Origin of the sequence: Colwellia maritima, assembly GCF_022669015.1 — a bacterium.
In the GTDB taxonomy this organism is placed as follows: domain Bacteria; phylum Pseudomonadota; class Gammaproteobacteria; order Enterobacterales; family Alteromonadaceae; genus Colwellia; species Colwellia maritima.
Window position 1 is genome coordinate 1 of record NZ_JAKKSL010000002.1, and the last position, 115,343, is coordinate 115,343.

116 protein-coding genes, 3 tRNA genes and 14 pseudogenes (1 of these 133 running past the window's edge) are annotated in these 115,343 nt (G+C 36.5%); 98 read left to right on the forward strand and 35 right to left on the reverse strand.

Going from position 1 to position 115,343, the window contains the following annotated elements:
- Positions 1-425, forward strand: a pseudogene (locus L3081_RS09970) (amidophosphoribosyltransferase); the annotation flags it as partial.
- Between the two features lie 116 nt (positions 426-541).
- Here L3081_RS09970 and L3081_RS09975 read toward each other — a convergent pair.
- Both L3081_RS09975 and L3081_RS09980 read right to left on the reverse strand, forming a co-directional pair.
- Positions 542-1,141, reverse strand: a complete 600-nt coding sequence (locus tag L3081_RS09975) for a Yip1 family protein (RefSeq protein WP_242285756.1) — start codon at positions 1,139-1,141, stop codon at positions 542-544.
- A gap of 280 nt (positions 1,142-1,421) precedes the next feature.
- Positions 1,422-1,727, reverse strand: a complete 306-nt coding sequence (locus L3081_RS09980; protein WP_242285759.1) for a hypothetical protein — start codon at positions 1,725-1,727, stop codon at positions 1,422-1,424.
- A gap of 164 nt (positions 1,728-1,891) precedes the next feature.
- Here L3081_RS09980 and miaE point away from each other — a divergent pair, with 164 nt between their 5' ends.
- The gene (gene miaE / locus L3081_RS09985; RefSeq protein WP_242285761.1) at positions 1,892-2,650 is read left to right on the forward strand and encodes a tRNA isopentenyl-2-thiomethyl-A-37 hydroxylase MiaE; all 759 of its coding nucleotides are present in this window, start codon (positions 1,892-1,894) and stop codon (positions 2,648-2,650) included.
- 11 nt (positions 2,651-2,661) lie between these two features.
- Here miaE and lpxH read toward each other — a convergent pair whose 3' ends face one another.
- A complete protein-coding gene (gene lpxH, locus L3081_RS09990) occupies positions 2,662-3,417 on the reverse strand; it encodes a UDP-2,3-diacylglucosamine diphosphatase (protein WP_242285763.1) in 756 nt (251 codons plus the stop codon).
- 45 nt (positions 3,418-3,462) lie between these two features.
- The gene (locus L3081_RS09995; RefSeq protein WP_242285765.1) at positions 3,463-3,954 is read right to left on the reverse strand and encodes a peptidylprolyl isomerase; all 492 of its coding nucleotides are present in this window, start codon (positions 3,952-3,954) and stop codon (positions 3,463-3,465) included.
- A gap of 147 nt (positions 3,955-4,101) precedes the next feature.
- On the opposite strand from L3081_RS09995, the gene cysS reads away from it, so the two are divergent.
- Complete coding sequence (cysS, locus tag L3081_RS10000) at positions 4,102-5,511, forward strand: cysteine--tRNA ligase (RefSeq protein ID WP_242285767.1); 1,410 nt, start codon at positions 4,102-4,104, stop codon at positions 5,509-5,511.
- A 59-nt stretch (positions 5,512-5,570) separates the two neighbouring features.
- Here the strand turns inward: cysS and folD are convergent.
- Positions 5,571-6,426, reverse strand: a pseudogene (folD, locus tag L3081_RS10005) (bifunctional methylenetetrahydrofolate dehydrogenase/methenyltetrahydrofolate cyclohydrolase FolD).
- Positions 6,427-6,754: 328 nt separating this feature from the next.
- On the opposite strand from folD, the gene L3081_RS10010 reads away from it, so the two are divergent.
- The 6 genes from L3081_RS10010 to L3081_RS10035 all read left to right on the forward strand — a co-directional run bounded on the left by L3081_RS10010 (position 6,755) and on the right by L3081_RS10035 (position 10,959).
- Positions 6,755-6,831 (forward strand) — tRNA-Pro (locus L3081_RS10010).
- A 35-nt stretch (positions 6,832-6,866) separates the two neighbouring features.
- Positions 6,867-7,031: a hypothetical protein gene (locus L3081_RS10015; protein ID WP_242285769.1), complete on the forward strand. Its 165-nt coding sequence runs from the start codon at positions 6,867-6,869 to the stop codon at positions 7,029-7,031.
- A 1,156-nt stretch (positions 7,032-8,187) separates the two neighbouring features.
- A complete protein-coding gene (locus L3081_RS10020; RefSeq protein WP_242285770.1) occupies positions 8,188-8,634 on the forward strand; it encodes a hypothetical protein in 447 nt (148 codons plus the stop codon).
- Positions 8,635-8,857: 223 nt separating this feature from the next.
- Positions 8,858-9,115, forward strand: a complete 258-nt coding sequence (locus L3081_RS10025; protein ID WP_242285771.1) for a hypothetical protein — start codon at positions 8,858-8,860, stop codon at positions 9,113-9,115.
- Between the two features lies 1 nt (position 9,116).
- Complete coding sequence (locus L3081_RS10030) at positions 9,117-10,352, forward strand: PfkB family carbohydrate kinase (protein ID WP_242285772.1); 1,236 nt, start codon at positions 9,117-9,119, stop codon at positions 10,350-10,352.
- A gap of 7 nt (positions 10,353-10,359) precedes the next feature.
- A complete protein-coding gene (locus L3081_RS10035; protein WP_242285773.1) occupies positions 10,360-10,959 on the forward strand; it encodes a 7-cyano-7-deazaguanine synthase in 600 nt (199 codons plus the stop codon).
- Between the two features lie 288 nt (positions 10,960-11,247).
- On the opposite strand, the gene L3081_RS10040 is transcribed toward L3081_RS10035, so the two are convergent.
- Positions 11,248-12,096: an 8-oxoguanine DNA glycosylase gene (locus L3081_RS10040; protein ID WP_242285774.1), complete on the reverse strand. Its 849-nt coding sequence runs from the start codon at positions 12,094-12,096 to the stop codon at positions 11,248-11,250.
- The gene (locus L3081_RS10045) at positions 12,093-12,761 is read right to left on the reverse strand and encodes a DNA adenine methylase (RefSeq protein ID WP_242285775.1); all 669 of its coding nucleotides are present in this window, start codon (positions 12,759-12,761) and stop codon (positions 12,093-12,095) included. The genes L3081_RS10040 and L3081_RS10045 overlap by 4 nt, the downstream gene beginning before the upstream one ends.
- 196 nt (positions 12,762-12,957) lie before the next feature.
- Here L3081_RS10045 and L3081_RS10050 point away from each other — a divergent pair, with 196 nt between their 5' ends.
- Together L3081_RS10050 and L3081_RS10055 are read left to right on the forward strand one after the other, a co-directional pair.
- Positions 12,958-14,367 (forward strand): hypothetical protein, encoded by a 1,410-nt coding sequence (locus tag L3081_RS10050; protein WP_242285776.1) that lies wholly within the window; start codon positions 12,958-12,960, stop codon positions 14,365-14,367.
- A gap of 41 nt (positions 14,368-14,408) precedes the next feature.
- A complete protein-coding gene (locus tag L3081_RS10055) occupies positions 14,409-14,594 on the forward strand; it encodes a hypothetical protein (RefSeq protein ID WP_242285777.1) in 186 nt (61 codons plus the stop codon).
- A 47-nt stretch (positions 14,595-14,641) separates the two neighbouring features.
- Here the strand turns inward: L3081_RS10055 and L3081_RS10060 are convergent, their stop codons facing one another.
- On the reverse strand, positions 14,642-15,064 hold the full coding sequence (locus tag L3081_RS10060) for an NUDIX hydrolase (protein ID WP_242285778.1): 423 nt from the start codon (positions 15,062-15,064) through the stop codon (positions 14,642-14,644).
- 16 nt (positions 15,065-15,080) lie between these two features.
- The gene (gene dgt / locus L3081_RS10065; RefSeq protein WP_242285779.1) at positions 15,081-16,556 is read right to left on the reverse strand and encodes a dGTPase; all 1,476 of its coding nucleotides are present in this window, start codon (positions 16,554-16,556) and stop codon (positions 15,081-15,083) included.
- A 308-nt stretch (positions 16,557-16,864) separates the two neighbouring features.
- On the opposite strand from dgt, the gene L3081_RS10070 reads away from it, so the two are divergent.
- From L3081_RS10070 to L3081_RS26780, 7 genes are all read left to right on the forward strand, one after another.
- Positions 16,865-17,224 (forward strand): hypothetical protein, encoded by a 360-nt coding sequence (locus L3081_RS10070; protein ID WP_242285780.1) that lies wholly within the window; start codon positions 16,865-16,867, stop codon positions 17,222-17,224.
- Positions 17,225-17,442: 218 nt separating this feature from the next.
- A complete protein-coding gene (locus tag L3081_RS10075) occupies positions 17,443-18,468 on the forward strand; it encodes a hypothetical protein (RefSeq protein ID WP_242285781.1) in 1,026 nt (341 codons plus the stop codon).
- Positions 18,469-18,475: 7 nt separating this feature from the next.
- Entirely contained in the window at positions 18,476-18,817 is a 342-nt protein-coding gene (locus tag L3081_RS10080) for a hypothetical protein (RefSeq protein WP_242285782.1), read from the forward strand.
- Between the two features lie 11 nt (positions 18,818-18,828).
- Positions 18,829-19,059, forward strand: a complete 231-nt coding sequence (locus L3081_RS10085; protein ID WP_242285783.1) for a hypothetical protein — start codon at positions 18,829-18,831, stop codon at positions 19,057-19,059.
- Between the two features lie 173 nt (positions 19,060-19,232).
- Positions 19,233-19,712, forward strand: a complete 480-nt coding sequence (locus L3081_RS10090; RefSeq protein WP_242285784.1) for a hypothetical protein — start codon at positions 19,233-19,235, stop codon at positions 19,710-19,712.
- Positions 19,713-20,262: 550 nt separating this feature from the next.
- Positions 20,263-21,306, forward strand: coding sequence for a hypothetical protein (locus L3081_RS10095; protein ID WP_242285786.1), 1,044 nt, complete (start codon positions 20,263-20,265; stop codon positions 21,304-21,306).
- Positions 21,303-21,428 (forward strand): hypothetical protein, encoded by a 126-nt coding sequence (locus L3081_RS26780; RefSeq protein WP_274620488.1) that lies wholly within the window; start codon positions 21,303-21,305, stop codon positions 21,426-21,428. The genes L3081_RS10095 and L3081_RS26780 overlap by 4 nt, the downstream gene beginning before the upstream one ends.
- Positions 21,429-21,430: 2 nt before the next feature.
- Here the strand turns inward: L3081_RS26780 and L3081_RS10100 are convergent, their stop codons facing one another.
- The 9 genes and pseudogenes from L3081_RS10100 to L3081_RS10135 all read right to left on the reverse strand — a co-directional run bounded on the left by L3081_RS10100 (position 21,431) and on the right by L3081_RS10135 (position 30,705).
- Positions 21,431-21,895: a DUF4124 domain-containing protein gene (locus L3081_RS10100; RefSeq protein ID WP_242285788.1), complete on the reverse strand. Its 465-nt coding sequence runs from the start codon at positions 21,893-21,895 to the stop codon at positions 21,431-21,433.
- A gap of 85 nt (positions 21,896-21,980) precedes the next feature.
- A complete protein-coding gene (locus L3081_RS29025; protein WP_420839720.1) occupies positions 21,981-22,088 on the reverse strand; it encodes a c-type cytochrome in 108 nt (35 codons plus the stop codon).
- A gap of 47 nt (positions 22,089-22,135) precedes the next feature.
- A pseudogene (locus L3081_RS10105) lies at positions 22,136-22,441 on the reverse strand (c-type cytochrome); the annotation flags it as partial.
- A gap of 39 nt (positions 22,442-22,480) precedes the next feature.
- A pseudogene (locus L3081_RS10110) lies at positions 22,481-23,341 on the reverse strand (cation diffusion facilitator family transporter).
- 149 nt (positions 23,342-23,490) lie between these two features.
- A pseudogene (locus tag L3081_RS10115) lies at positions 23,491-26,680 on the reverse strand (efflux RND transporter permease subunit).
- 22 nt (positions 26,681-26,702) lie between these two features.
- Complete coding sequence (locus tag L3081_RS10120; RefSeq protein WP_242285792.1) at positions 26,703-28,067, reverse strand: efflux RND transporter periplasmic adaptor subunit; 1,365 nt, start codon at positions 28,065-28,067, stop codon at positions 26,703-26,705.
- A 60-nt stretch (positions 28,068-28,127) separates the two neighbouring features.
- Entirely contained in the window at positions 28,128-29,372 is a 1,245-nt protein-coding gene (locus L3081_RS10125; protein ID WP_242285795.1) for a TolC family protein, read from the reverse strand.
- A gap of 103 nt (positions 29,373-29,475) precedes the next feature.
- Positions 29,476-29,823, reverse strand: a complete 348-nt coding sequence (locus L3081_RS10130; RefSeq protein ID WP_242285804.1) for a DUF2946 domain-containing protein — start codon at positions 29,821-29,823, stop codon at positions 29,476-29,478.
- 171 nt (positions 29,824-29,994) lie between these two features.
- Positions 29,995-30,705 (reverse strand): transglutaminase-like domain-containing protein, encoded by a 711-nt coding sequence (locus L3081_RS10135; protein WP_242285806.1) that lies wholly within the window; start codon positions 30,703-30,705, stop codon positions 29,995-29,997.
- A gap of 339 nt (positions 30,706-31,044) precedes the next feature.
- Between L3081_RS10135 and L3081_RS10140 the strand changes: the two genes are divergently transcribed.
- Together L3081_RS10140 and L3081_RS10145 are read left to right on the forward strand one after the other, a co-directional pair.
- Positions 31,045-32,274, forward strand: a complete 1,230-nt coding sequence (locus tag L3081_RS10140; protein ID WP_242285808.1) for a cytochrome c — start codon at positions 31,045-31,047, stop codon at positions 32,272-32,274.
- Positions 32,271-32,984 (forward strand): FTR1 family iron permease, encoded by a 714-nt coding sequence (locus L3081_RS10145; protein WP_242285810.1) that lies wholly within the window; start codon positions 32,271-32,273, stop codon positions 32,982-32,984. Before L3081_RS10140 ends, L3081_RS10145 begins: the two co-directional genes overlap by 4 nt.
- Before the next feature lie 14 nt (positions 32,985-32,998).
- On the opposite strand, the gene cadR is transcribed toward L3081_RS10145, so the two are convergent.
- Complete coding sequence (cadR, locus tag L3081_RS10150; protein WP_024592054.1) at positions 32,999-33,406, reverse strand: Cd(II)/Pb(II)-responsive transcriptional regulator; 408 nt, start codon at positions 33,404-33,406, stop codon at positions 32,999-33,001.
- Between the two features lie 77 nt (positions 33,407-33,483).
- Here cadR and L3081_RS10155 point away from each other — a divergent pair, with 77 nt between their 5' ends.
- The 6 genes and pseudogenes from L3081_RS10155 (at position 33,484) to L3081_RS10180 (ending at position 40,236) form a co-directional block, all read left to right on the forward strand.
- Positions 33,484-34,383: a cation efflux transmembrane domain-containing protein gene (locus L3081_RS10155; RefSeq protein ID WP_242285812.1), complete on the forward strand. Its 900-nt coding sequence runs from the start codon at positions 33,484-33,486 to the stop codon at positions 34,381-34,383.
- Between the two features lie 12 nt (positions 34,384-34,395).
- Positions 34,396-34,773: a hypothetical protein gene (locus L3081_RS10160; protein WP_242285814.1), complete on the forward strand. Its 378-nt coding sequence runs from the start codon at positions 34,396-34,398 to the stop codon at positions 34,771-34,773.
- A gap of 272 nt (positions 34,774-35,045) precedes the next feature.
- Complete coding sequence (locus L3081_RS10165) at positions 35,046-36,137, forward strand: TolC family protein (protein WP_242285816.1); 1,092 nt, start codon at positions 35,046-35,048, stop codon at positions 36,135-36,137.
- Positions 36,138-36,207: 70 nt separating this feature from the next.
- Positions 36,208-36,921 (forward strand): efflux RND transporter periplasmic adaptor subunit, encoded by a 714-nt coding sequence (locus L3081_RS10170; RefSeq protein ID WP_242285818.1) that lies wholly within the window; start codon positions 36,208-36,210, stop codon positions 36,919-36,921.
- Between the two features lie 8 nt (positions 36,922-36,929).
- Positions 36,930-37,097, forward strand: a complete 168-nt coding sequence (locus tag L3081_RS10175) for a hypothetical protein (RefSeq protein WP_242285820.1) — start codon at positions 36,930-36,932, stop codon at positions 37,095-37,097.
- Positions 37,098-37,107: 10 nt separating this feature from the next.
- A pseudogene (locus L3081_RS10180) lies at positions 37,108-40,236 on the forward strand (efflux RND transporter permease subunit).
- Between the two features lie 336 nt (positions 40,237-40,572).
- Here L3081_RS10180 and L3081_RS10185 read toward each other — a convergent pair.
- The 3 genes from L3081_RS10185 to L3081_RS10195 form a co-directional block, all read right to left on the reverse strand.
- On the reverse strand, positions 40,573-40,788 hold the full coding sequence (locus L3081_RS10185) for a GDCCVxC domain-containing (seleno)protein (RefSeq protein ID WP_242285823.1): 216 nt from the start codon (positions 40,786-40,788) through the stop codon (positions 40,573-40,575).
- Positions 40,776-41,075 carry a MerC family mercury resistance protein gene (locus L3081_RS10190; RefSeq protein ID WP_242285824.1) on the reverse strand — a complete coding sequence of 100 codons (300 nt, stop codon included), beginning with the start codon at positions 41,073-41,075 and terminating at the stop codon, positions 40,776-40,778. Before L3081_RS10190 ends, L3081_RS10185 begins: the two co-directional genes overlap by 13 nt.
- Before the next feature lie 155 nt (positions 41,076-41,230).
- Positions 41,231-41,608, reverse strand: coding sequence for a MerR family DNA-binding transcriptional regulator (locus L3081_RS10195; protein WP_242285826.1), 378 nt, complete (start codon positions 41,606-41,608; stop codon positions 41,231-41,233).
- 264 nt (positions 41,609-41,872) lie between these two features.
- On the opposite strand from L3081_RS10195, the gene L3081_RS10200 reads away from it, so the two are divergent.
- Genes L3081_RS10200 through arsJ form a run of 5 tightly spaced genes read left to right on the forward strand, consistent with a single transcriptional unit; the run spans position 41,873 to position 46,500 of the window.
- Positions 41,873-42,637, forward strand: coding sequence for a metalloregulator ArsR/SmtB family transcription factor (locus L3081_RS10200; protein ID WP_420839722.1), 765 nt, complete (start codon positions 41,873-41,875; stop codon positions 42,635-42,637).
- A gap of 33 nt (positions 42,638-42,670) precedes the next feature.
- Positions 42,671-43,687, forward strand: a complete 1,017-nt coding sequence (gene arsB / locus L3081_RS10205; RefSeq protein ID WP_242285830.1) for an ACR3 family arsenite efflux transporter — start codon at positions 42,671-42,673, stop codon at positions 43,685-43,687.
- 42 nt (positions 43,688-43,729) lie between these two features.
- Positions 43,730-44,221, forward strand: coding sequence for a phosphatase domain-containing protein (locus L3081_RS10210; protein ID WP_242285832.1), 492 nt, complete (start codon positions 43,730-43,732; stop codon positions 44,219-44,221).
- Positions 44,222-44,247: 26 nt separating this feature from the next.
- Positions 44,248-45,258: an ArsJ-associated glyceraldehyde-3-phosphate dehydrogenase gene (locus tag L3081_RS10215; RefSeq protein WP_242285834.1), complete on the forward strand. Its 1,011-nt coding sequence runs from the start codon at positions 44,248-44,250 to the stop codon at positions 45,256-45,258.
- Between the two features lie 6 nt (positions 45,259-45,264).
- A complete protein-coding gene (gene arsJ, locus L3081_RS10220; protein WP_242285836.1) occupies positions 45,265-46,500 on the forward strand; it encodes an organoarsenical effux MFS transporter ArsJ in 1,236 nt (411 codons plus the stop codon).
- 46 nt (positions 46,501-46,546) lie between these two features.
- On the opposite strand, the gene dmeF is transcribed toward arsJ, so the two are convergent.
- On the reverse strand, positions 46,547-47,452 hold the full coding sequence (gene dmeF, locus L3081_RS10225; protein ID WP_242285838.1) for a CDF family Co(II)/Ni(II) efflux transporter DmeF: 906 nt from the start codon (positions 47,450-47,452) through the stop codon (positions 46,547-46,549).
- A 154-nt stretch (positions 47,453-47,606) separates the two neighbouring features.
- Here dmeF and L3081_RS10230 point away from each other — a divergent pair, with 154 nt between their 5' ends.
- From L3081_RS10230 to fliE, 38 genes and pseudogenes are all read left to right on the forward strand, one after another.
- Positions 47,607-47,831, forward strand: coding sequence for a metal/formaldehyde-sensitive transcriptional repressor (locus tag L3081_RS10230; RefSeq protein WP_476728553.1), 225 nt, complete (start codon positions 47,607-47,609; stop codon positions 47,829-47,831).
- Between the two features lie 89 nt (positions 47,832-47,920).
- Positions 47,921-48,310 carry a BlaI/MecI/CopY family transcriptional regulator gene (locus tag L3081_RS10235; protein ID WP_242285840.1) on the forward strand — a complete coding sequence of 130 codons (390 nt, stop codon included), beginning with the start codon at positions 47,921-47,923 and terminating at the stop codon, positions 48,308-48,310.
- Positions 48,307-48,606, forward strand: coding sequence for a hypothetical protein (locus tag L3081_RS10240; RefSeq protein ID WP_242285842.1), 300 nt, complete (start codon positions 48,307-48,309; stop codon positions 48,604-48,606). The genes L3081_RS10235 and L3081_RS10240 overlap by 4 nt, the downstream gene beginning before the upstream one ends.
- 7 nt (positions 48,607-48,613) lie before the next feature.
- Positions 48,614-49,276 (forward strand): M56 family metallopeptidase, encoded by a 663-nt coding sequence (locus L3081_RS10245; protein ID WP_242285844.1) that lies wholly within the window; start codon positions 48,614-48,616, stop codon positions 49,274-49,276.
- Between the two features lie 38 nt (positions 49,277-49,314).
- Positions 49,315-50,325 carry a TolC family protein gene (locus L3081_RS10250; protein WP_242285852.1) on the forward strand — a complete coding sequence of 337 codons (1,011 nt, stop codon included), beginning with the start codon at positions 49,315-49,317 and terminating at the stop codon, positions 50,323-50,325.
- Complete coding sequence (locus tag L3081_RS10255) at positions 50,322-50,702, forward strand: TolC family protein (RefSeq protein ID WP_242287011.1); 381 nt, start codon at positions 50,322-50,324, stop codon at positions 50,700-50,702. Before L3081_RS10250 ends, L3081_RS10255 begins: the two co-directional genes overlap by 4 nt.
- A 3-nt stretch (positions 50,703-50,705) precedes the next feature.
- The gene (locus tag L3081_RS10260; protein WP_242285855.1) at positions 50,706-51,941 is read left to right on the forward strand and encodes an efflux RND transporter periplasmic adaptor subunit; all 1,236 of its coding nucleotides are present in this window, start codon (positions 50,706-50,708) and stop codon (positions 51,939-51,941) included.
- A 9-nt stretch (positions 51,942-51,950) separates the two neighbouring features.
- Positions 51,951-55,098, forward strand: a pseudogene (locus L3081_RS10265) (efflux RND transporter permease subunit).
- Between the two features lie 41 nt (positions 55,099-55,139).
- Positions 55,140-55,790 carry a HupE/UreJ family protein gene (locus L3081_RS10270; RefSeq protein ID WP_420839740.1) on the forward strand — a complete coding sequence of 217 codons (651 nt, stop codon included), beginning with the start codon at positions 55,140-55,142 and terminating at the stop codon, positions 55,788-55,790.
- 108 nt (positions 55,791-55,898) lie between these two features.
- A complete protein-coding gene (locus L3081_RS10275) occupies positions 55,899-56,390 on the forward strand; it encodes a hypothetical protein (protein ID WP_476728554.1) in 492 nt (163 codons plus the stop codon).
- A 65-nt stretch (positions 56,391-56,455) separates the two neighbouring features.
- Positions 56,456-56,788: a DUF6488 family protein gene (locus L3081_RS10280; RefSeq protein ID WP_242285859.1), complete on the forward strand. Its 333-nt coding sequence runs from the start codon at positions 56,456-56,458 to the stop codon at positions 56,786-56,788.
- Between the two features lie 237 nt (positions 56,789-57,025).
- Positions 57,026-57,412, forward strand: a complete 387-nt coding sequence (locus L3081_RS10285) for a CopL family metal-binding regulatory protein (RefSeq protein WP_242285861.1) — start codon at positions 57,026-57,028, stop codon at positions 57,410-57,412.
- A 152-nt stretch (positions 57,413-57,564) separates the two neighbouring features.
- Positions 57,565-58,083 carry a DUF411 domain-containing protein gene (locus L3081_RS10290; protein WP_242285862.1) on the forward strand — a complete coding sequence of 173 codons (519 nt, stop codon included), beginning with the start codon at positions 57,565-57,567 and terminating at the stop codon, positions 58,081-58,083.
- Positions 58,083-59,538, forward strand: a pseudogene (locus L3081_RS29030) (TolC family protein). Before L3081_RS10290 ends, L3081_RS29030 begins: the two are co-directional and overlap by 1 nt.
- Positions 59,538-61,359, forward strand: a pseudogene (locus L3081_RS10305) (efflux RND transporter periplasmic adaptor subunit). Before L3081_RS29030 ends, L3081_RS10305 begins: the two co-directional pseudogenes overlap by 1 nt.
- An 18-nt stretch (positions 61,360-61,377) precedes the next feature.
- A pseudogene (locus L3081_RS10310) lies at positions 61,378-64,512 on the forward strand (efflux RND transporter permease subunit).
- A 103-nt stretch (positions 64,513-64,615) separates the two neighbouring features.
- Positions 64,616-64,957: a hypothetical protein gene (locus L3081_RS10315; RefSeq protein WP_242285867.1), complete on the forward strand. Its 342-nt coding sequence runs from the start codon at positions 64,616-64,618 to the stop codon at positions 64,955-64,957.
- 63 nt (positions 64,958-65,020) lie between these two features.
- Entirely contained in the window at positions 65,021-65,335 is a 315-nt protein-coding gene (locus L3081_RS10320) for a hypothetical protein (RefSeq protein WP_242285868.1), read from the forward strand.
- Positions 65,332-65,553 carry a c-type cytochrome gene (locus L3081_RS10325; RefSeq protein WP_242285869.1) on the forward strand — a complete coding sequence of 74 codons (222 nt, stop codon included), beginning with the start codon at positions 65,332-65,334 and terminating at the stop codon, positions 65,551-65,553. Before L3081_RS10320 ends, L3081_RS10325 begins: the two co-directional genes overlap by 4 nt.
- Before the next feature lie 27 nt (positions 65,554-65,580).
- Positions 65,581-66,066 (forward strand): YybH family protein, encoded by a 486-nt coding sequence (locus L3081_RS10330; RefSeq protein WP_242285871.1) that lies wholly within the window; start codon positions 65,581-65,583, stop codon positions 66,064-66,066.
- 19 nt (positions 66,067-66,085) lie between these two features.
- Positions 66,086-66,586: a YybH family protein gene (locus L3081_RS10335; protein ID WP_242285873.1), complete on the forward strand. Its 501-nt coding sequence runs from the start codon at positions 66,086-66,088 to the stop codon at positions 66,584-66,586.
- A 227-nt stretch (positions 66,587-66,813) separates the two neighbouring features.
- Positions 66,814-67,239, forward strand: a complete 426-nt coding sequence (locus tag L3081_RS10340) for a hypothetical protein (protein ID WP_242285875.1) — start codon at positions 66,814-66,816, stop codon at positions 67,237-67,239.
- 205 nt (positions 67,240-67,444) lie between these two features.
- Positions 67,445-68,632 (forward strand): OprO/OprP family phosphate-selective porin, encoded by a 1,188-nt coding sequence (locus L3081_RS10345; RefSeq protein ID WP_242285877.1) that lies wholly within the window; start codon positions 67,445-67,447, stop codon positions 68,630-68,632.
- Between the two features lie 11 nt (positions 68,633-68,643).
- Entirely contained in the window at positions 68,644-68,868 is a 225-nt protein-coding gene (locus tag L3081_RS10350) for a cytochrome c family protein (RefSeq protein WP_242285879.1), read from the forward strand.
- Positions 68,840-69,190, forward strand: a complete 351-nt coding sequence (locus tag L3081_RS10355; protein ID WP_242285882.1) for a c-type cytochrome — start codon at positions 68,840-68,842, stop codon at positions 69,188-69,190. The genes L3081_RS10350 and L3081_RS10355 overlap by 29 nt, the downstream gene beginning before the upstream one ends.
- Positions 69,191-69,420: 230 nt before the next feature.
- Positions 69,421-69,792: a hypothetical protein gene (locus L3081_RS10360; RefSeq protein WP_242285884.1), complete on the forward strand. Its 372-nt coding sequence runs from the start codon at positions 69,421-69,423 to the stop codon at positions 69,790-69,792.
- 237 nt (positions 69,793-70,029) lie between these two features.
- Positions 70,030-70,467: a MerR family transcriptional regulator gene (locus tag L3081_RS10365; RefSeq protein ID WP_242285886.1), complete on the forward strand. Its 438-nt coding sequence runs from the start codon at positions 70,030-70,032 to the stop codon at positions 70,465-70,467.
- Positions 70,460-72,723, forward strand: a pseudogene (locus tag L3081_RS10370) (heavy metal translocating P-type ATPase). Before L3081_RS10365 ends, L3081_RS10370 begins: the two are co-directional and overlap by 8 nt.
- Before the next feature lie 23 nt (positions 72,724-72,746).
- Positions 72,747-73,109, forward strand: a complete 363-nt coding sequence (locus tag L3081_RS10375) for a cupredoxin domain-containing protein (protein WP_242285888.1) — start codon at positions 72,747-72,749, stop codon at positions 73,107-73,109.
- Positions 73,110-73,112: 3 nt separating this feature from the next.
- On the forward strand, positions 73,113-73,487 hold the full coding sequence (locus L3081_RS10380; protein ID WP_242285890.1) for a P-II family nitrogen regulator: 375 nt from the start codon (positions 73,113-73,115) through the stop codon (positions 73,485-73,487).
- Entirely contained in the window at positions 73,480-73,809 is a 330-nt protein-coding gene (locus L3081_RS10385; RefSeq protein ID WP_242285892.1) for a DUF2933 domain-containing protein, read from the forward strand. The genes L3081_RS10380 and L3081_RS10385 overlap by 8 nt, the downstream gene beginning before the upstream one ends.
- Positions 73,799-74,461: a methyltransferase family protein gene (locus L3081_RS10390; protein ID WP_242285894.1), complete on the forward strand. Its 663-nt coding sequence runs from the start codon at positions 73,799-73,801 to the stop codon at positions 74,459-74,461. Before L3081_RS10385 ends, L3081_RS10390 begins: the two co-directional genes overlap by 11 nt.
- Positions 74,454-74,819 carry a cation transporter gene (locus L3081_RS10395; RefSeq protein ID WP_242285896.1) on the forward strand — a complete coding sequence of 122 codons (366 nt, stop codon included), beginning with the start codon at positions 74,454-74,456 and terminating at the stop codon, positions 74,817-74,819. The genes L3081_RS10390 and L3081_RS10395 overlap by 8 nt, the downstream gene beginning before the upstream one ends.
- A 123-nt stretch (positions 74,820-74,942) precedes the next feature.
- Entirely contained in the window at positions 74,943-75,197 is a 255-nt protein-coding gene (locus tag L3081_RS10400; protein WP_242285897.1) for a hypothetical protein, read from the forward strand.
- 105 nt (positions 75,198-75,302) lie between these two features.
- Positions 75,303-75,605: a YHS domain-containing protein gene (locus tag L3081_RS10405; RefSeq protein WP_242285899.1), complete on the forward strand. Its 303-nt coding sequence runs from the start codon at positions 75,303-75,305 to the stop codon at positions 75,603-75,605.
- Positions 75,595-75,855 (forward strand): DUF5676 family membrane protein, encoded by a 261-nt coding sequence (locus tag L3081_RS10410; protein ID WP_242285901.1) that lies wholly within the window; start codon positions 75,595-75,597, stop codon positions 75,853-75,855. The genes L3081_RS10405 and L3081_RS10410 overlap by 11 nt, the downstream gene beginning before the upstream one ends.
- A gap of 180 nt (positions 75,856-76,035) precedes the next feature.
- The gene (locus L3081_RS10415) at positions 76,036-76,668 is read left to right on the forward strand and encodes a CBS domain-containing protein (protein WP_242285903.1); all 633 of its coding nucleotides are present in this window, start codon (positions 76,036-76,038) and stop codon (positions 76,666-76,668) included.
- Between the two features lie 243 nt (positions 76,669-76,911).
- On the forward strand, positions 76,912-77,235 hold the full coding sequence (gene fliE / locus L3081_RS10420) for a flagellar hook-basal body complex protein FliE (protein WP_242285905.1): 324 nt from the start codon (positions 76,912-76,914) through the stop codon (positions 77,233-77,235).
- Positions 77,236-77,541: 306 nt separating this feature from the next.
- Here fliE and L3081_RS10425 read toward each other — a convergent pair whose 3' ends face one another.
- Positions 77,542-78,351, reverse strand: a complete 810-nt coding sequence (locus L3081_RS10425; protein WP_242285907.1) for a helix-turn-helix domain-containing protein — start codon at positions 78,349-78,351, stop codon at positions 77,542-77,544.
- A gap of 98 nt (positions 78,352-78,449) precedes the next feature.
- Here L3081_RS10425 and L3081_RS10430 point away from each other — a divergent pair, with 98 nt between their 5' ends.
- Positions 78,450-79,052: a class I SAM-dependent methyltransferase gene (locus L3081_RS10430; RefSeq protein ID WP_242285909.1), complete on the forward strand. Its 603-nt coding sequence runs from the start codon at positions 78,450-78,452 to the stop codon at positions 79,050-79,052.
- Positions 79,053-79,208: 156 nt separating this feature from the next.
- On the opposite strand, the gene L3081_RS10435 is transcribed toward L3081_RS10430, so the two are convergent.
- Together L3081_RS10435 and L3081_RS10440 are read right to left on the reverse strand one after the other, a co-directional pair.
- Positions 79,209-79,787, reverse strand: coding sequence for a DUF6037 family protein (locus L3081_RS10435; protein ID WP_242285911.1), 579 nt, complete (start codon positions 79,785-79,787; stop codon positions 79,209-79,211).
- Positions 79,788-79,844: 57 nt separating this feature from the next.
- Positions 79,845-80,717, reverse strand: a complete 873-nt coding sequence (locus L3081_RS10440) for a WYL domain-containing protein (protein ID WP_242285913.1) — start codon at positions 80,715-80,717, stop codon at positions 79,845-79,847.
- Between the two features lie 236 nt (positions 80,718-80,953).
- On the opposite strand from L3081_RS10440, the gene L3081_RS10445 reads away from it, so the two are divergent.
- The 8 genes from L3081_RS10445 to L3081_RS10480 all read left to right on the forward strand — a co-directional run bounded on the left by L3081_RS10445 (position 80,954) and on the right by L3081_RS10480 (position 86,219).
- Positions 80,954-82,171, forward strand: a complete 1,218-nt coding sequence (locus L3081_RS10445) for a nucleotidyltransferase domain-containing protein (RefSeq protein WP_242285915.1) — start codon at positions 80,954-80,956, stop codon at positions 82,169-82,171.
- 2 nt (positions 82,172-82,173) lie between these two features.
- Positions 82,174-82,629 carry a type II CBASS E2 protein gene (locus L3081_RS10450; RefSeq protein WP_242285917.1) on the forward strand — a complete coding sequence of 152 codons (456 nt, stop codon included), beginning with the start codon at positions 82,174-82,176 and terminating at the stop codon, positions 82,627-82,629.
- A gap of 1 nt (position 82,630) precedes the next feature.
- Entirely contained in the window at positions 82,631-83,713 is a 1,083-nt protein-coding gene (locus tag L3081_RS10455; protein ID WP_242285919.1) for an SAVED domain-containing protein, read from the forward strand.
- Positions 83,710-84,150, forward strand: a complete 441-nt coding sequence (locus L3081_RS10460) for an SMODS domain-containing nucleotidyltransferase (protein ID WP_242285921.1) — start codon at positions 83,710-83,712, stop codon at positions 84,148-84,150. Before L3081_RS10455 ends, L3081_RS10460 begins: the two co-directional genes overlap by 4 nt.
- 137 nt (positions 84,151-84,287) lie before the next feature.
- Positions 84,288-85,034 (forward strand): nucleotide-binding domain-containing protein, encoded by a 747-nt coding sequence (locus tag L3081_RS28195; RefSeq protein WP_242285923.1) that lies wholly within the window; start codon positions 84,288-84,290, stop codon positions 85,032-85,034.
- A gap of 17 nt (positions 85,035-85,051) precedes the next feature.
- Positions 85,052-85,375 carry a hypothetical protein gene (locus tag L3081_RS10470; protein WP_242285925.1) on the forward strand — a complete coding sequence of 108 codons (324 nt, stop codon included), beginning with the start codon at positions 85,052-85,054 and terminating at the stop codon, positions 85,373-85,375.
- Between the two features lie 24 nt (positions 85,376-85,399).
- Positions 85,400-85,729, forward strand: a complete 330-nt coding sequence (locus tag L3081_RS10475) for a hypothetical protein (RefSeq protein ID WP_242285927.1) — start codon at positions 85,400-85,402, stop codon at positions 85,727-85,729.
- 259 nt (positions 85,730-85,988) lie between these two features.
- On the forward strand, positions 85,989-86,219 hold the full coding sequence (locus L3081_RS10480) for a hypothetical protein (RefSeq protein ID WP_242285929.1): 231 nt from the start codon (positions 85,989-85,991) through the stop codon (positions 86,217-86,219).
- An 87-nt stretch (positions 86,220-86,306) separates the two neighbouring features.
- Here L3081_RS10480 and L3081_RS10485 read toward each other — a convergent pair whose 3' ends face one another.
- Complete coding sequence (locus L3081_RS10485) at positions 86,307-86,582, reverse strand: HU family DNA-binding protein (RefSeq protein ID WP_242285931.1); 276 nt, start codon at positions 86,580-86,582, stop codon at positions 86,307-86,309.
- Between the two features lie 773 nt (positions 86,583-87,355).
- Here L3081_RS10485 and L3081_RS29035 point away from each other — a divergent pair.
- The 3 genes from L3081_RS29035 (at position 87,356) to L3081_RS10495 (ending at position 89,344) form a co-directional block, all read left to right on the forward strand.
- Positions 87,356-87,562 (forward strand): AbiTii domain-containing protein, encoded by a 207-nt coding sequence (locus L3081_RS29035; RefSeq protein ID WP_420839723.1) that lies wholly within the window; start codon positions 87,356-87,358, stop codon positions 87,560-87,562.
- Positions 87,516-88,274: an AbiTii domain-containing protein gene (locus tag L3081_RS10490; protein WP_242285933.1), complete on the forward strand. Its 759-nt coding sequence runs from the start codon at positions 87,516-87,518 to the stop codon at positions 88,272-88,274. Before L3081_RS29035 ends, L3081_RS10490 begins: the two co-directional genes overlap by 47 nt.
- Before the next feature lie 212 nt (positions 88,275-88,486).
- Positions 88,487-89,344, forward strand: coding sequence for an ImmA/IrrE family metallo-endopeptidase (locus tag L3081_RS10495; protein WP_242285935.1), 858 nt, complete (start codon positions 88,487-88,489; stop codon positions 89,342-89,344).
- Here the strand turns inward: L3081_RS10495 and L3081_RS10500 are convergent.
- Positions 89,341-89,661, reverse strand: coding sequence for a helix-turn-helix domain-containing protein (locus L3081_RS10500; protein WP_242285937.1), 321 nt, complete (start codon positions 89,659-89,661; stop codon positions 89,341-89,343). The two genes, L3081_RS10495 and L3081_RS10500, sit on opposite strands and share 4 nt — an antisense overlap.
- Before the next feature lie 233 nt (positions 89,662-89,894).
- Here L3081_RS10500 and L3081_RS26790 point away from each other — a divergent pair, with 233 nt between their 5' ends.
- From L3081_RS26790 to istB, 8 genes are all read left to right on the forward strand, one after another.
- The gene (locus tag L3081_RS26790) at positions 89,895-90,026 is read left to right on the forward strand and encodes a hypothetical protein (RefSeq protein ID WP_274620489.1); all 132 of its coding nucleotides are present in this window, start codon (positions 89,895-89,897) and stop codon (positions 90,024-90,026) included.
- A gap of 1 nt (position 90,027) precedes the next feature.
- Positions 90,028-91,719, forward strand: a complete 1,692-nt coding sequence (locus L3081_RS10505; RefSeq protein ID WP_242285939.1) for a ThiF family adenylyltransferase — start codon at positions 90,028-90,030, stop codon at positions 91,717-91,719.
- On the forward strand, positions 91,712-92,008 hold the full coding sequence (locus L3081_RS10510) for a M67 family metallopeptidase (RefSeq protein WP_242285941.1): 297 nt from the start codon (positions 91,712-91,714) through the stop codon (positions 92,006-92,008). Before L3081_RS10505 ends, L3081_RS10510 begins: the two co-directional genes overlap by 8 nt.
- Positions 92,009-92,255: 247 nt before the next feature.
- On the forward strand, positions 92,256-92,501 hold the full coding sequence (locus tag L3081_RS10515) for a hypothetical protein (RefSeq protein WP_242285943.1): 246 nt from the start codon (positions 92,256-92,258) through the stop codon (positions 92,499-92,501).
- 71 nt (positions 92,502-92,572) lie between these two features.
- Positions 92,573-92,785, forward strand: coding sequence for a TatD family hydrolase (locus L3081_RS10520; protein WP_242285945.1), 213 nt, complete (start codon positions 92,573-92,575; stop codon positions 92,783-92,785).
- A 51-nt stretch (positions 92,786-92,836) separates the two neighbouring features.
- Positions 92,837-94,096 carry a HEPN/Toprim-associated domain-containing protein gene (locus tag L3081_RS10525; protein ID WP_242285955.1) on the forward strand — a complete coding sequence of 420 codons (1,260 nt, stop codon included), beginning with the start codon at positions 92,837-92,839 and terminating at the stop codon, positions 94,094-94,096.
- A gap of 74 nt (positions 94,097-94,170) precedes the next feature.
- Positions 94,171-95,664, forward strand: a complete 1,494-nt coding sequence (gene istA / locus L3081_RS10530; RefSeq protein ID WP_242283028.1) for an IS21 family transposase — start codon at positions 94,171-94,173, stop codon at positions 95,662-95,664.
- Positions 95,657-96,421 carry an IS21-like element helper ATPase IstB gene (istB, locus tag L3081_RS10535; protein WP_242285957.1) on the forward strand — a complete coding sequence of 255 codons (765 nt, stop codon included), beginning with the start codon at positions 95,657-95,659 and terminating at the stop codon, positions 96,419-96,421. The genes istA and istB overlap by 8 nt, the downstream gene beginning before the upstream one ends.
- Positions 96,422-97,496: 1,075 nt before the next feature.
- Here istB and L3081_RS10540 read toward each other — a convergent pair.
- The 4 genes from L3081_RS10540 to L3081_RS10555 form a co-directional block, all read right to left on the reverse strand.
- Positions 97,497-97,820 (reverse strand): hypothetical protein, encoded by a 324-nt coding sequence (locus tag L3081_RS10540; protein ID WP_242285959.1) that lies wholly within the window; start codon positions 97,818-97,820, stop codon positions 97,497-97,499.
- 145 nt (positions 97,821-97,965) lie between these two features.
- Positions 97,966-98,217 carry a hypothetical protein gene (locus L3081_RS10545; protein ID WP_242285961.1) on the reverse strand — a complete coding sequence of 84 codons (252 nt, stop codon included), beginning with the start codon at positions 98,215-98,217 and terminating at the stop codon, positions 97,966-97,968.
- Positions 98,218-98,231: 14 nt separating this feature from the next.
- Positions 98,232-101,012 carry a VPA1269 family protein gene (locus tag L3081_RS10550; RefSeq protein ID WP_242285964.1) on the reverse strand — a complete coding sequence of 927 codons (2,781 nt, stop codon included), beginning with the start codon at positions 101,010-101,012 and terminating at the stop codon, positions 98,232-98,234.
- A 328-nt stretch (positions 101,013-101,340) separates the two neighbouring features.
- On the reverse strand, positions 101,341-102,861 hold the full coding sequence (locus L3081_RS10555) for a hypothetical protein (RefSeq protein ID WP_242285966.1): 1,521 nt from the start codon (positions 102,859-102,861) through the stop codon (positions 101,341-101,343).
- Positions 102,862-103,119: 258 nt separating this feature from the next.
- Between L3081_RS10555 and L3081_RS10560 the strand changes: the two genes are divergently transcribed.
- The 9 genes and pseudogenes from L3081_RS10560 to L3081_RS10600 all read left to right on the forward strand — a co-directional run bounded on the left by L3081_RS10560 (position 103,120) and on the right by L3081_RS10600 (position 112,753).
- Positions 103,120-103,195, forward strand: a tRNA-His gene (locus L3081_RS10560).
- Between the two features lie 43 nt (positions 103,196-103,238).
- Positions 103,239-103,315 (forward strand) — tRNA-Pro (locus L3081_RS10565).
- A 578-nt stretch (positions 103,316-103,893) separates the two neighbouring features.
- Positions 103,894-105,202 (forward strand): annotated as a pseudogene (gene tig, locus L3081_RS10570) (trigger factor).
- A 143-nt stretch (positions 105,203-105,345) separates the two neighbouring features.
- Positions 105,346-105,993: an ATP-dependent Clp endopeptidase proteolytic subunit ClpP gene (clpP, locus tag L3081_RS10575; protein WP_274620491.1), complete on the forward strand. Its 648-nt coding sequence runs from the start codon at positions 105,346-105,348 to the stop codon at positions 105,991-105,993.
- 134 nt (positions 105,994-106,127) lie between these two features.
- Positions 106,128-107,405 carry an ATP-dependent protease ATP-binding subunit ClpX gene (gene clpX / locus L3081_RS10580; RefSeq protein WP_242285967.1) on the forward strand — a complete coding sequence of 426 codons (1,278 nt, stop codon included), beginning with the start codon at positions 106,128-106,130 and terminating at the stop codon, positions 107,403-107,405.
- A 153-nt stretch (positions 107,406-107,558) separates the two neighbouring features.
- A complete protein-coding gene (gene lon / locus L3081_RS10585) occupies positions 107,559-109,904 on the forward strand; it encodes an endopeptidase La (RefSeq protein WP_242285969.1) in 2,346 nt (781 codons plus the stop codon).
- Positions 109,905-110,266: 362 nt separating this feature from the next.
- On the forward strand, positions 110,267-110,542 hold the full coding sequence (locus L3081_RS10590; RefSeq protein ID WP_242285972.1) for an HU family DNA-binding protein: 276 nt from the start codon (positions 110,267-110,269) through the stop codon (positions 110,540-110,542).
- 295 nt (positions 110,543-110,837) lie between these two features.
- Positions 110,838-112,490 carry a SurA N-terminal domain-containing protein gene (locus tag L3081_RS10595; protein WP_242285974.1) on the forward strand — a complete coding sequence of 551 codons (1,653 nt, stop codon included), beginning with the start codon at positions 110,838-110,840 and terminating at the stop codon, positions 112,488-112,490.
- Complete coding sequence (locus L3081_RS10600; RefSeq protein ID WP_242285976.1) at positions 112,466-112,753, forward strand: hypothetical protein; 288 nt, start codon at positions 112,466-112,468, stop codon at positions 112,751-112,753. The genes L3081_RS10595 and L3081_RS10600 overlap by 25 nt, the downstream gene beginning before the upstream one ends.
- A 114-nt stretch (positions 112,754-112,867) precedes the next feature.
- On the opposite strand, the pseudogene L3081_RS10605 reads toward L3081_RS10600, so the two are convergent.
- The 3 genes and pseudogenes from L3081_RS10605 to L3081_RS10615 all read right to left on the reverse strand — a co-directional run.
- Positions 112,868-113,660 (reverse strand): annotated as a pseudogene (locus L3081_RS10605) (peptide ABC transporter ATP-binding protein).
- A pseudogene (locus L3081_RS10610) lies at positions 113,653-114,680 on the reverse strand (peptide ABC transporter ATP-binding protein). The pseudogenes L3081_RS10605 and L3081_RS10610 overlap by 8 nt, the downstream one beginning before the upstream one ends.
- A protein-coding gene (locus tag L3081_RS10615; RefSeq protein WP_242285978.1) for an ABC transporter permease subunit crosses the window boundary here: on the reverse strand, positions 114,680-115,343 show its 3' portion. The gene runs 230 nt beyond the window's last position; the window shows 664 of its 894 coding nt (coding positions 231-894); its start codon lies beyond the right edge, outside the window; it ends in the stop codon at positions 114,680-114,682. Before L3081_RS10615 ends, L3081_RS10610 begins: the two are co-directional and overlap by 1 nt.

The window sequence follows — 115,343 nt, forward strand, 5'->3', positions numbered from 1 at the left end:
ATGATTCGGTTGTACGTGGTACTACGTCGGAGCAAATTATTGAAATGGCACGTGCTTCTGGTGCTAAAAAAGTGTATTTTGCCTCTGCTGCACCTGAAATACGTTTTCCAAATGTTTACGGTATTGATATGCCTAGTGCAAATGAGTTAATTGCTCATGGTCGTGATGTTGATGATGTTTGTGATTTAATTGGTGCAGATAAATTGATTTTCCAATCAATTGAAGATTTAGTTGCCGCTATTAGAGTTGGTAACCCTGAAATACAACGTTTTGATACTTCAGTATTTGATGGGGTTTATGTCACTAATGATATAGACAATGATTATCTTGAGAAGCTTCACGCGATGAGAAATAATAGCAGCAAAGAGTCTTCGGATAAAAATGCCGATTCAGTGATTGATATGCACAATGAAGGCGCAGAATAAACAATAGTTAATGTTTCAATTGATAAAAAAATAGCGAGTAACTTTTGAAAGTTATTCGCTATTTGTCAATTAATTTAGTTAGTAGATAACTTAGAAGTTACCTAACAATAGATAACCTAATGAACATACTCAGGACCAAATCCCATAGTCCACATAACGGCACTAAAGGCCATAATACCTACCAATAACACCAAGCCGCAAGTTACTACTGAACTTGAGTAGATGAAACCTTTATCTTCAGGAATATTCATCATAATAGGTACACCTGAATATAATAAATAAATAGAGTAGCCTACGCCTACAATACCAACCAATGCAACAAACCATAATACTGGAAATAAAGCAGCGATACCAACCATAAACATAGGTGTTGCAGTATAAGCTGCTAATTCTAATGATTGAATATAGCTTGGTTTTGAATCAAATGTTTTTGCCATCCATTGAATTAAGTATGCAAGAGCAAATACCCCAATAACTAAAGCAAAGTACATAGCAATAGCCATTAATTGCGCACTACTTTGGCTAATCATAATAGGTTCACCAACCCCGATTGTCCAACCTATATGTGCTGCGGCATAATAGCTGCAAATAGTAGGTATTAATGACACGATTAGAATGTGCATCATGCTATACATAATGCCTTCATGTCGTTTTTCAATCGTTTGCCACTCATCTTTTGGGTGAGCGTATAATCCCCAAATATGGTTCAATATCATAATAATTTCCTCTCTGAAGTCCCCAATTAAATATTTAGCTATTTGTATTTGTTAGTTGAGTTTTTTTGCTAAATATACGTTCAACGATAATTATTATTATTGTCGATACCTTATTTATGAGATATGGCGGAGCATTCGTCAAGGTTTGATTTAAAAATAGACGGTTAAACTTGAAAATAATTGTTTTTTATATTCAATGCAAATAAAAATGAATATGTATATTGTTTATGGTTATAAAGAAATCAAGCTTTCTATTCAATATTGATCATGATTTTTACCATTAGGAGATCTTAATTCTTATGATTTTCATTATTTCTATGTCAAAACCAAGAATATTTTCGCTATCAGGATAGTAAGTAATATTTACACGATTACCTTTTAAACTTTTGTATAGTTTTTTTCTTTTATATTTAAAAGGCACCTGTATATTTTCGAGCATCAGTGTATTGATAAACCAATCGTCTGACTCTCGTTGTACATGTGAAATCACCTTTATGCCATCGGTGTGAATGAGTTTTGTATGTTGCTCAATTAATTGCTTTACTTCTTTGTTAGAAGGTTTTTTATCTTGAGGGGAGTAGGTCATAGTTGCTCGAAAACAATGTGAATAACATATTATTAGTATCTCAAATAATGGTTAGTTAAAACAGGGCGTTTATTTATTTTTTATAGATAACCATTGATCTAGTGTAGTCAAAGTAATGGTTAAACAGTTAGAATATAAGCATAAAACATTACCTGTATCGATTGATGAATACTGAAGAACTTTTAAACCCAATTAAATCCTTTTTGCAGTGTGAAACACCACAAGAGTGGATTGACAAAGCAGCAAAACCTGAAAACCTACCTATTATTTTATTGGATCACCTTGTATGCGAATTAAAAGCCGCTCAAACAGGAATGTGGTTGATTCGTAAATATGCAGTAGATAAACAAAGTGGTCAAGATCTCCTAAATTGGTTAGAGCCATACGAAAGGTTTGTGTATAAGAAAGAAGGTACCCTTGAAGATTTGGCAAGTAAGTTAAAATTTTCAAAATCGATTGTGCCCAAAAGTAATTCTCCCATAGGACAAGACTTAATCGATAAAATGGTATTGTTGATCAAAGAAGAGTTACACCATTTTTACCAAGTGTTAGAAATCATGAATACACGTAATATTCCCTATGAGAATATTAGCGCGGGTCGTTATGCAAAGGGTATGATGAAACATGTTAAAACTCATGAGCCAGAAACACTTATCGATAAACTAATATGCGGTGCATATATTGAAGCCCGTTCTTGTGAACGTTTTGCTAGATTGGCTCCGCATCTTGATGATGAATTGAATAAGTTTTATATATCTCTTCTTCGCTCTGAAGCTAGGCATTATGAAGATTACTTGTCTCTTGCTGAAAAAGTAGCAGGTAAAGATATATCTGAAAGAGTTCAGCATTTTGGAAAAGTAGAAGCAGAATTGATTTTATCAGAAGATAAAGACTTTAAGTTTCATTCAGGATTACCTGTATAAACCTTAACTTATTAGCGGTTAGGTGTAGTTAATGGTTGATTCAGTAACTTCATGCTTGTGGGGGTTACCTTTAACCAAGCACCTTGTTCATACCAATCCCCTAAAACTATACGCTGTGCTGAGTTACCGTTAGCCGTTAAATGATGAATTGCAGGCCTATGTGTATGACCATGTATTAATAATTGACTTTGGTAACTCTCTAAACAATTGACTACTTCTGATTCAGTGACATCCATGATGTCTTGGGATTTCATCGCTGTTGCTTCAGTGCTTTTTTTCCGATAATTTGCAGCCATTTTTTTACGAAAAAATAGCGGTAAGCTCTTGACTGCTGTTTGCCACCACCATGAACGTGATTTCTTGCGAAATTTTTGATAAGCGACATCTTTAGTACACAAGGTATCACCATGCATAATAACAACGTTACGGCCATATAAATCAATCAAGTCAATTTCAGGTAAGAGCGTCATCGCAGATTTTTGAGCAAATCGTTTACCGAGTAAAAAGTCTCGATTGCCATGAATAAAGTAAATATCAGTGCCAAAGCTTGAAAGGGTTCTCAATGCTTTGGCAATGGTTGCTATATAAGCACTGTCATCATCGTCACCGATCCAAGCCTCAAATAAATCACCAAGAATATATAGTGATTGCGCTTTTATGGCTTCATTTTTTAAAAAACGCAAAAAACAAGCGGTAATATCAGGCCTGTTTTGCGCTAAATGTAAATCGGCAATAAAATAAGTAACGGGTTCTTTAGAGCTTGGCATTGTTAGTAATCTATAGTGCTTATTTGGAATGTTAGTTTTTAATGATTATTCAACGATGGCTGATTCAATCACAATGTCGTCTTTGGGTACATCACCATGACCGAACATATTACCCGTTTCAACGAGTGTCATTTTGTCGACAACATCCATACCGTCAACCACTTCGCCAAATACACAGTATCCCCAACCTTGAACAGATTCATTTTTAAAATCTAAAAAGTCATTGTCTGTTAAATTAATAAAAAACTGAGCAGAAGCAGAATGTGGTTCTTGGGTACGAGCCATTGCGAGTGTGCCACGCTTATTACCTAAACCATTGTTTGCTTCATTTTGAATACTAGCACGGGTTTCTTTTTCTTCTAAGCCAGGAGCAAAACCGCCACCTTGTGCCATGAATCCTTTAATTACACGGTGAAAAATAGTGCCGTTATAATGACCTTCTTCTACATATTGTTGGAAGTTTTTTGCGGTAATTGGTGCTTTATCAAAGTCTAATTCAATCTTAATATCACCAAGGGTTGTTTTAAAAATAATCATAGGGGTTCTCATCTACAAAAAAAGTAGCCAAATTGTACGCTAAGTTGAGATAAAGTGCATCTGCTATGGTGATTCAAAACGAAGCATGGGTTACAATCAATTTTTATTGTTGGTAATTATTATTTTTCATTGGAGTCGTAAACCCTCATGTTGCAGATATACAATACTTTAACCCGTAAAAAGGAAGTTTTTACCCCTATCAACCCAGGTAAAGTAGGATTGTATGTTTGCGGTTGTACTGTTTATGACTTATGCCATATTGGCCATGCACGTACATATATTAGTTTTGATAATATTACCAGATATCTTCGTTTTTCAGGTTATGACGTAAATTATGTGCGAAATATTACTGATGTTGAAGATAAAATTATTAATCGTGCGGCCATTAATAATGAAACGCCGGAGCAGTTAACCGAGCGTACTATAGGTTATATGCACGAAGATTTTGATGCGTTAAATATGGCACGTCCAAATATTGAACCACGAGTAACCACACATATGGATGAAATTATTGCGATGATTGAAATATTAGTTGCAAAAAAACATGCCTATGTTGCAGGGGGAAATGCTGAATTAACAGGGCAGGGCGATGTCTTGTTCGATGTTTCTAGCTACGCAGATTACGGTAAACTGAGTGGACAAAACCTTGAGCAGTTACAAATAGGATCTCGTGTTGAAGTGGATAACAATAAACAAAATCCTCTTGATTTTGTTTTATGGAAATCAGCAAAACCAGGTGAGCCAAGTTGGTCATCACCTTGGGGGGAGGGAAGACCTGGTTGGCATATTGAATGTTCTGCTATGAATGCAAAAGAGCTTGGACATCATTTCGATATTCATGGCGGCGGTTCAGATTTACAATTCCCCCATCATGAAAATGAAGTAGCTCAAAGCTGTTGTGCACTAGATACTCCATACGTTAATTATTGGATGCACACAGGCATGGTGCAAGTAGATCAAGAGAAAATGTCCAAGTCGCTTGGTAATTTTTTCACTATTCGTGATGTGCTTGCCCAATATGACGCTGAAACAGTACGTTTCTTTTTAACTACAGGGCATTATCGAAGCCAATTAAATTATTCAACCGATAATTTAAATCAAGCAAGAGCATCACTAGAGCGTATTTATACTGCGTTGAGAAATATTGAGGTAGAGGATAACTTTGTTTTAGATAAATCAATCGCTTATGTGCAACAGTTTTGTCAAGCAATGGATGATGATTTTAATACACCACAGGCGATTGCGGTGTTATTTGAAATTGCTAAAGAGCTAAATGTTGTGAAGGATCATGATAACGAACAAGCAAGTAAATTAGCAGGTATCTTAAAAACACTGGGTGGCGTTATTGGTTTATTACAGCTTGATCCTGAAAGCTTCTTGCAAGGGCAGAATGATGAAGATGAAGTTGCGGTTATTGAAGCACTCATTGCGCAACGCAACCAAGCGCGTGTTGATAAAAATTGGGCACTTGCAGATCAAGCGCGAGATAAGCTAATTGAAATGAATATTGTCTTAGAAGATAGCGCCGGGAAAACTACGTGGCGTAAAAACAGTTAATTTAAATCACTGAAGCTAAAGTGTACAAAATGGTTTGTACACTTTTTACTTTTAATACCTTATTTTCCAAATTGCTCACAAGCAATGAAAGTGTTTTCAATTAAACTGGCTACTGTCATTGGTCCTACACCACCAGGAACTGGCGTAATAAAAGCAGCTTTTTGTTTAGCAACATCAAATTCAACATCACCAACAAGCTTACCCGACTCTAAGCGATTAATTCCCACATCGATCACGATAGCGCCGTCTTTAATCCATTCGCCAGGAATAAAAGCCGGTTTTCCCACAGCAACTACTATTAAGTCAGCACTTCTAACTTTACTTTCAAGATCTTTAGTAAAACGATGTGTTGTCGTTACAGTGCAACCTGCGAGTAATAGTTCAAGTGTCATAGGGCGACCTACAATATTCGACGCGCCCACAACTAAGGCATCTAAACCATGGGGGTGAACTCCTGTAGATTCTATTAGTGTCATAATACCTTTAGGTGTACAAGGTCTTAAACCCGGAAGGCGTAAAGCAAGTTTACCAACGTTTGAGGGGTGAAAACCATCAACATCTTTCTCAGGAATTATTTGCTCAATGATTAAGTTTGCATCTAGTCCAACAGGTAAGGGAAGTCTGGACTAGAATACCATCAATGGCATCATCATTATTTAATTCATCAATTAAAGTACATAACTCGTTTTGAGTTGTGGTTTCTGGTAAATCATAAGAGCGAGATACAAAGCCAACTTCTTCACACGCTTTACGTTTGCTACCCACATAAACCTGAGAGGCTGCATCGCAACCGACTAAAATAACAGCTAGTCCTGGTGCTCTTTGGCCGTTACTTATACGCAAGCTAACTTTTTCTTTAATAGAATCTCGGAGTTGTTTGGCAATTGCCTTGCCGTCAATTAATGATGCCGTCATAATACTTATATTGTAACCTTGAATATATTAATGAGATTAATACGTTAATGAAGTAGCGCTATTTTGCCATAAACCCTAAGCCAGTAATAGCTAAGAGTTAGAATTTATTTTAAAGTACAACTTTTATCATTCTATCATGAGTGGATATTATTCCGTTGTTATCTTGTTCCAGAAATTTCTCGCATTTCGACACTAATTAAGCAAGTTGCATTAAAAGTGAGCGAACACGTTTTTTTTTATAAAAAAAGTTTGACTGAACCCGTTCAACTCGGTAATATCCGCACCCGTTGAAGACAGCTAATTTAATTAGTTTGTTTTAAGCTGATATCGGTGATTAGCGCAGCTTGGTAGCGCACTTGGTTTGGGTCCAAGGGGTCGCAAGTTCGAATCTTGCATCACCGACCACTTTTTCTTTCTTAGGTAATAAGGAAGAGCAAGTATTGGTTTGGGTGTTATCAAATTCAGTCGTAAGTTTGAATTTTGCATCACCGACCACTTTTTCTTTCTTAGGTAATAAGGAAGAGCAAGTATTGGTTTGGGTGTTATCAAATTCAGTCGCAAGTTTGAATTTTGCATCACCGACCGCTTTTTATTTTAAAAATTAAAAAGCGAAATGCTTTTGTAGGTAATGTGCGCCCTTAGCTCAGCCGGATAGAGCAAGTATTACCCCCTAGGGTATTACCTATCTTTTAAAGGTGTAGAGTTTTCGCTAGGTTCAGGGTAGGTAACTTTACCCATCTTCGGATAAAAGTTACCACAGTAGGTAACATGCTTATTTGTCTAATTATACAAATAATCATATTATTTACAAATAAATATTAGTTTTTATTATAGACTACTATTTGTAAGTAAAGGTCCGTTAGCTCAGTTGGATAGAGCATCCGCCTTCTAAAAGTAAAATTTGGGCCTTATTGGTGAAAACCTTTAAGTGTAAGATGTCAAATTCGGGGAAACCTTTCAGGTAATGCTGATGGCAATCGCGAGCCAAGCCTTGTGAAAATAAGGAAGGTGTAGAGACTAGACGGCATCCACCTAACGTGTTGTAAAAAATACTACGGTGAAGGGATAGTCCAACGCACGAAGCCAGTTTTGGTGGCAGTGAAAACTGTAGTGTGACGAAGCGGAGGGTCACAGGTTCGAATCCTGTACGGACTGCCATTTTCTTTTATTTAGCTTTTAGCTAAGTATCTCATTAATAATATTAATATATTATTTTTCTTAAATATATCTTCTGATATAAAAAATACTCCATTAAAGCTTTTATAAGTCTATTTAGAGCACTTAATTTAATTTTAAGTACAATAAGTTGCTTAGCATAAATTATCACTTAAATCGTATCCTGGCTTTTTAGATGAGTATTGATTAGTTAAAGTATTTTAAATTTATTCTCCTTTAATTCCCTTGAGCCAAGCTCAAAATATCTATTCTTGTGCATTGCACTATCGTTTACGCGATGTGAACTAAGTAAAAAAAGACGGCTTATTAGGCAGGTCATCAATCTCACAGGCGATAAATAATCTTCTTTTGAATGTCATTCAATTTCACTCGTACATTTACCTGTATTTTGTAAATTCAAATCACACTTGTGATAGATAAATTCCTGCTCACTTTTTTTAGGTGTGTTTTATTTATAAAACAATGCCAAATGATATTCAGAATATTTATTTTTTAGTATAGATTTCAATCTATTAACTATGAGAAAATGATTGTTAGGAGTTAATTAATAGGAGATGACATAAATAATAATATTAAGGTAACAAAATGAGCGTAAATTGTTTTTATAAAAGTGAATTAAAAGAAGAGTTGAAAAAAGAGCTACTTAACAGAAAAGATTTTAGCAATAAAGATCAGGAAATCATGCACTTTATGTTATTTGAAATAATTAAAGAGTACGAGTTTTCAAAAATTTTAATTCAACAAAATGTAAGTGTTCTTGGTGACGAAGGCGTCGAATATTTATATTTTATAGACGGTCAGTACTTACCGTTCCACCAACGAAAAGATTACGCTAGGTATGTTTTTAACAAATCTAAATTTGCGACAGATTTAAAAATGTCTTTTCAATATCACAATCGCTATGGCGAAGCCCTTATTAAATTACTAGAAGCTGCGACAGCAGCATTAGTTGATTATGCTGTTTCTGGTGTATTTAAAGACATAATAAGCAATGGAGGGTTATTTGTTACTCCGACAATGGAAACGGTTTAATGTGCTTGTTACTCTCCTAATTTGAGATATATAAAGATGAACCAAATCAAATATATGCTTTATTACGCAATATGTTGTTGTAAATGTACTCGTTTGTTAATAATGTAACTATTGTCTTTGGAACAGTATTAATTTGACAAGGAGCTTGTATGTCAAGTGGTGGATTTAGCGCACCTCCGAGAGGGCCGGTGGGATTGTAGACGATAATGTTTGCTCAAGCTTAGTGTTTGTAACGAAAGTAGCAAATGCTGATGAAGATTTGATTGACGATTTAAATGAAGGAATGTTGCTTGATGTAAGCCTTGTTATTGAAAATGGCGTGGAATCGGTTGCTATCTTATTTCGAGGTCAGATTTTAGGTGGGATCATGAGTCATGGCTTTCAATTAAAATCATGTCTTAGCAATGATTTTGAATTTGAAGCGATTGTTTTATCTGTATCTATGGGGATCATCACGATCAAAATCCAACCAAGGAAGTAATATGGAAATTTCTTTCGTAGGAGGCGTATATAAGGAAAACTGCGCCTGGCCTGCTAATTATGAAGTCTTAGGATCTCTTGGACGCGCTGCCTTGTGTGTTGTTCAATTGGATAGTTCCACAAAAGTAGAGTTAATATCTTCTTTTTCTAATGAAGAAATGGTGGAGCTAAAAGAGCGATTTGTTGGTAGGGAAGTTAGTGTTACAAACTATGAGCAACCCACAACCTATCTATTTTCATATGATCACCCTCTATCAGAGCCTGTTGTCGAGCCTAAACTAACAAACGAAACCGAAGTTCAGAAGCTAGAGCTTGATGGTTTTGATGGCAAACAAGTGGTCATGTTTGGCATGATCGAAAAGGATGTAAAGATCAAATGTAAATCGGTTATTTATGACCCTCAAAACTCTGCCTCTCCTAAATTATTTTCTGCCAACGGCTCTTTGGCTGATGAGTTAATTTACGTTCTAAACCGAGATGAGTTGGGTAAGTATTATGTAGAATCAAATGGTGCTGAAGAATACGACATTGAGCGCATGGCATCTTGGCTGTTGGATAAGGAGGGTGCAAGTGCTGTCATTGTTAAATGCGGTGCGCGTGGTGCGTTTGTGTTTACTGCAAAAGAAGGTGGAAAATGGCTTTGCTCATACAGAGCTAAAAAAGTCTCACCAATAGGATCAGGTGATTCGTTTGTAGCAGCGTTTGCGCATTATTATTTTGTAAGACGATTTGATGCTTTCAAATCGGCAAACCTCGCTAGTGTTGCAACATCATTTTATGTCGAACATTCTATGATGGTGAGTGACAAACAACTTGCTCAATATCAGGTTAACTTGGTTGCAAATTCCTTAGAGAATGAATCGAGCAAAAAGAACATCTACTTGGTCGGGCCATTTTTTAATATGGGTCAGATGTGGTTAATCAACCAATGTAAAATTGCGATAGAAAAATTTGGTATGGAGGTTTTCAGTCCTTATCATGAATTAGGAATAGGGCCTGCGGAAGTTGTTGCTCAAGCTGATATCAAAGCCATTGATGAATGCGATGTCTTGTATGCACTTTTTGATGACCATGATCCCGGTACATTGTTTGAGATAGGTTATGCGATTAAGGCAGGTAAAAAAGTCGTTATATATACCGAACAAAATAATGATGAACATTTGAAGATGTTCGAAGGGACAGGCTGTGAAATCATAAGAGATTTTGCTACTTCAATTTACACACTGTCTTGGATGTAACTTTGCCATGAGAGGGATTTTACTGTCTGGCGGTATGGACTCAACTGCATTGGCTTATTCAGAGAATCCTGATGTAGCCATTTTTATTGATTATGGACAAGTACCCGCTAAAGCAGAGCGAAGATCTGCAAAGAAGATCTCAGGTGATTTAGGGATCGATTTTTACGAGATTACTATTGATTGCTCTGACTTAGGTTGTGGCGATTTAGTTGGTAATGACTCTTCAGAAATAGGTCGTTTTTCTGATTGGTGGCCATATAGAAATCAATTACTCATCACTATGGCCGCAATGAAAGCTATTAAGCTTGGTTGTACCGAATTAATAATTGGGCTTGTTGCAGGTGACGATGAGTACCGTGATGGCTCTGAGGAGTTTATACGGTTGATAAATGAGTTGATTAGTTTCCAAGAAGGCGAAATGAAAATATCGGCTCCGGCAATAGGAAAAGGCATTGATGAGCTTATTATGAGTGCAAATGTGCCAGACTATCTGTTATCAAAAACTCACTCTTGCCATAAATCCAATTTACCGTGTTTTAATTGTAGAGGGTGCGGAAAGCAACAGGCGGTGTTTGATAAGTTGAATAAGGCATATTTTAACGAATAAAAGGCCCTGTAATAGAGCCTTTAAACATTTCACTATTATTTATGGTCGTGAGGTTTTAGGGGGGATATTTAGGCTTGTTTTCAGGTGTCACACGTCGCCTTCTATCTAAAGTTCCATCTTCTTTTTTAGGTTTTGGTCCTGGCTTTATAGACATATTTATTAAATCCTTCTAGAGTACTTCCTCTCAACATAAGAGGAATATTAACTTTCATCATAGTGCCATAATACATATGGGGTTTTATTATTTAAAGTCAATATACTCTAATTTTCATATACAAAAAAGTTTACCTACGCTAACGCTAATTCAGGTGTATATGTGTTTTTATTGCGGTTAATATAAACAATAGTGTTTTTACTTATGATGCCATTTTTAACCTGCTCTCTATTTTCAAGTAACCGATGAACAGAGGAGCTTTTTTGCATTTCATACCAGATAACGGCATCAAGTTCAGATGCTTTGACTTTCATAGCTTTGGCTAAATCGATAAATATTTGTTCAAGCTGAAGGTAGTTTTTTTCAATTGTTAAATGATCATCATAGAATCCGCCTAAAAGTCCTGCGCGGTAGATATGAATATCTAGAATAGCAACATCGTCAGCGTCTAACCAATTTCGAGCAACCCATGACGCAGTTTTAAGGCCAACGCCTTTGATTTGTAGTAGCCAGTTTCTTAGTTCTTGTCCTGAGCTAATAGGAGCCTCTTCATCGTGTAAAAATTGCAAAGCGTTAGCAATGTATTTGGCTTTTTGACGAACAAATCGGTATTTGACTGTTCGATTGGATAATTGAATTGGCTCGGTAAGCCATTCTAATAATTTAGATTCAGGGTGGGCTGTTCCATCAAAAGCACCTTTAAGTTTGAGTTGCTCGTATGCTGCGATGCTGATTTCAGCAGTGATGGCATGTCCACCAAGTAGGCAGGCACCGACTTCTTCAACTAGTGTTTTCCCATGTTTGTATTGTAACTCTGTGCCTTCAATGCGTCTTGATAGGACACTATATAGCCAGTAGGCAACGGATGGAAAAGCACTAACTTTTCCCCATGCTACGCCTGGAATTACCATTTCTTTTTCATTGGGTAACTCCATTTGTACGGAGCTTTGACCCATATTGAAATGAGCTAATTGATTTTTCATAATTGTTCACCTTGTATTGGGAACTCTGTATTCAGCCACTCCATAAACGCAGACCTTTCCAGTGGGTTCATACCCTTGATTTTTTGTTGAAGTCTTACTTGTCTTCTTTTAATTGTTTGTCTTTCTCTAAAACAATTTCCTAGGTAACGTGAATCGTGCAATTTTGTTGGTTTTTCAAAGTTAAACCATACGCACTCTGTCGCTTTACCATTTTGTGTCTGACTGCTGAAACTATATAAGTTCCAATCGTTTAAATAATGTTTATATAAATCGCTTTCATAACCAGAGATCATGACCATGCATTTCTGTTGAGTGAGAAATTGAAGTAATTTCTCATCTTGGTTATCACTGTATTCATGGCGATAAATCTTTGTCTTTCGTCTGGTAGAAGCAACATAAGGTGGATCACAATATATGAGTGTGTCCTTGCATAAGCTTTCACTCTCAAGTAACTGGATAGAATCCATATTTCTTAAGGTGACATTTTGAATGTCATCAATGTTATCAATACAACTTTTGTTGATATCGTTTCCGATATTAATTTTTGCTGCCAATTTATTCTTGATAACGATGCCAGATCCTAAAAACGGCTCGATATATTTTTTATGTGGAGGCATCAAATTAATTAGATGCTGATAAGTTTTCCCTTTGCCACCTGGATACATAAATTTTTTATTATTGCTTTACCATTAATTATATTATCGTCAAAAATGACGATGATTGCAAGCAATGTTTGTGGATTAATGTAAACCAAAGAAGTAATGAATATTTAGGTTATTCATTTCAATGGAATTTAGTTTGCCTAATGGGTAGGTAACATGTTATTTATTAATAAATAACAACAATTTAAAAAAACTTCCTATGTATAAGAGATTATCCGCATCAGTTTCTAAGTATTTTAAAAGTCTCAGTAAATGGGACTGGATAATCCTTATTACTTTTTTAGGTGTTTTTTTCCTTTCATGGGGATCGGAAGTTTATGCGGTATCCAAAGCTGATGAATCCGTAGTACTTCCAAAAGTATCTGATTTTATTGTGCCAGAAGTTGCATATAAGTTTCTATTAGTCTCATGTTTACTCGTTTTTATTTCTAGTGTAGTTCGTTTTATTACAAATGATTCTAGTGATAATTCATGGCGTTATTTGGCTATTGTTGCATTTTCTATTGTTGGCTCGGTAGTTGTTGCGTTGATCACAAGTGAAAAAACTATGCCTGGAATTTGGGCTTTAGCGTTAGGGTTACTTCATTTAGGGTATTGGTGTTGGAGGCGTGAGCATATTGAAACGTCGATATATCAAACCTCAATCAAGACAACAACAGAAAGATTAGATCGAGTTGTTAATCTCATGCCGAATGAAATTGCTTTTAAAGTGATGGGTAAAGAAACAACTGCTGCTTACGGCACTTTATCAGTGCTTTCTAAGATGTCTATTTTTGCAGATGAGATTGAGGATAAAGCGTTTATTGCTGAAACAGCACGTGATCAAATAAAAAAAGCGCTTAAGTCAATGTGTCATATAGCATCGCTATGGACAGTATCTCAGGCGCGATTGTTTGAAGCTAATATAATGTTGGTTAAGTCTTCTGGGGAGATCATGGAATTAGATAACCTAGACAAAGCTTTTGAACGCGGTAAGTATTTTTTCCCTGATATGACATCATTAGACAATATGCCGGATATGTGCGAGAAAGTTTTGCATGTTGTTCCTGAATTAGCAATAAGCAATGAAGATAGTGGAGATAAAGTTGATATATCTCCTTTACTTCTTCCTGTAGGAATGAAATCTACAACACACCCTGGAGTTATTAAAGGAGCACCTGAGGCCGCAGAAACGGGGTTAATTAGATCTATCGAAAATGTGCATAGTATTATTGATGGACTACCTAACAATTATGTCGATGAACAAAAGAGAAAAATTGAAGAGTATTTTGAAGGACAAGATAAATGTGGTTCGATTCTCTCCATACCATTAGCAATTTTTCACAGCCCGGATAAAGATCTTGTAGGTGATGAAAATCAGAATTCTACAGTGACTGTTGACGCAGTTATTAACCTTTATAGGCCGGAAAAAGGGTTGATTAAGTCGGTAGCGTTGTTTCAGGATTTCACTAAACCCCTTGTATTAATTATAGGAAATCTGTTATATTTATATAAGGAGAATGTTGAAGCTCTGAAGACAGTAGAGTCTGAAAAAGCGGAAAACTCTTCGAATGATACAGTATCCGAGTCGGAAGAAATTGACACCGAACTGGAAACTGTTCCTGAATAAACTGGTCTAATAGTATGCTAGTTTTAATAAATAGGTGATTTATGAGTAAAGATAAGAAATATAAAAACGCTCAGCCTACGACTTTTTATGTAGTAGAGCCGTCTGCTGAAAGTCAAACTAATCAGGAGCGTTTTGCTAGTCTGAAAAAGCAATATCAAAAGATGCTTGCACTTCAGGAAATACAGATGGAAGAAAGTGAAAAACTTGTAGCATCTGTATACGGATAAATATGGAATTCAAAAAAGGAAAGGCGCTTTTAGCGCCTTTTTTGTTTTTAATTTTCAATAAAAACAACTGGTTCATTGAAGTTCAAACTATGATCTAATGCCATTGGGATAAGCCATTGTAGGTTTGGGATGATGTTTTTGGGAATATCACTCACACTGACGAGAAAAACTTTTTCTTTTTCCACTGTCCTTGCTTTGAAGGCTAGATCAGAAATAGCAAAAAACACATCTAATTCAAAATAGTTTGGTTTTGTTAGGTGTGCATAACGTGTCCAGTTATTTTCAGTGATTAACACGCCTGTTTCCTCTTCACATTCTCTAACCATAGCTTGAGTAGATGATTCGCCACTTTCAATTTTGCCACCAACACCGTTGAATAACCCCTTTTGCCATGCAGGAGATAACTTTTCTAATAAGACAACATGCTTTAAGTCTTTTGAAAATATAAATCCAGTAACATAGTTAAGCACTGTTATTCCTCCGCTGTTATTTTATGGCCGTTAAGTTTTGAAATTCTTCTAGTGCAAATTGGTCGGTCATACCACTGATATAATCGATTAGTAACCGAGTTCTTGCATATAGCTCCATCATTTTATCATTATTAGAAGGTGATCCATTAGAGAATATTTCTTTTATGTCCTCTTTATATCTGCCTTTATGTTTGCTTGATAATTTGTGATAAAGCCTAGTTTCAATTGGGTGTGATTTTAAGGTGTTATCTTCAACTAAATCTTTGAATTTATTGTAAGTTAATTCAACAAGAGGTGTGTATATATTGAGCAAGCCAGAGATTACAGCAAACCCTTTTAGTTCAAGGTTTTCGACTTCTCGGTGATTGAAAACATTATTTACGGCTATTTTTCTGAACGTTTCAGTTGCCAGGTTATATTCATCACTGCCATCTAAGAGTGATTCATCTAGCTCACCATGAAAGATTTGTTCATGGTTGTCTATAAATCTTTTTGCAGCATATTTTGATAGGTCATTTACAAGCGTTGTACGTAATGTGAGTATATATGCATGCTCTTTATTGTGGTCTTCGTTTAGGTAATTTTTATATGCTTTTTTGGCTATTTTAAGCAGGTAACCACCTTCAACTACATCACTTTTAACATCAGGATCTTCTTTAAAATTATTCCAAGTTTTGCTTATTTCATTGTGAAGTTGATCAACAGTTAAGATCCCCTTATCAACAGCGTCATCTAGATCGGCAATACAGTAAGAAATATCATCAGCAGCTTCCATTATGTAAGTTAAAGGGAAACGACAGCCATCCTTAATAGATAATTCTTTTTGTATATCTTCAAATAGCTTTTGTTCTGAAAAATAAAACCCTGGTTTTTTCTTTCGGTAATAGAACGTATCTTTTTTCTTGGGCTTATCTTCGTATGCTCCGCGAGTATATTTAAGAAGGCAAGCTAATTGAGTATAGGTAAGGTTAAGTGATTGAAGGTTGTGTAACAGTCTTATTGCTTGTGCATTCCCTTCAAAGTTTGATAAATCTTTTACCAACTTATTATAATCAGGTTCATCTGAAAAGTTTGTTTTGAAGACTTCTGTAAGGGTTTTATTTCCCCATAAATTAATGGCTTCTTCACCAAAGTGCCCAAATGCCGGATTACCGATATCATGAAGTAAACAAGCAACTTCAATGGCGCTAACGAAGCCATCAATGTTTTCGGCTAAACCTAAGTTCTCAAGTTGCTCTTGTTGTGCAAGTTTTTTTAAAACAGTTTTACTGATGTATCGACCAACCTGCTGTACTTCTAAGGAGTGAGTTAATCGGCTTCTTACTGCTGCATTGGTTTCTAAGGGAAATACTTGTGTCTTTTGTTGCAAGCGCCTTACAGCGGCAGAGTTAATAGCGCGACCCCGGTCACTCTCCATCTCTTCGTTAAAACATCTACCTTGAATGGAAGACGAACGAGCGCGAATTGTTTTTAATTTTTGATTGTAATTCATAACAACAAAGTCCATTTGACAGGGTGAGTAAAATTTTTAATATACAGTAGTTTAACTATTTAATAGTAAATGTACTACAAACTGTTTTTCATATTACTAAAAGTGAAATTTAGTGTAATAATAGGCATGGCTTTGTGTGTTTTATCATGTGAAGTTAGGCCGTATCAAAGAGGCCAGTTCCCACGATAATGAACGAAATGGATATACTTTGAATAGATAGTTAATTCGCGTGGCGAATGTGTACTAATAAAATTTACTCGACAAAAGAGCGTGGGCTTTTTGTTGCGTATTTTTGTATTGGTGAAGACATGTCGCTTAAAAATGAAGACTTGCTTAACAATGTTAAAAGGCAAGCAAAAAGGCTTTCGAAAAAATTATCTATTCCGCTTGGCCAAAGCCAAGAAATGTTGTCCTATGTTGTTTATGGCTGTGATAGTTATGGACAGTTAATTTCATTGCTGAAGTCTGATTCCTTTGAAAATCAAAATCTGATATTAGCGGCTTTACACCCAAGAGCAGAAGACTTCCTTCTAAAGTTCCTTCATACAGATATGAATAATATTTTATCTCGCTTTAATGAAAGAGTTGAAAAAATAAAAATAAACGAAAATAGCGTTGTTGAAATTTTCGGTATTGAACCAACTGATTTTAAAAGTAAAATAAAATAAAATCCTTTTAAATTATACAGATATGTATAATTCTGTTCTGTTTACAATCGTTTTACTCTCATATATATTAGCAAAAAAGGCTGTACGGACAGCCTATGCCTACACATATTTATAATTAAGTATGAACGATGAAGCAGAGCATCCGTAAAAATTTGGTTTTCATAATTAACAAACTGGCGTTAGTAGGCTGTTGTTTGTTTTAATTTATGGATAACTAAATGATCACATCAGACACATTACTTTTAAAATTAAAACTTCAATCTCAACTCCTTGCAAAATTCCTAAATTTACCTGAATCATTTGGTTATGATTTATTAGCAACAACTATCTACCAACATATAGACTTTGAAGATTTATGCGACTCAATAGCTGAATTTAATTATGCATCAAGTTTTGGGGCTTTATCTGAATATCAAAAGTTAAAATACGTATTAATATGTGAAGTGGAAGACAAAGAATTAATTGAAGATCTTCATTTAGAAATAGAACAAATGGCGATTCGACTAGAATCGAAGGCAGTAATAAATATTTCTAAAATTGATCTAATATCAAACCTATTCAAATTATTTGGTCTCGAAAATGAGTCAAAATACATTGTAGATGCCGAGCACATCGAATTGGATTGGCAACTATTTTTTGATTCATTACAAGATCATCAAGCTGTTTTAAGCACTGATCTGTTAATCAATGAAATACCATTCCGTTTTCTAGCAACAAAAATTTCATTTGATGAGTTCTCTGTTGATAACGTAAAGCACTCACTTCATACGAATCTTACACAATCAGATGACTCATCTGCTAAAACAAACGAAGAAAGAATAAAAATAGATGAACATATTAAATGGGTAGCTGATAGCTGTGACTGCTTATCAAATTTTGAATCAGATACTCCTGACCGCAATCCTTCTTATTTTAAAATAAATAACCAAAACTATCTGGTATTTGGTTTCCCATTATCACCGCATTTGTCAATCACTGACATTGGACACGCCCCCAATATTAATATTCGGATAAAAGATACTGAAGAAAAGCAGGTGTTTATTTTAAATTTAGGAAGTGAAAGATTAACTCTTGAGTGCATTTTTCTGAACAAAATCGAGGACGGTGAAAAGTGCTATTCACCGAAAAACCAATGGATTAATGATTCACTTTTATCTCGTAAAGATGCATGTCAATTTCGAATTGTTTTCAATAACTCATATTACCTAATGATCTTGAGACCTTTTGCTCACGTGGATTGGTGAATGCGTTATGATAAAAACATTCTTAAAAAGCGCAACAGTATTGAGTGTTTTTGATTTCCATAATGATGAGAAAATTTTTCTTGGGGAAATGTTATTCGGTATTGTTCATTCAGATCAAACGTATCTATTTGAGAAAGGGCAAAGGGTAATAACATCAATTATCAAATCTCAAAATAACTTTGAATTCATTACAAAAAGCGATAATTGTTATGTCACTGAAGATAAACCCGAAAGTTTTGAGTTGAGATTATCTGAATTTGTAGTTATGAGACATTTGTTGCTTTCACCTGCTGAAGTAATTGAAGCAAGAGAGAAATTAGAGCGTGAAGATGCAAAACGATTACATTGAACGGTGGTCAAATGAAACATAGTCAAAGAGCAATAATGACCTCAGTCGATCATCTCAATGAAAATTTTGAAGTCAAAGTAAATAGGTGCCCAACTGCATTTGAAGATGATTCAGATAGCAGTGTATTATTTTCACTGCCAAAAGATAAATTCAGTGACTATTTTGAAGTTGGTGATTTGATTGAATTCAAAAGCCTGGGTAGTTCACCTAGAAATTGCCAACTTAAGCTGCAAGGTGCTTAGGCCGGCTAAGTTTAAACGCGAGCTAAACTCAATATTGAGGCGGTTAGATGATCATCATCATCCGTTGAAACGATGCATTTTATTAAGCGAAGATAACCTTGTTTTATTGTCTATAAACAAGAACGCTGAAGAGTTAATGCTATTAAAGAATCAGCAAAAAATTTAGAGTAATCATGAAAAATTTTGAAGACAAAATTGTGAAAGTTATCTCTAAATTAACTTGTGATGGTTGTGGCGAACAAGCAACTCAAGATGACTACGAATTTCATGAGTTTATAAGTATTGATCATAAATGTGGCTATGGAAGTATTCACGGTGATGGCAATCAAATCAGTATTGATCTCTGCCAGAAGTGCTTTGCTGATATGTGCGGTGATAGTTTAACTGTTATTGAGCCTAATGAAGAAAAGCATGATAGTTGTTCACGAATTGATGTAAAAGATATTTTGTCAGCAAACAAAATAAGTAATCAGGAAGAGTTAACGTCTGCGTTAAAGCGGCTTGATAAACTGTGGGATGCTCAACACCTTTCAGAATCTGGAGGTGAGTTTCATCAACTAGTTGACTTGATTACTGCTTTTGAAGGGAAAAGTCGGGATTCATATTTTGGAACAGTTTATGCTGCATCAGATGATTCTAGTGTCAGAGCATGAAATTATCATTGATGAATCTTAACAAAGTGGTGTTGATTTATGTGTACAAAATTAGTCAAAACTTGTAGGCGAAATGCGCCTATCACTGTGAGAACTATTGGCAGTTAATGTCTCTATTGAAGTCCGACCTCCTTGAAAATCTAAACCTGATATTAGCAGCTTTACACTCAAAAGCAGAAGACTGCCTTCTAAAGTTTCTCAATACTGATATGAATAATATTTTGTCTCGCTTTAATGAAAGGGTTAAAAATATGAAAATAAATGAAAATACTGTTGTAGAAATTTTCGGTATTGAACTAACTGATTTTAAAAGTAAAATAAATTAAAATCCTTTTAAATTATACGGATACGTATAATCCTTCCCTATTTACAACGACATTGCACTCATTTATATTTGCATTTGGCTGAACGGACAGCCAATACCTACAAATATTAAATGATTAATTTAATATTAACGATGAAGCAGAGCATCCGTAACAATTTACTTTATTCATAGATCAATTTTGGCGTGTAGGTCAATATTTTGAATCGCAAAAATGGATAAAAGCAAATGATCTCAGCACTCACTCTAAGTCACAAATTAAGACTCCAATCGAAATTTATCGCCAACTCACTCAACCTGCCTCAAGCGCTTGGTAAAGATCTATTAGCACGTGCTATTTATTGCACTCAAAATTATGATTCTTTAAATGAATTACTTTTTGAACAGGTTTGTGATGCCAAAATACACGGTACATTTCAGCATCATTGGTTAAAGTTTCTTTTAATCTGCGAGTGTGAAGATGAACTGCTGATTGATGACTTGCACAAAAGCATCGAATTTATGGCAAAACGATTGGAAAGCATGGTGGTCATTAATATCAGCAAGATTAGGTTGATATCGATCCTTTATGAGTTATTTGGCTTAGGTGACGAAGCCAAATATATTGTTGTTGCACCGGATGAATTTAATCTTGAATGGAAACCTTGTTTTAAAACTTTAAACAACAGCCAAGCTGTTCTCTATTGCGATTTTAAAATTAATCATATCGTGTACAGATTAATTGCAACGAAAGTTTTGCCTAACGAATTTAAGCTTAGTAATTTCTACAAATCATTAGATCAAAATCTGAAGCAAAGCAACGAATCTTCAAAAGAAGCCATAACTGAAAGGCCATTAATAGAAGAACATAGAAATTGGTTTTTAAATAGCGTGAATTTTTTCACTAATTTTGATTCGTTTTTTCCAGATGAAATCCCTAATGAATATAAAATTAATGGTCAAAAATATTCAATATATGGCTTTCCATTATTAGATTCTTTAACTGAAAAAATTGAATCCAACTTACCAACGTTGAGTGTTTCAATCAAAGATATTCAAGAGAAGCAGGTGTTTATATTCCAACTAGGGGAGCAGAAATTGGTCTTTGAGTGCATTCACGTTGAAACTCCTATTGTCTCTGTGATCACCTACTGTGAGTTCAGTAACGGTATTAAGGAAACACTTTTAAACCATAAAGACGCTCGTAAGTTTCCAATTATTCTTCATCAATCATATTTTTCCGGAAGTCTTCGGCCTTTTTGTCCTATTGATTACTTGGAGAATTCCATATGAATGAACTGATAAGAGATAAATTAATAGCGTTGCCTAGTGATAATGTTCGTAAAGAGATCCTTACTTTTGTAGATATTTGCTTTAGTTTTGATTCCTCAATGTCGTTAAGTTATTTAAGTTGAATTTAGCAATAAGACTTAATGCTATTCTCTGCAAGTTTTATTTTCTTTAGTCGCTCTTTCTCGGACATGATATAACCTCCTTGTGTATCATCACTACGTATTCTAACCCTGCGGTGGCTCTTATAAAGAATCAAGTTTTTCTGTGAGGTTTCACAATTTTCTTTGTACCGTTTCTTCATTTTCACTTGCTGTTTCTGATTTTTTAGCAAGTTTTTTTTCTCAGCTATATACTTATCAATTTCTACCGACCAATTTTTAAACTTTTTGTCTTTTTCTGTTTTGAGAATGGGTAAAGGCATTTCTTCAATAGTGACATCGAAATTATTAACTTCACTCTCAGGGGAAAATTGAGAATAATGAACTTGCCCAGACGTGTCTTTCCAACTATAAATTTGAATAGTTTGAGAAGTGGCAATAACGTCTAATGAATAAAGGAAAACAAAAAGCAATAAATATCGTAAAATCATAATATCTGCTCTTAACTTTTTACTAAAAAAATAAAATAATGTGGCGTGATGGAAGTCACTTTATAAATTTTGACCTATCAATATTTTACTGTTTATTTGTTTTATCCTTGACCGGAGAATCTTTTAGAGATTGAATATAGTTGACCAAATCCCAAACTTGGTTTTTTCCAAGCATACCTTTCCAAGCAGGCATTGCACCACGGCCATTCGTAATTTTCCATGCCAAATCCCCATCAGTATGAAGGCCACCATTTCTCGCAGGTTTGTAGGTTTTACGACTAAATTAACAGCAGCAGGGCCATGACCGTTCGCATCACTGCCGTGGCAATTAGCACAGCTACTGACGTAAATTTTGCGTCCTCTTTTAATAGATTCTAAACTTTTTTTAATTGGATTTTTGCGTTCAACGTCAGTTTTTGATGCCATCCAATGTTTGGTATCCTCACTCTGCTTATTATTCGCTTGATGAATGTTTTTCGATGCTTCTTCGAAAGAATAAACAAGGCCGCTACATAATACTAAAATGACAAATGTTAATGTTTTCATGATGTACTCTCCTAATATTTGTAAGTTATGTGTATATTTCTAATTGTTTTTTGAGTCTCTACATATTTCGTCTACGAACTCAAATTCCAGTGTTGTATGTTCAAGATGAAAAGGGCTAAGTCGTGTTGATATTTCATGCTTTATTTCAATATATTCTTGTTTATCAAAATAATGATTCAACACTAAATGAGCAGTAAGTACATGCCTTTCACCATCAAGGGACCATAAATGGAAATGATGAATATCTTCAATAAACTTCAATGTTGATAATTCAATTTTTATTTTTTCTTGAATGGCTTGCTCTGGTGTTGCCTGTAAAAACAGACGTATTGCAGTGCGGAGATTTTTTAAGACATTAAAAAGAATAAATAAGGTAAATCCGATTGAAAGTATCGGATCAAGTATTGGCAGTTCGATAAACATTAGGACGATAGCAACAATTAATACGGCTACCCAACCTAAGACGTCTTCCAATAAATGCCAATTAAGTACACGTTCGTTTAATGTTTTCCCTTCACTTAATTTAAAAGCAGCATAACCATTAACAATCACCCCTAATATCGCTAACCATAACATGCCTTGAGCATCAGGCATCTCTGGCGATAACAATCGAGGGAATGAGATGGTTAACACCCAAATCGACCCTGCTATTAAGACAACGCCATTAATAACCGCGCCAAATAAAGAAAAGCGATGATAGCCATAACTAAACGTTTCATCACGGCTTTTCTTGCTGAGTTTATTTAATCCCCATGCGAGACCGATGGATAAACTATCTCCTAAATCGTGAACCGCGTCCGCCATTATTGCGGTGCTATTGGTTAACCTGACCGCCAATGAATTCAATAATAGTAAAACAAACATTTAATATAAATGCCCACCAATACGACTTGAAGACATATCTTTAGGAATATGGCTGTGTCCATGGCGGTTGAGTGTTGATGTACATTGTCGGACATTACTTTCTCCTATAAATCTATATCCCGCAGCGAATATCTACGGGATATAAGGTTAAAGTAAACAGTTGAATTTACTTTAACCAAACAAAACTATCTTCTCATTTCTTCAATCCGACCTTTAGAAAACCAACCATAAAGCACAGGCAGAACAAATAAAGTAAGGAACGTCGCAGTGATCAAGCCTCCTACAATTACCGTGGCTAATGGTCGTTGTATTTCAGAGCCAACACCATTTGACATGATCATAGGTATCAGACCGAGGGCGGCAATAATAGCCGTCATCAATACAGGGCGAAGTCTTGATATAGCACCTTCGTAAACGGCTTGAGCAATACTTTCTGTACCTGTTTCAATGCGTAGATTAATCGCTTCAACCATAACCACGCCGTTGAGAACAGCGACACCAAATAAGGTAATAAAACCAATTGAGCTAGGTACAGATAGATATTGACCAGAAATATATAGGGCGACTATGCCACCAATCATGGCTAAAGGTAAATTAACCAAAATGAGCATAGCTTGACCAACACTGGTAAAAGCAAAATACAATAAGAGCGCTATCATGCCAATAGAAAGTGGAACAACGATAGCAAGTCGTTGTTGTGCTCTTTGTTGGTTTTCAAATTGCCCACCGATATCAACGGAATAACCGGGAGGTAAATCAACCTTACTTGCAATTGCTGCTCGAATATCTTTTACCACACTCCCCATGTCTCGACCTTGTACGTTGGCTTGAATAACGACGCGTCGCTGAACATCATCTCTACGCACCTGAGGAGGGCCAGATTCAATGGCAATATCTGCAACATCACCTAGTCGTACCCATGCACCTGTTGGGGCTTGTAGTCGTAAATCAGCAATCGTTTGTTGCTGATCTCTAAACGCTTTGCCTATTCGCAGATAAATATCATAACGTTCATTACCATTAATGACTTGTCCTACTTCCTGACCACCGATACCATTTCGCACTAACCTCATTACATCACCAATCGACAAACCATATCTAGACAATTGACGACGGTTTGGTCTAACGACTAACTGAGATTCTCCTGCTATTGGCTCCATAGCGACATCCCTTGCACCATCAACACCTTGAATAGCATTAACAATAGCCTGACCTTGCTGAGCCAGGATATCGAGATCTGGACCGAATAGTTTTATTGCTAACTGAGCTTTAACACCAGAAAGTAATTCATCTACTCTTGTCGCTATCGGTTGAGAGAAATTCAGTAGTAAGCCAGGGAATTGCTCAAGCTTTTCTTCCATCAAGCCCTGTAGTTCATGGCGTGTTTTTGCGCTCGTCCACTCTGCTGTTGGCTTGAGACCAATATAGATCTCAATATTACTCACTGGCTCAGGATCGCCACCAATTTCCGCTCGACCAATGCGACTGGCTGCGTAGGTAACTTCAGGAAATTCCAGTAGTAATTTTTCCAATTTAGGCGCGACAAAAAGGGCGGTAGTTAAACTAGTCGAAGGGGCCATTGTTGCACGTAAATTAATAGTGCCTTCTTCAAGTTCAGGTACAAATTCAGTGCCTAAATGCGGTACTAAAAATAAAGCACCTACAAGCAAAGCTCCAAGACCGATAAGAATAACTTTTTTGGCATTCATCGCTTTTGTTAAACTACTGCGGTAAAGTTTCTCAAGTATGCTAACTAAAGGGTCGGTTCGGGCTTTAAAGCCTTTTTGAAAGAAGTAACTGGCTAACGCCGGAACGACAATGAGTGATACAGCTAGAGAGGCGGCCATCGCAATCATGATACTTATTGCCATCGGTTGAAATAGTTTACCTTCGACACCTTCCAAACTGAATAAAGGGGCAAACACTACCATGATAATCGTGACCGCAAAAAACACGGGTTTAGCCACTTCTCGTGCGGCTATCTGTATACGTAAACCAACAGAGGTATCTTTTTCTACATCAAACGGATTTTCACTGTCGTGTGTTCCTTCATGCTCATGACGACGATCGGGTTGACTAAGATGTTTGAAAATATTTTCCATCATCACCACCGCACCATCGACCATCATCCCTATAGCAACCGCTAAACCACCCAGTGACATTAAGTTTGCAGACAAGCCATTGTAGGCCATTACCGTTAACGCCATACCAACAGAAAGTGGGATAGAAATAAGTACCAGTAAAACAGCTCTAACATTAAGTAAAAAAAGCACTAACACGATAACAATAAAGACAAAAGCCTCAATCAATGCTTTTGAAACCGTACTTACGGCTTTTTCGATTAGGTCAGCTTGGTCATAAATAGGTTCAAACGTCACCCCTTTTGGCAGGGCTTGTTGAATGAGCGGGATTCTGTCTTTTATACCATCAATGGCAACTTTGGTATTTGCGCCCATACGTTTTAATACTATACCAGAAACCACTTCACCCAAAAACTTACTGCTGTTAACTCCTTCTCTTTTAGTCATCGTGACAGCGCCTTGTCTAATTTCGCTACCAAATTCAACAGTTGCCACATCAGCAAGGTAAACAACAGTACCTGCAATCGTTTTGACAGGAATTTGTTTTAATTCTTCTATGCCTTTTTCATTGCTACTTAACCAACCAACACCTCTAATAATAAGTTGTTCTTGGCCTCTATCCATATACCGACCACCAAGCATTATCATTATTATCTTCTAATGCGTTAGCGATATCTTCTTGGGTCAATTGGTAAGCAAGTAAACGTGATGGATTAATATTTACTTGATATTGTTTAACATCTCCACCAAAGGCTAAGACATCAGTAACACCATCTACTGGCATTAATAATAATTTAACCACCCAATCGTTTAGACTGCGAAGTGACATGCTGTCATAACCAGAGTCTTCATCAGCGAGTAGTAAATATTGGTATACTTGCCCCAAACCAGAGGTGTTTGGCCCAATCTCAGGTGTACCAACACCTTCAGGTATTAATTCTTTTGCTGATTGCAACCGCTCAAAAACCAATTGGCGGGCAAAATAGATATCGGTGCCTTCCTTAAAAACTACCGTAATACCAGACAGTCCTGTTTTAGAAATAGAACGTACTTCTTCAACATCAGGTAATGCATACATTACGGCTTCGATGGGAAAGGTAATGAGTTGTTCTACTTCTTCCGAAGCTAAACCAGGTGCTTCAGTATTTATGGCAACTTGCACGTTTGTAACATCTGGAAATGCATCCAAATTCAAACGTGGAATAGTAAAAATGGCCATAGCCGTTAACGCAATCAAGGCAAGTATTACCAATAATCGGTTAGCGACAGACCAGTCAATCAAACGATTTAACATGTGTTAGTTCTCCAATTATTAATTAATGGTTATGCGCGTCAAAACTACCTTTGGCAATTTCTGCTGCAACATAAAAAGCGCCCGTTGTAACGACTTTAGTACCTGATGGCAAACCAAAAATTTCACGTGATTTTCCCAATTGTCGTCCCAATTCAATTTCGACACCTTTAAATTCGCCATTTTCTTCAACAAACACCATCCAATCACCATCACTACCACGCATTAATGCTTCTTCAGGCACAGTCAGAACTTTTTTGTCTGTTTCAAGGGCAAAATAGATATCAGCAAATAAACCGGGATGAAGCTTATGACCGTCATTTTGAACCTGTAAACGTATAATGCGTGTGCGAGTTACTGGGTCTATGGTATGAGCTTTTTGAGTGACCGTAGCTATGTATGTATTGTTACCTACATTTACTTGCGCCTTTGAATTTTCAGGTAAGTCCAATTCCATTGATGGAGCTAAACGTGCTTCAACCCATAACGTATCCTCATCAGCCAGATCAAATAAAGTACCGCCGGATTCTATGCGTTGCCCTTGACGAAAATTATCAGATAATACCGCGCCAGAGGTCTCTGCGTTTAATGTATATTGACCAAGTTTTTTAGTGTTGGTAGCCAAAGAGGTAATAGCGTCAGCAGATAAGCCATACGCATATAATCGTCCTAAGTCAGCCTCAAAATCGGTCTGAGCTTCTATAAAGCGTTTATCACCTACTGCTTTTCGACCAAGTTTTTGAACCCTTTTCCATTCTGAATCAGCGAGCCTATAGCCGGCTTGTGCTTCAGCCATTGACTCACTAAATAGGGTGACTAACGGTTGATTGATTTCAACATGATCACCTAAAGCAACATGGCGTTTTAGTATCACCGAATCTACTCTTGGCGAGACTAAATAACTGGTATAGTCATTCGCTTTTATCTCTCCTTGAGCATAAATACTGTAAGTCATCGCCTGAGGCTCTAGTACGGTTATGTTAATTTCAGCTAAATTTAATTGTTCCTTTGAAAGTTTAACTCCCGCACCTTCTTCTTCGTGTTCATTTTTACCTCCATGTCCATGCCCATCGTCTTTTTCTTCTTCGTGTTCATTTTTACCTTCATGTCCATGCCCATCGTCTTTTTCTTCTTCGTGTTCATTTTTACCTTCATGTCCATGCCCATCGTCTTTTTCTTCTTCGTGCTCATTTTTACCTTCATGCCCATGCCCGTCGTTTTTTTCTTCTTTGTGTTCATTTTTAGCTTCATGTCCATGTCCATCATCTTTTTCTTCAACATGCTTTTCGGCTTTTTCAGATGATTGAACATTTGCAAATGTCGCAGTAGTTATGGTTGTTATCCCACAAAAAAGAGCGGCCAGCGTTATTAATTTAATTTGCTTATTCATATATTTTTTCCAAAATTGGTTCATTGACTATTAATTGATTCTTGATAATGCCTTTAATATTCAAAGCTGAGATAATTGCAGAGTCGCGGCCTTAATTTGGCCTACCTGTAATAGCCAGTCGATTTGGCTTAATTGAAATTGACTTTGTAATTCAATACCAAGATTAAGACCTTCAGCACGTTGTTGTAATGCAAGTAAATATTCGGTAGTACTTACATCACCGCTTTGCCATTGCTTTTGCAGTAAATCGCCACTACGTTTTCCTCTTCCATCCATCAATTGTTGCCATCGTTGATAGTTTTTTTGATAAGTGATTAAGGTGTCAGTGCTTGATTGGATAGCAAATCTCTGTTTGCGCATAACGGAGCGAAAATTTGCTTCAGCAGCTATTGCTTGTTGATTCGCAGCTCTTGCTTGTGCTGAATAATTGTTACGGATATTCAAAGGCATTGAAAAAGTTACGCCTAACACGTTTTCCCTATCATTTTTTCCTGCATTAATACCGATAGTTGGGTCAGCTTTAGTTTCTAACAAAGCTAGTTGAGCATCACTTCTAGTTATTTGCCACTGTGCTTTTGCCGCTAAGACTAAGGGATGTTGTTCAAGCCATTGAGGTGAAAGTTGATAATTAGTGATAGTTAAACCTTGCGCAGGTATAACCTCTTTATCTGGCGTCCAATCTCGCAATAGCTCTTTGGTTTGGGCTTCTGCTTGTTTTAATTGAACTTGTACCTTTGCGGTAACATTCAACATTTGGGATAAACTTAAAAAAGTAAGTTCGGCATCTACTTGCCCTAGATCACCTGCTTTTTGACGGTCTTTAACTATATCAAGTAAGGTTTCTAACTGCTTTTCTTGTTCTTGGGCAATAACCGCTTGTTTTTTAGCTGCTTGCCAAGTAACTAACGCTTGTAAAGCTTGCGCTGTCTTTTCTTGAACAAGAAAGTCAAAGTGTTTGCTTGCTTGAGTTAAGCTAAAGTTAGCTTGTTGCTCTTTCGTTTCTCGTTTATCCCATAAATCAATCGTTTGATTAATACCAATTGAATAATTATTAGCGTCACCTTCTCGTTCATAACCCGTCTCTAGTTCAGGATTATAAAGTGGTTGCTTGTTTCCTTCAGCATTTGAAAAAGCAGCATTCATTTCTTCTTTGGCGGCAATAATATCGGGATGTTTGTTTATTTGCATCGATAACCAAGATGTCGATGTTGTTTGTGCATTTACGCTTTGTATATTAATTAAAATAGCCAAAGACATACTGACGCATAGCACAGCGCCAATACTTTTTTGAAAAAATATTTTCATAAATTAAACTCATATTTATTTAAATAGTGTTAACTAACGACAGTGAAATCGTAGTAGACACGAATATAAAGATGCTCAGCTAAACTGAGCTATTCTAATAGAGTTAACCTATAGGGGGGATTATTGGGTTATCGTGAAGAGGGCTTGAATATTGAAATAAATACCCATACTGATGTCCTATTTGATTCGGACGCTCAGTAAAGGTTTGAGCTTGAACGAGCCACTGAATATGAGAACCATGGCAATGACCACAATGATGACAATCTTTAGCATTATGTTCATTGTCTGTTGGTAATTCTTTGTCAGCTACAAAGCTATCAGATTCATGAGAGTGTTCTATTTGGATATGCTGTACATCTAATTCATGAATTTCTTGTGAATTTGCAATAGCTACAAATGATTGTAATACAATCAAAATGACTAAAGTAAAATTCAAAAACACATTTTTCACAGCAAAGACCTTTAAGGATACATAACACAAATTTATTGAGAAGGTATTTAGAAAATAATTAAATTTAAGAATATTCAAAATAACCGCACAACAATAACATCTATAGTAACTATAGAGTCAAGAAATATTTTCAGAATTAGCTAGATAACCCTTTTTTTCATTTTGTAACGATTAGTTAATTAGTTTTCTAATGCTTTCTACATTTTTATTGATTAGATGTCGAATGACATTTTTATATAGCCAATTTTTAATGCCAGACAAATTAGTGCCATATTTCTCATAGAATTCATCTGGGGTGTTAAAAATGCCAAAGTCATCTTGTATACCTTCTTTTTGAATAAACGTATCTTTGCCTGACCATTCCACTTGTGGATCTAATAAACACTTTGTTGCAATACCATATCCGCAAAAATTATTTTTCACATTTTTAAACTTAGATTGAATAGATTTTAGATACGAGTCATCAATAATAAAGCCTTCTAGATTGATCCAATTATCTTCAAAAAGCACTTCAACTTGACTATGAATAATGAATTCTGGAGCAAGCCACATAATGTAATTGGGTATAGCACCTTTTTGTAAGCTTTTCTCAATAGTAAATCCGTGAAATCTACAAGGAATATCCAATGCTCTTAATAAAGCCATTAAAAGAGTTCCTTTAGTATTGCATTGACCATACCCATCAGCTAAAACAAAGCTCGCACTTATATCATCACGACTGTTATACCCAAACTTTATTTCATCTTTAACAAAACTGTAAGCAGCCCCTATTTTTTCAAAATCATCAAGAGAATTCCGACCTCTATTTTTAATCAAGTCTGTAATTAGAGGGGTATCGTAATCTAGAACATTCGATTTCTTTAAATATATATTTGATTTCATAGGATTCTGCTTTACTAATTCAGTTCCGGCTAAAACGAGCAATAGTCATTAATATATGCTCGTTATTTATCTTGTTATTAACAGCTTATAGGTCAACACATCAACACTATAATCTCTATGGTAACTATAGGGTCAAGGATGAATTGACAGAATTAGCTAGATAAATATTTTCAATGTTCATTTTAAAACCATTAGTCATCGATTTTTCTAATGTTCTCTACATTTTTATTGATAACACCCAGTTATAAAAATATTTTTTAATACTTTACTCTATAGTAACTATAGGTATTACAATTGATAATAATTATCATTTGGGCTGTAATATTTAAGGGCCATAGTATGCAATTTTGTTGGAACGTGCGATTAATAAGTCAAAAACATATAGGAATACAATCATTATTTTGTTTAGTGTTGATGGCGATTCTTTTATTTTCGAAGTTGAGTGTAGCTTCAACGGTTGATGAGGTTGCTCAACTACGCCAGATAGCACAGTTGGCAGAATATGTGGGGGTCGATTACGCATCAGCGGTTGATAATGGTCAAGTTATTAACGATGATGAATACCAGGAAATGCTTGAATTCTCTCAATTGATAGTTGATAAAACGTCAAGTGATAATTATGTTATGCACTCTCTCAATGAGAAAGCATCGGCTTTACAAACCGCCATTTCAACTAAACAAAAAGTAGACACTGTCAGGCAATTTGCTTCTGAACTACGAATTTCACTATTGGCTATGATGCCTGAGTTACCTCTCCCTAAAAGATTACTGTCTAAAGACGCGACGTTTTCTTTATTTGAAAATAACTGTGCGAGTTGCCACGGTCTTTCAGGTCAAGGAAATGGTATTTTAGCATCGGGATTAGAGCCTGCTCCTACCGATTTTACCGATAAAAAACGTGCTGAAAACCGTTCACTTTTAGGCTTGTTTGATGCCATATCTAATGGGCTTGATGATACGGCCATGCCTGCATTCACACAATTAAAAGAACAGCAGAAATGGTCCCTTGCATTTTATGTCGGAAGTTTAGCATTTCAATCATCAAGCGAATTCATCAAACCATCACAATCAATTTCATTACAAAACTGGATAAATTATAGTCCATTAAAATTATCTACAGAAACTGAGGGATTAACGAAAAATGAAATTGAAGGGTTAAGAGCCGATCCAAAATTATTGTTTACCAATCAAAGTGGTCCTTTAGCTATAACCAAAACTCAATTAGCTGCCGCAAGCATTGCGTATAAAAATGAAGAGTATGAGAAGGCCAAAACACTTGCTGTGAGTGCTTATCTAGATGGTTTTGAATTAATTGAAAATAGTTTGGATGCACGAGACAAAAATTTACGTAAAAGCATCGAAGGAAACTTGATTAAGCTTCGTCAAGTGTTAAGTAACGCACAACAGGTTAATCAACTTGAAAGCCTTATGGAAGTTACTGTGAGGCAACTCAATGACGCGGAAGAACTACTGACAGAAACCACTTTATCAAATGAGGCTCTTTTTACTGCAAGCTTAGTTATTTTGCTAAGAGAAGGTTTAGAAGCCTTTTGGTTGTACTGGCTTTGATAACAGTATTAATTCGAACTAAACGTCATGATGCCTTAAAATATGTCCATTTTGGTTGGCTCATTGCGCTACTAGCGGGTTTTGCTACTTGGGCGGTAGCCCACTCAATGATCAATATCAGTGGTGCAAGTCGAGAAGTCATGGAAGGTATTGCTGCAATGCTTGCAGCGTTAATGTTGTTCTATGTGGGGATCTGGATGCATAGCAAAACGAATGCTGAACATTGGCAGGCATACATTCAAAAGCACATTAATACACAATTAGAAGCAGGTACACTTTGGGGACTAGCCGTGCTCTCATTTATCGCTGTTTACCGAGAGGTTTTTGAAACGGTTTTATTCTATCAATCACTGTTAACACAAGCCTCAACGACTCAATACTCATTTGTTATCGGTGGATTTTTATTCGGGATAGCTGTGTTATCGATTATTGCATGGGGAATGTTTAAATATTCTGTAAAATTGCCAATTGCTCGTTTCTTTTCAACAACCACATATCTCTTATTAGCACTGTCATTTATATTAATGGGAAAAGCAGTTTCAGCATTACAAGAGGCTGCCGTTATTGGAATTTCTCCATTGCCAATTACTGTAGAGGTTGATTGGATTGGTGTTGGGTCTACTTGGGAAGGCATAATGGCACAGTTGACAATATTGGTTTTATTTATAGCCTATATGTATAGATCTAGAAGAAAACAAATAATGATTTAAGATCAGCATTGTATCTAAACATTTTTAGCTACGTCACTGGTAAGCTTTTGTAAAATACCACACTGCTCAATTGTTCCATTATTTGAGCATGTGTTACTTAAGTAATTTAATTGTTCTTTTAGGCTATTAAGTTCTTTAATACGTTGTTCAACTTGCTGAATATGACTATCGATCATGTTGTTAACTGAGTTGCATTGAATCGAGGGTGAACTTTGTAACTCAAGCAGTTGACGAATTTCCGATAAGGTTAAATCGAGCGTTCTGCATTGTTTAATAAACATCAATTGTTTAAGTGACGATTTATTATATAAACGAAAATTTCCTTCACTTCGCTCTGGGGATTTCAAGAGTTGTTCTTTTTCATAATAACGGATCGTTTGTACTGAACAATCTGTTAATTTTGCTAGTTCGCCAATTTTCATAATATTAAATTTCTTTGTTGACTCTATAGTTACTATAGACTTTATACTTTGTAAAAATGTGTTTAGCAAGGTTTTTTATGTCAAATAAATGTAGTGGCCAATGTGAGTCAGTTGTTACTGACTCTAGTATTAAAGATATTAAAAATACTGATGCTTTTGATGGGCGTTTCACCACTGAGTATAAAGTGCCTAAGATGGATTGCCCCTCTGAAGAACGATTGATAAGGTTAGCGCTCGACGGTATTGAACCACCTGTTGGATTAAAATTTGATATTCCTAATCGGCTAGTTAAAGTTTTTCATGATGCTCATTTGGATGAGATAACTACGAAGCTTCAATCATTGAATTTAGGTGCTACGTTAGAAATAACCAGAGAAAGTTGCAGTGTTGAAGCAACCCAAGCCAAAGAATCTGCTAAAGAAAATGAAGGGAAAGAAACCATTATTCTTAAGTGGTTACTGATCATTAACGGGTTCATGTTTTTTTGTGAGTTTATCGCAGGTTGGATTGCTCAATCGGCCGGACTAATTGCTGACTCTTTAGACATGTTCGCAGATGCTGCCGTATATGGATTAGCGATATATGCGGTTGGGAAAAGTATTAAGATGAAACTCAAAGCCGCCCACATATCGGGATGGTTACAAGTTATCCTTGCGTTAGGTGCCTTGAGTGAAGTATTAAGGCGATTTATTTATGGAAGTGAGCCAGTATCAAATTTAATGATTATTTTTGGTGCGCTTGCGTTAATTGCCAATGTTACTTGTTTGTTTTTAATATCCGATAGTAAAGAAAATGGTGCTCATATGAAAGCTAGTTGGATTTTTTCAGCTAATGATGTTATCGCAAATGTTGGCGTTATATTAGCCGGACTACTGGTAACACTGACAGGATCGCGTTATCCAGATCTTGTTATTGGATTTTTAATTGCCCTTGTAGTATTAAACGGTGCTCGCCGTATTTTACAGCTTAAATATTGATTGAACTTATCGATGATTAAACCTGTTGATGGTATAAATATTAAAAAGAACAAGAACACATGGTATATGTTCGGTTTGATCTTATTGATTTTGGTAGCGATTCAAACTGTTCTGTTTTCTTTCGAAGGACGTTTAGTTGATAGTTATTCTAAAACATCAATAACTAAGTCGAATTTTCTGTCGGATTCATTAGAAGCTATTGATATAGTAGTTAATGATCCTATCGTGTCTGATGATTGCAGTTATTGTTACTGCTGTCACATATTTTTAAATGTAGACTCGTCCTGCAATATTCTACAAACAATAGATTATTTCCCCGCTTGTGCCTTTGTTTCTAGTGAACTAAAAGGATACATGTCAGTGCCATTTCGACCTCCTAAATACACCTAGATTTTCACACCTAGTCAGAAAGGCCAAACTTTAACGGCCTAAATTACAATATAAATTTACAGGAAAGTATATATGGTACTCAATACATCAGTGTATCGTAAGATAGCAATTAGGAGGTGTGTAACACCTCAGGTTAAATATATTGTTTGTCTTGCTTTATCACTTTTTACAGTCAATGTTTACGCCATTGAAAAGCAACTAAACCTCAAAGATGCTATTCAATGGACACTTAAAAAAATCCCGAACTAAAAATATTTGAATTCAAACAAAACATGTTAATTGGACGTGAAAGAACAGCAAATTTAACTCCTGCTTATGAACTGGACATTGAAGCTGAAAACTTTCTTGGTTCAGGAGAATTCAATCAGTTTGATAGTGCGGAACTAACCGTTGCTTTGTCTTCAGTTATTGAAATGGGAAATAAGCGCTCGGCGAGAATAGCGCTTGTTTCAAGTTCTAGAGCTTTACTCATCGCTAAGAAAGAGGTTGCGGCACTTAACCTAATGGCTCAGGTTACTGAAAAATTTGTTGAGGTGCTTGCAGCCCAACAAAGAGTCTTATTGTCTGAAAATGCACTTGAGCTAGCAGAAGAAACGTTAAAAATTGTATCTCAACGTAATCGCGCAGGTGCAACACCGGAGGCTGAAGTGAAACGGTCAAAGGCAGTTATTGCTCAGGCTAATCTAACAGTTCAATCTGAACACAAACGCTTAGAATATTTAAAACTCTCATTATCAGCCTATTGGGGAGATACATCGGTATCCTTCTCTAGAGTGAATGGAGACCTTTATAAGTTTGGTAATGATAGTGATTTCAACAGTCTTTTTGCTCAGTTAGAGAACAACCCTGCTATTAAAATTTATGCTAATGAACAGCGATTAAAAGAGGCCGAAATACGGTTAGCTAAAACTGAGTCTAATGCCAATATTAAATGGTCTGTAGGTGTCAGACGCTCTCAAGAAACCAATGATACCGCACTAGTAGCAGGTTTTAGCTTGCCCTTATTTGCAGAAAAGCGAAACTCAGGTGCAATAGCAAGTGCGCTAGCTGAACGTGATCAAGTTGCCATAGATAAAGAGGTTACTAAGCTGAGGTTTAGAAATTACTTACTGCGAGCATACTCTAATAGAAAACAAGCAATATTAACTGCAAATACATTAAGGAAGTCGGTTATTCCAATACTAGAGGAAGCCCTGGAAGATACTCAAATGGCCTATCAAAAAGGACGATATGGCTATCTTGATTATGTATCTGCTAGACAAGAACTGTTAAATGCACGACGAACCCTTATTGATGCAGCGTCTGCTGCCTTAATTTACGGTGCAGAGATAGAAAAATTAACAAACGAAGCGCTGTCATTATAGACAAGGCATCACTTTACGATTAACCATATTTTTTAATTCAGTTATGAACTGAATTGTTTAGGATTTAAAAATGAAAAACTATTTACTCGCACTATTGATTTTTGTTGGGTATTTGTCACCCATTCAAAGTGTTTTCGCTAGCGAAGATGAAGACGAAGAAGGCATAAGTAAAATTAACGATAGTATGGCAAAAAGGGTTGGTGTTGAAACAGCCAACCTGTCATCAAAAATATTGAACCAGACCATTCCTGTATACGGCGCTACGACGATAGGCGCTGAACAGTTATTTCAAGTTGGTGCAAGATATAACGGCGTAATAAAGACTATAAATTTCACCATTGGTGATAACGTAAAAAAAGGCAATTTATTAGCCGTTATTGAATCTAACGAAAGCTTGAATACATATAAAATTACGTCTCCTATTTCTGGGGTAGTTTTACAGCGAAATGGAAACGTTGGCGGTATCACTCAAAACACCAACTTGTTTGAAATCGTAAATTTTGACACTTTGTGGGCCGAATTTAAGGTTTTTACTAACCAATATAATCAAATCAAAGTCGGTCAACATGTTGACATTATGCATGGCGAGCAAACATTCAACTCAACAATCACCAATATAATTCCATCTAAATATCAACCTTATGTATTAGCGCGAGTGCGATTAGACAATACAGTGCTAAATCTAACTTCAGGTCAACTCCTAAAAGGAAGTATTAGGGTAAGTCAATTTGAGGTTGATCTAGCCGTCGAAAAAATAGCTCTACAAGAACTGGGGGGCGAATAGGTGTATTTGTGAAAGAAGGTGAAGAATATGAATTTACACCGCTTGTGTTAGGTCGTTCAGATAAGTACTACATAGAAGTTGTTGATGGTCTTAATAAAAACTCTGAATATGTAAATAAAAACAGTTATCTGATAAAAGCAGATATATTGAAATCTGAAGTAGAAGACGACGATTAGGAGACGTAATATGATTGAATCAATTTTGCGTCTAGCAATAAATAGGCGCTATTTAGTATTAAGTTTGTTGTTGGTTATTATCGGTGTTGGTATGTGGAGTTTTCAAAAGCTTCCTATTGATGCCGTCCCCGATATAACAAACGTTCAAGTACAAATAAACACTTCTGCACCCGGTTATTCACCTTTAGAAGCCGAGCAGCGGGTAACATTTCCAATAGAAACAGCTCTAGCAGGTTTGCCAAAGCTATCTCACACTCGCTCCCTTTCAAGATACGGCTTATCTCAAGTGACCGTTATCTTTGAAGAGGGAACTGATATATATTTTGCCCGAAACCTAATAAATGCAAGGTTAGCTGCGATAAAAGGCGTTATTCCCTCTGGCTTAGAGCCAGAAATGGGTCCTATTTCTACAGGGCTTGGTGAAATATTTATGTATACAGTTCAAGCTTCTCCTGACGCTAAAATGTCTAACGGAGAGCCGTATACAGCCATTGCCTTGCGGGAAATTCAAGACTGGATCATAAAACCGCAATTAGCTCAGGTTAAAGGTGTCATTGAGGTAAATAGTATTGGTGGCTATAACAAGCAGTATCATATAACTCCCGATCCTGAAAAATTACTATTCCATCGAGTTAGCTTCGAAGATGTTTCAGATGCATTACGTAAAAATAATGATAACCGTGGCGCCGGCTATATTGAAAAAAGCGGACAGCAAGTGTTGGTTCGATCCATTGGCCAACTTGCAACAATCGATCAGATACTCAATATTGTAATCAAGAAAAATAATGAAATCCCTGTAAAAATAGGTGATGTAGCTAGTGTTGGAATAGGGAAAGAACTTAGAACAGGAGCCGCTACTCGTAATGGCATTGAGACTGTTTTGGGTACTACCATGATGTTAATTGGGGAGAATTCTCGTACCGTAGCATTGGAAGTAGAACAAAAGCTAGGCGAAATACAGCAATCTCTTCCTAAAGGTGTTACCGCTGAAGCCGTATATGATAGAACAACTTTGGTAGACAAAGCTATTGGGACAGTCACTAAAAACCTCGTTGAAGGTGCTATTTTAGTTATCGTTGTGCTTTTCTTGTTGCTTGGAAACTTACGCGCAGCACTAATAACTGCTGCTGTAATACCATTATCAATGTTAATGACAATCACTGGTATGGTAAAAACTGGAGTGTCTGCAAACCTAATGAGTTTAGGCGCATTGGACTTCGGTTTGATAGTGGACGGTGCTGTCATTATTGTTGAAAACTCTGTGCGTCGGTTAGCAGAAGCACAACACAACGGTTATAGGCAAAATTTGAAAGAACGTTTAAATACTGTTTATGAAGCAACTTCAGAAGTCATACGACCAAGCCTCTTTGGTGTTCTAATTATCACAGTGGTCTATATACCTATTTTCACGCTAACTGGCGTTGAAGGTAAGATGTTCCACCCAATGGCGGCAACCGTAGTTATGGCTTTAATTTCAGCGATGATTTTATCTGTAACACTTGTACCTGCTGCCATAGCTGTGTTTATGAAAGGTAAAATCAGCGAAAAAGAAAGTGTTGTGATCAGTTCAACCAAATCTGTTTACAAACCATTGTTAAAAATGGCGTTGAAATTCCGTTGGGGTATCGTTTTATTTTCGACATTTTTAATGGGATATAGTCTTTGGTTAGCAACAACACTGGGGACTGAATTTGTTCCGCAGCTAAATGAGGGAGATATAACGGTACAAGCATTAAGAATACCTTCAACTGGTCTTGAACAATCTGTTGAAATGCAAGAGGTACTTGAGCAACGTATAAAGGCATTTTCTGAAGTTGATAAAGTGTTTTCTCGCATTGGAACCGCAGAAGTGGCTACCGATCCAATGCCACCGAGTATTGCCGATATTTTTGTGATTTTAAAACCACGTAAGGATTGGTATGACCCAAAAAAACCAAAGAGTGAATTGGTTGAAGAAATGGAAGATGCACTGAAGAATATTCCGGGCAACAACTATGAATTTACTCAGCCAATTCAGATGCGTTTTAATGAGTTGATTTCAGGAGTTCGAGCTGACTTAGGGATCAAAGTATTTGGTGACGATTTGGATCAGTTACTACTTACGGCAAAAGATATTTTAAATATTGTGAAAACCATCGATGGCGCAGCAGATGTCCGTATGGAGCAAGTTACTGGTGTACCTTCATTGTCTGTTATTTCCAAACGAGATGCATTGGGCAGATATGGTCTGAGTGTGGTTGAATTGCAAGATTGGGTTGCCGCCGCAATTGGAGGTGAATCTGCGGGGATAATGTATGAAGGTGACAGGCGTTTTGAGTTAGTTGTTCGTCTCCCTGAGCAAATAAGAACGGATATCGATGGATTGAAGTTTCTGCCAATTCCGCTTGATGATGGTAGCTACGTACCTCTTGACGAAGTTGCAGAACTTAAGTCAGAGTCTTTACCAAAGACAAATTAGCCGTGAGAATGGAAAAAGAAGAATTGTGGTTACAGCTAATGTTCGTGGTAGAGATTTAGGAAGTTTTGTAGAGGAAGTGAAAACTAAAATTAATCAAGAAGGAGAAATTCAAGAGGATATTGGCTTGATTATGGAGGAACTTTTGAGCAGCTAGAGTCAGCAAGTAAACGATTAAGCATGGTAGTACCTATAACATTGATCGTTATATTGGGCATTTTAGTCATCGCATTTGGTTCGTTAAAAGATGCGTTGATTATATTTAGTGGTGTTCCTTTGGCGTTGACGGGGGGCGTATTTTCACTTTATTTAAGAGACATGCCCTTATCAATTTCAGCAGGTGTCGGTTTTATAGCGCTGTCCGGTGTCGCTGTATTAAATGGCTTGGTTATGTTGGCTTTTATTCGAGATCTCTGGCATGAAAAAGGTGATCTTTATTTAGCTATCATTGAAGGTGCTATAATTCGCTTAAGACCTATTTTAATGACCGCCTTAGTTGCTAGTTTGGGCTTTATTCCAATGGCGTTAAATACAGGGATTGGTGCGGAGGTGCAGCGACCTCTAGCTACCGTTGTAATTGGGGGTATTGTATCTTCCACAATTTTAACTTTGTTTGTATTACCTGTTTTATACCTATGGGCACATGGCTCTGAGAATAAGAAACAGCAATCTAGTGAAATTTAAATAGAAGGGAGCAGCTTAATTTATAGTTAAGCTGCTTTGAATTTTTCACTTCCACTATGAACATATGTGGAACGTCACAAATAATGAGAAATGTGTCACACGATGAGGAAATTTAATATTTAAGTTACACCTGAGAAAAATTTTGTAACTCGTCAACGATCCAATATGGTCAGCAAAGATACGACCGGACGTTAGCATCAATGGATTTTCGAGCTGTTTCTAGTGTTCATTAGACATTGAGCTTCCTTCATCTTGATAGTCAACAAAACCACCATAGCATTCGTTCACGTAATTGCACTTGAATGATTTCAAAGTGCTGTAAAGCGTCATAAGTGGTTAACTATCACAACAATTCTGTCCTTCCTGAATCGGTGGACATTTCACTGTTCCATATGAGCAAAATACACAACAATCTCCTTTCACAGGTTTGAGGAGAGTTTTGCAAGATTCACATTCGTAGAACCACTGACAGGCGTTAGTTGGCATCTTTTCTGTCTTACTATGACCACACTCAGGGCAAGTTATTGTTGAGTTTAATTCTATATTTTGCATGTTCGCTCCTTAGTAGGTTTTACAATATCTAATGCTGACATTACGACCATTAAACTTATGCCAAAGTAGAATAAATAGGTACTCCAACCATATTGCCAAAGAGGGTATAGCGTTAGTAAAACAGCGATAGGACCAAGAATGCTTAACGATCCTCTTAAATGGTTTTTCTTGTGATACCAATTATAGATATTTACGAGTAACGCAAGTGAAGCGAAAATAGGTAGTAATGTATTTACTGCAATACCTTCGAAAGACGAAAGAAACCCTAAACCGAGTGCTGAAGCCAAAGAACTTAATGTTTGGAAAGCAGGCAGTACAGCTAAGAGCTGCTATCCAAACCCCACCAGAGCCGACTTTATCGAGTAATTTGTTTATCATCAATAATCATTCCTAAGTAATTTATACTTACGATAAACTCCGTATATAGGTACGGAGTCAACAGCTACTTTAATGAATCAATAATAGGACAAGAGGATTGGTCTTGGTTGGTTTTACATGAATTAGTCATTTCGCTAATAACACTTTCTAGACGTTGTAAATCCGCTATTTTATGTCGAATAATATCTAATTTTTGTAAACCAAATGATTCGACTTGTTTACAGTTCCCATCCATTAACATTAGTGAAGATATTTCGTTCAGCGTAAAGCCTAACCCTTTGGCTTTAAAAATAAACTGAAGCTGTTTTGCTATAACTTCGCTGTATAATCGGTAACCATTTTCGGGCTTTAGTGGTTGCGAAATAAGTCCTTTTTTTTCATAAAATCGAATAGTTTCAATATTGATATTTAGCTTTTTAGCTAATTTACCTATTGTAATCATCTACTCTCTCGCTTTTAGTCAAATGGTAAACATATAAATTACAGGTATAAGCTTTTAAAACCAATACCTATTAAAATTAATCCACCTAATATTTCAACGTTGTTTTCTAGCCTCATGAATTAGTAAAATATAACAACGGTATTGTATATATTATTTTTCGTATATATAATTATTCGTATGTTTTGTTGTTGTTGATTTCTCATGAAAAATATAAGTAAACAAAAAGTCCTTTTTCTATGTACTGGAAACTCGGCTAGGTCTCAAATGGCGGAAGCCTTACTAAGACATAAAGGCGGTGATAAGTATGATGTTTATAGTGCAGGTACTCAGCCTGATACAGTTGATCCTCGTGCTATTAATGCGTTAGGGAAGTTTGGTTTAGATACTAATAATTTAGTTTCTAAAAATATGAATGTCTTTGAAGGTCAAGTTTTTGATTATGTCATTACTCTATGTGACAAAGCCAATAATGAATGCCGCAGCTACCCCAATGCCGTTAAGCAATTAGCATGGGATTTTCCCGATCCAAAAGAGCGTTCTGGTAGTAACCCTTTTTCTACAACATTAAACGAGCTTAACAACCGTCTATCGATGTTTCTTTTGGTTGAAGATAAAGACGTCAACATTACTTGTTGTGTTACTGAGAATTCGATTGATGTCGAAAGTGATCAACTTGATGACTTTGAACCCATCTCCTTTTATAAAAGCCTAACTGATGATATCCGACTGAAAACGTTAATGTTGACGCATTATCATGGTGAACTTTGTGTTTGTGAATTAATGGAAGCATTGGAAGAAAATAGCCGGCCCAAGGTATCACGTAATTTAGCTGTTTTGAAAAAAGCTAAGGTGATAACTGATAGAAAGCACGGTCAGTGGGTGTTTTATCGTATCAATCCTGACTTACCGTTATGGGCTAAATCAGTTATTGCACAAACAACAGAAAATAATATTCCTATGATCAGTAACGAACTTCAACGTTTAGCTAATATGCAAAATAGACCTGATAGAGCAAGTTTCTGTAAATAAATTTTCTATAAAGAATGAATAAAGGATTGAATAATGGGTATTTTTGAGCGTTATTTATCAGTTTGGGTTGGCTTAAGCATTGTGCTTGGTGTGGTATTAGGCTTATGGCAACCTAATGTTTTTCAAATGATTGCCGACTTTGAGATTGCACACGTTAACATTATAGTAGCTGTTTTCATCTGGGTGATGATTTACCCTATGATGGTTCAAATTGACTTTTCTGCGATAAAAGATGTGGGTAAAAACCCTAAAGGACTAGTATTAACCATTGTTATTAATTGGCTGATTAAACCCTTTACAATGGTCGGTTTAGGTCGGTTATTCTTTTATTTCCTTTTTGCTGATTTAGTTGATCCGGCATCTGCTCAAGAATATATCGCAGGGATGATTTTATTAGGGGTAGCCCCATGTACTGCAATGGTATTTGTATGGTCACAGTTAACTAAAGGTGATCCGAACTATACCTTGGTTCAAGTATCAGTAAATGACGTGATTATGATATTTGCTTTTGCGCCTATCTCGGCATTTTTACTTGGCGTGAGCGATATTCAAGTACCTTGGGAAACGTTGCTAATTTCTGTAGTACTTTATGTTTTGCTGCCTTTAATTGCAGGAGTAGTGACTCGTAAAATCCTGAATAATGGTAATGGAGAACAATCATTAAATGATTTGTTATCAACATTAAAGCCTTGGTCGGTTATCGGCCTGTTAGCAACAGTGGTGTTATTATTTGGATTTCAAGCAAATACTATAATATCTGAACCTGAAACTATTGGCTTAATTGCAATTCCCCTGATGATCCAAACATACGGTATTTTTATTATTGCCTATGTAGCAGCCAAGTGGATGAAACTACCACATAATATAGCCGCTCCGGCTTGTTTAATCGGTACATCTAACTTCTTTGAATTAGCGGTTGCAGTAGCTATATCGCTTTTCGGCTTACACTCTGGTGCAGCATTGGCGACTGTAGTAGGGGTACTTGTTGAAGTGCCTGTTATGTTGTCTTTGGTTTACATTATTAATCGTACTCAGTACTGGTTTAAATAGCATTAGCTTATTTTTTAAATTCATCCATTTTTAGGATTCACTATGCAAACACATCCTTTTGACATTTTATCGCTTGAAAACGGTGCACAACTTATTTTTACCCCGTGCCCAGGCACGAAAGACTCTACTTTAGCTGAGTCTATTTCAACACTTAAACAAGCAGAAACTCAAATGCTACTTACATTGATGTTTGATGAAGAAATGGAAAAAAATAATGCACTATCTCTCCCCATTGAATGCGAAAAACAAGGAATTGAGTGGGTTCAATTACCCATTTTAGATGATGCAGCCCCAAGCCAAGCCTTTGAATCTCAGTGGAATGCTCAAAAGGCTAACATCTTAGACGTGATAAATAACAAGGGCATCATTGCAGTTCACTGCAAAGGTGGCTCTGGCAGAACAGGATTAGTGATTGGACTTATACTTTTAGCTTTTGGGTGGTCTGGTGAAAAGGTAATTGAAGCAGTACAGGAAATACGGCCTAAAGCGCTAAAGCACCCAGTACAACTTGATTATTTCAATACTTATTTATAATTTTGAACAACACTTAGGACAGATTTATGACAATTAAAATTGGTATTAACGGTTTTGGCCGTATGGGACGTTTATCAATGCGAGCAGCCTTTGATTGGGATGATATAGAGATTATTCAAATCAATGATCCTGCGGGAAATGCTGAAACACTTGCACATTTAATGACGTTTGATTCAGTACATGGTCGTTGGCATCATGATGCTACTCATGAGGGGGATTCAATAATCATCAATAACAAGGCTATTCCTTGTACGCAAAACAAAGCGACTCACGAAACTGATTGGTCTGATTGTGATGTGGTTATTGAGGCATCGGGTAAAATCAAAACGAAAGCTTTATTACAAGCCTATTTAGATCAAGGTGTAAAGCGTGTTGTAGTGACAGCCCCAGTAAAAGAAGATGGTGTATTGAATATCGTTATGGGAGTCAATGACGAACTATACGATAAAGCTATTCATCCTATCGTAACCGCCGCATCATGTACCACTAACTGTCTAGCACCAGTAGTAAAAGCTATTCATGAGAAAATTGGCATTAAACATGGTTCGATGACAACTATTCATAGCATAACCAATACACAAACCATTTTAGATGCCCCCCATAAAGATTTACGCAGAGCACGTGCCTGTGGTATGAGTTTAATACCAACAACAACAGGATCGGCTACGGCAATTACACATATTTTTCCTGAATTGAAAGGCAAATTAAATGGTCATGCTATTCGCGTTCCGCTAGCCAATGCATCTATTACGGATTGTGTATTTGAAGTAGCTCGCGGTACAACGGTTGAAGAAGTAAACCAATTACTTAAACAAGCATCAATAAGTGAGTTAAAAGACATCATGGGATTCGAAGAACGTCCACTAGTGTCTATTGATTATAAAACTGACCCTCGTTCAAGCATTATTGATGCGTTATCTACAATGGTAGTTAATGACACTCAAGTAAAACTCTATGTTTGGTATGACAATGAATGGGGTTATGCCAATAGAACGGCTGAGCTAGCACGTATGGTTGGCTTGGCGGATAAAGGTTAACTAATCATGAGGCTTTTATCACTCAAAGCGTTATCACCACAAATTAAACAATATTTGGTGATAACGGGTAATTATTGGGCATTTACTTTAACCGATGGCTCACTACGCATGCTCGTTGTGCTGTATTTTCATCAGTTAGGATATAGCCCTTTAAATATTGCCATGCTGTTTTTATTTTATGAAATATTTGGTGTTATCACTAACCTTGTTGGTGGTTGGTTAGGCGCAAGACTGGGTTTGAATAAAACCATGAACATCGGCCTAGCCATACAAATAATTGCTCTTGGCATGCTCGCTGTACCTGCTGAAATGTTAACAGTTATCTACGTAATGGCGGCACAGGCATTATCAGGTATCGCCAAAGATTTAAATAAAATGAGTGCGAAAAGCTCGATAAAATTACTTGTCCCAGAAGGCGCTGAAGGTAAACTTTATCAGTGGGTTGCTATTCTTACAGGGTCTAAAAATGCGCTAAAAGGTGTAGGGTTCTTTCTTGGAGGTTTGTTACTAACCTTGCTTGAATTTAAAGGTGCAATCATCCTAATGGCTTCACTATTAGCCATAGTGTGGGTATTTAGTTTAATCGCATTAAAAGATGATTTGGGCAAGGCGACAAATAAACCTAAATTTAATGATATTTTCTCTAAAAGTTCGTCAATAAACATTCTTTCTGCTGCTCGAATGTTTTTATTTGGTGCAAGAGATGTTTGGTTTGTCGTAGCGTTACCCATCTTTTTAGCTGTGACCTTTAATTGGGATCATTGGTGGGTTGGTGGTTTTATGGCAAGTTGGGTCATTGGCTATGGCATAGTGCAGTCTGTCGCCCCTTATTTTACGGGAAAAAAGCAAGGTAAAGTGCCAACGGGTAGATCCGCATTTATATGGGCAAGCTACTTAACATTAATACCTGCTGTGATTGCTTTGGCCTTGCATTTTAATTTTCACATTCAAGCTTCAATCATTATAGGGCTACTGATTTTCGGGGCTGTTTTCGCCATTAACTCTTCTTTACATAGCTATCTCATCGTCAGCTATGCAGGTAGTGACGGTGTATCGCTTGATGTTGGTTTTTACTATATGGCTAATGCTATGGGGAGATTAATTGGTACAGTGCTTTCAGGTTGGGTATATCAAAATTATGGCCTAGAAGCCTGTTTATGGATATCAAGTATATTTGTGGCTATGGCAACTTTATTATCATTGAAACTGCCAAAGAATCAAAGTAAAGAGAAAGCTAATTAATCAGAGTCACATTTAAATATTCATGAAATGTATATTAGGAAAAACGTCAACTACGTATTTCAATAGAGATATGTGAGAGCTGAGGTAAGAAACCTTTTAAAATAATTTCATATTCTTCTGACTTTAGAGGTTCACCTGATGTCACTTTAAGAATTGCAGCCTGGTGACCTGTCGCTATTTTCCATACATGAATATCGTTGATCACAGTGTTCTTTTTGCTTAATGCATCTGAAATCTTATCGAGAGTTGGCTTTTTCACAGACTTATCTAAAAGAACTTCACTGGATTCCTTAACTAAGCCATAAGACCAACGGAAAATGACTATTGCCCCAACAATCCCCATTAATGGGTCCATCCATAATAAGCCAATATATTTTCCTACTAATAAAGCAACAATGGCTAATAAAGAGGTTAGCGTGTCGGCCAGTACGTGAAAGTAGGCTGCTTTCATATTATGGTCGTGATCATGATGGTGGTGTTCTCCATGGTGATGATGATGATCATCATGTAGGATAAACACAGAGGCGACATTGACGATTAAACCTATAATTGCAACAACAATTGCTTCGTTAAAATGAATTGATTGAGGTTCAACTAATCGTTGAACAGATTCTATTATCATCATCAATGCAACAATTGCTAAGGCAATAGCACTTGCAAAGCCACCTAAAGAATTTACCTTGCCAGTTCCAAAACTAAAGTCCATATTGTTCGCATGCTTTTTTGCATAAGAATAAGCAAAAATAGCAATAAGAAACGCGGCAGAATGTGTGCCCATATGCCATCCGTCAGCAAGCAGGGCCATAGAGCCTGACCAAGTTCCGGCGGTAATTTCAAGTACCATAATGACGGTTGTTAACCAAAAAACGAGCTTTACTTTGTTTTCATGGTGTTTACTGTCAATACCAAAATCATGAGAATGTTCCCATTGAATACTACTATCACTTTTCATTGAATATCCTAAAGTTGTTGCTTCATCCTGCATATAAATAGTATTTATTTGAACTTTGCAATATACTATACCCTAGTATACTATTTATCAAGCAAGGAAAACTTATGTCACATACCATCGCAGGGAAAAAAAGCTCCTCAGTCGTGTTAGACGAATAAAAGGTCAATCACTCGCTTTAGAAACTGCTTTAGAAGGAGAGCCTAATTGTATGGCTGTTTTACAACAGGTAGCTGCGATTAAAGGTGCGGTTAATGGGCTGATGAAGGAAGTATTAGAAGGTCATTTGAGGGAACATTTAGGTGCAGAGGATTTGACAAAAGAGGAACGATTAGAGGAAGTAGAAGACGTTATTTCCATTCTTAAAAGCTACTTAAAATAGAACTCTTAATGAAATAAATCAAAAAACCGATTGCCTCTCGGTTTTTGCTGTGACACTATCCTATTACTTAAAAATGGTGATTGAAATTTATGTTACTCGGTGAATTAGAAAAACAAGTTTTAGAATATTTATGGAAAAATCAACCTGCTGATGCCAAGCAGGTGCATAGCTATTTTGAAAAAGACCGGGGCGGATCTCTAAATACCATTCAAAGTACGCTAGAACGCTTGTTTAAAAAAGATTTGTTAAGTAGGGTAAAAAACGGCCACGCTTATCAATACTTTCCAAAAGTTGCACGGCAAGAGCTGATAGGTCAGTTGATTAAAAGTATTACTCATGATTTTGTTAGTGAAGATGAAAATAGCGTTGTCGCGGCCTTTTCTTCTATTTCATCTGATCTCGATGAGGATCAGTTGGATAAGTTAGAGGCAATGATTGAGCAGCAGCGTAAAAAATTACAAATTAAGGCCGAAAAATGATTTATGGCCAATGGGCGTTAGCATTAAATCTACTCACGATTGCTGTGCTAGCTTTTGTCGTTGCCAATGTTTTTGTTTCAATTGCTTTTTGGTTTGTAAAAAATAGCATTCAAAATTACACTGTATCTACCCGTAAATCGTTACTCTGGTTATGTGTGCTCTCACCTTGGATTATCGCACTAACTGTAACCCTATTTTTCAGTCCTTTTTTTCAATCAGGGGAAGTTTTTGTATGGTTAACAGAGTTAGCTCACTGGCATCATCCCGATATTTTTTATTTTCTAAGGCCGGCATAGTATTAGTTTGATTATTTTTTTCAGTTTCAGTATCTTCATTGCTGTTCGAAGCCTAGTTTTAGCTTACAAAAATCATCATCAAATAAGCTTTTTACGTACTTTAGCTACAAAAAAAAGTGAATACGTCCTTATTATCGATTCATCGATCCCGGCAGCATTCACAGGTGGATTAATCAAGCCATCGTGTTTTGTATCTTCAGGATTGATAGAGCAGCTAAATTCAGATGACATTGAAATAATCATTCAGCATGAACTCGCTCATTTACACTATGCAGACCCACTTAAAAAATGGATTTTTTCATTTTTTGCTGCTTATTTTACGCCTAACGTTAATAAAATACTGAAATCGATGATGGCAATTTCCATGGAGCAAGCGGCAGACTCTTTCTTCGTAAAAAGCCAACAACAAGCACATAATGTTGCCAGTACCTTAGTGAGGTTTACTAGGTTAGCGGCAAAATACTCCATCCATAAACAATATAAAAGTGAATTGTTAGTGCACTTTTGCCGTCAATCAATTGAACAACGAGTTCTCCAATTGTTAAGTGATACTCAATTCAAGCCCTTTCCAATGAAAGTGGTTTTTCTTGGGGTAATACTCTTAGCCGTTATATCAACAACATCAGTAGATAGCCTCCACCACGCTATTGAAACGTTATTTAATCATTAAACAATAATTTAAAGACTCACCCAAAGGTAATAATAATAATGAAACTATTTGGTCAATCATTCACAAACAAAAAACCGACCGCCAATCGGTTTTTGTTGAAGCGCTATCTAAAATTTAGCGCTGCATTGCTTGTGGTAACTTCAACCATTTCAGGTTACGCATACTCAGAAGTTAGTACCTTAAAATCTGTTGACTTATCTACGGCCATATCTCAAACAATCAGTTTACATCCAGAGTTGAAAGTATTCGCAAATCAAGCTGAAAGATATAAAGGCTATGCACAGCAAGCAAGTATTCAGTCTAGACCAGAAATTGGACTTACTATCGAAGATGCACTGGGTACGGGTGATCATAGTGGTTTTAAAAGTGCGCAATCTACACTATCGATCTCTTGGATTTTAGATAACTCTTTAGTAAAAAGCAGAGTGGCTAACGCTAAAGTTCAGGGTTCAACTGTTGCATTAGAGCGAGAAATTAAAGCGCTAGATTTAGCAGCACAAACAGCAAGGTATTTTATCCAAGTATTGGTCAACGAAGAAAGACTGAAATTGGCAAAAATGAGCTTAAACCAAGCGATTAAATCATTTGAAGCTGTCACTAAACGTGTAAAAGCAGGAAAATCTTCTTTAGTTGATAAATTGAAATCGCAAGCAGAAGTGGCTAAAAAAGAATTAGTTGTAGAAGATTTAACTCATGAAGTAGATGCCAGTAAATATCAGTTGTTGGCGCAGTGGCAAGGGCAGGGTCAAAGGGAGCAACATAAAGAAACGAACATCATTGGCTCATTATTATCGTTACCGCACTTACCCTTAACCAATAGCACGGATGTTGATTCACTATTTACTCATCTAAAGCAACTACCATCAGTAAGCCTTTTTGCAACAAAACAAAGAATTGCTCAGTCTGAAATTGAACTTGCCCGGATTGAAACTAAACCGCTATGGAAATTTTCAACTGGCTTACGTCGTTACGAAACAACAGATGACTTTGGTTTAGTTCCGGGATTTCAATTCCGTTTGGTGATGCTAATCAAAATGAAGGGAAAATAAGATCGTTACGCGCTTCTCAAAGTGAATTAGCAACAGAATCACAGGCTCTCGTTCATAAATTGAATACACAGTTATATGTGCTTATCGAGCAAATGAAACACAGTCAGCATGTTATTCACGCGGTAACTGAAAAAGTAATTCCTGTGTTAGAACAAGCCTTTGAACAAGCAGAGAAAGCCTACAAAGCCGGTATGTATAGCTATACCGAGTGGATGAATACTCAGCAAGAATTATTAAATGCCCAATCAGGTTTGATAGGCGCTTATCAAAATGCGCATTTAAACAATATTGAAATAGAGCGGTTAACGGGTACGTCCCTATTTGCCATCAATAAAGCCTCTAATGTTCCTTTTAACAAAACAAGTAACGAGAAATAACCAATGAGACCAACATTTAAAATATTAACCCTAATAAGCACCCTATGCTTCGTTAGCTTAAGTGCAAGTTTCTCTAGCTTTGCAGTGTCAGAACAAAAGGTCGAAGAAGCTGAACCTGAAAAAGGGCCAAATCGTGGCCGAATGCTGCGCGAAGGTGATTTTGCTATTGAATTATCAATTTTTGAAACAGGTGTTCCACCAGAATTTCGCGTGTGGGCAACCACTGATGGCAAAGCAATAGACCCGTCAAAGGTTGACCTAAATGTAAAGCTTACCCGCTTAGGTGATGGTATAGATGACATAAACTTTTATCAGGAAGGTGAATATCTTCGTGGTGATATGGTTATCTACGAGCCTCACTCATTCATTGTCTCTCTAACGGCTAAATATCAGGGTAAATCCTATAACTGGCAGTATGACAATTTTGAAGGTCGCACAAAAATAGCTGAAGATATTGCAAAAGCTATGGAAATTGCGACTGACATTGTTGGCCCATCAACATTTCATGAAACCATTGAAGTATATGGCAAGTTAACCTTACCCGCTGACGCAACCAGTAATGTGTATGCTCGCTTCGATGGGCTTGTTGAAAAAGTTCATGTAAAACTTGGTGATTCAGTCAAAAAGGGTCAACTACTCCTCACCGTTGAAAGTAATGAAAGCCTTCAATCGTATAAAGTATTTTCCGCTCAAAATGGCATTGTTAGCGCTGTTCATATTACCTCAGGCGGACAATCTAAAGGGCGTGTATTACTCGAAGTAACCAATAATGAAACCTTAATTGCGGAGTTAGCTGTTTTTCCAATGGATTTACCAACAGTACGCCTTGGTGCAAAAGCTACGTTGTCTATAAATGGTGTTGAAGCAAAGCAAGTGAGTACCGTTGATAGTCGGATTCTAAAAGTCAGAGATGATCAGGCGAAGCTATTTCGTGTATTAGTTAATAATACCGACTCTTCATTATCAGAAGGCTTATTTGTCAGCGCAGCTATTGAAATTGGCTCATACGATGTGGCAATGGCAGTCAAACGCAAAGGGTTACAAAGCTTCCGTGATTTTACTGTCGTATATGCCAAAGTGGGTGATGAATATGAAGTAAGAATGCTTGAATTAGGTCGAATAGTAGGCGAAGAAATTGAAGTGCTAGGTGGAATTTCCATTGGCACTGAATACGTAACCGAGAATAGTTATATCCTCAAAGCCGATATAGAAAAGTCTGGCGCATCACACGATCATTAAGGATTAATCATGCTCGAATATTTACTTAGATTTTCTATCCGTAGAAGCTCCATTATTATGTTAGTAGTGCTTGCGCTTGCGGCATTAGGACTTTGGAATTTTACCAAACTCCCTATTGATGCCGTACCTGATATTACTAACGTGCAGGTAATGATCAACACAGAATCGCCTGGTTATACACCGCTTGAAGTTGAGCAACGGGTTACTTACCCCTTAGAGACTGCGTTAGGCGGTATTCCTAACTTAGTAAGCACACGTTCTGTATCTCGCTACGGGTTATCGCAAGTTACTGCTATTTTCAGTGATGATACAGATATATATTTTGCAAGACAGCTTGTTAATGAACGACTACTTTCAGCTAAATCCGATTTACCTCTTGGCTTAGAGCCTGAACTTGGTCCAATAGCGACTGGATTAGGCGAAATATTTATGTTCACTGTCGATGCAGAGCCGGGCGCACTCGATGATGAAGGTGAACTTATCACTGCAACGGACTTAAGAACCGTACATGACTGGATTATTCGACCACAGTTAATGCAAGTTCAAGGTGTAGTTGAAGTTAACCCAATAGGTGGTTTTAAACGTGAAATCCTCGTTGCCTTCGACCCTAAAAAGTTCTTTGGCCTTTGGTGTTAATCAGCAAGATGTAATCCAAGCGATAGAAGATAATAATGACAATAAAGGCGCAGGGTTTATTGAAAAAAATGGTGCTCAATGGCTACTACGTATACCTGGACAAGCAAAAAGCTTAAAAGACTTATCTAACATTCCCGTTAAATCTACCAATGGTAGCGTGGTCCGTATTTCGGATGTGGCTAGTGTAGAAGAAGGGAAAGAGTTAAGAACAGGCGCAGCTACTCAAAATGGTAGAGAAGTTGTCATGAGCACTGTCTTTATGCTCATTGGGGAAAATAGCCAAAGAGTTGCTAAAGCTGTTGGCTTAAGACTTGAAGAAGTGAAAGAAAGTTTACCTACAGGGATAACGGTTACCGCAGTTTATGATCGTACTAAACTTGTCGAAAAAACCTTGGATACGGTAAAAATGAACCTTTTAGAAGGGGCATTATTAGTTATTGTCGTGCTATTCCTTTTGTTAGGAAATATGAGAGCCGCTTTACTCACCGCTGCTGTAATCCCTTTTGCCATGCTAATGACGATTACAGGTATGGTACAAACGAAAGTCAGTGCCAACTTAATGAGTTTAGGTGCATTAGATTTCGGCCTATTAGTAGACGGTGCCATTATTATTGTTGAAAACTGCATGAGAAAACTAAATGCAGCTTCCTCAAATGGACGTGTAATGAATGTGAACGAACGTTTATCATTAGTTTTTGATGCGACGAAAGAAGTTATTCGACCTGCATTATTTGGTGTATTCATCATTACAGCGGTTTATTTGCCTATATTTGCACTAACAGGTGTTGAAGGAAAAATGTTCCACCCAATGGCCATTACTGTTGTTATTGCTTTATGTTGCGCTATGTTTTTATCGGTTACTTTTGTCCCTGCTGCTATTGCTATTTTGTTCAAAGGTCCGGTGAAAGAAAAAGAAAATATCATCATTAAATCTTCACTTGCACTTTACCGTCCTTCGTTGATTTTTGCGCTTAAAGTACGTTGGTTCGTTGTTGTAGCTGCAATTGGTTTTGTTAGTATGGTCGGATTTTCTGTAAACAAACTTGGTAGCGAGTTCGTACCAAACTTGGATGAAGGTGATATAGCTATGCATGCATTACGTATTCCTGGCACCTCGTTATCACAAGCTGTTGCGTTACAAAAAACCTTAGAAGAAAAAATAACTCAAATGCCAGAAGTTGAGCGTGTATTCGCAAAAATTGGTACAGCAGATGTTGCCACTGATGCGGTTCCACCGAGCGTTGCTGATAATTTTATTATTCTAAAACCACGTAGCGAATGGCCTGATCCTAACAAGCCTAAAACACAATTTGTAGAAGAATTAGCTGCTGTAGTCGAGCCTATACCGGGTAATCGTTATGAGTTTCTTCAACCTATTCAAATGCGCTTTAATGAATTACTTGCGGGTGTACGAGCTGAACTTGCCATCAAGGTTTTTGGTGATGACTTTGAAACCTTAACGGCTTTAGGGAAAAGTATAAACGCAGCTATCGCTAATGTAGAGGGGATAGCTGATGTTCAAGTTGAAAGAACAACAGGCTTGCCAATGATGACCATCAACCCTAATCATGAACAACTCGCAAAGTACGGCATTAGTATAAAAGAGCTACAAGATCAGCTTGGAACTGCGTTAGGTGGAACTATCACGGGTAAATTTTATGAAGGCGATAGAAGAGCAGATATTGTTGTTCGCCTTCCTGAAGAGCTAAGGACTGATGTGGATGCATTAGCTTATTTACCTATTCAGATGCGCGATAATAATTATGTACCGTTACAAGAAGTTGCAGAGTTGGTATTGGTTGAAGGTGCAAACCAAGTCAATAGAGAAAATGGTAAGCGTAGAGTTGTTGTTACTGCCAACGTTAGAGGAAGAGACTTAGGCTCTTTTGTTAAAGATATTCAAGCCTCTATTGAAAGTTCTGTTGAAGTACCTGCGGGTTACTGGATTGAATACGGAGGCACCTATCAAAAACTGCAATCAGCATCACAAAGGCTATCTATTGTAGTGCCTATTACACTCGTTATGATTATCGGCTTATTGTTTTTAGCGCTAGGTTCTTTCAAAGATTCGATGATTATCTTTACGGGTGTACCTTTGGCATTAACAGGCGGTATTTTTGCCTTGTTGCTAAGAGATATACCTTTTTCAATATCAGCGGCTGTAGGCTTCATAGCGTTGTCAGGTATAGCCATATTAAATGGTTTGGTTATGGTGTCATTTATCAGAGAACTTCGACGTGAAGGTGTTGCTTTAGATACCGCGATTATTGAAGGTGCTTTGACAAGATTTCGACCTGTGCTAACCACTGCGCTTGTTGCCTCACTAGGCTTTGTGCCAATGGCGCTTAATACGGGTATTGGCTCTGAAGTTCAACGTCCGCTAGCAACTGTAGTAATTGGAGGAGTAATCTCATCTACGTTATTAACATTGTTTGTACTTCCTGTTTTATATCGTTTATTACACAACCACAAAGAAAACTTTGCTAAATCAAGTCAGACAAAGGAAACAGTTAATGTTTAATAATTCCCGGCCGATACGGCTTATTCAGCCTCCTCGCTCTAATTGCCATATGGTTACCTATTGAATCGTTTGCCCATGGTGTAGATGAAAGTACCCGTGCTTTTTTACAGCAAAATACTGGCGTGCAAATCATTCCGTTTTTGTATATCGGTGCTAAGCACATGGTAACGGGATATGACCATTTATTATTCCTTGTAGGTGTACTGTTCTTTTTATATAGAAGCAGAGATGTTTTGTTGTATGTCAGCATGTTTACCCTGGGGCACAGCATAACCTTACTGTTCGGTGTGATTAGTGATATCCAAGTTAACGCTTACTTAATTGATGCAATTATTGGCCTATCAGTTGTCTATAAAGGCTTTGATAATCTAGGTGGTTTTAATCGGCTTTTTGGTAAGTCACCCAATGCTAAGTTAGCCGTGCTAATTTTCGGTCTTTTTCATGGATTTGGTTTGGCAACCAAGTTACAAGAATTTCAACTGCCGGATGACGGTTTAATTACCAATTTAATTGCCTTTAATGTAGGGGTTGAATTAGGGCAGTTTACCGCCTTGGCCTTCATATTATTAATTATCAACTTTTGGCGTACACATAGTAGTTTTACTCGCTTTGCGACAAACACGAACTGCTTGTTGATGAGTGCAGGATTTATGTTGATAGGCTTTCAATTGACTGGCTATTTCATAAACTGATTTATTTGATTTTACGATTAAACTTTTTACCAATTAAGAGACAAAACGATGCAACAAACAACGCCACAAGCTATAACATTAACGAATTCTGCGCTGATCAAGTATACCATGTTCAGTTTAGTATTCGCAGCCATCACACTTTTTACCATTATATTACCTGCTGAATACGACATCGATCCAACAGGTATTGGGCATGAACTTGGTTTAACTGTTTTTCATCATGGAAAGGATGAAACTGCTGCTCAACTATCAACACAGGAAACATCAGAAAAATCAAAAGATGCTACAGAAACAATTGAAGTGATTGTTCCTGCGGGCCGTGGTGTTGAATACAAGTTTGTCATGGCGCAATACCAGAAACTTGAGTACGAATGGATAACAGATGGTCCTGCATTGTATTTTGACCTGCACGGTGAGCCAGAAGGTGACACTACGGGCTATTTTGAAAGCTATGCAATTGCAACATTGGATGAAATGAAAGGTAGCTTTACAGCACCATTTTCTGGCTCTCATGGTTGGTATTGGAAAAACACTTCTGATTCACCAGTCACTGTTCAACTTATTGTAAAAGGCGAATATGCGAAGCATGGCCTTAAATAATCACCTCAAATAATAGAAAAAAACAAACATACTTTGAATTTAATTAACATAACAGGAGCACCAAAATGAAAACTTTATTAGTAGCCTTATTCATTACATTGATATTTAGCACAAGTTCAGCATTCGCGCATACTGACCACGGAAAAATAAGCCCTAAAGTAGCAACACAAATTGCAGCTAAAGCTACCCAAAAACTGACTTTTAAAGATTTTGGCTTCAAGGTTGGAAAATTAAGCGAAATTTGGAAGAATTTGACCTCAGAAGACTTCAAACTACATGCGGCAGAAGCTAACCGTTATATTGTTAGTGCTAACAATAAATTAGAAAATAAAACAATTTACTTTCTGATGACAATGTCAGGCGAAGTATTAAAAGTAAATCAGGAAGCTAACTTTTAGTCTACCAAAGGAGAGAGTTTTACACTCCTCCTTAGTTTTAATTTGAAAGGTAGGTAAATATACTTTTTGATATTTAGCAGGAAAATTAATTAAAAGTTAACCGTTCTCTAAAGTCACAACAGTTTTCCCTTGGTAATGACTCTAATGATGTTTTATTTGCATCACCTATATTTATCTATTGAAAAAAAGCACTAGTTGTGCGATTATTTTGATAATTGTATATTTTGTAGGTTACTTGTGACTTTTAATTTTCCTAAAACATTAATGGTATTGCTAGTATGTTTGACCTTTGTTGGTCAGGCAATGGCGTCTACTATTATGTCTTATCATATGATAAGCATGACAGGAATGAAAGGGCAGGAGCAGTCGCAAGATATGTCAATGATGGATCATAGCAGCCATAAAATGGCTAATGATTCTTCGAGTGATTCTGAAACATCAGAAGATGATTGTTGTGTACAAACATGTAGCTGTTTTACTGGCGGTTGTTCAAGTCTTGCTACGTTAATGAAAGACTCTAGCAATAGTCCAATCGTAGATTTATCATCAAAAATACCCTCGTATTTATCGTTGGCACAAAGTCAACAACCTACATCTCTTTATAGACCTCCAATACTAAGTTAAATACAGAATAAGTGTGTCCAAAATTTGGCTCATTTATATAACTAATATCTGTATTAGGCTTTTTTGATCCCTGAGTTTTTTAAATTCATTTCTAAACATCAAAAACATACTAATTAATCAAAAAAATTAATTGATATCCCATTGGGGGAATTATGTTTCCAAATAAATATATTTTAAAGATTATCGCCACACTTTTCGTAGTTACATTGATCGCAAGTTGCTCTGACAATGATGTAGTTAGGGCAGAACTCAATAACACTAAAGTACAACCTATTTCTCTAGACGTTTATAAAAGTCCTACTTGTGGTTGTTGCAAGAAGTGGATAAGTCATATTGATGACAATGGTTTTCAATCCAAAGTTCATGACAGAAATGATATTTCAAGCATAAAAGAAAAAAGAGGAATTCAGCCACGATATCGCTCTTGTCATACCGCTATTTCTAAAGATGGTTACGCTTTTGAAGGGCATGTACCTGCAAAATTCATTCAACAATTTTTGAACGAAAAGCATGATGATACGGTCATTGGATTGTCAGTTCCTGCAATGCCTTTAGGCTCTCCTGGTATGGAAATGGGTGATAAATTTCAACCATATAAAGTTCTTCTTTTGAAATCAGATGGAAGCTATGAAATTTATTCAAATGTTCAGTCATATGAGGAGCAGTTCTGATGATTAAACAACGTATTAATAGTAAGTTACGCACAAAGTGCGGGGTAAGTATATTAGCTCTTTTATTTATCCCATCCCTTGCTGCGCAACAAGCTCTATCTAGTGTTGAAAGCATATTATCTTTTGAGATGGCAATAAAATCGGCACAGAAGAATGACCCTTGGCTTACGGGTAATTTTCATAAACAAAGATCTATTGAATCAATGAGTACAGCAGTTAGTACCTTACCAGATCCTAAAATTTCTATTGGTCTAGCAAACCTACCTACTAATGGATTTGATTTTGGTCAGGAAGGGATGACACAAGCGAAAATAGGAATAGCTCAAATGTTCCCTCGTGGTGATACTTTAGATATTAAAAGTCAGCAACTTAGGATTCAAAGTGAAGCATTTCCCTTCCGGCGACAGGATAGAGAAGCAAAGGTTGCTGTCACTGTTGGTAGTTTGTGGTTGGATGCCTATAGAGTGCAACAGAGTATCGCTTTAATAGAAAAAAACAGGTCTTTGTTTGAACAACTAGCAGATATTGCGGAAGCTAGTTACTCATCAGCACTAGGGAAAACTCGTCAACAAGATATCGTTAGAGCGCAACTTGAGTTAACTAAATTAGAAGATCGATTAGAAAAACTAGGTCAGCAAAAGAATCGATATGAAGGTATGTTATCCCAGTGGTTAACCAAAATATCGACAGGTAATGATTCTGTGGAAGCTACTTTATATAGTGATTTGTCTTTACATGACATTGAGCTTAGCCGGACAGATCCCACAAATAGATTTGCTCAATAATAAATTAGTTCACACTAAAAGTTGGTTAAATTCGGGAGAGATAGTTAAATATTTTACAAGCCACCCATCTGTAGTTGCTATTGAAAAGAAAGTTAGTGCAACAAAAACAGGTATTAAGCTTGCGGAGCAAAAATATCAGCCAGAGTGGGGTGTCAGTGCTAGTTATGGTTATCGGGCAGATGATCCTATGGGTAGAAGCAGAGCTGATTTGTTTTCAGTTGGCGTGACGTTTGATCTTCCTCTATTTACCGAAAATAAACAAGACAAAGAAGTACAGTCTGCAATTTTTAAAACAGAAGCAGTTAAAACTGAAAAGTTATTATTACTTAGACAATTACTTGGTTCTTATTCTAGCGCCAAAGGAAGGTTGCAACGTCTCAAAGATAGACAAAACCTGTACACATCGAAGTTATTACCTCAAATGCATGATCAAGCAGAAGCATCACTTACAGCATATACCAATGACGATGGTGACTTTGCGGAAGTAGTGCGCTCACGTATTGCTGTTTTGAATGCAGAAATAGATGAGTTAACCCTAAATGTAGAAGAACAAAAATTGAACCTTGAACTAAATTACCTTTTCATTGGCAGCATTAAGACTGCAATGACGTCAAATAATATGAATTACACCAATAGTGGTCAATATGCCGCTATTTCGGGAGAAAAATAATGAGCAATAATATTAAACCTATCATTATGGGCATGATTATCGGGGGCATCCTAACTTTTGGAGCCTACACTGTGTTAATTCCTCCTGGGAATGAACAAGGTACAAATGAGGTATCTGAAGAAAAGAAACCTCTATATTGGGTTGCACCAATGGATGCAAACTATAAAAGAGACAAGCCCGGTAAATCGCCAATGGGGATGGACTTAATAGCAGTATACGATGATGGAGGTAAAGGACCTGATGAAGGAGGCGGAACTATTCGAATTTCACCAGATGTAGTAAATAACTTGGGTGTGCGAACTAGTACGGCAACATATAAATCACTACACACAGAAATTAATACTGTTGGATATGTGACCTATGATGAAGATAGGCGGTACATATTCACCCTAGAGTCGAAGGTTGGATTGAGAAACTACATGTCACAGCCATTGGTGATCCGGTAAAAAAAGGTCAGCCATTGTATGAGATCTATTCCCCTGAATTAGTCAATGCGCAGGAAGAATTTTTGTTAGCTTTAAATCGTAATAATAACCGATTAATAAGTGCAGCCAAGAATCGTCTATCGGCTTTACAATTACCAAAATCAGCTATTGCTGAACTGCAAAAAACTAAAAAAGTTCAACAACGTATTACCTTTTATTCACCGCAAAACGGTATTGTCGAGAATTTAAAAATTAGAGAAGGTTTCTTTGTCAAACCAGGTTCAACACTAATGTCTATTGGTGATTTATCTGAAGTTTGGGTTGAAGGTGAAGTCTTTGAACGACAAGTTGGTCAAGTAGATACAGGTACACCAGTGACTATGACACTTGATTATTTACCGGGTAAAACATGGAAAGGTAAGGTGGATTATATCTACCCAACACTTGATGCAAAAACCCGTACCGTAAAAGTAAGATTGCGTTTTAGAAATGAAGACGATGAATTTAAACCTAATATGTTTGCGCAAATTGCTATTCATACTACAGGTGATGAAAGCGCGTTACTTATCCCTAAAGAAGCACTTATTAGAACAGGCACCCAAGATAGAGTTGTTCTCGCTTTAGGCGAGGGAAGCTTTAAGTCAGTGGCTGTTAAAGTTGGACGTTATGATAGTGAAAGCGTTGAGATACTTGCAGGTCTTAGCGATGGAGAAAAAATTGTTAGTTCAGCGCAATTTTTATTGGACTCAGAATCAAGTAAATCATCAGATTTTAAACGTATGAATCATGATGACTCTGAAAGTGATGAAATTTCGCCTTCTTCAGTGTGGGTGCCAAAGCACAAATACAAAGTTTGATGGCTGATCATAAAATGTTGACCTTAACACATGATCCAATTCCTGAGTGGGACTGGCCAGAAATGACAATGGATTTCATAGCAACAGATTCTGTAGATTTTTCTCTACTTAGTAAAGGTCTTAGTTTGCATGTTGAGGTGACTAAAACATCAAGTGGAGATTATCAGATAAGTAATATTCATGTACCAGATGGAAGCTCGATGAGTGAAATGGATATGACTAAAGACACTGAAGAAGTTTCAGATACTTCATCTGCAACAGTCACGGGCACAATCAACTCACTAATGATTGATCATGGAATGATCAATATTAGCCGTTCAGCCATAGAAAAATGGAATAGACCTGCGGCTACCGTAGATTTTATCACTGGTCATAAAGTGAGTCTCGAAGGACTTACTGAAGGTATGGAAGTTGAATTTACTTTTGAAATACGTGGTGAACATTTTGTTATTTTTAATATAGCCCCGCTTGGGCAAAGTGAACAAACAGGTAGCTCTCCCGTAATTGAGCAACCTACTGTTGATCACTCAAACCACTAATATAGGAGTTTAAATATTATGATTGCTTCTATTATTCGTTGGTCAGTCGGAAACCGATTTTTCGTTTTACTGGCAACAGTTTTATTGGTGGGTGCAGGTTTATACTCTGTCAATAAAACTCCTATTGATGCACTACCAGACTTGTCTGATGTGCAAGTAATAATAAAAACCAGTTACCCTGGACAAGCGCCACAAGTGGTTGAAGAACAGGTAACTTATCCTATTACAACGGCAATGCTGTCCGTCCCTGGTGCTGTTACGGTGCGTGGCTATTCTTTCTTCGGAGATTCATATGTTTATGTAATCTTTGATGAAGATACCGATTTATATTGGGCACGTTCACGTGTACTTGAGTATTTGAGCCAAGTAGCACCTAATTTACCAAACGATGCAAGACCACAATTAGGTCCTGATGCTACGGGTGTTGGTTGGGTATATTTATACGCATTAGTTGATAAAACAGGTCAGCATGATTTAAGTCAACTGCGAAGCATACAAGATTGGTTTTTAAAGTATGAATTGCAAACTGTTCCTGGTGTTTCTGAAGTTTCCGTTCTTGGTGGCATGGTAAAACAGTACCAAGTTGTCATTAATCCAGACAAGTTACGTGCTTTTGGAATACCTCTTTCTCATATTCAAATGGCTATTAAAAAAGGTAATCAAGAAATTGGTGCTTCAGTTATCGAGATGGCAGAAGCCGAGTATATGGTTCGAGCCACGGGTTACTTAAAAAGTGTTGAAGATTTAGAGAATATTCCTTTAGGTGTAAATAAAAATGGCACGCCTTTATTGTTAAAGGATGTTGCAGATATTGGCACAGGTCCACAAATGCGACGAGGTGTTGCTGAGCTTAATGGTGAAGGTGAAACGGTAGGCGGTATCGTTGTTATGCGTTTTGGTGAAAACGCTCAACAGGTGATTAATGGCGTAAAAGAAAAACTGGAACAACTTAAACAGGGCTTGCCTGAAGGGGTTGAAATTGTCCCTGTTTATGATCGTTCTGCGCTAATTGAGAGAGCCGTAGATAATTTAGCTTATAAGTTCTTTGAAGAATTTGGTGTTGTTGCGCTTGTTTGTATTATTTTCTTATTCCATGTGCGTTCATCTTTGGTTGCAATAATCAGTTTGCCTGTGGGTATTTTAACGGCTTTCATCATCATGCATATGCAGGGTTTAAACGCGAATATTATGTCACTTGGCGGTATTGCGATAGCAATTGGTGCAATGATAGATGGTGCTATTGTCATGATAGAAAATATGCATAAACATATGGAAAAAACGCCTTTAACTAATGAAAATCGATGGCAAATTGTGGTGGAATCTGCGAGTGAAGTAGGTCCTGCGTTATTTTTTAGTTTATTGATTATTACGGTTAGTTTTGTTCCTGTCTTTACCTTAGAAGCGCAAGAAGGACGTATGTTCGCTCCGTTAGCGTTTACAAAAACCTATGCTATGGCGGCTTCTGCGGCACTGGCTATTACTTTAGTGCCTGTACTTATGGGCTATTTCATTCGCGGTAAAATATTACCTGAGCATAAAAATCCGGTTAATAGATTTTTAACTTTCATTTACATGCCTGCATTGAGGACAGTATTACGTTTTCCTAAAATGACGTTACTAGCTGCATTAGCGGTACTTGCTATCGGACTATATCCATTGGATAAAATTGGTAGTGAGTTTATTCCTCCGCTTGATGAGGGTGATTTAATGTATATGCCAACAACGTATCCTGGGATATCAATAGGGCAAGCAAGGCAGTTGCTACAACAGACTGATAAATTGATTAAGACTGTGCCAGAAGTGAAAACAGTATTTGGTAAAGTGGGTCGTGCAGAAACAGCAACTGATCCGCCCCATTAACAATGATTGAAACTTTTATTCAATTAAAGCCCCATGATGAATGGCGAGAAGGCGTTACGACCGAAAGCTTGAAAAAAGAATTGGATGCGGTTAAACTTCCTGGAGTAACAAACGCTTGGGTTATGCCAATTAAAACCCGTATTGATATGTTAGCTACAGGCATAAAAACACCAGTAGGTATCAAAGTAGCAGGAGCTGATTTATCAGTTATTCAAGATATAGGTAAGCAATTGGAGGTCATTTTAAAAGATGTGCCCGGTACTGCGTCTGTATATTCCGAGCGTGTGGCTGGTGGACGTTATGTCAAAGTTGATATTCAACGTGCAAAGGCAGCTCGATATGGCTTAAATATTGCCGAAATACAGCAAGTGGTAGCGACAGCCATTGGTGGTATGAATGTTACTAAAACGGTTGAAGGATTAGAAAGATATCCTGTTAATTTGCGCTATCCACAAGATTATCGTGACTCTCCAGAGACGCTCTCTTTATTACCAATCGTAACGCCTAATGGGCAGCGTATTTCATTAGGTGATGTTGCAAACGTCTTTATTGAAGATGGTCCTCCAGGTATTAAATCAGAAAATGCTCGTTTAAATGGTTGGGCCTTTGTAGATATTGAAGGTGTTGATGTTGGTACATATGTTGAAGCAGCCCAAAAAGTTGTTGCAGATAAACTTAAGCTTCCTGCTTGGCTATTCAATTGCTTGGGCAGGTCAGTATGAATATATGCAGCGAGCTAAAGCTAAGTTAACTTACGTTGTACCATTAACTTTATTCATCATCATTATCCTACTCTACTTAAACTTTAGAAATGTTATTGAAGTTGCAATGATCATGGGAACTTTACCGCTAGCGATGGTGGGAAGTATCTGGTTAATGTATTTACAAGGCTTTAATTTTTCTGTTGCAGTTGGTGTTGGTTTTATTGCACTAGCGGGGGTTGCGGTAGAAATAGGTGTCATCATGTTGGTTTATTTAAATCAAGCCTATCAAGAAATGCTTAGTGATCACCAAACAAAAGAGATTGCTACTACTAAAGAAGATGTACTTCAGGCAGTACTTCATGGTGCAGGATTACGTGTTCGCCCAGTCATGATGACGGCAGCAGCTATCATCGTTGGTCTATTGCCTATTTTATATGGCACAGGTACTGGCTCAGAAGTGATGAGTCGTATCGCGGCCCCTATGGTTGGTGGCATGATGAGTGCGGTGATCCTGACATTATTGGTTTTGCCTGCGTTGTTTTATTTATGGCGTTCGTCATCAATAAAAAATACGGTCAAAAAGGCATAACTGAATGAAATTATTAAAAACAAAACATGTCAATACAAGCAATATTGCTTTTGACGAATTTACACAATAACCCATTTAAACTTTATTAACGTAGGAGTAAACCATGAAAACTTTAACAAAATTAGCGCTAGTATTGATACCAACGATTACTTTATCAATGACGGCTTTAGCACATGATCCATCAATGCATGTAAAGAAAGCTGAAAAGGCAGATTGCAGTAAAATGGATCACAGTAAAATGGATATGAAAGATCCTGTAGCTATCGCCATGATGAAAAAATGCATGAAGCAATCTGAAGCAGCTAAAAAATCAATGAAGGATATGGACCATAGCAAAATGAAGGATATGGACCATAGCAAAATGAAGGATATGGATCATAGTAAAATGAAAAAAACTGAACATAAAGCAAGTAATAAGGATGATCATAACGAACATAATCATTAAGTTATCTTAATTAGTCACTTAGTATTCGTGTGCTAGGTGACTTCTGATTCAAAAGGAAAACGTATGAAAATAGTTAAATTATTACTGCTACTTGCTGTATTAGGCATAGGTGCAGCCGCAACTGTGATGTTTTCAGGTGTTGTAAATGTAGCGGCTGATGAGCCGCATAGTGATTTGGTGTACTGGCTATTAGAAGAAACTAGAGAAAACGCTATAAAAAAAGCTGCTCAAGCTATAGAAGTTCCTGATTTGAGTGAGCCTGAATTATTATTAACAGGTGGAGTTGACTACGAATTTATGTGTTCAGGTTGTCATTTAAAACCGGGGCAAAGTGAGAGTGACATGAGCATAGGGCTATATCCGGCCCCCCTAATTTGACTATATCTAATAAAGAGCATGAAGGTCATGATCACGGTGATGATGTACAAGCTGCTCGTAAAAACTTCTGGGTGATTAAGCATGGTATTAAAGCTTCAGGAATGCCTGCATGGGGCAAAACTCATGATGATCAACGAATCTGGGCAATGGTTGCTTTTATAAAACAACTTCCTACTTTGACACCAGAGCAATACCAAGTGCTTACAGCAATAGACTAACTTTAAAACACACAGAAAGAGAAAAATATGAAGATTATTCCAATGATTTTAATAACTGCTTCGTTTCTTACACTAGTTGTAAGTAATGACTCGATAGCTCACAGTAATGAAAATAAAAAACAAAGGATTTATCCTGAAAATTCAGGTGCAGAAACAGATGCAGGTAAAGCTATTATTGAGTTTCATAAAGCACTTAAATTAGGGCATAAGAAAAAAGCTAGGTCTTTATTAGATGATAATGTCATCATTTTTGAAGGTGGTGGTGTTGAGAAATCAGCCGATGAATATGCAAACCACCATATGCTCGCTGACATGAAATACCTAGCGAAGATAAAAACTGAAGTATTAACCCATAACGTTAAGATTGTTGGTGATATGGCTTATTCAATGTCTCAAACTAAATCAACAGGACAAGTTAAAGGGAAATATATTAACTCTGAAGGTATGGAAAGTATGGTTCTTCAGAAAAATAATAACAAGTGGAAAATTGTTCATATTCACTGGTCAAATTAACAATAATAAAGGAAACATGATGATTAAAAATATTATAGCAATGCTTTTATTGGTTTTGAGTTTTTCAACACTGGCACATGGTGATGAAAAACATAACGATGATAAACAGGCCATAATCGATATTATTTCAGCTATTAAATATGGGTGGGAAAATGGAGATGGTTCACCCTTTAGAAAAAACTTTCTCGACTTTAAAGGTGCTCGCTATATAGAAGGTGGTGGACAGAACGCAGGTTTAGATTCATTAGTAACACACCATGTAGAGCCTGAAAATGATGCCCTGGAATACTTGAAGCTAGATTTTAGTGGTATTGAAGTTCATTTTGAAGGTGATAATAAAGGCTTTGCGTGGGCAATCGCAAATACTCGTGTAAAAGGTAAAGTTAACAAGAGTGGCCGTGAGTTTGACAAAAGTGGCTATCAAACATTTCTCTTTAGAAAAGTTGAGGGTTTTTGGAAGGTAGTACATAGTCATTCATCTAGTCGTGACTTTAAACCGAAGAAAGAACGTATGCATTAAAGCTCTTAGTCTTATCTTAAGAAAATTGATGCAGCAAAGTATAAATAGATGAAATACATCCAATGCTATTAGCGCCTTTGAGGTAGGTGTTCATACAGAAATACATGTGAGCTGATAATGAATCCTGTGACTAACTCATTGGTTTTCAGTGGAAAGTTTGTTTTTTGTTGACCTTGATCAAAACAAAATTTTACCCGTGCTATACACTTTAATATTAAGCGAGAAAGATGGTTGATAAGTCTATGTTGTTTCGATTGAATTGGTTGTTTATTATGTTTATATACTTGTCTGTGAATGGACAAGTATTTGCTACATCTATTCATATCTGCTCTGAAATGGCTATGACATCAACAGTTTTATCTTCTACACAAGTAAACGTAAACATTCATGATCATCATCAAAGTGAGCATCATGACGTTAGTGAGCAAACAAACAAAGATCATGACTCACATGAATCGGCAATAATGGATAATTGCCAATGCGTAGATTGCGACTGTGTACAAACAATTTCTGGACAAGCAAACTCATCTTTAATACAAAATGCCAAAATATCTGATTATTTCCCTGTAATTTCAACAGTTTTAGCTAGGCCAAATCAAGATTTTATATCTTTACCACATTCCAACCCATTTAGACCTCCTATAAAAAGCTAATACAGGATCAGTGTGCCCATTTTTAGGTCGCTGAATATGTAATTTCCCCTAGAAGTATTGAGCAATAACCTGTGATGGAGATTTAACTCTCCTAGAAAATTATAAGTTATCTTTGTGCTCTACAACTTCCAATTTATAAAACATTTCTTGAATTTATCAAGCGTAGAGGGCTTCCTCGCGCGTAACAAAATACTAAGGTGATACCATGAAAAAGGTACTTCTCCAATCGGCTGTAGCAGCAGCCATTTCAATGTCTTTGATGACAACTGCAAATGCACAAGAAAACTCTACATTAGATATTGGTCGTTTTGCCCTTGCCGGCTATGGCGATGTGACTTATGCCAGTCAACCAAACATGAAAGATGAAGAAGGAAATGACATTCAAAACAATGTTGTTGCCAGATTTATTCCTATTTTCTTGTTTCAACTGTCTGAAAAAATTCATATTGAAGCTGAAATAGAGTTCAGTACTAATAGTGAAGGTGAAACTGAAACAGAACTTGAATACGCCAATATGCATTACTTTTTTAATGATAATACTATTATTACTGCGGGTAAGTTTTTACTGCCATTTGGACAATTTGGTGCAAATCTTCATCCCAGTTGGATAAATAAAGCAGCAAGTAATCCAGGGATATATGGTGGTCATGGTGGCAACGGATCATTAGGCGGTGTAACTAGTATTATGGGTGATACAGGTATCAATATAGCTAATACTTGGAACCTAGGCGATGCAGGTCGCATTTTTACTGACTTCTATTCTGTCAGTGGCCCCCGTCAAGAAGAAGGAGATCATGGAGGTGGTGTTGATATGGAGGTTAAGAAAGGTGATAACAATGACTCATTCGCTTTTGGTGGCCGTGTTGCATACGCTTTCTTACCAGAATGGGAAGTAGGTGTTTCTTATTACACTGGTGATTACAGTAATGACGGAGACCTAAACTACAATGCATATAATATCGATTTCAACTGGGTTGGTAGTTATGCAAGTGTCCGTGGTGAAATCTTTGGCTCTACCGCAGAAACAGAAGGAGAGAAAGAGGGAGAAGAAGAAGGTCATGGCGAAGAATGGGTAAAATATTTTGATAAAGAAGGTTGGTATATCCAAGGTACATGGCAAGCTCGTCAATTAGGTAAAGCATGGCTCAACCCAATTGAACTAGTTATTCGTTATTCAGACAGTTCTTCAGACTTTGATGGCAGTATTGAACATGATTTTGAAGAAGATGGCGGGAAAATGGGTAGCCGTATTTACTACGGTATCAATTACTGGTTAGAGCCTAGTGCCGTATTGAAGCCGGGTGCTGAAAGCACTTCAATTGATAACGAAGAAGCGAGTCATGATACTGTTCCAGATGACCGTGTATTCTTGCAATTAGCATTTGGATTTTAAGGAGAACTATCATGAAATTTATCAAATTATTATTACCCGTAGTTGTGTTAATTATCAATGTGTTTTCGGTGCAAGCGCAGCATGTTAGCGATCCTTCATTGGTTGCCAAAGGGGCAAAAGTCTATAGTGAAAATTGTGGACGATGCCATAATGCCCGTCCAACCGGAAGAGTATTCGAAAAAAGAATGGTCGGTTGTTATTCCGCACATGAGAGCAAAAGCTCATATGACAGGTAAGGAAGCGTTAGCTGTTGAAGCTTTTCTGGCAAGTACCTTAACTGCTGATGTTAGAAATGAAGCGAACTATGCAAATGTTGATGCACCTAAGAAAACGGGAGCGGAATTAGTAGCGCAGTTTGGCTGTCAGGGTTGTCATCAAATTAGGGGTGAAGGTGGCAAGCTAGGTCCTACTTTAGATGGCGTTATATCAAACAAAGGGGAAGCATTTGTTCTTAAGAAATTAGCTAATCCTAAATTTAATAATGCTGCATCTGCGATGCCTAAATATCCTATGAATAAAGCGGATATGAAAGCAATTGTAGGTTACTTAGCTAAATAGTGTGTTGATATATATAAAATAGTAATGTATTTAGCGACAGGCTAGTTAATTTTTAACCTGTCGCTATAGTTTTGTTAAAAACGTAGTTTTCATAAATGTTATTTTTGTATTAAACATAGGTTTAACTCTTTTTTTGATATAGAACATGACAATTTATTGATAATAAACTAGTATTAATTTGTGTGGAATTATTGGTGGTCAGTACAGTGTTTAAATTCAAAAGTTACATAGTGCTTGTAATGATTTTGTTGCTATCGCAACAAAGTTTTGCTGCCTTGTTACCTATGAATTGTGATGACATGAAAAATGCTTCAGTTGTTCATACAGAAAATAATTCACACATAACCTCACAAATGCATGACCATAACTCAGCATCTAAAGACAGCATGTCTTCGCATGAGAAATGTGATGTCTGCGATTCTGGTGATTGTCGATGTAGTACAATGGCCCTATGCTTAAGCTCTACCTATACAATAGTTTCGCAACAACTAAATGATCAACATGCCTTGTTTGTAGATCATGGTAAAAGATTTATATTCCCAGATGAATCCCCCGATTCTGGTATAGAGTTACACCCCTTTAGACCACCCATTTCTATTTAATCACAGGTTCAGTACGTCAAAAATTCGTACTTTAACTAGCACCTTTTACAGTGTTGGGCTTAGTGATGGTGGTTAATTTTCTCCCATTATTTGCTTCTCTTACTCTGCTCAACACTTTTTACTCATAAAAATATTTTAGTTCTACAACTTGACCTGTGTCTTAGACGCAGGTGTAAGCTTAACTTAGGTTAGTAAATAACCATTTGGTTTTACTTGTTAGGAATAAAGGTTAAAACGATGAGAGTAACAGAATTAGCAAATGCATTGAATACAACACCAGATACGGTCCGTTATTACACTCGTATTGGGCTTATTGAGCCAATTAAAAGTCCTAAAAATGGTTATAAGTCTTATGGTAAAGCGGTACAGCAGAGATTGAAGTTTATCTTGAATACTCGACAACTAGATTTTTCAGTGGAAGAAATAAGAGAAATTTTAACCGAAGCTGATAAAGGCCATACAGCTTGTCCATTGGTAAGAGAAATTGTTGAACACAGGTTGGCTGAAACAGAAAAACAATTCCAATCAGCGCTGCTATTAAGAGAAAAGCTAAAAAACGCAATAAGTGATTGGCAGAGCAAGCCGGACAAAGCGCCCACTGGGCATATGATTTGTCACCTTATTGAAGGTGAAACGCTTGAAGGTGATGATAATCAAGGAGGTCATGATGAATAAAATTTTAAATAATAATGCTGACAAAAAGACTCAAGAGCTGATTATTGATGGGGCTAGCTGTGCTAGTTGTGTTGGCAAAATTGAAGTAGCGTTACGAAGTATTGATGGAGTTGATAGTGCAGAAATGAATTTTGCACTTAGAACGGTTACGGTAACAGGAACTGTTGAAATAGAGCTTCTTATTAAAACAGTCGAATCTATTGGTTATAACGCAAAGAGTGCTGAAGATAAAAGTGATGATGAGCTAATAGATGAAAAAGATATAGCAGACCAAAAATATTATAAAAGTTTGATGAGACAAATGTGGATAGCTTTAGGGTTAGGTATCCCATTGATGGTTTACAGTTTGTTTGGTGGGCCAATGACTGTTGAAACTTCACTTGAACGAGGTATTTGGTTATTTATCGGTATTTTATGCGCAGCCATTATGTATTTTTCAGGTAAACATTTTTATGTTGGTGCTTGGAAATCTTTTACAAATCACACTGCCAATATGGACACTTTAATAGCCTTAGGAACAGGAACTGCTTGGATCTATTCAATGGTAGTCGTGTTCTTTCCTATGGTATTGCCTGAGATGGCTAGACATGTTTATTTTGAAGCAACGGCAATGATCATTGGCTTAATTGATCTAGGACTAGCTTTAGAAGTGAAAGCACGTGGACGTACAAGTGAGGCTATAAAACGCTTGATAGGTCTTCAAGCTAAAACGGCTCGTGTCGTGCGTGATAATAAAGAAATTGATATCGCAATCGAGCAGGTATTACTCAACGATATTGTTCGAGTAAGACCTGGAGAAAAAATATCGGTAGATGGCATTGTTATCCAAGGGCATACATCGATAGATGAATCAATGTTAACGGGTGAGCCAATGCCTGTTGAAAAAGCTGAAGAAGATGAAGTGGTTGCAGGGACACTAAATAAAACTGGTTCAGTATTATTTAAGGCTACTCGTGTTGGTAAAGATACGGCATTAGCACAAATTATTAATATGGTTAAACGTGCACAAAATTCCAAGCCTCCAATTGGTCGTTTAGCCGATGTTATTTCAGGTTATTTTGTTCCTGTTGTTATTATTATCGCAATCGTTAGTGCACTAGCCTGGCTAAACTTTGGACCCGATCCGGCATTAGCTTTTGCTGTGGTATCAGCGACGACAGTATTAATTATTGCTTGTCCTTGTGCTCTTGGGTTAGCAACCCCTATGTCGGTTATGGTAGGTGTCGGTAAAGCCGCTGAAGCAGGTGTGCTCATTCGTAATGGAGAAGCATTACAAACCGCTTCAAAAATCACCGCTATGATCCTTGATAAAACGGGCACTATTACCGAAGGTGCCCCGAAAGTCACAGATGTCCTCATTGCAGATCAGTCATATAGCGAAAAATATATTTTGACGGCTGCTTCTAGTATAGAAAGTGGCTCAGAGCATCCATTAGCCCAAGCTATTGTTGACTCTACCATTGAACAGGGCATTGACCCTGAAACAGTTACTGATTTTCATGCGATTGCAGGGCATGGTGTAAAGGCAATATTCAATGGTCATCAATTGCTTTTTGGTAATCAAAAACTGATGTTAAAAAATGGTGTAGTGCTAATGGAGTATGTTGAAAAGGCACAAAAACTTGCTGATGAAGCCAAGACACCTATGTATCTAGCTATTGATAAAAAACTAGCTGCAATTATTGCCGTTTCTGATCCAATCAAAACAGACTCTATTTCAGCTATCAAGCGATTACAGGCTAATGGTATTCGTGTGGTAATGCTTACTGGCGATAATAGGGCTACCGCTAATGCAGTGGCTAAAAAAATAGGTATTACAGAGGTCTTTGCAGAAGTACTTCCTGAAGACAAGTCAAACAAAGTAGCTGAGTTACAAGCACAAGGTGAAATCGTTGGTATGACGGGCGATGGCATTAATGATGCCCCCGCATTGGCGTTGGCCAATGTTGGATTTGCTATTGGCACCGGGACAGATGTTGCAATAGAAAGTGCTGATATTACTTTAATGCGAGGATCATTACATGGACTTGCTGATGCTATAGCAGTGAGTAAAGCAACCTTGCGCAATATTAAACAAAATCTATTTGGTGCTTTTATATACAACGTGGCAGGGGTTCCCTTTGCCGCAGGTTTACTATACCCGTTTTTTGGACTTTTACTTAACCCTGTTATTCCGGAGCTGCAATGGCATTTTCATCATTAACGGTGGTGACAAATGCAAACCGATTACGCTTCTTTAAACCACAAGAACATTAATTCAGCTATTAGGAGAATTAGAAATGATGATAATAAATTTAATCGGTTTGGTGCTCATAGCCTTAGTTGTATGGTGGTTTTGGCTATACAAACCGACCAAAGCAGTTGATGCAAGTGTTGAAAGTACAACGGTAGTGGTTAATAACGGTATATATGAGCCTTCCAGAATAAAGGTGCTAGAAGGTAAAAAAACAACACTTCAATTTTTAAGAAAAGACGGTAGCCCCTGTGCCGCTACTGTGTTATTTCCCGCATTTGAAATTAGTGAAGAGCTGCCATTAAATGCCAATAAAACAATAGAGCTTCCGTCGATGTTATCTGGGGAATATTTATTTCATTGCCCTATGAAAATGTATACGGGCACCTTAATTGTTGAGAAGGAGTAATTTATGACGATTAAAAAAATAACCGCAATCATTAATGAAATGCAATTGGATAATGTTGCAAAAGCGCTTTGTGATCATAGTGTCACTGGTTTCACTATTCACCCGGTCACAGGGCGAGGTAATTATTGCAATATGTTTTCAAAAGATGGGTTAGTTACCCATAAGCAGATTGAAATTTATACCAGTGAAGAGCATGCAACTCAGATAGCTGCCCTAATCATGAAAACAGCGGATGTAGCCCTAAATAGTGAAGGGCTTGTAGCGGTAACTACGGTTGATGAGTTGTTTTGGGTTTATCAACAAACACTTGCTCAAGTTAATGATTTTAATTTTAGTAGCACATCTGAAAATACCGTGCCTGGAGAGAGTAATGAGTAACAAACCTCGTTCATTTTGGTCCACTCCTTCAGGTTGGGCAGCGCTTGGATTAATTGGGGCAGCTTCCTATTTTTTATTAATGGAGCATACCCAACATTTCTTTCAATTTTTACCGTTTTTAATCTTATTACTCTGTCCTTTAATGCATGTGTTCATGCATGGAAGTCACGGAAAGCATGAACATGTTTCACAGGAAAAAGATGATCCGCCTTCATTCCAAGAAATTACAGATAAAAATGGTGCATATAGGGATGGTTACATAGAAGGTCTTAAAGCAGGTAGAGAAGAAAAAGTGCCTAAGGAGAATAATAATGAACGGTGATTACGGAATGTGGACTTTAGTACTCCTTAACTCGGCAATTTTTATTTTTTTCGCTTTTAGTTTTGTCAAACCACAAACCAAGACAGATTGGCGAACTTTAGGTGCATTTTCGGCTTTTATTGTCGCTTTGTTTACTGAAATGTATGGTTTTCCGTTAACTATCTATTTTTTGTCTGGTTGGCTTACAGAGAATTATCCAGGTATTGATTTTTTCGCTCATGAAAATGGTCACTTATTGCATACGTTTTTTGGTTTTGAAGGCAATGCTCATTGGGACCCTCTACATATAGCGAGTAATGTATTCATTATTTTAGGGTTTTTCATCTTATCTTCAGCATGGAATGTCCTACATCAAGCACAAAAAACTAAAGTCTTGGCAACTTCAATTTGGTATGCACGTTGTAGACATCCCCAGTATGTCGCTTTCATATTGATCATGTTTGGTTTTTTATTGCAATGGCCAACTATCCCAACATTAGTCATGTTTCCAATTTTGTTAGTTGTCTATGTGCAACTTGCTAATAAAGAAGAGGGCATGGTTATTAGTGAGTTTGGAGATGAATACCTGAGTTACATGAGTAAAACCCCCGCTTGGATACCCAAGTTTAATTTAAATACATCATATAAGAAGCAAGGAGAAAATCATGAGTGATTTTGACCATAGAGTAGGCGTAAAAGAAGCAAATTTAGTTACTAGAAATTTGAGACTAAGTAATGTAAACGAAGACAACAGAAGTGCATTAATGGAAGAGATTGATCATCTTTTTGGTATTGATGAAGCTAGTTTCAATACGGAAGAAAAATCAATTTATCTTGCATATGATGCGACGAATATAAATTTGGATGGCATTGAGGAGGTAATTAAAAAACATGGAGCTGATATCCATAATGACTGGTGGACTCATACTAAAGATGACTACTACAAATTTGTCGATCAGAACTTGAAAGACAACTCAGAACATACACCTTGGAGTTGTCATAAATCACCTCCAGGTGCAGGTAAAAAATAACTTTTAAAATCTACAAAAATGAGGAAATTATTATGTTAAATAAAATATCAAAATTAGTGGTTTTAGGTATCTTTTCTATTGGTCTTCGGCTGTGCGAATAGTGATTTTTCACATGAATATTTGATGAGCGGACAAGTTGTATCTACAAATAATGAAGTTGTTGTTTGTGTTGGTGAAGCAAATGGTGCAGAGGTTGGCCAAATATTGACTGCATATAGAATTGTTGCAACTTATACCAACGATGAGGGTGCAGATTCTTACAAAAAAGTTGATATAGGTCAGGTTAAAATCGATAAAATTATCAATAAGCATTTTGCCAAAGTAACGGTCTTAAAAGGAGAGGTTAAAAAACACGATATGGTTCAACTGAACAAGTAATGATTAGTTTATTGCGTGGTATAGCGGTTTCATACCACGCAACATCACTTGAATTTAAGTGGCATATTAAGTGATATTTACTTAATCCTATTGAGGAGAATTGTTATGGAAGGTTTATTTACTTTATTGCTATATGCAGGGCTATTTTATTTTCTAATGCGCTTTGGTTGTGGTGCTCATACTGCTCATGGACATCATAAGAAGAAAGTTGTATCAGCCCCTACTATAGATCCTGTCTGTGGAGCTACAGTCGAAGAAGAACAAGGGTATGGCAAACTTCAGCAAGGGCATTTATTTCGTTTTTGTTCAAAGGAATGTCTTGATGAATTTGACAATAATCCTGATAAATATGTTGAAAAATCTAATATTGTTTCGCTAGCGGAAAAGGAAAGAAAAAATGACTCATAAAATTTCATTGAAAGCGTTTGGTCATGCGACTAGTTTTCTTATTGCTTCAACCTTCGTTATTTGCGTTGTTTTTGATTTGATGTTCCCTGAGCATGCGATGTATTCACTTTGGCTAAAGCTGTTACCTGGATTTGAATGGATTACTTGGCAAAGTTTCTTTTTAGGTTTGGTAGAAAGTTATCTATATGGTTGGTATATCACTTTAATTTGGGTGCCAATATATAACTATGTAGGCAGTAAGAGTAAATAAAACAATCTAAGTTTAGTGAGCTTTTTAACAGGAAATTAAGGATATTTAGTGGAACAGAAAAACATAATTTACAAGCCTATTCTATGAGGATTGATACTAGTAAAAGAAATAGGAATGTTTGCCTGTTAAGGCAAGGGATTAAATCTTGCGTATTTTATCTTACCATGGAGATTATAAACTATGACTTATTGGATTTTCAGCCAAGGTTTACCTGTTCCTGCTAGAACAGATAGATTGTTGGAAAAGCAAAGAGTCAAACCGTTAACGGCATTAACCAAGAGCACAAAAATTTCAGATATGGAGGAAAATAGTGTTCAGATCCCGGAAGTTAATGACCTAAAAAGGAAAGTTGTAAGCACTGCATATCACAACGTTTCCAATAATGAGCGCCAATCAGTAAAAAATGCTAATGATATTATGACATCTCCAGTGATTTCCTTGTTTGACGATACTTTAATTTCCGAAGCATGGCTTAAGTTTCAAGATTATCGCTTTCGACACTTTCCTGTGACTAATCGAGCTAATCAGATCATAGGAATTGTTTCGGATAGAGATATGTTTGCCAACACAAATTTTAATAATAAAGTAGTTTCTATACAAAAAACGACAGAATCAATTGCTCAAATAATGGTTAATAAAGTCATTACTGCTTCTGCTGATACAAGTATCCATGAAATTTGCCAAGTAATGTTTAATCAGCATATTGGGGCACTTCCAATCGTGGATGAAAAGCACCAATTATTGGGACTCATTACACGAAGTGATATTTTAAGAGTGTTAATTAAAAATGAAGCAATGGAATTTTGGGTATAGAAACCTCTCGGCTATATTGTAAAGGGATTAGAGATTAATTCTGCTTTGCACACTAGAGAGATATTTGGGATGAAATGTTTGTCAATTTATTAACTGTTGTTGTTCATAATGTAAATTAAAACTTAAAAGGTGCGTTTGACTCATGCGTTAGTTGTTGATATTTATGGTTTTTGTTGTTTTGTTTGGCATTGTTATTGCAGATTACAATAAACCTATATGAAATTTTGACACCGAGAAATTAATATGACTATCGTAGAAAACTCTCTTTATACTCAAATGCAGAGCATGTCTCTTGAAGCGGTCAATAAACCTCAAAACAATATTGATGCTGTTAATAAATCGACTAATAAATTTGGTGATTTACTTGTAGATGCTCTTAACACTGTTAATGATTTGCATAAGGTTGCAGGTAAGAAAACAACAGCATTTGAGTTAGGTGATAGGAGTGTAACACTAGCAGAGGTTATGGTTGCACGTTCTAAAGCCGGAATAGGCTCTAGTGCAGCTATTCAAATCCGCAACAAGGCAATTGAAGGGTATAAAGAAATTATGAGTATGCCTGTCTAATTCATATAATAAATTAACGCCATTCAATCATAGCTAATTCATACAAGTAAAATAGATAAACCTCTGACACTCTATAACTAACTATACACAGGTTAGTAGGTGAAATAATGAAAAAATTTTTAACTAGTATGTTATTGCTATCTACTGTTGTAATTATACTTTTGGCCACTTTACTTCACGGTTTTATTGCTGATATTTCGATTTTTCATGGCATGATATTACACCCACTCTTCTTATTGTCAGGGCTATATTTATTGCTATATTACAAGAGATAAGGAGTGAAAATAATTCCTGATAATATCAGTATCACTGAAAAATGACTGATACTGGTAGCTGTTTATTAACAATCTTAGAGGGAGAAATACCATACATTTGTTTAAATACTTTAGAAAAATGAGCAGAGTCTGTAAAACCTCCGTGATGTGCACCATCTGTTAAAGAATGGCGTTTAACTGCAAACTCCATAGCGATACGAATTCGACACCACAGTGAATAACGACGAATAGGTGTCCCAACTTCCTCTTTAAAAAGATGCGCTAATCGACTAGGCGATATATGTACACTTTGAGCCAATTCACTTATAGGGATCTGGCTATCTATACGGGTGCTCAATTGCTGCAATACTTCTCTTACGCGCGGATCAATTCTGATATTAGAAGAGGAAGGAATGATTAGCTCTTCGATGATTTTTTTCGCTGACTCCTTAAATATCCCCTTAAACTGAATGTTACCTAATTCGCTAATGAGTTCTTTCGAAAAACTCAAGGACTTGAAAGGTCTATCTTCACATAAGCCATATTGTTTAGATATAGTTTGATAAGGGTTACTTCTAATGTCTAAAAATAATGTAGCAATGATCGTATCTGGGGCTACTAACCTATGAGCAGCATTAGCTGCGATAACAACTGCATCAAAAGTTTCTGATAATCCGTTCTTATCTATCAATTGAAATGTGTTGTTTAATCCGATGCATACTTGGGCCGCATGATGCCGATGCAGAATGGTGTCAAAACTACTTCCAATATATAAAACGTATTGATTACTAAGACATAGATGATTCATAAAAAAAGTCAGTTTGAACATTGGCTCATTCCCTAATATAGCAACTTCATACAAGTCAGTCTTTTTATTTTTAGAGATAATGTAGTCCAAACAAAGAGGACATGTGAATATGACTGAAGAGAAAAACTATACCCCAAACCTTAAGGTTTAATTTGCTAACCCCATGTTACGACTGGATTGTTCAGTGGTCATCTAAAGAAAAGGTGTTTAAAAATAAACTGATTGAACAGGCAGTATTTACCAATGAAGATACTGTTTTAGATGTCGGATGTGGAACAGGAACATTGCTGAGTATGTTGAAGCATGAACATCTTGATCTGCATGGAGTAGACATTGATCCTAATTGTCTTTTGCTTGCTAAGCAAAAACTAAATAAGTTCAGTTTGTCAGTAAAACTTCAAAAGGGATCAGCTACATTTTTGCCCTATGAACAGGACTCTTTTGATCATGTGTTTTGTAGTTTGATGTTTCATCATTTAACCGATGATGACAAGGTAGATGGACTGAAAGAAATCTATAGAGTACTCAAACCTGGAGGGGAGTTACATTTTGCCGATTGGGGCAGACCGAGTTCGCGATGGAGTCGGTGGCGTTTTTTGATTGTTCAGTTACTGGATGGTTTTGCCACTACAAATGCTTGCTTGTCAGATTTCGTTGCAAAAAGTATGCGAGATCTTGGTTTTACTGTCTTGGAAACAGGACGTGTTAATGCTTTAGTGGGAGAAATTGTGCTGTTAAATGCTAAAAAGCTTTAGCTGCTTGGTAGTTTGAAAATAGAATGAATTCAATTTTCACACATTTTGATATTTTCGATGGTTTTTGTTATTTCACTTAATATAAAAAGTTATATTTACCTTTGCGATTATAAGGTCAGAGCAACCATTAGTAAGACTAAAATTAATGATAACTCCTTAGTTAGATTTGACTATCCAACTTTTATTTAAATCGACAGCGCTCCATTTGGATGAGGCATTCATTTTGCTGCTGTAGTCCGAAGCTTCTGGACCGAGAACCATCAGGGTTTTATGTCTGTTTTCTTTTGTTGAACCCTTTCCACTACTTTGTTTCCAATACATCCAGGTATCAAAATGAGGTCTATCTCTTTGCTCTGTTATATCAGGGCGTAAACGAATTATTTGACTTGGTTTAGGATTGTTTTTCATTGTAGCTTTTGTGGGAATTGTTTTATTAAGGTTGTCTAAGAATTCTTTTGGCATCAACTTATTGCCTGAGTTTTTTCCTGTTCTCAATACGGATGCAAGTTCATTATAGAAATCTCCAAAATATGGAGCAATCCAATAACCTTTTTTGACATCAAATAAAAAGAATTTAGGATTTTCCCCTCTAAGTGTCAGCGATAGAATATAGTTAGGTTTATCTCTAGTTGAAAACAAACAATCAAAACTAATAGTACCAAAAGTGATTTGAAATTGTTGCATTTCACTATTAATTAAAAGCATACTTCTATGTAACTGTTGTAATGATGTCATTTTCATAAATGGGAGCTACTATTGTCCTTGTATTCAATAAAATATTATTTTAAAGCTTTATTCATCAAACCCTTCGAAGCTACGAACTAAGTGCATATTCTCAACACCATATAGTGCCAATCTATTTTTAAGTTTAAGTCGGTAGAAGTGCTTTTCTGGAAGAGGATTTTTCGAGCAATCCACATAGAGTTTTTGTAAAAAATACCCTACGGATGATGCTCTAATTGAATGCTTTAAAACGCCATCTTTCATATTAAATTCTGAAATGACAGCTTCAGGATGTGGGTAGTCAGGATGAGGGATGATTTCTAAGTCTACAATTCTATTCCATTGATTGTCATTGGATTGATATTCATTGTGTAAAACTTCATCCTCGATGTTTTCTAGTTTTCGAAATCTAGAAATAAGAAAATCTGCAAATCTAGATTTTGTTCTATCATAAGCCCTTACATGCCATCTTGAACCGTTATGGATATAGGCATGTGGAATTAATAGCTTGGTACTAAAACCACTCGAATTAGAGAAGTAATCGACTTGAATTACCTTCTTGTTATAAATCGCTCTAGATAAAGGGGCTATGATATCAATTCTGGGATCATCTATTACATCTAAAATATCATTTGGAATATACGAACGATTATTGCTCTGTACAGTTCTACCTGTTAATAAATTCAAAACTTCTGAGGAATTGAATTCAAATAAAGATTTCCATGAACTATTTAATGCAAAGTTTTTAGAATTAGAGGAGTGACTAAAATTTTGAGGAGCTTTGTCTTTATATAAAGAAATATCCCTGCTTGCAGCAGCAGTTCCTATGCCAAACTTATCAATTAGATCTGATCTGGAAAATACACCTAAGAATTTTAAGCAAAATTCTATATAGCGCAATCTTTCTAATTGTGAAACGGGAACACCTTCTAAATTAATCATTGGTTACCACATCAATCCTTTATAAAGCTCAGAGCATCTTGTATACCACAATCAGCAAAAAAGTACAATGATGAGGTTTTTTAACTGATTCCATGATCTTTAATTTTTCCAATAAAATATATTGACTGTATCATGAGTATACAATAGTATGATTGGTGTACTAACACTGAATAATAAAAGATCAACTAAATAAATGGTGGAGGGCAGTAATAATAATGAAGAAATAGGATAAAAATATGAGTGCAAATTTATACAATCAAAGTTTTGCAGCATTATCGAGTGAACAAAGGACATTGTTTACTGAGTTACTTGAATATGCATGCCAGTCGTTAGAACCATCTGTAACTAAAAGAAAATTAGCAGATCAACGCTATAAGTCAGTAGGTACTTGGCTTGCGGAAAGTGATGACCCAATGTTCGAGGGAGTAGAAATATACCCGCAGGGAAGTCAGCGAATAGGCACTACAACAAAACCAATTTTTAGAGATGAATTTGATTTAGATTTTATTTGTTATTTACCGAGTGCCGTGGGTATTCATCCTGATGTTTGTCGTAAAAAGGTTATAGATAGACTCAAAGAAAATGGAAACTTCAAAGATCTTGTTTGTGAGTTGAACAGAGGTTGTAGGTCGGATTATGCCGATGAGTTTCACCTAGATATTACACCTGGTATACCAGACCAAAACCACGCTAATGAGTATGGCGCTATTTCAGTACCTGACAAAAAGTTAAAGGAATGGAAAGCATCAAACCCAAAAGGCTACGCGCAAGACTTTGATAACAAGGCGGAGTTAGAGCCTGTCTATATTGGTATATCTCATGCTATTTTGAGTCGAGTTGCACTTGAAGCTAAAAATATTGAAGAATTACCTAAGCACACTAAATTAAAAGGTATTTTAAAACGCGGTGTTCAGATCATGAAACGTCATCGTGATTTATTGTTTTATGATAATGCTGAATATGATGGTAAAGCACCTATATCAATAATAATAACGACATTAGCTGCTTTAGCGTATGAAGATATTGTCAACCGGCAAAGGTTTAGCAATGAATTAGAGGTATTACTTACTGTTGTTGAAAGTATGACCAAATTCATTGAAACGAAGGTGGTTGATGGCAAAATTGAAATGTGGGTTACCAATCCTAGAAATGTTCATGAAAACTTTGCCGAAAAATGGAATGTTGATGCTAAACGAGTTGAAGCATTTCATTATTGGCACAGAGATTTTGTTGAGAAATTAAGAGAGCTTGCTAGTGTAACTTCGTTACCTTTAATTAAAGAAAAATTAAATACTCTCATTGGTGAAAGATCATCTTCCAAAGCAATTGAAAAACATTATGAAGTATTAAATGAAACACGAAACAGTAATCAATTATTTATAAAAAAAACAGGAGCTATCTCAACTGCTGTAACCGCTACACCAGTTAAAGCTAATACGTTTTTTGGTAAGTAATAATGAAAAACTTTACTGACACAGCTATTAGTTTAAGCAAGCAATTGTATTTTTTGAAGGCTAAATTTCCCCAAGGTAAAGGATTAATTAAGAAAAACAAGTTGGTTTGGTATTGCCAATTATCGCTTGATGAAGCCTATGGAAATTACACTATTAAAATATTATATGACTTAAATTCGTCACCAAAAATTTATGTTATAGACCCAAATATATATGAAGTAACCAAAGGGATAGAACCACCGCATATATATATTTTTAACCAGTCTAAAACTCAACTGTGTTTATATTTTCCGTCATTCGGGGAATGGACATCGAGCAAATTCCTTAGCGATACGATTGTACCTTGGGCATCCCTCTGGCTTATGTATTTCACTGGTTGGTTAGCAACGGGCAAATGGTACGGTGGTGGTGAACACCCTGATGTTGACGAAAGCTTTATTAAAGGAAAGGTTTTATAAAATGATGAGAATAGTACAGGTTTTTCTTAGTTTTTTACGTTGGTATATAGAAGGTTTTCGTAATCCTACTATGAATGGCATTGCCAAAATGATCTTAGTTTGGTCACTAACAAGTTTAGCTGCCCTTAGTGCAGATCTTACATTTCCGACACAGTGGGGAACTATTTCTTTATCTCTAGGGGAAGGTGATGCCCTGCTGTGTAAAAGCTTAATAGTGATATCGCTGTTGATGATTTTCTACACAGAATATCAGGATAAGATGGAAGCTAATGATTCTCAGTTGATCAAAATACGTCACATGGGGCTTATCGACCATAGTATTGATGATGTATATAACTATATGCCGCGAAAATTAAAGCGCATAAAACCTCAGCCTTTTGACATTGAATTTGATAATAGCCACAAGACAACCAATATTGATGAATTACAGCAGCAACTAAACCAAATATGTCGATTACCCCAAACGATAAAAGATAGTGGGCGTTCATTAAATAATGGCAAGAAACATCTAGTTTACGGTGCTGTTGCCCCGGTCCCTATGCTCGCGGCTGTCGGGCATCTTGTAAGTAATATGCAAAATGTGCATGTCGCTGATTGGGACAGAGAAGCTAAGAAATGGCATTTCAACGAACTATTAGATGATGGCGAAAAACTGAATTTTGAAATTCTAAACAAAAGAGATAACCAAACTACCAGTGTAAATATTGCAATTTCTCTTAGTTTAAAATTGCGCCTTAATAATATAGAGACAGAGTTTCCTGACTCTGCTTTTTACCAAGTTTCTTTAGATTCCGGTGATCACGGTTATGACAAAATATCTAGTGAAGCCAAGCAAGAACGATTAGTTAAAAATATTTTAGAATTTATCAATAATGAAATCATCCCTAGCTATCCAAAGCTAGAGCAACTTAATTTCTTTGTTGCAGCACAAGCATCGTTTGTATTTCGACTTGGCTCTGTCTTAAATCAAGGACATCTGCCTAAAGTCGTTTTTTACCACTTCAATCCTGTTCATGAAGTCAAAACTCACCCTTGGGGTATTGCGTTTAATGGAAAAGTAAATGGTTATGAGGTGGTCGAATGAAACTGGTAAAACACTTTAATGAATTCTTATTAAATAATGTAAATTTGAACCAACACAGAATTGATACTTTAGAAAGTCGAGTATCAACCATAACTAATTTCTTAAAAGGAAGTGATAGCTTAAAAGCATCATTTATTACAGCAATTCCACAAGGTAGTTATGCACATAGGACTATTATTAAACCGACCGTCAAAAAAGCAGTTTTTGATGCCGATGTAGTGGTTTACCTCAAGCCTATTAAAGGTTGGGAACCAAAAGATTATATTCAAAAAATTTACGAGTTATTCAACAATTCTTCGCCATATAGGGGCAAAGCTTCAAGACAAACTCGATGTGTAAAATTAAATTATGCAGGTGAATTTCATATAGATGTAGTCCCGTGCATTCGCAAGGGTGGCTTCTTTCGGGTCAGCAAGAATTTGTATGTAATAAGTTAACTAACAAACTTGAATCATGCTCTAGTGTTGAATATAGCGATTGGGTTAAAGATAACAATAAAGTTGTTGCTAACAACAATCTAATTAAATCAATAAGGCTATTTAAATATTTAAGAGATCACAAACAAACATTTTCAGTGAAGTCTATTTTATTAACAACAATCGTGGCATCAAGGGTTAACAATTGGGACAAATACATCGGTACAGATGATTTTAAAGATCTGCCGACTACTTTTAAAAACCTGTTTAACCGACTAAATGAGTGGCTTGATGAAAATGACTCAATGCCTATCGTTAACAATCCCGTTGATGGTGAAGAAAATTTCAATCGCCATTGGGATGAAAATAAGTATCAAAACTTTAAGTCCCAAGTCAAAAAATATGATGCATGGGCGAATGATGCTTATGGCGAGATGGATAAAGCTAAATCAATTACTAAGTGGCAAAAGATCTTTGGCGATAAATTTGCGAAATCAGCTCCTGTTAAGAAGGAAGCAACAAAGCAACTACCTAGTCACTGTGAACCTTTGCGTTGGCCGCTTGCTTCTTATGCCTCGAAACTTAATGTTAAGGCAGTTGTTCAAAAAGGGAAAACATCAGTATCACTAGGAGATTTGGCATCTTTTGAGTCTGTACCTAAATCCCATTGGATAAGATTTGTCGTAAAAGATCAACTGGATAATGATACGCAAATTCATTGGCAAGTTGTCAATAATGGTGCTGAGGCGATAGAGAGTAAATGCCTAAGAGGAGACTTCTTTGAAGGCAAAGCAATACATAAAGAGTCTACAGCTTATAAGGGGCAACATTGGGTTGAAGCTGTTGCTATAAAAAATGAAATTTGTATTGCTAAGAGTGGCCCTGTTTTCGTCAATATAATGTAGAAAAAGGAGTAATTATTATGATGTTTATTGAGTTAATGGGGGCAATGTTATCAGGGATGATCTTAGGTGGTTTAGCTTACTTTCTTGCTATGGGAGGCTTATTACAGCTTACCGAGCAAATAGATTTAATCACTCCAGGAGTGATTTCAGTAATGCTATTTGGATTATTGATAGGTTGGAAATTTGATTTTTCATTGGTAGTTTTTTTCGAAAACACCAGTTCAGAAATAACTGATGCACACAGTGCTGTGTCATCCATGTCAGGTAGGTTGAAATACGTATTTTTGATTATTGGATTCATGTTGGGTACGAAATTTGGTTTTTGGACAGTCTCAAGATAGCACTTTATTTTTGGTAGGTAGAAAATGCAACAGAAGAAAATTAATCAACTGATCTCTAGATATCGCAGTGTAGACGATGCGATAAAGTATTCAGAATTTAAACTTGATAATCCACAACAAGTACTAGACGTTGCTCGTGATATTATGAGAAATATTCCTCCATCTTTTGGGGCTTGCGCAATGCTAAGTTCGATGTGGGTCGGGTATTTAAAAGATCACTATTCAATTCCTGCACTAGTTGTCGGTGATTTGAAAATTTCAGGTAAAACAATTTTTAAATGTAAAAAAAACATTCCTGAACCGACTAGAGCAGGAAAAGTAATTTCCTCAAACTGGGCAGGACATTCCGGATAGAAGTTGATGGTTGGATTGGGGACTTATCTGTTTTTAGAACAGCATATCAAATAGACGGGTTAAGCGTGTTAAGGGATTTTATTATTTCATCATTTGGAGAAAACCGAGGAGCGCTGCTTTGCCCACAAAGTGATTTACCACCGAGCATGAAATATGTTCCAAAATACATACTAAAAGACAATCAAATTGATAGTTTGATTTCTGGTATGGCTCATAGCATGAGCATTACTAACTAAAATTTTAAATAAGGAAGAAAATTATGGGTGCACAGTTCTTTTTTGGTGAAGTTGTTACCGCTAATGATAACAAAGGTAGTCGATTTAAATGTGAAGTAGAAGTCGTGGATAATCATGGTGTTCCTGAGTTAAGAATAGGCCCAGAAGATGAGGCTTACAATGGATCTATTGCTGAGTTTGATGATTGGGAACAATTTGAAAAATTTGTACAAGCTGTAAATGATTTACATTTTAGGTTATCCCCTAAGAAATAGAGCAAACTTACAAGAATTAGAACAATAAACGTTCAATAGGAGATTGAAAATGGATACTGCACCAGTATCCATTTATGCGCAAAATTATCAGCTATTGCAACTGTCTTTAAGGGCTTTACCTGCTTTAAAGCTAGGAACTTTAGCTGCTGAAATTTGAATTTCAGCACCTGTTTGGGGATTACGGCCTTTACGAGCTGCACGGTCATTGACTTTATAAGTACCAAAACCTACTAACGCAACTTCACCACCTCCGACTAACTCTTCTGTTACTGTTGCTATAAAACTATCTAAAGCACGTCCGGCTGATGCCTTAGTGATGTCAGCGCCAATAGCTATTTTTTCAATTAATTCAGACTTATTCATTTTATTATTCCTTTTGAGTTTAAACTTTTCTGAATGAATAATACTGAAAAGTAAGGGAAGAGCAATACTAAGAAGCATCCTTTTGTAGATTTGCCGACTAAATCTACAAATATTTTTAATTTGCTATAACTTAATCGTAATCGCAAAATAAATCATTTGTAGATCCAGATGTTCATGTTCTTACTACGCCTTCGATATACTATATTGTATCTGAATAAGGCTGTTGATGGTTTTTTAAACAAGTACTATACGTATATAGAAAAGAATACTTTATATCACCTGTTGCTAATAAAAAGTAAACTTAATCAAAGGCAATTGAATTGACCTTAATTAATTTCGAAAACTTGATTGTCCTGAAAATTTAATTACTCGTGCCTGTTTGGAAGGGGGCAGATCATAAGTTTTTGGTACATTGAATCCAAAGCCTCGCGTGCAGGGCTTTTTATTGGCTCTAAAATTGAAGCCTACCTCAGTGCTACTAAGTTTTACAATCCATCATCGTGCAGTAAGTGTAATTGACTTACTGTTGATAGGTAAGAAATATAGCAACAAAGAAGAAGTTACTCATGATAATTGCGTTATTGATGAATCATCATAAGTGATGTAGTGGCTTGGAGAATATCTGATACCAGTTAATTAAAATTGAATGGTTAAAGTGATGATAAATTACTCTGACCATTTTGTTCGAAGAGCCATTCATTACAGTTGAATTATCAACTAATTGACCATACATATACTGATAATAAGAATACAAATAAGCCTAATGGATCTACATGTCAATTTTTTCAAGGAATAATACATCTTTAATCACTGAAATCCAATCGCCGGCAACAAGTGAATCATCTAACGTTACCGATTTATTACGAAAATGCCTTGTTGTATCCAAAAAACTGAAGCTTCCTGATTTTGAAAAGTGGGTTAATAGTGAATTGAATGGCTATGATACCCCAAAGAGACGTTCCAAAATATCGAATTATTAATTGTACCTTGCACCTTAATAACCCATATAACGGCTTGATTCCTCTACATATCGAAGATGCTGAAATAGAAAAATACTTTACAAGTATTCCGATTGTACAGTCTGTTGGTAGCCTTAAAGCACTGTTAGATAAACACGTTGACGGCTACCTTAATTTACCTTTTTCAGGTGAAGATGCTGCCTATATTAACAGCAATACTGGTGGGTATAACCTGCCGCCAATAAGACGTGCATCAGTATCACTCGTGCATGGCATATTGGACAGCATTCGCAATAAGATATTACAGGTAGCACTTGGTTTTGAGGAGGCGGGAATAATAGGGGAAGGTATGAGTTTTTCAAGCGATGAAAAGAAACAGGCTGACGGGCTTAAAAATATCACTATTGAAAATTTCCAAGGTGTGCTTGGCAATGTAACCGACAGTACGGTTAACCAGACGAATACCATTAAAATTGAGAAGAATAATTTTGAATCATTAGCAAAACACCTTAAAGATGATTTAGGTGTAGAGTTCTCTGATATTGGAAACCTTCAAAATGCCATAGAGGAAGACGCTAAGGTTATTTCACCTGATAATGGCTCGTATGGTGCCAAGGTAAGTGAGTGGATCGGTTACATGGTTGGTAAGGCGGCTTCTGGTACATGGAGTGTTGGTATTGGTGCTGCCGGTGGCTTCCTTGGTACGGCATTAGGGAAATTCTATGGGTTTTAGATTTTGAATCCAAAGGTTCGCGTGCAGGGCTTTTTATTAGGTTCAAACCATCCTTTTTGTTTTTTAAGTTTTGCTGTTGTAATGTCAGTTGTTTAATATAAATGGTATGTTGTTAAAGTTGTATTTAAACCTTTTAGCCCCAACCAATAAAAGAGGGGTCAGATAAAATACTAATAATTGTTGTTTAGTAATTAGGGAAATAAAAATAAGATATGGAACCATCTGAATTAGCTCCACCGAAAGCAGCTAACTTATTACATCGAGCTTCAGACTTATTTCATCAAGCCCATGGTGGGAATCGATTTCCTGTCGATATAGATGCTATGGCTAAAGGCGCTGCGGAGCTTTTTAATTGGCAAGATCCTATTACAACTATTGAGGCTGTAAACCTTCCTAATTTTGAAGGCATGTTGGCTGCAAATGAAGCAAAATCTAAATGGATGATTGCTTATAATGAGTCATTATCTTCACAAGGCAGGATCAGGTTCACTAAGGCTCATGAACTTGGCCATTATATGTTGCATAGAGCACAGCAGTCTGAATTCATGTGCAGTAAAGAAGATATGTTTAAGTGGGAAGGAGGTAATAATATAGAAGCTGAAGCTGATAAATTTGCTTCTAATTTGCTAATGCCACTTGATGATTTTAGAGGCCAGATGAACGGTGATATCAACTTTGATAGTCTCGGACATTGCGCAGATCGTTATGGTGTTTCTTTGACTGCAACAATCTTAAAATGGTTGAGTTATACGGATGAAAAAGCGGTATTAGTTGTTTCAAAAGATGGGTTTATGGATTGGGCTAGCTCTAGCAAAGCGGCAAAAAATTCAGGAGCATATTTTAAAACAAAAAGTAATGTCATCGAGATCCCTGAAAAGGCTCTAGCATTGCAAGATAACATTACAGAAGAACGACTAGGGGCTAAAACTGCGGCCAAAATTTGGTTTCCACATGCAGATTCTAATGCTGATTTAAAAGAGCTAAAAATATTTTCAGATCAATATGACTATACCCTAAGTCTTCTTATATTGCCTAAACACATAGATTGTTGGGAAGATCGTAAATATTAACTTTTCTTAAAAGTATTTAATATTTTCCGAAGTTGCTCTTTTTCGGGCGTTTCTAAATTTTTATATCCCCTAAAAAAGGCATCATCCAAATGTTTTTCTGCCGGCTCTCTAGCATCGTCTTCTAAAAAATAATTTAATGATACCCCTAACTGATCTGCAATAGATGTTAGTCGTTGAGCTGATGGGCTTTTTACTTCTCTATTTTCCGGCTCCCATAGGTAGCTTTTACTTACGTCAGCGGCTTTAGCAAGAGACTCCAATGTAAAACCCTTATCCTTTCTGAGTTTTTTAAGTTTGTCACCTAGTTGATTTGCCACGTTTCGCTCCTGTTTGCTGTCAATAAATTCGGTATACCGGAAATTAAGTTTGACAATACCATAAATTGATGTGATTATGAAATCAATTCCTGTATACCGGAAAAATAATTAGTGTATCCAGATATTGGAATTACCTGTTTTAAAAATAAAAACATTAATCATTAGCTACTTTGTTGTCTTCCTCACAATTATAGCTGTAAGTATTTTAACTAGCTTTTAAAAGGATTATATCCATGAGTAAACCAGATAACCCAGGCAATAGACCTGACACGCCACCAGGCAGACCAGAGAACCCAGGTAATAGACCTGACAATCCGGGTAGACCTGATACGCCTCCTCGTCCACCATCAAGACCTGTAGGTTAATATGAAGACTTGGTTTGATTCACAACCAACATTACTACAAGACGAATTAGATCGTCTTGTAGGTATTGGTGCTTCTTTTGAGATAGATGAAAACGAAAGAGAAAAAGGCTATTTGGTAATTCGTGTAAAATATTCAATTGAAGATGAAGTACTAAACCTTGTCTGTCATTACCCAGATAGTTACCCGTATTTTCCTTTTGAAATTAAGTGTGAAAATTTTCCAGAAGGTAGGCACCTTGAACCTGCCGGCAAATCTTTATGTATATTTGCTGATAAACATAATAGCCGGGACATATCAAAAGATACACTTGCCGGAATAATAGAAAATCAGGTAAAGAGAATTTTCTATATCCACAAAAACCCAGACACTTTATCTGAGTATGAAGATGAAGTTGAAGGCTATCAAGTAAGCGGTCAGCTTCAAACCGAAGATAACTCTCTTATAGTAACTGTTAATGAAACCCCGCCAACGAGTAGTTATGGACGCGGAGAAGTTACGGTTAACGAAATAAGTAAGCATAACCACGCGGTAAGAGGATGCTTTAATATTGCTTATGAAAGTGATAATAAAGTGAGCTTTTCTGATGAATCCAACTATAAACAACGATTTACTATAAAAATCCCTATCCGATGGGTAAAGCTAAAGGGCGGACTTCAATCGACATGTGCAAAGCAGATATTAGGACAAGTGATATCTGTACAGCCTGCCTTAAAAACACCTATATACAAAGCAGTAGGCAAAATTAAAGTTGATATCATTGCAGTTTGCTTTCCAGAAGAAACTACCAGAGGTGATATTGAGTATAATTGGACATTTATAATCAGAAGAGCGTGGAAAGATAAAGTTAAAAAAGAACTCGCAACCCTTATTAAATCAGACCACGTACATCCAAAGTATTTATTAGCTAGAACACCCAGTTTACAAGGGTTAACAGATAAAAAAGTCGTTGTAATTGGCTTGGGAGCGCTAGGCTCTCATGTAGCGTGGCAACTAGCTAGAGCGGGTATCAAAAAATTTAAATTAGTAGATAAAGATTATTTACAAGCCGGAAATCTTCAGCGGTGGTTAATGGGCTTGCCTTATATTGGTATGGACAAGTCTATGGCTGTAGCTAATATTTTATGCAATAACTATATTGATATTGAAGCAAAAGCATTTAAGTTTGAAATTGGTTCAGCATTTCCATTAAAAACAGAAGGTTCTGATAATTCACGAACTGTAGAAGATATATTGGTTACTGAGATATTGAATGATGCCGATGTTCTAATTGACTGTACTGCAATGTTGAATGTAAACCAGTACCTAGCCAATCTCTGCCGAGAAAATAAAATAGATTATGTATGGTGCAGTGCAACTAATGGTGCTTGGGGTGGGATTGTTGGCCAATCACCGGCTTCGTACATCAATAATGTTTGGTTAGATTTTAACATGGATTATGGAAAAGGCTCCATTCCTCCTATTGCAACTGAACCAACGAAATTTGTACAACCTAAAGGCTGTTTTCATCCTACATTTACAGGCACAGGTTTTGATTTGGATTCAATATCTATTATGGCAACTCGTATGGCTGTTTCACTATTAAATCCAAATAAGTATGGGCAGTTTAATTGTGATGTAGCAGTTTTAGAGCAGTGGGATGAAGGCGTACCAATTGCTCCAAAATGGAAGGAAATGGTTTTTAAAAGTGGCTAATATTTGGATCAAGCAAAAGTTAATAGATGAAATATTAGCTGATATTGAAGATTATTCACCTCTTGAGACAGGAGGAGCTTTCTTTGGTTACCACTCAAAAAGTAGTGATGTTGTTATTACTCACCTGATCCCTGCCGGTCCTAATGCTAAGCATAAAAGATACAGTTTTGAACCTGATCAAGAATTCCAGTTAAAATTAATGGAAGAATTGTATTATGAGAAAAATGCATCGGTTAGCTACTTAGGTGATTGGCATTCACACCCAACTAATGTGTCAAATTTAAGCTAGGGATGAAAGAACCCTACTTAACATAGCTCTCTCAGCTTCAGCACAATGCCAACATCCAATAATGATGATTTTTGGTTCTTGCCCTGAAAAATGGACAATCAACACAGTAAAGTTTACAGAAGGTAAGCGATATTTTTGGCCATTGTATAAATGTAATTATGAAACAATGACTTTAATTGTTGATTAAAGGGTTTAAAAATATCGAAATGATGTTATCAAATTTTGACAACCATATAGGAATATTGAAATGACAAATACTAAAAAAAGCTCAAAAAAAATGGCCTCAAATGCAGCTTCTGTTTTAAAGGATAGTAACGCTTCTAAAATTCAGAAGACGCTAGCAGGTTCGGTGCTAAGTCAAGCTAGTACTTCGAATCAAACTGGTGCAGAAATGGAAACAGTTGCTTCCAAGGTACTACAAAGTGATAAATATAATGATGAAACTAAATCATTAGCAGCATCAGTGTTATCACAATCAAATAAAGGCAGGTAAGTCGTTTATTAATTTGATATCAAAAGCGGAAGTCGGGGCTTTATTTTTGGCCGCTTTTGAAGCCCAAGGGATTGAAATTAGCCAGGGGGAAGAAAGTTATTTCTTGGCTACCCCAAGATAAAGTCTTACTCGAAACGGATGGGCCATTTGCTAAAGTCGAAGGCAAAGTATTGTTTCCATCTGATGTGAAAGTCGTCATAGATCAATTAGGTACGCTATGGAACTTAGATCTAAAGAATACATTAATTACGCTTCGTCAGAATTTAGTTGCGATTATTGTTTAAAGATCACCAAAATAATTCGTAAACAATAATAATAACCAGAGAATAATAATCATGGGTTCATATACTGATCTTGCCGTTAATGGCTATCCCCTAGTTAGTTCAAAAAGTTATGCTGTTTCGACGGTTATGACGATTTTCCGTGAGATAGATAAAAAGATATTTTACAGAAATTTATCAGATAGAAACCCTGCTGTTTGGGGGACATTTGAACCTGATGATGACGAAGTTGAAAGAGCGTTAACATATGAATGTCAGGTATCAAAAATTTGTGACCGCCTTGATGTTATGGGCTTTACAATGCAAAGGTGTAGAGTTGATTTCGAGCGGATAAGAAATCAGAAGATTGGTGAATATAAATCTTGGTGGAAAGAAGATCAGAGTGAATGGATAGAATCACTAATTAATACTTTAGAAACGATAAACTTTGATGTCTATATGGCAACACTTAAAGAAGTCTTTGACAGCAAAGAACAGTTTCACTTTCTTGAACATGAGGAAATAGAAAAATTAGACACTGTTAGAAAATATATGTTTTCTGATGAAGACTATGAGCTTGGCTTTTTTGCAACTGATTTTAGATCGCTAATACGAGTTGCATGTAGCGTATCTTCTGATGATGACCTTGTTGTACAAGATTTAACAGAGGTTCTACATGCAGGTTATTATGTTGAAAGCGATGATGTTTGTAATAACTCTATAAAGTCACTTATTCAAGATCATCCTGAAAATGCGCCTAGAATAATAATGACTGAAGGCTCATCAGATGTTCAAATTATTAAGAAAGTCTTGGAAGTGCTTTACCCACACCTTGCTGAGTATTATACATTTCTTGAGTTTTCTCAGTATCGTGCTCAAGGTAGCGCAGGAACACTTGTAAATAATATAAAATCGTTTGCCGCTGCGGGGATTTCTAACCGCATTATCGCAATATTTGATAATGATGCCGCAGCTTTCGATGCCAGAAGAGCTTTATCTAAAATCGAACTCCCTGATAACATCGCGGTTTGTAATTACCCTGATATTAAATTCTTAGAAAATTATCCAACATTAGGACCTAGCGGTAGGGTTGATCTCAATGTAAACGGTCTAGCCGCTAGCGTTGAACTTTATCTAGGCCCAAACATACTCAAAGAAAATGACTCAGATCTAAGCCCTGTGCAATGGAAAGGATTTATTGAAGGTCTAGGGAAGTATCAAGGGGAGGTCATGCACAAACGAAGTATTCAAGATAAGTTCTTTACTCGAATAAACGAATATAAAAATGACAATGAGGCTTGTGATTATACTGAATGGGTATTAGGCGACAATTAGCTTGGCCGGTTCACGACAATTAGCTTGTCTGGTTTTGGTACACTTCAGATATATCAAATTCAACAGAGAAAGATATGTCTGGAAAACCCATAACCAAACAACAGGTTAATTTATATATGTCTTATCGTAAGGACCATAAACAAACAACAGCTGCCGCCCAAGCGGGGATGTCAGAGCGCACAGCCAGTCGCATTGATACAGGGCAACATTCAACAACAAAGCAACCTAGAGCATATCGAACCCGAAAAGATCCCCTTGATGGTGCCTTTGAACTACATCTTATTCCACTACTTAAAGCAGATCCTAAGCTTCAACCTGTAACGTTATTAGATCAGCTAGATAACGTTATGCCGGGTAAGTTCGGCCGTAACCATTTACGCACGTTGCAACGTCGAGTCAAAAAATGGCTAGCCACTGAAGGGCCAGATCAAGAAGTCATCTTTCGTCAAAAGTATATGCCAGGATTTATGGGGATATCGGATTACACCTGGATGAATAAGCTCAATATTAGCATTGCCGGTGAAGCCTTTGAGCATAAACTTTTTCATTACAAGTTAGTGTTTAGTGGTTGGTCGTATGCTCAGGTTGTCTTTAGTGGAGAAAGCTTTGAGTCACTTTCCACAGGCTTACAAAATGCTTTTTGGCGCAGTGGTGGCGTACCACAGACACATCGAACGGATAGCTTAAGTGCCGCATTCAATAACCATTATGAACAAGAAACCTTAACCGAACGTTATCAAAAACTATGCAAACATTATGGCGTTATAGCGACTCGCAATAATAAAGGTGTGGCGCATGAAAATGGTGCGATTGAAGTGGCTCATAGCCATTTAAAACAAAAAGTAGATCAGCAATTGCGTTTACGCGGTAGTCGTGACTTCGCGACAATTACCGAGTATCAATCGTTTGTAGATCTAATTGTCGCCAAAATCAATCGTCAATGTAAAACACGCTTTGATGAGGAGCGCAAGCACTTAACCGCGCTACCAAAACGCCGTACTAACGATTTTAGTGAGCAATATGTTAAGGTCACATCCAGTAGCACTATCAGCATCAAACGAGTGACATATACCGTACCTTCCAGGCTTATTGGTCATCGTTTACTGGTTCATATTTATGATACCCGGCTCGCTTTATTTCTTGGTCATGAAGAGACTTTATCACTGCCCAGAATTTATGCCCAAGGGCACCGGCGAGCACGCGCGGTAGACTATAAACATGTGATCCACTCACTGGCGAAAAAGCCCAATGCCTTCAAATATTCACAGTTACGAGAAGACTTAATACCAGAAGGTGATTTCAGTTTATTGTGGCAGCAGTTAACCGCGCAGCACGTTAGTGACAAAGACTGCCGATATATGGTTGATCTATTATTACTCGCTCATAACTATCATTGCGAAGACGCCCTTGGCCGCTATGTACTGAAAAACCATGAGCAAGGCAAACGTATATCGATTGATATGTGTCGTAAATTGTTTGGCCCTAGTATGGTTACAGTACCTAATATTGTCAGCCATCAACATCACATAAGTGATTATGATAGCTTGCTTGGAGGTATGCATGGCTAACATTCAAAGCTTACCAATATTGTTGAAAGAGCTGCGCTTAAGTGCGATAGCCAAAGAATGGGAAGTTATCGCTCAAAAGGCCGTGTCAGAGCAATGGGAGCCTGAGTTGTTTCTTGCTGAGTTATGCGAACTTGAAGCGAATCATCGCCATGAGAGTCGCTTAAAGCGGCTTCTTAAAGAGAGTAAATTACCCGTAGGTAAGCAGCTTCATCAATATGATTTTGACGAAATCGAAGGGGTAACATCGCTACAAATCAAACAAAAAACGAATCAAATAGATTGGGTTAGACAAGGTCATAATGTATTACTGTTTGGGGCAAGTGGCTTAGGGAAAACTCACTTAGCGTGTGCGATAGGTTACTCATTACTGGAAAAGTCGGTGCGAGTTAAGTTCAGTACTAGCACGACGATAGTACAAGAATTACAACGTGCTAAAGAAACACTAGGTTTGAATGATGCCTTAAGAAAACTCGATAAATATGAGCTATTGATCTTGGATGATATTGGCTATGTGAAGAAGAATGATAGTGAAAGTCAGGTATTATTTGAATTGATTGCTCATCGATATGAACGAGGCAGTATGTTGATCACATCAAATCAAGCTTTCAGTGAGTGGGATAGTATATTCGGTGACAACATGATGACTGTTGCAGCTATAGACCGACTTGTACATCACAGTGATATCTACCAAATACAAGGAGAAAGCTACCGTAAAAAACAAGCAATGAAAATAAACTCAAATACCGGCCTAAGTTAATTGACGCCGACCGGACAAGTTAGTTGACGTCTAATAGAATGGGATGACTTACGCGCTTTACTTAATGTGATATTTAAAGCTTTTGATAATGTGGAATAGGTGATCTCGTTAAAAGAATATAATTACTTTATCGTGAATTAAACTTTCTTAAGGCGTTACGGTTAAATTTAAAATTTATTACAAAACCCCTGTGAGTATTAATCCGGCATTTGTGAATAAATATTTATTATGCGTATCTGTATCATTTTTATAATTAAAAAAATATTTTATTAATCAATGGGTTGCATGGTGTGTTTTAGAGCGGTTAGCGCTGTAATTGATTGCTTTATATTTCTATATTATTCAATTTTTTATATGGTTACTCTTAGCTTTGTCTTTCATTTTTCACAAGTTTTACGCTAGATAGTGATATTAATGTGCTCTTATGTGAATTTTATCAGATTAAAAATTATATTGCTGATTTTGAGAAAGAAATGACGCGTGAATAATTATTCAAAATGGAGCTGTTGGATCGGTAGTGAACGACACAATAGGTTAAATCCACCATGCAGTTTTATATTTAACTTTGACGAATTTTTTAACCCTATGGACTTTAGCCCTTTTTAGGAGTCCATTCTGTAGAGTTCTTTTAATTCTTTTTCGACCTGTGAACAAAAAGTACCTACACAAAATCCGCGACTAAGTGAAAAAATATAGTTTTATCGCGGATTTTGTGTGATTTAAAATAAAAAGCCTAGTGCCTGTTATGACAAGTAGGTATTCCTTGAATGTAGGGGGTAGTGAAGGAGGTTGTATATTAAAGGGGAGATGGACCAACAGTTAAAACATTGATACTTAAATGAAATAAGCACCTCTCTTTTGTTAAATTAGGTAAAATAAGAGATTGTTAGCTGTGTAGAATATCTTATTAGCCAGGTAGTGTAGATATTTCTAAACAGCCACGTACACACAAGCATGGCAAACATTCGACCGACTAGGGCGGGAATTTAATAATAAATATCTCTTAAAAATTTTAGATTAAACTTTTAGTTTGTCCAAAGACAATTAGAATTTTTAGCGCAATTTTCAATTCAGGCTAGGCTCCTGGTGGAGTATGCAAATTAATAATTATTTCAAGAATATCCTTTAAACCCGTATCACTTAACACCTCATCACGCTTTATCGCATTTAGTGCTATTAGCTCTCCAGACTCACCAAAACCAACATGGCTAGAGTGTGATACTTTTAAAAAGTCTCGCAACACCCCAATATCATCCTCATCTAAAGTTAACTCTTGTGACTCTTCATAACTTAATTCAGCTAAAGGTTTAGATAAAGATAAAGAGGGATTATTTCTGACCTCTCTTAAGGTATTATTTTGATTACGTAACCCTTTTACTTCTCCGTATAACAATGTCATTTTATGTTTTAATGTTGCATCTTCTATCTTAGCCAGATCGGATTCTTCTACGAAAGATTCCGGGATAGTACCTTTAAGATCTTTATTTGATATATTAACTGTATTAGCTATCGTAGAGTGCTCTATCCACGCATCAATTAATAGCCTATAAAGGTTCGTTATTTCTTTTTTTCTCTCTCTTATTATAATAAAGAGTCCTTTTATTAGTAATAATTCCATTTGAACTAAGAATTTTTACTATCGCAGGAGGTGAAACAATGCCACCTGAGCTAGTTATTTTTTGACTCGTTTCGTGGATGTGCGTAAGCATTTGCTCCGTTGTAGGAGTTTTTGCTTTACCCATTAATTCTTTATATTTTGCTATAACCGCATCTAAAGAGATTCTTTTCATACTCATTTCAATTTTTCTCGTTATTCGTTATCTAATTTAGGAACATTACTGTTTTCTAAAAGATTATCTAAATCAGTTACTTTCTTTTCAATACCAAGCTCTGACAAAGTAATTGAACCATTATGTAAGTTTTCACACTCCTTTGCGCCAACTTTTGATAGTAATAATTTTGCCATTGCATCAGATGCAGTTGCTTTTTCTTCTTCACTCAAAGGTGAAAAGGATATTGGTGTAGCGCCATTATTCATTAATATCTGATCAATAAAGTTATTTCGCTCTAATTCTACTCTTGTGTCTGCGATTTCTGGATAAATCCTACTTGCTTGAACTAGCGTATCTTTCAAATGAAACGGGGATGTTTCAATAAATCGTGTTTCATCACCATAATCAACTTCAACAGGGATTAATTCATTTCCTTTAGTAAAACTCTCTATGTCGTCTTTACTGGCAATTTCTCTGACTTCTTCAAGTAAATTATATGTTGCATGTGCATCCATGATAATTCTATTTAGTTCTTCGGATCTAGTTTCTATAATAGTGTCAAAGGATTTGATTTCATCAATTACTTTTGGGGGACATAGATGGATTTCTTTTCGTTTTTTATAACTATATTGTTCTTTTTTTAATATTGCCTGCTTTTTCTTAAATGTATCGATGTCGGTACTAATTTTACTGATGTTTTCCGGCAGTTTATTACCGTGCAACCACAGCTCAATCATCCAAGGTACACCAGTGACTAAGTGGCGACAGCGAACACAGTTTCCACGCCCACCAATAACAGCACCGTATTTAGCTTTTGATGATTTGGTTGCTTTTTTAATGACCTCTCCACCATCATCACAACGTGTACCACCAAACGGACATATACCCATCCCACTGCCACCCCAAGTGGCCATGTGACTTCTTGATAGCATCAGGTTTTGAACACCTTCTTCTTGGTTAGCAACCAAGTAACGCATGGCATCTTCCAGTGTTGCGTCTTTTAACCGGCGTTTTAAGTTTTCTTTCGATTTATTTTCAAGGTCTCGTTTAGCCTTCGATAGGATATCGGTAATGTGTCCATTAGAATATTTAATGTAATAGATGGTCATTAAAATTGTAGAATGACCTGCGATTATTTTACTAATTACTTCGATTGGAACACCGCCTTCAGCTAAACTTGTAAGACCTGCCACTCGTAACCCATGTGGTGTAAATATAGATCTTTCGGGTTGTCCTGTTGTTTTGTTTCTTTTAGTTATTATGGTTACATCATGACCTTCTGCTCGAACTCGCTTTTCAAGCTCTTCCATTAACAGCCACCAAAAGCGCATCAGTTGATTATTGGTTGCAGGATATCCAGTTTTGGAGACTAATGGACTACGAAATAGATAAAATCTATCAGGTGTTTGTTCTATTACAGACTGAGAAGGCTCAGAGTCACTGTTTATGCCTTTGGGCATATCTTTATATGAGGCAGGGTTTTCTACAGGAAAGTACTTTTCTTGCCATTCTCGAAGGGTATGAAGGTGATTGACTAATATTTCATTATTCCAAGGGATTGTGTAGCCAGACTCAGGACCGAAACCAACACTGGCGTCCTTAGTTTTATTTGTACTAATATAAAACCCAACAGATTCTTTAAGACCTGTTATATTTTTTGTCAGTACACCTCTATTAGGTTTTTGTTCTGAACGACTTGACCAATAGTTTGCATGTGGAGAATCATTGTTAACCCAAGCTTTCATGATCTGATTGTATTTTTCTATATCACCTTCACCAGAGTCCAACATTTGAACCTGGATCTTTCGAAGGGGGATCTCAATCATTGTCAAAAATGTATATGTTTGAGCTGGACACCAAACTTTCTCAAGAGTATTCGTTTTCTCATTAAACCAATCAAAATACTGAGACTCTATAGACTTAGGCCATTTGAAATCATCTTCAGTTAGAATTTCGTTCAGGGTAAGCAGAAAACTGGTTGGTATGACTATTTTGTCAGATTCAGTTAATCTCTGAGAAAAAATACCAGTTAGTTTTTCATATTGATAAGTAGATATGAGTGGGTAACCAATTGACAACACCTCATCATCCTCTTTCTCTTGCATGTAATTCTCAATAATATAAATAGAGAATCTATAAAGATAACTTAGATGAGTACTATATGAATTAGGGTGTCTTTTCTTAAATGAATCATGCAATGGCACATGACGTTTTTCACTTAAGTATTTAAAAGGCTCTTGAATATCTTCAGATAACGTATTTAAATAAAATAGAAAATGTTTTATGGCACTATAATGTTTTTTTGTAGATTTAACATGTTCATCATCAATCCACTCAGTAGCTAATGTAAACCATTGCTTTTGGTTAGATGTTAGTTCACTTTCTAAAGTAGAAAGGTTGGTGGAGCGTTTGATTTTTGCGTATTGTTCGAAGAAATCATCTTTGGATAGATAAGTAAGCATCATACCTATTTTTCGAAAAGCTATGTGATATCTTTCTTTTACCCAATCTTGGTATTTAAGCGTTGGTGTTTTTATTTCATCGAGTATTTCTTGCCAAAGCTCAGGAGTGGCTTCCCTCAGGTTTTCTACTTGTCCATGCTCAGTAACCAATAAAGCTATAGTAAAGATATCTTTTTCTACGTTTTTTTTTGTTTTCTCTGAAGTTTTATTTCCATACACATTAACTTTGTTAAAAAGTTCTTTACACTCTTCATATATAGAAGACGCTCTAGCTTTTTCATTTAAACTAGCAATATTCTTTAGTAATGTTGAGAAATTATCAACATGTAGTGGTTTTATTAATTCAGCAAATGACATCTATGAACAACCTATTTTTATTATTTATTCGGTATTCAAAAAACGCTAAACTTTATGAAATTTATCCTTTGCTCAATTAGGCTTTTTAAACAACTTATTTTATATCAAGTATACTTGTTTTTTTATGAGTTTGAAATTTATTTTTAATTTAATTTTTGTATATCAACTACTTAGGTACTCATTGTGTACCATTGATTTTAAATTTACATTAATCTTTCATCCTGCGATACAAAGGCCCCAATGGCAATTATCCGACCGAAGGGCGGGGCAGAAATAAGAGTTGATTTCATAAGTAACTAGTTGTTTTTTGATAAACTTCTAAGACCCTCTAGGTGTTGAATGGCTTATTTAGAAAATCTAACCTTGGCTTAATATACAAGGCACCTCTTGCTTCATTTAGTTTTTTCTGAATTTCATCGTATGCCGGAGTGTTGTATGCTTCTTGTGATAAAATACTGTGGTGTTTGGCACATTTTTGAATGACTTTTCTGGGCATTCCAAGGTCGGTAAGTGTTCCTAAGTAATAATGTCTACTACCATAAGGTGTGGTTCCGTATTCTTTTCCCCTAGGGATTGTTATCCCTAATGCAATTTCTACTTTATCTAATGCTCTTTCAAATGCACCTATATAAGCACCAACACTATAAGGTAGCCCTTGATAACTTTTTCCTGTGCTATGGTCAACTCCAGTAGATACAAATAGGAATGGATGGGCAGGGTTACCATTGCTTTTAGCTATTTCTTCCAATTTGGGGCGATAATGATTGATGTAATAAATGTACATTTCATTAAAAAGCTTCGCAGCCCCGTCATGCATAAAAAATACAGGAGCGCTTAAGGAGTCATCGAGTGCCAAGTCTTTCCAATTAGCTCTTAGACTCTTAATCGGATGTCTATAGCGCGGTAACATGCCTCTTTGAGCTAAATACTCTTTGCGAGAAACATTTTCCCCCGCCATAAAAGTAGACGCTTCACTAGGATGCCTTAAAAACACTTGGCAATCATCATAGCTTTTAATATCAACAGGGATTACATCATTTATCCATAGATGAAAGGGTTCGCTTTCCCTGATACCACCAAAAAACAATAACAGTGTAATCATCTTCGCTGTAATGTCTTCTTGGTCACTCAGCAACTGTGCATTGGGATCTTTAATGAATCCATAATCAAATAAAGGCGCAATCAATTCTTCAGGAAATCTTTTTTCTCCAGAGCTAGTTCTTGAACGACTTCCTGAAGTGCCTAGATTACTGATATTTTTATTTCTGTTGTTTTTAAGTTTGATTGCTTGTTTGTTGGCTTTATTTAAGTGACCTAAGAAACTTCTTTTTTTGATTTTAATTGCTGTATGTAGAAACTTTAAAGAAGCCACTTCATCAACAGGCTTGATGATTTTATTATTTTTCAATAATGGCGTGTTGATTATGTCTTCGTTATCACAAAACTCTTCAAAATCTAAAATAGCTGAACAAAGTCTTTTTGATACATCCAATGAAGATGAAGGCCAATATAGCTTTAATCTATCTGTTGCTGTTTCGTTATCTATTGTTCCATTTAGAAGTGCCCATGAAAATAACTTAAAAATTGTTCGATGTGCATTTGGACTATGATAATTTACAAATCCTTCTGATGCTCTACAATAATCAAAGAATAACCCAACGGCCCTAGCTCTATTTTGCATCCATTGATAACTTGCTGAAGGATTGGAAATGAAATACTCAATAAGAGACTCCATTCTAGTAATACCATTAGGTGTATTTAAATATAAAACTGGAATAGCAAGACCTTTCATGTGTTCTACATTTTGTTTTACTATTGTATGAAACTGTGGAATTGGGCTATGATTCATTATTACTCTAGTTTTGTTTACTTTTTCATCCTTTATTAAAGGTAACATTTACTAGGGGGAAAACAATTTTAATTTATTTTAAAAAGAAGTTGCTTTTTAGTATTTAAACTCTATAATGCACCTATTCCTTGCTTAGGCAGGTAATAACTGGTAACTCTGCTTAGGGTGAGAAACGAGCAACGCCCTTCTAAGGCGTGGGTCGCAGGTTCGAATCCTGCAGGGCGCGCCATACTAAGAGTAGAGTATAAAAGTGTTATGGTGGCTATAGCTCAGTTGGTAGAGCCCCGGATTGTGATTCCGGTTGTCGAGGGTTCAAGTCCCTTTAGCCACCCCATCTTTTTCTTCATCCCTTGAAGCTAAAGAGTAAAGTTTTAAATCGGTGATTAGCGCAGCTTGGTAGCGCACTTGGTTTGGGTCCAAGGGGTCGCAAGTTCGAATCTTGCATCACCGACCACTTTTTCTTTCTTAGGTAATAGGGAAGAGCAAGTATTGGTTTGGGTGTTATCAAATTCAGTCGCAAGTTCGAATCTTGCATCACCGACCACTTTTTCTTTCTTAGGTAATAGGGAAGAGCAAGTATTGGTTTGGGTGTTATCAAATTCAGTCGCAAGTTCGAATCTTGCATCACCGACCACTTTTCTTCTCAATCCCCTCAGAAAATTTAATTATTGGTTAGAGTGTCATTAGGTACAGTCCTAAGTTCAAATCTTGTAGCATCGACCACATCGTTATTTATTTAATAATTAGAACAGCTCGTTATTGAAACAAGTGTCTTGTATTTGGCAATTTTTGCTACATTAAAATAGATAACTTAATTCATGAAACTAATATAAAACTGCTACTTTATCTTTGCTTATATATTGTTAGAATGTTCTCTAAAAACTTGCCCTTGCAACTTCTTTTGTGTCCCGCTATAATTCCGCGTCATAAATTTTAACCGTTCGTATGAGCAAAGCACTTTTTTACTGTTATTAGTTAGTAAAATTGATGCATTATAAGAAAGCGTAACACGCTAAGTTTTGAGGTATATAAATGCAAGTTTCAGTTGAGACTACACAAGGTTTGGAACGTCGTTTGACTATTTCTGTTCCGGCCGAAACAGTAGATGTTGAAGTTAAAAATCGTCTTCGTCAAGTTAGTAAAACCCGGCGTATTAACGGTTTCCGTCCGGGCAAAGTTCCACCGTCTGTAATTCAAAAACGCTATGGCCAGTCTGTACGTCAAGAAGTTGTCGGTGAAATAATGCAACGTAGCTTCGTAGATGCGATTGTTGCAGAAAAAATCAATCCAAAGCAGGTCGCCCTTCATTTGTAGCAAAAAGTAATGAAGACGGTAAAGAATTAAAATTTGAAGCAACATTTGAAGTTTATCCAGAAGTTGAATTAAATAATTTAGACAAAATTGCGGTAGAACGTCCTGACGTAGAAGTAACCGACGCAGATTTAGATGAAATGTTTGAAACGTTGCAAAAGCAACATCAAACATGGAAAGAAAATAAACGTAAAACTAAAAAAGGTGACAAGCTAACACTTGATTTCACTGGCCGTATTGATGGTAAAGAGTTTGACGGCGGTAAAGCAGAAGCTTTCGAACTTGAATTAGGTGCGGGTCGTATGATCCCTGGTTTCGAAAAAGAAATTACTGGCATGAAAGGCGGGAAGAGAAAACAATTAAAGTGACTTTCCCTGATGACTATCACGCCGAAAACCTAAAAGGTAAAGAGGCTGAGTTTGATATTGTTGTTCATAAAACAGAAGGCCCAGTTTTACCAACGGTAGACGATGAATTTGCAAAATTATTTGGCGTTGAAGAAGGTGGTGTTGATGCTTTACGTGAAGAAGTTAGCAAAAATATGTCTCGTGAATTAACACAAGCTGTTAAAGCTAAAGTTAAAAACCAAGTACTAGATGGATTATTAGCTAGCCATGAAGTTGGGTTACCGTCAGCTTTAGTTGCACAAGAAATTGACGTGTTACGTCAACAAGCTATGCAACGCTTCCAAGGTCAAATGGATCCTAAAAACTTACCTGAATTACCAAGCGAAATGTTCAAAGAGCAAGCAGAGCGTCGCGTTAAAATTGGTTTACTATTAGGTGAAGTAATTAAAGTTAATGAGTTGAAAGTTGACAAAGAGAAAGTGGACGAATTAATTGCTACTGCTGCTTCTGCTTATGAAGATCCAAAAGAAGTTATTGAATACTACGCTAACAACAAAGAACTAATGCAACAAATGCAAAACGTTGCTCTAGAAGAGCAAGCAGTTGAATTTTTAGTTGAAAAAGCGAAAGTAAAAAATAAAAAAGCAAGCTTTAAAGATATTATGAACCCAGAAGGTAAGTAATATCGCTTTTTTATTGAAAAAAGCTTAGCAATCGCTTAGATTTAATGGCTTGTATGAATAAATCATACAAGCCATTTTTATTTGACTTATAATTACTCAATTAAAAACAATCACGTATTTTATATTTAAGGGACGGAACACACTTGTTTAATTCTCAATTTAATTCACAGACAAATCCTCAAAATTCAGCTACTAGCCCTGAAAGTGCTTTAGTGCCTATGGTAGTAGAACAGACAGCTAAAGGTGAACGTTCTTATGATATTTACTCAAGATTATTAAAAGAACGTGTCATATTTTTATGTGGTCAAGTTGAAGATCACATGGCAAATTTAATTATTGCTCAACTCTTGTTTTTAGAATCAGAAAGCCCAGATAAGGATATTTTTCTTTATATAAACTCGCCTGGCGGTTCTGTAACAGCAGGTATGGCCATTTATGACACGATGAAATTTATTAAACCTAATATTTCTACTGTTTGTATCGGTCAAGCTGCCAGTATGGGCGCTTTTTTACTTTCAGGCGGCGAGAAAGGCAAACGTTATTGTTTACCTAATGCACGTGTGATGATCCATCAACCTTTAGGTGGGTTCCAAGGTCAAGCATCTGATTTTGAAATTCATGCAAAAGAAATTTTATACATTAAAGATAAATTAAATCGTTTAATGGCTGAGCACACAGGTCAGCCTCTTGATAAGGTTTCTCAGGATACTGACAGAGATAATTTCTTAAGTGCAGAATCTGCAGTTGAATATGGTTTAGTTGACTCCATATTAGAACAAAGAAACAGTTAATTTATTTTTAACGTTCGTTGTAAAGTGAGTTTGAATAATCAAATATCACTTAAAAAATGATTAAATTACTACTATGCTATAATTTAGTGAGATAGGTAGTAGTAATTAACGGAATTAAAAATTTGAGGTAGGGCATGACCGATATTAAAAGTGGTGACGGTGACAATGGTAAATTACTGTATTGTTCATTTTGTGGCAAAAGCCAACATGAAGTGCGTAAGTTAATTGTCGGGCCGTCAGTATTTGTATGTGACGAATGTGTTGAATTATGCAACGACATTATTCGTGAAGAAATAAAAGAAATTTCTCCGAAAGAAGAAAAAGAAGCGTTGCCTTCTCCCATTGAAATACGCGAAAGTTTAGATGATTACGTTATTGGTCAAGACCATGCGAAGAAAGTGCTCGCAGTAGCTGTTTATAATCATTATAAACGTTTGCGTAATGGTGATTCTCACAACGGTATTGAATTAGGCAAGAGTAATATTTTACTTATTGGGCCAACAGGGTCTGGTAAAACGTTACTAGCTCAAACGCTAGCACGTTTACTTAATGTGCCTTTTACTATGGCAGATGCAACAACTTTAACTGAAGCGGGTTATGTTGGTGAAGATGTTGAAAATATCATTCAAAAACTTTTACAGAAATGTGATTATGATGTTGAAAAAGCACAGCGTGGTATCGTTTATATCGATGAAATAGATAAAATTTCTCGTAAATCGGATAACCCTTCAATTACGCGTGATGTTTCTGGTGAAGGTGTTCAACAAGCGTTATTAAAACTAATTGAAGGTACAGTTGCTTCGGTTCCTCCGCAGGGTGGTCGTAAGCATCCTCAGCAAGAATTTTTACAAGTTGACACATCCAAAATTTTATTTATCTGTGGTGGCGCATTTGCAGGATTAGATAAAGTTATTGAGCAACGTTGCCACACGGGCACTGGTATTGGTTTTGGTGCTGAAGTTCGCGGTAAAGAAGAAGAAGTTTCACTGACAAAACGATTGGAAGATGTAGAACCTCAAGATTTAGTTAAATACGGGTTAATACCTGAATTTATCGGTCGTTTACCTGTGCTAGCAACTTTACAAGAATTAGATGAGTCGGCATTAATTCAAATTCTTCAAGAACCTAAAAATGCATTAACAAAACAGTTCGCTGCTTTGTTTGATATGGAAAATGTAGAATTAGAATTTAGAGAAGACGCACTTATTGCTATTGCTAGAAAAGCAATGAGCAGAAAAACTGGCGCTCGTGGTTTACGTTCAATAGTTGAAGCTGTTTTACTTGATACTATGTACGAATTACCTTCCATGGAAAATGTCAGTAAAATTGTTGTGGATGAAACAACGATTAAAGGTGAGTCTAAGCCTTTAGTTATCTACGATAGCCAACAAGAACAGGCTGCATCAGAGTAAGTATTACCACAATAAATAGTAAAAGAGCCCTTGAGGCTCTTTTTTATTTTCATGCCTTGTTGTTATAAACTTAAAATTCTCGCTTGTAAGTTTTCTATTTATCCCCATATAGTTTTTAATTAGCAATTTTCATAACTTTCCAAAGAGATACACATGACCGAAGAATTATCTAGTGTAGTTGAAATCCCCGTTCTTGCCTTAAGAGATGTTGTCGTTTATCCGCAAATGGTTATTCCTCTGTTTGTTGGGCGAGAAAAATCGATCCGTTGTTTAGACCTTGCTATGGAAAATGACAAGCAAGTATTTTTAGTTGCCCAAAAAGATGCTGCTGTTGATGATCCTCAAGCAGCCGATGTATACGAAGTTGGGACAGTCGCAACAATTCTACAAATGCTGAAACTGCCTGATGGTACAGTGAAAGTATTAGTAGAAGGTGTACAGCGTGCCCATGTGACAGAATTTGTAGAAACTACAAACTATTTTAGCGCTAATATCGACTTCTTAACCACTGAAAATGAATCAGAAGATGATAATGAGGTTTTAATCCGTTCAGCTATTTCTCAATTTGAGGGTTATGTAAAGCTTAATAAAAAGATCCCTCCAGAGGTGCTTACTTCAGTTTCTGGGATTGATGATGCAGAACAACTTGCTGATACAATGGCTGCACATATGCCATTAAAATTAGCAGATAAACAAAAAGTATTAGAAATTGTAGATGTTGTAAAACGCTTAGAACATCTAATGGCTCTCATGGAAGGCGAAATTGACTTACTACAAGTTGAGAAGAAAATTCGTACCCGCGTCAAAAAACAAATGGAAAAAAGTCAGCGTGAATATTATTTGAATGAGCAAATGAAAGCCATTCAAAAAGAGCTTAATGAAGGAGATGAAACACCTGACGAGCTAGAGCAAATGGCTAAACGTATTGATGAAGCTCAAATGCCAAAAGAGGCAAAAGATAAAACCTTAGCTGAATTACAAAAATTAAAAATGATGTCGCCGATGTCTGCAGAAGCCACGGTAGTTCGTAGCTATATTGAATGCATGATAAATGTACCATGGAAAAAACGTAGTAAGTTAAAACGTAATCTTGCCTTGGCGCAAGAAGTATTAGATAAAGATCATTATGGTTTAGACAAAGTTAAAGAACGTATCTTAGAGTATCTAGCGGTTCAACAGCGTGTTAGTCAGCTTAAAGGGCCTATTCTTTGTTTAGTTGGTCCTCCGGGGGTTGGTAAAACATCACTAGGACAGTCTATCGCTAAATCAACAGGACGAAAATACGTTCGGATGGCTTTGGGCGGCGTAAGAGATGAGGCTGAAATTCGCGGACATCGTCGTACTTATATTGGTTCATTACCAGGTAAGTTAATTCAAAAAATATCTAAAGTAGGGGTTAAAAACCCATTATTTTTACTTGATGAAATAGATAAAATGGCTTCTGATATGCGTGGGGATCCTGCGTCGGCATTATTAGAAGTATTAGATCCAGAGCAAAACTCTAGCTTTAATGATCATTATTTAGAAGTAGATTATGATTTGTCAGATGTGATGTTTGTTGCTACATCTAATAGTATGGATATTCCAGGACCATTACTTGACCGAATGGAAGTTATTCGTTTATCGGGTTATACCGAAGATGAAAAATTAAATATTGCCCGCAACCATCTACTTGATAAACAAATTGAACGTAATGGTTTAAAAGCAACTGAAATAGAAATTGATGATAGTGCAATTGTTGGGATTATTCGTTATTACACCCGTGAAGCGGGAGTGAGAAATCTAGAACGTGAAATTTCTAAATTATGCCGTAAAGCCGTTAAAGCCATTTTATTAGATAAAAAACTGAAAAAAGTGGTTATTAATCAAGATAATTTAGATGAGTATTTAGGTATACAACGTTTTGATTATGGCAAGGCAGATGATGAAAACCGTGTCGGTTTAGTAACTGGTTTAGCATGGACACAAGTTGGTGGTGAGCTCTTAACTATAGAAACGGCTTCTGTACCAGGTAAAGGCAAGTTAACTTACACTGGTTCATTAGGCGACGTTATGCAAGAATCAATTCAAGCAGCTATGACCGTTGTACGTAGCAGAACGGAAAAGCTTCGTATCAATGATAATTTCTATGAAAAACGTGATATTCATGTGCATGTGCCTGAAGGTGCTACACCAAAAGATGGTCCAAGTGCAGGAATAGGTATGTGTACAGCACTGGTATCAAGCTTAACGGGAAATCCTGTTAGAGCAGATGTGGCAATGACAGGTGAAATTACATTACGTGGAGAAGTGTTAGCTATTGGCGGTTTAAAAGAAAAGTTATTAGCAGCACATCGTGGTGGTATAAAAACAGTCATTATTCCACATGAAAATGCGCGTGACTTAAAAGAAATACCTGAAAATGTTAAAGCAGATTTAGCTATTCATCCCGTAAAATGGATCGATGAAGTACTGGCAATTGCGCTTGAACATCCTGTTGAGCAGTGGAAGGCAGAGTAATTTTTATCCTTAAAAAGTTGATTTTTTGACACAAATTGAAAAAAATGCAAAAAATCAGCTAAAAAGTAAGAAAAAATGAAATAAAGGCTTTTCAAACGCTGAAACTATGGTAAGTTAACTACGCTTATGTCGCTAGACCCCTTGCTTAGTATGCCTAAGAGGGATTAAACCTAATAGGTATTGTTGATAAAGGTCTAGACGTAATAGTATTTTTCTAAACTCGATGCTTGATGTTCAAAAAAATCAAATCACATAATGTGAGCTAGTTTTTGTAGGACGAACTTTTATTAACCTTTTACTAATGAAAAGTAAAAAGAAGTAAAGATAGCGTTGTAATAATAACAATTGAAGGGGTATACACTGTGAATAAATCTCAACTTATCGAGAAAATTTCTGAAGGCGCTGACATTTCAAAGGCTGCTGCGGGTCGCGCATTAGATTCATTTATTGGCGCTGTAACTGAAGAATTACAAAATGGTGAGCAAGTTGCTCTAGTTGGTTTTGGTACTTTCTCTGTACGTGATCGTGCAGCAAGAACTGGCCGTAATCCACAAACTGGTGCTACTATTCAAATTGCTGCTGCTAAAATACCTGCTTTTAAAGGCGGTAAAGCATTAAAAGACGCTTGTAATGACTAATATCTAATTAATTGCTTTGGCAATTTTATTATATTATTACAATATAGTTAAAAACCACCTATAGGTGGTTTTTTGCTTTTTTAATGCTAATTAGAATGGGTCTTAGTATTGAGATAAGTTTTTAATAAAATAAAATAAAAGTAATCTTACACTTCAAGCGGTGGTCTGCATCTGCTAGAATCGCGAGCAACAAAATAATATAACGTAAAGTATTGGTATTATTTATCGGTGTACAAGTTAACGTTTAACTAGTTATTGATTTAATAGACATTGGCTTTAGAGAAAAGAGACAAAAATGTTAGAAGATATTAGAGAAAGCTCGCAGGGCTTAACGGCCAAAATAATCCTTGGTCTTATTATATTAACCTTCGCTGTGGCCGGTATTGGTAGTTATACTAATTCGGTGGATACATCAGTAGCGACTGTTAACGATGAAAAAATTAGTGAGCAGGAATTCAATAAAGCTTATCAAGCTCAGCGTAACCGTATGGCACAACAATATGGCGAAATGTTTGAAACCCTGTCTAACGATAGTAATTACATGGCAAATTTTCGCCAAAGTGTTTTAGATAACCTAATTAATGAAAAGCTGATTGATCAAAGTGCACAAGATCTTTCTATACGCGTATCAGACGAACGTATTAAAGAAACCATCAGAACTATGCCAGAGTTTCAAGTAGAAGGTGTTTTTGATAATAATCGTTATTTAGCAATTATTAACCAAGCGGGCTTTTATCAATCCTCTAACTTTCGTGATTATTTACGTATAGAAATGACTCGTCGACAGTTATCACAAGCACTAATTGGTACTGAGTTCAACTTACCTTATCAAGAAACTTTACAACAAAAGTTGCAAAGTCAAACACGTAACATTCGTTTTGCTACAATTTCTGCTAAAAAATTTGAAGCCGGGATTGAAGTAAGTGAAGAAGAAGTTAAAAACTATTACCAAACTAATCAAGCACGATTTGAGAATAAAGAAAAAGTTAAAGTTAACTTTATTCGTTTAACTGTAGAAGATATAGCTAAAAATATTGAAGTATCTGATGATGATGTTTTAGCCTATTATCAAGATAATATAGCTAGTTTTACACAACCAGAACAACGTCGTGTGTCTCATATTTTAATTGCCTTTGATGAAGGAGATACTGAAAGCGAAGCTACTGCTAAAGTAGAAGCTGAAGCTTTACTTGCTCGACTTACCCAAGGTGAAGATTTCGCAACACTTGCTAAAACGTTATCAAGTGATACTTTTAGTGGTGAAAATGGTGGTGATTTAGAATATATAGAACCCGGTGTAATGGATCCTGAGTTCGATGAAGCAGCATTTGCATTGACTTCTGTAGGGGATATCACTGACATTGTAAAAACCAGTTTTGGTTATCATGTGATTAAATTAACTGAATTGAAACCAGAAGTTATCCAAAACTTTACAGATGTTAAAAGTGATTTATACGTTAAAGTGAGTGAGATTAAAGCACAAGAAAAATTTTATACACAAACCCAAGAAATGGCGCGTATAAGTTTTGAATTCCCTGATAGCTTGGAAGATGCGGCAACTGAAGTGAATGCGAAAGTAGAAACATCAACGTGGTTATCTCATAACGGCAATCCTGCACCTTTTGATGATGCTAAGGTGATAGAAGCGGCTTTTTCTGATTTGGTTTTACAAGATAATATGAACTCAGATGTTATTGAAGTGAGTGATAGTGTTTCTTTAGTATTACGTTTAAATGAATATCAAGAAGCTAATGTGAAGCCTATTGCTGAAGTAGAGGCACAAATTAAAACGATATTAGTTGCGCAAAAAGCAACTGAAAAAGCACAATCAGTTATTGATGAGTTATTAGTACAATTTAAAGTCGGTAACGATATTACTGAGCAATTAACTCAAAATTATGCGACTTCACTACTAAGGAAAATGTGGCGCGTTATAGTGCTGATTTAGATCAAAGCATTACGAGAGAAGCTTTTGTACTTCCTCATCCTACAGAAGATACTGTTTCTGCATCTACTGTAGCATTAAGTAATGGAGATTTGGCTTTGGTTGAAGTACAAGCTGTTAATGAGGATGTTGAAGTTACCAATCCACAAGTTTCGCAGCAACAAACGTCTCAATTGGCTCAGTCTGCATATAAAAGCTACATTGATGCGTTGAAAGTTGATGCAAAAATTACACGCAAGGTTATTAATGCTCCAACGATTAACTAGTGATATTAAAAATGATGCCAGAAAGTCGAGAATATTATGATTGACTTTTAACGGTAAGTTTTAAAAAGACCTTTTAGAAAAGAGTAGCGAGTTTAACTTGTTGCTCTTTTTTTATTAATATCTAATACTAGGTTTTAACTGGAAATTTTGATTTATTAGTAATTTTTGCGTTACTTTATGTTTAGGTTTTCTCATTACTTCAAGTGTTTTTCCTGATTCTACAACTTTCCCATTTGATAGCACCATAATTTCATCACTGAAATGGCGAATGATACCTAAGTTATGAGAAATTAAAATATAGGCTAATCCCATTTGTTGTTGTAGATCCAATAACAAGTTAATCATTTGAGAGCGTAGGGAGGGATCTAGCGCTGCCAATGCTTCATCCAAAATAATTACTTGTGGTTGTAGTATAATTGCTCTAGCAAGCGATATCCTTTGTTTTTGACCTCCAGAGAACATATGGGGATAAAAATTCATATGATCCCCCAACAAGCCAACTTTTTGTAAGGTTGTTCTAATTAGCTCTTTTCGCTTTTCTTCATTAAAAGGTGTATTGAGTTTTAATGGTTCATCCAAGAGTTGTAAAATGGTCAAGCTAGGATTAAGGGTAGTTCCCGAATCTTGAAATATCATCCGTATATGCTGACATCTTTGTTTATAGCTCCCTTCGTGCAATTCTTGTCCGTTTAAAATGATTTTTCCACTCGTTCTTTGGTTCTGCACCAACCAATAATTTAGCAAGTGTTGATTTACCTGAGCTAGTTTCACCAATAATAGCCAAGGTTTTATGTGCATCTATACTAAATGAAATAGGCTCCAAAACTGTTGTTGTATACTTATTTAACCAAAAACCTCTGTGTTGGTAAGATTTACTTAACTCTACGACTTTCAGTAATTCAGTCATGCTTAGATACTCCCTTTATACCTTTACGAAGAGGTTTTAATGGGGTTAAGGGAAAATGACAACTTACCTTATGACCATGAAAGTTAGTTGCTGAAGGGGCTTTAACACAGGCCTGCTGAGCTCTAGGGCAACGCGGACCTAAACGACAACCAATGGGTAAGTGCTGTAAAATAGGGATACTGCCTGGCAACGCCATTAATCTAGATTTGGCAGGCAAATGAAAGTTTGCACTGGGGCTACTGTCAACCAAGGCTCTTGTATAAGGATGCAATGGTTTTTTAAATATTTGTTCGGTAGTGCCTGCTTCAACAAATTGACCGCTATACATGACTGTAATGGTATGAGTCCAATTGGTGATGTTATCTAAGTCATGACTGATTAATAATATCCCCATGTTTTTCAACTGATTTAGGCTCGCTAATAATCGGAATATTTGACCTTGGTTAGTAGTTTCCATTGCTGCGGTAGGCTCATCTGCGATAAGTAAAATGGGTTTTCTGGCTAGGGCTATCGCTATCATTACGCGTTGACATAATGCTTCTGTTAGTTGATGAGGATAACTGCTTAAACAAGCACTGTGTTTTTTTATACCTACTTTGTGTAATAAACTAATTGCAGCAGCATGGCGTTGTTGTGTTTTTTGCCAAAAAAACCAGTGAAAGCACTTGTGTCAATTGCTTCTGCTAGTTGATTTTCAATCGTTGTGGTTGGATCTAAACAAGCCATCGGCTCTTGAAAAATCATGGCTATATCGCGAGACAGTAATGCTTTACGCTCTGGTATGGATAAGCGTAGCAAATCCATGCCGCGCCAATGAAACCTATCTGCATGAACATGCCATTTGTCATCTAATACGCCAACAATAGCTTGCGCTAATAAAGATTTTCCGGAGCCCGATTCACCAACTAAACCACGGACTTCTCCTTCCTTCATTGATAAACTGACTTTATCAACAGCTAGAATATTTTGGTTTTCACCAATCAATTCAATAGATAAATTTCTAATATCAAGTAAATTCATTACCTGTCCTTGCGTAGTTTAAGTGCATGGCGAATACCTTCACCAACAAGGTTTGTGGCAACAACAGCAAAAAGTATAGCTAAGCCAGGTAAATAAACTGTCCATGGAGCTATGTAAAATAGATCTAATCCATTGGCGAGTGTTGCCCCCCATTCGGGTAATGGAATTTGTGCGCCTAATCCTAAAAAACCTAAGGTGGCAATGTCTAGAATAGCTGCTGATTGTGCTAACGTTGCTTGCCCCATGAGCCTATCTACAATATTTGGAAAAATTGAATAATATAAAACCCTAAAAGGGCTAGCGCCGTCTAGACGTGAAGCCAACACATAATCTTTGCGCGACTCTTCTTTTACCGCATAACGGGTAATATGTATAAACTGAGGTATGAGTACAATAACAACTGCCCAGACGGTATTGCCTATGCCTGGACCTAAAATAGCCACAATAATAATGGCTAACAATAAGGAGGGAATAGATAAAATAACATCAAGAAAATGATTAAGAAAACTTGATTTTAATCCAGTGGTTAATGCTGATAATGAGCCAATAACAACGCCTATCACCAATGAGATAAGTACGACTATAAAACTCAGACCAAAGGTTAAGGAGGTACCATACATTAAACGAGAGAGCATATCCCGTCCTAATTCGTCAGTACCCAAT

What these genes read in the sequence shown, in the direction of transcription:
- L3081_RS09975 (WP_242285756.1), bottom strand. Translation starts at nt 1,141, where the DNA reads ATGATATTGAACCATATTTGGGGATTATACGCTCACCCAAAAGATGAG.
- L3081_RS09980 (WP_242285759.1), bottom strand. Translation starts at nt 1,727, where the DNA reads ATGACCTACTCCCCTCAAGATAAAAAACCTTCTAACAAAGAAGTAAAG.
- miaE (WP_242285761.1), top strand. Translation starts at nt 1,892, where the DNA reads ATGAATACTGAAGAACTTTTAAACCCAATTAAATCCTTTTTGCAGTGT.
- lpxH (WP_242285763.1), bottom strand. Translation starts at nt 3,417, where the DNA reads ATGCCAAGCTCTAAAGAACCCGTTACTTATTTTATTGCCGATTTACAT.
- L3081_RS09995 (WP_242285765.1), bottom strand. Translation starts at nt 3,954, where the DNA reads ATGATTATTTTTAAAACAACCCTTGGTGATATTAAGATTGAATTAGAC.
- cysS (WP_242285767.1), top strand. Translation starts at nt 4,102, where the DNA reads ATGTTGCAGATATACAATACTTTAACCCGTAAAAAGGAAGTTTTTACC.
- L3081_RS10020 (WP_242285770.1), top strand. Translation starts at nt 8,188, where the DNA reads ATGAGCGTAAATTGTTTTTATAAAAGTGAATTAAAAGAAGAGTTGAAA.
- L3081_RS10030 (WP_242285772.1), top strand. Translation starts at nt 9,117, where the DNA reads ATGGAAATTTCTTTCGTAGGAGGCGTATATAAGGAAAACTGCGCCTGG.
- L3081_RS10035 (WP_242285773.1), top strand. Translation starts at nt 10,360, where the DNA reads ATGAGAGGGATTTTACTGTCTGGCGGTATGGACTCAACTGCATTGGCT.
- L3081_RS10040 (WP_242285774.1), bottom strand. Translation starts at nt 12,096, where the DNA reads ATGAAAAATCAATTAGCTCATTTCAATATGGGTCAAAGCTCCGTACAA.
- L3081_RS10045 (WP_242285775.1), bottom strand. Translation starts at nt 12,761, where the DNA reads ATGTATCCAGGTGGCAAAGGGAAAACTTATCAGCATCTAATTAATTTG.
- L3081_RS10050 (WP_242285776.1), top strand. Translation starts at nt 12,958, where the DNA reads ATGTATAAGAGATTATCCGCATCAGTTTCTAAGTATTTTAAAAGTCTC.
- L3081_RS10055 (WP_242285777.1), top strand. Translation starts at nt 14,409, where the DNA reads ATGAGTAAAGATAAGAAATATAAAAACGCTCAGCCTACGACTTTTTAT.
- dgt (WP_242285779.1), bottom strand. Translation starts at nt 16,556, where the DNA reads ATGAATTACAATCAAAAATTAAAAACAATTCGCGCTCGTTCGTCTTCC.
- L3081_RS10070 (WP_242285780.1), top strand. Translation starts at nt 16,865, where the DNA reads ATGTCGCTTAAAAATGAAGACTTGCTTAACAATGTTAAAAGGCAAGCA.
- L3081_RS10075 (WP_242285781.1), top strand. Translation starts at nt 17,443, where the DNA reads ATGATCACATCAGACACATTACTTTTAAAATTAAAACTTCAATCTCAA.
- L3081_RS10080 (WP_242285782.1), top strand. Translation starts at nt 18,476, where the DNA reads ATGATAAAAACATTCTTAAAAAGCGCAACAGTATTGAGTGTTTTTGAT.
- L3081_RS10085 (WP_242285783.1), top strand. Translation starts at nt 18,829, where the DNA reads ATGAAACATAGTCAAAGAGCAATAATGACCTCAGTCGATCATCTCAAT.
- L3081_RS10090 (WP_242285784.1), top strand. Translation starts at nt 19,233, where the DNA reads ATGAAAAATTTTGAAGACAAAATTGTGAAAGTTATCTCTAAATTAACT.
- L3081_RS10095 (WP_242285786.1), top strand. Translation starts at nt 20,263, where the DNA reads ATGATCTCAGCACTCACTCTAAGTCACAAATTAAGACTCCAATCGAAA.
- L3081_RS26780 (WP_274620488.1), top strand. Translation starts at nt 21,303, where the DNA reads ATGAATGAACTGATAAGAGATAAATTAATAGCGTTGCCTAGTGATAAT.
- L3081_RS10100 (WP_242285788.1), bottom strand. Translation starts at nt 21,895, where the DNA reads ATGATTTTACGATATTTATTGCTTTTTGTTTTCCTTTATTCATTAGAC.
- L3081_RS29025 (WP_420839720.1), bottom strand. Translation starts at nt 22,088, where the DNA reads ATGCCTGCTTGGAAAGGTATGCTTGGAAAAAACCAAGTTTGGGATTTG.
- L3081_RS10120 (WP_242285792.1), bottom strand. Translation starts at nt 28,067, where the DNA reads ATGAATAAGCAAATTAAATTAATAACGCTGGCCGCTCTTTTTTGTGGG.
- L3081_RS10125 (WP_242285795.1), bottom strand. Translation starts at nt 29,372, where the DNA reads ATGAAAATATTTTTTCAAAAAAGTATTGGCGCTGTGCTATGCGTCAGT.
- L3081_RS10135 (WP_242285806.1), bottom strand. Translation starts at nt 30,705, where the DNA reads ATGAAATCAAATATATATTTAAAGAAATCGAATGTTCTAGATTACGAT.
- L3081_RS10140 (WP_242285808.1), top strand. Translation starts at nt 31,045, where the DNA reads ATGCAATTTTGTTGGAACGTGCGATTAATAAGTCAAAAACATATAGGA.
- cadR (WP_024592054.1), bottom strand. Translation starts at nt 33,406, where the DNA reads ATGAAAATTGGCGAACTAGCAAAATTAACAGATTGTTCAGTACAAACG.
- L3081_RS10155 (WP_242285812.1), top strand. Translation starts at nt 33,484, where the DNA reads ATGTCAAATAAATGTAGTGGCCAATGTGAGTCAGTTGTTACTGACTCT.
- L3081_RS10160 (WP_242285814.1), top strand. Translation starts at nt 34,396, where the DNA reads ATGATTAAACCTGTTGATGGTATAAATATTAAAAAGAACAAGAACACA.
- L3081_RS10165 (WP_242285816.1), top strand. Translation starts at nt 35,046, where the DNA reads ATGTTAATTGGACGTGAAAGAACAGCAAATTTAACTCCTGCTTATGAA.
- L3081_RS10170 (WP_242285818.1), top strand. Translation starts at nt 36,208, where the DNA reads ATGAAAAACTATTTACTCGCACTATTGATTTTTGTTGGGTATTTGTCA.
- L3081_RS10185 (WP_242285823.1), bottom strand. Translation starts at nt 40,788, where the DNA reads ATGCAAAATATAGAATTAAACTCAACAATAACTTGCCCTGAGTGTGGT.
- L3081_RS10195 (WP_242285826.1), bottom strand. Translation starts at nt 41,608, where the DNA reads ATGATTACAATAGGTAAATTAGCTAAAAAGCTAAATATCAATATTGAA.
- L3081_RS10200 (WP_420839722.1), top strand. Translation starts at nt 41,873, where the DNA reads ATGGCGGAAGCCTTACTAAGACATAAAGGCGGTGATAAGTATGATGTT.
- arsB (WP_242285830.1), top strand. Translation starts at nt 42,671, where the DNA reads ATGGGTATTTTTGAGCGTTATTTATCAGTTTGGGTTGGCTTAAGCATT.
- L3081_RS10210 (WP_242285832.1), top strand. Translation starts at nt 43,730, where the DNA reads ATGCAAACACATCCTTTTGACATTTTATCGCTTGAAAACGGTGCACAA.
- L3081_RS10215 (WP_242285834.1), top strand. Translation starts at nt 44,248, where the DNA reads ATGACAATTAAAATTGGTATTAACGGTTTTGGCCGTATGGGACGTTTA.
- arsJ (WP_242285836.1), top strand. Translation starts at nt 45,265, where the DNA reads ATGAGGCTTTTATCACTCAAAGCGTTATCACCACAAATTAAACAATAT.
- dmeF (WP_242285838.1), bottom strand. Translation starts at nt 47,452, where the DNA reads ATGAAAAGTGATAGTAGTATTCAATGGGAACATTCTCATGATTTTGGT.
- L3081_RS10235 (WP_242285840.1), top strand. Translation starts at nt 47,921, where the DNA reads ATGTTACTCGGTGAATTAGAAAAACAAGTTTTAGAATATTTATGGAAA.
- L3081_RS10240 (WP_242285842.1), top strand. Translation starts at nt 48,307, where the DNA reads ATGATTTATGGCCAATGGGCGTTAGCATTAAATCTACTCACGATTGCT.
- L3081_RS10250 (WP_242285852.1), top strand. Translation starts at nt 49,315, where the DNA reads ATGAAACTATTTGGTCAATCATTCACAAACAAAAAACCGACCGCCAAT.
- L3081_RS10260 (WP_242285855.1), top strand. Translation starts at nt 50,706, where the DNA reads ATGAGACCAACATTTAAAATATTAACCCTAATAAGCACCCTATGCTTC.
- L3081_RS10275 (WP_476728554.1), top strand. Translation starts at nt 55,899, where the DNA reads ATGTTCAGTTTAGTATTCGCAGCCATCACACTTTTTACCATTATATTA.
- L3081_RS10280 (WP_242285859.1), top strand. Translation starts at nt 56,456, where the DNA reads ATGAAAACTTTATTAGTAGCCTTATTCATTACATTGATATTTAGCACA.
- L3081_RS10290 (WP_242285862.1), top strand. Translation starts at nt 57,565, where the DNA reads ATGTTTCCAAATAAATATATTTTAAAGATTATCGCCACACTTTTCGTA.
- L3081_RS10315 (WP_242285867.1), top strand. Translation starts at nt 64,616, where the DNA reads ATGAAAACTTTAACAAAATTAGCGCTAGTATTGATACCAACGATTACT.
- L3081_RS10320 (WP_242285868.1), top strand. Translation starts at nt 65,021, where the DNA reads ATGAAAATAGTTAAATTATTACTGCTACTTGCTGTATTAGGCATAGGT.
- L3081_RS10330 (WP_242285871.1), top strand. Translation starts at nt 65,581, where the DNA reads ATGAAGATTATTCCAATGATTTTAATAACTGCTTCGTTTCTTACACTA.
- L3081_RS10335 (WP_242285873.1), top strand. Translation starts at nt 66,086, where the DNA reads ATGATTAAAAATATTATAGCAATGCTTTTATTGGTTTTGAGTTTTTCA.
- L3081_RS10340 (WP_242285875.1), top strand. Translation starts at nt 66,814, where the DNA reads ATGGTTGATAAGTCTATGTTGTTTCGATTGAATTGGTTGTTTATTATG.
- L3081_RS10345 (WP_242285877.1), top strand. Translation starts at nt 67,445, where the DNA reads ATGAAAAAGGTACTTCTCCAATCGGCTGTAGCAGCAGCCATTTCAATG.
- L3081_RS10350 (WP_242285879.1), top strand. Translation starts at nt 68,644, where the DNA reads ATGAAATTTATCAAATTATTATTACCCGTAGTTGTGTTAATTATCAAT.
- L3081_RS10355 (WP_242285882.1), top strand. Translation starts at nt 68,840, where the DNA reads ATGAGAGCAAAAGCTCATATGACAGGTAAGGAAGCGTTAGCTGTTGAA.
- L3081_RS10365 (WP_242285886.1), top strand. Translation starts at nt 70,030, where the DNA reads ATGAGAGTAACAGAATTAGCAAATGCATTGAATACAACACCAGATACG.
- L3081_RS10375 (WP_242285888.1), top strand. Translation starts at nt 72,747, where the DNA reads ATGATGATAATAAATTTAATCGGTTTGGTGCTCATAGCCTTAGTTGTA.
- L3081_RS10380 (WP_242285890.1), top strand. Translation starts at nt 73,113, where the DNA reads ATGACGATTAAAAAAATAACCGCAATCATTAATGAAATGCAATTGGAT.
- L3081_RS10385 (WP_242285892.1), top strand. Translation starts at nt 73,480, where the DNA reads ATGAGTAACAAACCTCGTTCATTTTGGTCCACTCCTTCAGGTTGGGCA.
- L3081_RS10390 (WP_242285894.1), top strand. Translation starts at nt 73,799, where the DNA reads ATGAACGGTGATTACGGAATGTGGACTTTAGTACTCCTTAACTCGGCA.
- L3081_RS10395 (WP_242285896.1), top strand. Translation starts at nt 74,454, where the DNA reads ATGAGTGATTTTGACCATAGAGTAGGCGTAAAAGAAGCAAATTTAGTT.
- L3081_RS10400 (WP_242285897.1), top strand. Translation starts at nt 74,943, where the DNA reads ATGAGCGGACAAGTTGTATCTACAAATAATGAAGTTGTTGTTTGTGTT.
- L3081_RS10405 (WP_242285899.1), top strand. Translation starts at nt 75,303, where the DNA reads ATGGAAGGTTTATTTACTTTATTGCTATATGCAGGGCTATTTTATTTT.
- L3081_RS10410 (WP_242285901.1), top strand. Translation starts at nt 75,595, where the DNA reads ATGACTCATAAAATTTCATTGAAAGCGTTTGGTCATGCGACTAGTTTT.
- L3081_RS10415 (WP_242285903.1), top strand. Translation starts at nt 76,036, where the DNA reads ATGACTTATTGGATTTTCAGCCAAGGTTTACCTGTTCCTGCTAGAACA.
- fliE (WP_242285905.1), top strand. Translation starts at nt 76,912, where the DNA reads ATGACTATCGTAGAAAACTCTCTTTATACTCAAATGCAGAGCATGTCT.
- L3081_RS10435 (WP_242285911.1), bottom strand. Translation starts at nt 79,787, where the DNA reads ATGACATCATTACAACAGTTACATAGAAGTATGCTTTTAATTAATAGT.
- L3081_RS10440 (WP_242285913.1), bottom strand. Translation starts at nt 80,717, where the DNA reads ATGATTAATTTAGAAGGTGTTCCCGTTTCACAATTAGAAAGATTGCGC.
- L3081_RS10445 (WP_242285915.1), top strand. Translation starts at nt 80,954, where the DNA reads ATGAGTGCAAATTTATACAATCAAAGTTTTGCAGCATTATCGAGTGAA.
- L3081_RS10450 (WP_242285917.1), top strand. Translation starts at nt 82,174, where the DNA reads ATGAAAAACTTTACTGACACAGCTATTAGTTTAAGCAAGCAATTGTAT.
- L3081_RS10455 (WP_242285919.1), top strand. Translation starts at nt 82,631, where the DNA reads ATGATGAGAATAGTACAGGTTTTTCTTAGTTTTTTACGTTGGTATATA.
- L3081_RS10460 (WP_242285921.1), top strand. Translation starts at nt 83,710, where the DNA reads ATGAAACTGGTAAAACACTTTAATGAATTCTTATTAAATAATGTAAAT.
- L3081_RS10470 (WP_242285925.1), top strand. Translation starts at nt 85,052, where the DNA reads ATGATGTTTATTGAGTTAATGGGGGCAATGTTATCAGGGATGATCTTA.
- L3081_RS10475 (WP_242285927.1), top strand. Translation starts at nt 85,400, where the DNA reads ATGCAACAGAAGAAAATTAATCAACTGATCTCTAGATATCGCAGTGTA.
- L3081_RS10480 (WP_242285929.1), top strand. Translation starts at nt 85,989, where the DNA reads ATGGGTGCACAGTTCTTTTTTGGTGAAGTTGTTACCGCTAATGATAAC.
- L3081_RS10485 (WP_242285931.1), bottom strand. Translation starts at nt 86,582, where the DNA reads ATGAATAAGTCTGAATTAATTGAAAAAATAGCTATTGGCGCTGACATC.
- L3081_RS29035 (WP_420839723.1), top strand. Translation starts at nt 87,356, where the DNA reads ATGTCAATTTTTTCAAGGAATAATACATCTTTAATCACTGAAATCCAA.
- L3081_RS10490 (WP_242285933.1), top strand. Translation starts at nt 87,516, where the DNA reads ATGGCTATGATACCCCAAAGAGACGTTCCAAAATATCGAATTATTAAT.
- L3081_RS10495 (WP_242285935.1), top strand. Translation starts at nt 88,487, where the DNA reads ATGGAACCATCTGAATTAGCTCCACCGAAAGCAGCTAACTTATTACAT.
- L3081_RS26790 (WP_274620489.1), top strand. Translation starts at nt 89,895, where the DNA reads ATGAGTAAACCAGATAACCCAGGCAATAGACCTGACACGCCACCAGGC.
- L3081_RS10505 (WP_242285939.1), top strand. Translation starts at nt 90,028, where the DNA reads ATGAAGACTTGGTTTGATTCACAACCAACATTACTACAAGACGAATTA.
- L3081_RS10515 (WP_242285943.1), top strand. Translation starts at nt 92,256, where the DNA reads ATGACAAATACTAAAAAAAGCTCAAAAAAAATGGCCTCAAATGCAGCT.
- L3081_RS10525 (WP_242285955.1), top strand. Translation starts at nt 92,837, where the DNA reads ATGGGTTCATATACTGATCTTGCCGTTAATGGCTATCCCCTAGTTAGT.
- istA (WP_242283028.1), top strand. Translation starts at nt 94,171, where the DNA reads ATGTCTGGAAAACCCATAACCAAACAACAGGTTAATTTATATATGTCT.
- istB (WP_242285957.1), top strand. Translation starts at nt 95,657, where the DNA reads ATGGCTAACATTCAAAGCTTACCAATATTGTTGAAAGAGCTGCGCTTA.
- L3081_RS10540 (WP_242285959.1), bottom strand. Translation starts at nt 97,820, where the DNA reads ATGACATTGTTATACGGAGAAGTAAAAGGGTTACGTAATCAAAATAAT.
- L3081_RS10545 (WP_242285961.1), bottom strand. Translation starts at nt 98,217, where the DNA reads ATGAGTATGAAAAGAATCTCTTTAGATGCGGTTATAGCAAAATATAAA.
- L3081_RS10550 (WP_242285964.1), bottom strand. Translation starts at nt 101,012, where the DNA reads ATGTCATTTGCTGAATTAATAAAACCACTACATGTTGATAATTTCTCA.
- L3081_RS10555 (WP_242285966.1), bottom strand. Translation starts at nt 102,861, where the DNA reads ATGAATCATAGCCCAATTCCACAGTTTCATACAATAGTAAAACAAAAT.
- clpX (WP_242285967.1), top strand. Translation starts at nt 106,128, where the DNA reads ATGACCGATATTAAAAGTGGTGACGGTGACAATGGTAAATTACTGTAT.
- lon (WP_242285969.1), top strand. Translation starts at nt 107,559, where the DNA reads ATGACCGAAGAATTATCTAGTGTAGTTGAAATCCCCGTTCTTGCCTTA.
- L3081_RS10595 (WP_242285974.1), top strand. Translation starts at nt 110,838, where the DNA reads ATGTTAGAAGATATTAGAGAAAGCTCGCAGGGCTTAACGGCCAAAATA.